This is a genomic window from Chryseobacterium aquifrigidense, assembly GCF_006716485.1.
GTDB lineage: Bacteria > Bacteroidota > Bacteroidia > Flavobacteriales > Weeksellaceae > Chryseobacterium > Chryseobacterium vietnamense.
Genome location: NZ_VFPD01000002.1, coordinates 173,015 through 288,357 on the forward strand (window position 1 = coordinate 173,015; position 115,343 = coordinate 288,357).

General features: G+C 37.2%; 115 protein-coding genes and 2 tRNA genes (2 of these 117 running past the window's edge). 56 read left to right on the forward strand and 61 right to left on the reverse strand.

What is annotated here, in order from left to right:
* From FB551_RS15875 to FB551_RS15900, 6 genes are all read left to right on the forward strand, one after another.
* Window positions 1–746, forward strand: the 3' portion of a protein-coding gene (locus FB551_RS15875; RefSeq protein ID WP_047426508.1) for a 2TM domain-containing protein. Its footprint begins 568 nt before the window's first position; only the last 746 of its 1,314 coding nucleotides appear in the window; the start codon falls outside the window, past its left edge; it ends in the stop codon at window positions 744–746.
* Between the two features lie 3 nt (window positions 747–749).
* Window positions 750–1,055 carry a 2TM domain-containing protein gene (locus FB551_RS15880; protein WP_142018214.1) on the forward strand — a complete coding sequence of 102 codons (306 nt, stop codon included), beginning with the start codon at window positions 750–752 and terminating at the stop codon, window positions 1,053–1,055.
* 47 nt (window positions 1,056–1,102) lie between these two features.
* Complete coding sequence (locus FB551_RS15885; RefSeq protein WP_047426512.1) at window positions 1,103–1,672, forward strand: methyltransferase family protein; 570 nt, start codon at window positions 1,103–1,105, stop codon at window positions 1,670–1,672.
* Between the two features lie 124 nt (window positions 1,673–1,796).
* Window positions 1,797–2,093 (forward strand): 2TM domain-containing protein, encoded by a 297-nt coding sequence (locus FB551_RS15890; RefSeq protein ID WP_047426515.1) that lies wholly within the window; start codon window positions 1,797–1,799, stop codon window positions 2,091–2,093.
* 29 nt (window positions 2,094–2,122) lie between these two features.
* Window positions 2,123–2,398 carry a 2TM domain-containing protein gene (locus tag FB551_RS15895; RefSeq protein ID WP_047426518.1) on the forward strand — a complete coding sequence of 92 codons (276 nt, stop codon included), beginning with the start codon at window positions 2,123–2,125 and terminating at the stop codon, window positions 2,396–2,398.
* A gap of 60 nt (window positions 2,399–2,458) precedes the next feature.
* The gene (locus tag FB551_RS15900; RefSeq protein WP_142018215.1) at window positions 2,459–3,202 is read left to right on the forward strand and encodes a LytR/AlgR family response regulator transcription factor; all 744 of its coding nucleotides are present in this window, start codon (window positions 2,459–2,461) and stop codon (window positions 3,200–3,202) included.
* 92 nt (window positions 3,203–3,294) lie between these two features.
* Here the strand turns inward: FB551_RS15900 and FB551_RS15905 are convergent, their stop codons facing one another.
* Window positions 3,295–4,521, reverse strand: a complete 1,227-nt coding sequence (locus FB551_RS15905) for a DUF6051 family protein (RefSeq protein ID WP_142018216.1) — start codon at window positions 4,519–4,521, stop codon at window positions 3,295–3,297.
* A 209-nt stretch (window positions 4,522–4,730) separates the two neighbouring features.
* Complete coding sequence (locus tag FB551_RS15910; protein ID WP_142018217.1) at window positions 4,731–5,627, reverse strand: hypothetical protein; 897 nt, start codon at window positions 5,625–5,627, stop codon at window positions 4,731–4,733.
* 113 nt (window positions 5,628–5,740) lie between these two features.
* On the opposite strand from FB551_RS15910, the gene FB551_RS15915 reads away from it, so the two are divergent.
* Complete coding sequence (locus FB551_RS15915; RefSeq protein ID WP_142018218.1) at window positions 5,741–6,472, forward strand: glycine-rich domain-containing protein; 732 nt, start codon at window positions 5,741–5,743, stop codon at window positions 6,470–6,472.
* A 15-nt stretch (window positions 6,473–6,487) separates the two neighbouring features.
* Window positions 6,488–6,838, forward strand: a complete 351-nt coding sequence (locus tag FB551_RS15920; protein ID WP_142018219.1) for a DUF2207 domain-containing protein — start codon at window positions 6,488–6,490, stop codon at window positions 6,836–6,838.
* A 57-nt stretch (window positions 6,839–6,895) separates the two neighbouring features.
* On the opposite strand, the gene FB551_RS15925 is transcribed toward FB551_RS15920, so the two are convergent.
* Window positions 6,896–7,105, reverse strand: coding sequence for a hypothetical protein (locus tag FB551_RS15925; protein ID WP_047426528.1), 210 nt, complete (start codon window positions 7,103–7,105; stop codon window positions 6,896–6,898).
* Window positions 7,106–7,288: 183 nt separating this feature from the next.
* Window positions 7,289–8,476 carry a tRNA 2-thiouridine(34) synthase MnmA gene (mnmA, locus tag FB551_RS15930; RefSeq protein ID WP_047426531.1) on the reverse strand — a complete coding sequence of 396 codons (1,188 nt, stop codon included), beginning with the start codon at window positions 8,474–8,476 and terminating at the stop codon, window positions 7,289–7,291.
* A 192-nt stretch (window positions 8,477–8,668) separates the two neighbouring features.
* On the opposite strand from mnmA, the gene FB551_RS15935 reads away from it, so the two are divergent.
* Complete coding sequence (locus FB551_RS15935; RefSeq protein ID WP_142018220.1) at window positions 8,669–9,196, forward strand: hypothetical protein; 528 nt, start codon at window positions 8,669–8,671, stop codon at window positions 9,194–9,196.
* 141 nt (window positions 9,197–9,337) lie between these two features.
* Here the strand turns inward: FB551_RS15935 and FB551_RS15940 are convergent, their stop codons facing one another.
* Window positions 9,338–11,875, reverse strand: coding sequence for an ATP-dependent Clp protease ATP-binding subunit (locus FB551_RS15940; protein WP_047427792.1), 2,538 nt, complete (start codon window positions 11,873–11,875; stop codon window positions 9,338–9,340).
* Between the two features lie 151 nt (window positions 11,876–12,026).
* Between FB551_RS15940 and FB551_RS23535 the strand changes: the two genes are divergently transcribed.
* The 4 genes from FB551_RS23535 to FB551_RS15960 are packed head-to-tail and all read left to right on the forward strand — an operon-like array spanning window position 12,027 to window position 14,786.
* Window positions 12,027–12,251: a hypothetical protein gene (locus FB551_RS23535; protein ID WP_047426537.1), complete on the forward strand. Its 225-nt coding sequence runs from the start codon at window positions 12,027–12,029 to the stop codon at window positions 12,249–12,251.
* Complete coding sequence (locus tag FB551_RS15950; RefSeq protein ID WP_047426540.1) at window positions 12,251–13,348, forward strand: glycosyltransferase; 1,098 nt, start codon at window positions 12,251–12,253, stop codon at window positions 13,346–13,348. The genes FB551_RS23535 and FB551_RS15950 overlap by 1 nt, the downstream gene beginning before the upstream one ends.
* Before the next feature lie 44 nt (window positions 13,349–13,392).
* Window positions 13,393–13,812, forward strand: coding sequence for a SufE family protein (locus FB551_RS15955; RefSeq protein WP_047426544.1), 420 nt, complete (start codon window positions 13,393–13,395; stop codon window positions 13,810–13,812).
* Between the two features lie 50 nt (window positions 13,813–13,862).
* Window positions 13,863–14,786: a glycosyltransferase family 9 protein gene (locus FB551_RS15960; RefSeq protein WP_142018521.1), complete on the forward strand. Its 924-nt coding sequence runs from the start codon at window positions 13,863–13,865 to the stop codon at window positions 14,784–14,786.
* Here FB551_RS15960 and FB551_RS15965 read toward each other — a convergent pair.
* The 4 genes from FB551_RS15965 to FB551_RS15980 form a co-directional block, all read right to left on the reverse strand.
* Window positions 14,776–15,897: a hypothetical protein gene (locus tag FB551_RS15965; RefSeq protein WP_142018221.1), complete on the reverse strand. Its 1,122-nt coding sequence runs from the start codon at window positions 15,895–15,897 to the stop codon at window positions 14,776–14,778. The genes FB551_RS15960 and FB551_RS15965 overlap by 11 nt on opposite strands.
* Window positions 15,898–16,010: 113 nt before the next feature.
* A tRNA-Val gene (locus FB551_RS15970) sits at window positions 16,011–16,085 on the reverse strand.
* Between the two features lie 33 nt (window positions 16,086–16,118).
* Window positions 16,119–16,193 (reverse strand) — tRNA-Val (locus FB551_RS15975).
* A gap of 42 nt (window positions 16,194–16,235) precedes the next feature.
* The gene (locus tag FB551_RS15980; RefSeq protein WP_142018222.1) at window positions 16,236–17,480 is read right to left on the reverse strand and encodes a bifunctional folylpolyglutamate synthase/dihydrofolate synthase; all 1,245 of its coding nucleotides are present in this window, start codon (window positions 17,478–17,480) and stop codon (window positions 16,236–16,238) included.
* Window positions 17,481–17,663: 183 nt separating this feature from the next.
* Here FB551_RS15980 and FB551_RS15985 point away from each other — a divergent pair, with 183 nt between their 5' ends.
* Genes FB551_RS15985 through FB551_RS16005 form a run of 5 tightly spaced genes read left to right on the forward strand, consistent with a single transcriptional unit; the run spans window position 17,664 to window position 21,860 of the window.
* Window positions 17,664–18,986 (forward strand): TolC family protein, encoded by a 1,323-nt coding sequence (locus FB551_RS15985; RefSeq protein WP_047426555.1) that lies wholly within the window; start codon window positions 17,664–17,666, stop codon window positions 18,984–18,986.
* Between the two features lies 1 nt (window position 18,987).
* The gene (locus FB551_RS15990) at window positions 18,988–19,578 is read left to right on the forward strand and encodes a SprT-like domain-containing protein (RefSeq protein WP_047426558.1); all 591 of its coding nucleotides are present in this window, start codon (window positions 18,988–18,990) and stop codon (window positions 19,576–19,578) included.
* A gap of 2 nt (window positions 19,579–19,580) precedes the next feature.
* Complete coding sequence (locus FB551_RS15995; protein ID WP_047426560.1) at window positions 19,581–20,663, forward strand: mannose-1-phosphate guanylyltransferase; 1,083 nt, start codon at window positions 19,581–19,583, stop codon at window positions 20,661–20,663.
* Window positions 20,664–20,695: 32 nt separating this feature from the next.
* Entirely contained in the window at window positions 20,696–21,358 is a 663-nt protein-coding gene (locus tag FB551_RS16000) for a hypothetical protein (protein WP_047426562.1), read from the forward strand.
* Window positions 21,327–21,860, forward strand: coding sequence for a GNAT family N-acetyltransferase (locus tag FB551_RS16005; protein ID WP_047426565.1), 534 nt, complete (start codon window positions 21,327–21,329; stop codon window positions 21,858–21,860). Before FB551_RS16000 ends, FB551_RS16005 begins: the two co-directional genes overlap by 32 nt.
* 91 nt (window positions 21,861–21,951) lie before the next feature.
* Here the strand turns inward: FB551_RS16005 and bcp are convergent, their stop codons facing one another.
* Window positions 21,952–22,401, reverse strand: coding sequence for a thioredoxin-dependent thiol peroxidase (gene bcp / locus FB551_RS16010; RefSeq protein WP_142018223.1), 450 nt, complete (start codon window positions 22,399–22,401; stop codon window positions 21,952–21,954).
* Between the two features lie 33 nt (window positions 22,402–22,434).
* On the opposite strand from bcp, the gene FB551_RS16015 reads away from it, so the two are divergent.
* On the forward strand, window positions 22,435–23,055 hold the full coding sequence (locus FB551_RS16015; RefSeq protein ID WP_076595135.1) for an endonuclease III domain-containing protein: 621 nt from the start codon (window positions 22,435–22,437) through the stop codon (window positions 23,053–23,055).
* A 328-nt stretch (window positions 23,056–23,383) separates the two neighbouring features.
* On the opposite strand, the gene FB551_RS16020 is transcribed toward FB551_RS16015, so the two are convergent.
* From FB551_RS16020 to FB551_RS16030, 3 genes are all read right to left on the reverse strand, one after another.
* Complete coding sequence (locus tag FB551_RS16020) at window positions 23,384–23,830, reverse strand: DinB family protein (protein ID WP_142018224.1); 447 nt, start codon at window positions 23,828–23,830, stop codon at window positions 23,384–23,386.
* 268 nt (window positions 23,831–24,098) lie between these two features.
* The gene (locus FB551_RS16025) at window positions 24,099–24,395 is read right to left on the reverse strand and encodes a hypothetical protein (protein ID WP_142018225.1); all 297 of its coding nucleotides are present in this window, start codon (window positions 24,393–24,395) and stop codon (window positions 24,099–24,101) included.
* Between the two features lie 6 nt (window positions 24,396–24,401).
* Window positions 24,402–26,198 carry a DUF885 domain-containing protein gene (locus FB551_RS16030; protein ID WP_142018226.1) on the reverse strand — a complete coding sequence of 599 codons (1,797 nt, stop codon included), beginning with the start codon at window positions 26,196–26,198 and terminating at the stop codon, window positions 24,402–24,404.
* 169 nt (window positions 26,199–26,367) lie between these two features.
* Between FB551_RS16030 and FB551_RS16035 the strand changes: the two genes are divergently transcribed.
* The 4 genes from FB551_RS16035 (at window position 26,368) to FB551_RS16050 (ending at window position 29,033) form a co-directional block, all read left to right on the forward strand.
* Window positions 26,368–26,829 carry a hypothetical protein gene (locus tag FB551_RS16035; protein ID WP_142018227.1) on the forward strand — a complete coding sequence of 154 codons (462 nt, stop codon included), beginning with the start codon at window positions 26,368–26,370 and terminating at the stop codon, window positions 26,827–26,829.
* 168 nt (window positions 26,830–26,997) lie between these two features.
* On the forward strand, window positions 26,998–27,702 hold the full coding sequence (locus FB551_RS16040; protein ID WP_047426580.1) for a MotA/TolQ/ExbB proton channel family protein: 705 nt from the start codon (window positions 26,998–27,000) through the stop codon (window positions 27,700–27,702).
* Between the two features lie 12 nt (window positions 27,703–27,714).
* Entirely contained in the window at window positions 27,715–28,113 is a 399-nt protein-coding gene (locus FB551_RS16045) for an ExbD/TolR family protein (protein WP_142018228.1), read from the forward strand.
* 35 nt (window positions 28,114–28,148) lie between these two features.
* Window positions 28,149–29,033: a ferric siderophore ABC transporter substrate-binding protein gene (locus FB551_RS16050; RefSeq protein ID WP_142018229.1), complete on the forward strand. Its 885-nt coding sequence runs from the start codon at window positions 28,149–28,151 to the stop codon at window positions 29,031–29,033.
* Window positions 29,034–29,048: 15 nt separating this feature from the next.
* Here FB551_RS16050 and FB551_RS16055 read toward each other — a convergent pair whose 3' ends face one another.
* From FB551_RS16055 to FB551_RS16095, 9 genes are all read right to left on the reverse strand, one after another.
* Entirely contained in the window at window positions 29,049–29,441 is a 393-nt protein-coding gene (locus FB551_RS16055; RefSeq protein WP_047426589.1) for a hypothetical protein, read from the reverse strand.
* Between the two features lie 68 nt (window positions 29,442–29,509).
* Window positions 29,510–30,913, reverse strand: coding sequence for a nucleoside recognition domain-containing protein (locus FB551_RS16060; protein WP_142018230.1), 1,404 nt, complete (start codon window positions 30,911–30,913; stop codon window positions 29,510–29,512).
* Between the two features lie 298 nt (window positions 30,914–31,211).
* Window positions 31,212–31,721, reverse strand: a complete 510-nt coding sequence (locus tag FB551_RS16065; protein ID WP_142018231.1) for a DUF6973 domain-containing protein — start codon at window positions 31,719–31,721, stop codon at window positions 31,212–31,214.
* Between the two features lie 54 nt (window positions 31,722–31,775).
* Window positions 31,776–32,630, reverse strand: a complete 855-nt coding sequence (gene accD / locus FB551_RS16070; protein WP_047426596.1) for an acetyl-CoA carboxylase, carboxyltransferase subunit beta — start codon at window positions 32,628–32,630, stop codon at window positions 31,776–31,778.
* A gap of 89 nt (window positions 32,631–32,719) precedes the next feature.
* Complete coding sequence (gene fbaA / locus FB551_RS16075; protein ID WP_047422087.1) at window positions 32,720–33,790, reverse strand: class II fructose-bisphosphate aldolase; 1,071 nt, start codon at window positions 33,788–33,790, stop codon at window positions 32,720–32,722.
* A gap of 70 nt (window positions 33,791–33,860) precedes the next feature.
* Window positions 33,861–34,727 carry an NAD kinase gene (locus FB551_RS16080; RefSeq protein WP_047426600.1) on the reverse strand — a complete coding sequence of 289 codons (867 nt, stop codon included), beginning with the start codon at window positions 34,725–34,727 and terminating at the stop codon, window positions 33,861–33,863.
* 1 nt (window position 34,728) lies between these two features.
* A complete protein-coding gene (locus FB551_RS16085; RefSeq protein ID WP_047426603.1) occupies window positions 34,729–35,382 on the reverse strand; it encodes a CBS domain-containing protein in 654 nt (217 codons plus the stop codon).
* Between the two features lie 187 nt (window positions 35,383–35,569).
* Window positions 35,570–36,100 carry an RNA methyltransferase gene (locus tag FB551_RS16090; protein ID WP_047426605.1) on the reverse strand — a complete coding sequence of 177 codons (531 nt, stop codon included), beginning with the start codon at window positions 36,098–36,100 and terminating at the stop codon, window positions 35,570–35,572.
* Window positions 36,101–36,105: 5 nt separating this feature from the next.
* Window positions 36,106–36,726 carry a toxin-antitoxin system YwqK family antitoxin gene (locus FB551_RS16095; protein WP_142018232.1) on the reverse strand — a complete coding sequence of 207 codons (621 nt, stop codon included), beginning with the start codon at window positions 36,724–36,726 and terminating at the stop codon, window positions 36,106–36,108.
* 55 nt (window positions 36,727–36,781) lie between these two features.
* Between FB551_RS16095 and FB551_RS16100 the strand changes: the two genes are divergently transcribed.
* Complete coding sequence (locus FB551_RS16100; protein WP_047426611.1) at window positions 36,782–37,381, forward strand: hypothetical protein; 600 nt, start codon at window positions 36,782–36,784, stop codon at window positions 37,379–37,381.
* Between the two features lie 12 nt (window positions 37,382–37,393).
* Here FB551_RS16100 and FB551_RS16105 read toward each other — a convergent pair whose 3' ends face one another.
* On the reverse strand, window positions 37,394–38,272 hold the full coding sequence (locus FB551_RS16105; RefSeq protein ID WP_047426614.1) for a bestrophin family protein: 879 nt from the start codon (window positions 38,270–38,272) through the stop codon (window positions 37,394–37,396).
* Window positions 38,273–38,495: 223 nt separating this feature from the next.
* On the opposite strand from FB551_RS16105, the gene FB551_RS16110 reads away from it, so the two are divergent.
* Complete coding sequence (locus FB551_RS16110; protein WP_047426617.1) at window positions 38,496–39,371, forward strand: cupin-like domain-containing protein; 876 nt, start codon at window positions 38,496–38,498, stop codon at window positions 39,369–39,371.
* 187 nt (window positions 39,372–39,558) lie between these two features.
* Here FB551_RS16110 and FB551_RS16115 read toward each other — a convergent pair whose 3' ends face one another.
* Window positions 39,559–40,089: a GNAT family N-acetyltransferase gene (locus tag FB551_RS16115; protein ID WP_142018234.1), complete on the reverse strand. Its 531-nt coding sequence runs from the start codon at window positions 40,087–40,089 to the stop codon at window positions 39,559–39,561.
* A 125-nt stretch (window positions 40,090–40,214) separates the two neighbouring features.
* Here FB551_RS16115 and mutS point away from each other — a divergent pair, with 125 nt between their 5' ends.
* Entirely contained in the window at window positions 40,215–42,806 is a 2,592-nt protein-coding gene (gene mutS / locus FB551_RS16120; RefSeq protein ID WP_142018235.1) for a DNA mismatch repair protein MutS, read from the forward strand.
* A gap of 34 nt (window positions 42,807–42,840) precedes the next feature.
* On the opposite strand, the gene FB551_RS23325 is transcribed toward mutS, so the two are convergent.
* From FB551_RS23325 to FB551_RS16130, 5 genes are all read right to left on the reverse strand, one after another.
* On the reverse strand, window positions 42,841–42,999 hold the full coding sequence (locus FB551_RS23325) for a hypothetical protein (protein ID WP_167497881.1): 159 nt from the start codon (window positions 42,997–42,999) through the stop codon (window positions 42,841–42,843).
* 28 nt (window positions 43,000–43,027) lie between these two features.
* Window positions 43,028–43,195: a hypothetical protein gene (locus FB551_RS23330; protein WP_156121298.1), complete on the reverse strand. Its 168-nt coding sequence runs from the start codon at window positions 43,193–43,195 to the stop codon at window positions 43,028–43,030.
* A gap of 158 nt (window positions 43,196–43,353) precedes the next feature.
* Window positions 43,354–43,509, reverse strand: a complete 156-nt coding sequence (locus FB551_RS23335; RefSeq protein ID WP_156106405.1) for a hypothetical protein — start codon at window positions 43,507–43,509, stop codon at window positions 43,354–43,356.
* 38 nt (window positions 43,510–43,547) lie between these two features.
* Entirely contained in the window at window positions 43,548–43,709 is a 162-nt protein-coding gene (locus tag FB551_RS16125; protein WP_142018236.1) for a bacteriocin-like protein, read from the reverse strand.
* A 110-nt stretch (window positions 43,710–43,819) separates the two neighbouring features.
* Window positions 43,820–44,671: a hypothetical protein gene (locus FB551_RS16130; protein WP_142018237.1), complete on the reverse strand. Its 852-nt coding sequence runs from the start codon at window positions 44,669–44,671 to the stop codon at window positions 43,820–43,822.
* A 135-nt stretch (window positions 44,672–44,806) separates the two neighbouring features.
* Here FB551_RS16130 and FB551_RS16135 point away from each other — a divergent pair, with 135 nt between their 5' ends.
* The 3 genes from FB551_RS16135 (at window position 44,807) to FB551_RS16145 (ending at window position 46,436) form a co-directional block, all read left to right on the forward strand.
* The gene (locus FB551_RS16135; RefSeq protein ID WP_142018238.1) at window positions 44,807–45,295 is read left to right on the forward strand and encodes a TlpA family protein disulfide reductase; all 489 of its coding nucleotides are present in this window, start codon (window positions 44,807–44,809) and stop codon (window positions 45,293–45,295) included.
* A 10-nt stretch (window positions 45,296–45,305) separates the two neighbouring features.
* Entirely contained in the window at window positions 45,306–45,962 is a 657-nt protein-coding gene (locus tag FB551_RS16140) for a thioredoxin family protein (RefSeq protein ID WP_142018239.1), read from the forward strand.
* Between the two features lie 72 nt (window positions 45,963–46,034).
* Window positions 46,035–46,436, forward strand: coding sequence for a ribosomal maturation YjgA family protein (locus tag FB551_RS16145; RefSeq protein WP_047426643.1), 402 nt, complete (start codon window positions 46,035–46,037; stop codon window positions 46,434–46,436).
* A gap of 20 nt (window positions 46,437–46,456) precedes the next feature.
* Here the strand turns inward: FB551_RS16145 and FB551_RS16150 are convergent, their stop codons facing one another.
* The 5 genes from FB551_RS16150 to FB551_RS16170 form a co-directional block, all read right to left on the reverse strand.
* Window positions 46,457–47,377, reverse strand: a complete 921-nt coding sequence (locus FB551_RS16150; RefSeq protein ID WP_142018240.1) for a YARHG domain-containing protein — start codon at window positions 47,375–47,377, stop codon at window positions 46,457–46,459.
* On the reverse strand, window positions 47,374–47,934 hold the full coding sequence (locus FB551_RS16155) for a DUF2306 domain-containing protein (RefSeq protein ID WP_226798716.1): 561 nt from the start codon (window positions 47,932–47,934) through the stop codon (window positions 47,374–47,376). Before FB551_RS16155 ends, FB551_RS16150 begins: the two co-directional genes overlap by 4 nt.
* 86 nt (window positions 47,935–48,020) lie before the next feature.
* Complete coding sequence (locus FB551_RS16160; protein WP_142018242.1) at window positions 48,021–48,431, reverse strand: hypothetical protein; 411 nt, start codon at window positions 48,429–48,431, stop codon at window positions 48,021–48,023.
* A gap of 18 nt (window positions 48,432–48,449) precedes the next feature.
* Complete coding sequence (locus FB551_RS16165; protein WP_142018243.1) at window positions 48,450–49,751, reverse strand: alpha/beta fold hydrolase; 1,302 nt, start codon at window positions 49,749–49,751, stop codon at window positions 48,450–48,452.
* 31 nt (window positions 49,752–49,782) lie between these two features.
* Window positions 49,783–50,985 (reverse strand): BaiN/RdsA family NAD(P)/FAD-dependent oxidoreductase, encoded by a 1,203-nt coding sequence (locus FB551_RS16170; protein WP_142018244.1) that lies wholly within the window; start codon window positions 50,983–50,985, stop codon window positions 49,783–49,785.
* Between the two features lie 114 nt (window positions 50,986–51,099).
* On the opposite strand from FB551_RS16170, the gene FB551_RS16175 reads away from it, so the two are divergent.
* The 5 genes from FB551_RS16175 to FB551_RS16195 all read left to right on the forward strand — a co-directional run bounded on the left by FB551_RS16175 (window position 51,100) and on the right by FB551_RS16195 (window position 56,038).
* Window positions 51,100–51,594, forward strand: coding sequence for an acyl-CoA thioesterase (locus FB551_RS16175; RefSeq protein ID WP_047427802.1), 495 nt, complete (start codon window positions 51,100–51,102; stop codon window positions 51,592–51,594).
* Window positions 51,595–51,682: 88 nt separating this feature from the next.
* A complete protein-coding gene (gene thiL / locus FB551_RS16180; RefSeq protein WP_142018245.1) occupies window positions 51,683–52,735 on the forward strand; it encodes a thiamine-phosphate kinase in 1,053 nt (350 codons plus the stop codon).
* Between the two features lie 92 nt (window positions 52,736–52,827).
* A complete protein-coding gene (locus FB551_RS16185) occupies window positions 52,828–53,652 on the forward strand; it encodes a helix-turn-helix domain-containing protein (protein ID WP_142018246.1) in 825 nt (274 codons plus the stop codon).
* 158 nt (window positions 53,653–53,810) lie between these two features.
* Entirely contained in the window at window positions 53,811–55,031 is a 1,221-nt protein-coding gene (locus FB551_RS16190) for a multidrug effflux MFS transporter (protein WP_142018247.1), read from the forward strand.
* 98 nt (window positions 55,032–55,129) lie between these two features.
* Window positions 55,130–56,038, forward strand: coding sequence for a DUF6268 family outer membrane beta-barrel protein (locus FB551_RS16195; protein WP_047426667.1), 909 nt, complete (start codon window positions 55,130–55,132; stop codon window positions 56,036–56,038).
* Window positions 56,039–56,095: 57 nt separating this feature from the next.
* Here the strand turns inward: FB551_RS16195 and FB551_RS16200 are convergent, their stop codons facing one another.
* From FB551_RS16200 to pepT, 8 genes are all read right to left on the reverse strand, one after another.
* A complete protein-coding gene (locus FB551_RS16200) occupies window positions 56,096–56,830 on the reverse strand; it encodes a LytR/AlgR family response regulator transcription factor (protein ID WP_142018248.1) in 735 nt (244 codons plus the stop codon).
* Window positions 56,820–57,881, reverse strand: coding sequence for a sensor histidine kinase (locus FB551_RS16205; protein WP_142018249.1), 1,062 nt, complete (start codon window positions 57,879–57,881; stop codon window positions 56,820–56,822). Before FB551_RS16205 ends, FB551_RS16200 begins: the two co-directional genes overlap by 11 nt.
* A gap of 78 nt (window positions 57,882–57,959) precedes the next feature.
* Complete coding sequence (locus tag FB551_RS16210; protein ID WP_047426676.1) at window positions 57,960–58,553, reverse strand: porin family protein; 594 nt, start codon at window positions 58,551–58,553, stop codon at window positions 57,960–57,962.
* Window positions 58,554–58,881: 328 nt separating this feature from the next.
* Complete coding sequence (locus FB551_RS16215; RefSeq protein ID WP_142018250.1) at window positions 58,882–60,474, reverse strand: DUF3472 domain-containing protein; 1,593 nt, start codon at window positions 60,472–60,474, stop codon at window positions 58,882–58,884.
* Window positions 60,475–60,774: 300 nt separating this feature from the next.
* The gene (locus tag FB551_RS16220; RefSeq protein ID WP_047426682.1) at window positions 60,775–61,017 is read right to left on the reverse strand and encodes a hypothetical protein; all 243 of its coding nucleotides are present in this window, start codon (window positions 61,015–61,017) and stop codon (window positions 60,775–60,777) included.
* A gap of 156 nt (window positions 61,018–61,173) precedes the next feature.
* A complete protein-coding gene (locus FB551_RS16225; protein ID WP_142018251.1) occupies window positions 61,174–62,481 on the reverse strand; it encodes a hypothetical protein in 1,308 nt (435 codons plus the stop codon).
* A gap of 155 nt (window positions 62,482–62,636) precedes the next feature.
* Entirely contained in the window at window positions 62,637–63,203 is a 567-nt protein-coding gene (locus FB551_RS16230; protein ID WP_142018252.1) for a hypothetical protein, read from the reverse strand.
* Between the two features lie 6 nt (window positions 63,204–63,209).
* Window positions 63,210–64,457 (reverse strand): peptidase T, encoded by a 1,248-nt coding sequence (gene pepT, locus FB551_RS16235; RefSeq protein WP_047426688.1) that lies wholly within the window; start codon window positions 64,455–64,457, stop codon window positions 63,210–63,212.
* A 187-nt stretch (window positions 64,458–64,644) separates the two neighbouring features.
* Here pepT and FB551_RS16240 point away from each other — a divergent pair, with 187 nt between their 5' ends.
* Both FB551_RS16240 and FB551_RS16245 read left to right on the forward strand, forming a co-directional pair.
* Window positions 64,645–65,493, forward strand: a complete 849-nt coding sequence (locus FB551_RS16240; protein WP_110009044.1) for a hydroxymethylglutaryl-CoA lyase — start codon at window positions 64,645–64,647, stop codon at window positions 65,491–65,493.
* Between the two features lie 108 nt (window positions 65,494–65,601).
* On the forward strand, window positions 65,602–66,438 hold the full coding sequence (locus FB551_RS16245; protein WP_142018253.1) for a sulfurtransferase: 837 nt from the start codon (window positions 65,602–65,604) through the stop codon (window positions 66,436–66,438).
* A gap of 52 nt (window positions 66,439–66,490) precedes the next feature.
* On the opposite strand, the gene FB551_RS16250 is transcribed toward FB551_RS16245, so the two are convergent.
* Genes FB551_RS16250 through FB551_RS16265 form a run of 4 tightly spaced genes read right to left on the reverse strand, consistent with a single transcriptional unit; the run spans window position 66,491 to window position 68,395 of the window.
* Window positions 66,491–66,817 carry an SUF system Fe-S cluster assembly protein gene (locus FB551_RS16250; RefSeq protein ID WP_034691980.1) on the reverse strand — a complete coding sequence of 109 codons (327 nt, stop codon included), beginning with the start codon at window positions 66,815–66,817 and terminating at the stop codon, window positions 66,491–66,493.
* 3 nt (window positions 66,818–66,820) lie between these two features.
* Window positions 66,821–67,522 carry a 3'-5' exonuclease gene (locus FB551_RS16255; protein WP_142018254.1) on the reverse strand — a complete coding sequence of 234 codons (702 nt, stop codon included), beginning with the start codon at window positions 67,520–67,522 and terminating at the stop codon, window positions 66,821–66,823.
* Window positions 67,523–67,541: 19 nt separating this feature from the next.
* The gene (locus FB551_RS16260) at window positions 67,542–67,889 is read right to left on the reverse strand and encodes a tRNA-binding protein (protein ID WP_047376054.1); all 348 of its coding nucleotides are present in this window, start codon (window positions 67,887–67,889) and stop codon (window positions 67,542–67,544) included.
* Window positions 67,886–68,395 (reverse strand): hypothetical protein, encoded by a 510-nt coding sequence (locus FB551_RS16265; protein WP_142018255.1) that lies wholly within the window; start codon window positions 68,393–68,395, stop codon window positions 67,886–67,888. The genes FB551_RS16260 and FB551_RS16265 overlap by 4 nt, the downstream gene beginning before the upstream one ends.
* 286 nt (window positions 68,396–68,681) lie before the next feature.
* Here FB551_RS16265 and FB551_RS16270 point away from each other — a divergent pair, with 286 nt between their 5' ends.
* From FB551_RS16270 to FB551_RS16300, 7 genes are all read left to right on the forward strand, one after another.
* Window positions 68,682–72,614, forward strand: coding sequence for a hypothetical protein (locus tag FB551_RS16270; protein WP_142018256.1), 3,933 nt, complete (start codon window positions 68,682–68,684; stop codon window positions 72,612–72,614).
* A gap of 30 nt (window positions 72,615–72,644) precedes the next feature.
* Window positions 72,645–74,222 (forward strand): hypothetical protein, encoded by a 1,578-nt coding sequence (locus FB551_RS16275; protein WP_142018257.1) that lies wholly within the window; start codon window positions 72,645–72,647, stop codon window positions 74,220–74,222.
* 116 nt (window positions 74,223–74,338) lie between these two features.
* A complete protein-coding gene (locus tag FB551_RS16280; RefSeq protein ID WP_142018258.1) occupies window positions 74,339–74,845 on the forward strand; it encodes a hypothetical protein in 507 nt (168 codons plus the stop codon).
* Window positions 74,846–74,929: 84 nt separating this feature from the next.
* A complete protein-coding gene (locus FB551_RS16285) occupies window positions 74,930–75,220 on the forward strand; it encodes a hypothetical protein (protein ID WP_142018259.1) in 291 nt (96 codons plus the stop codon).
* On the forward strand, window positions 75,208–77,562 hold the full coding sequence (locus FB551_RS23540) for a CdiA C-terminal domain-containing protein (protein ID WP_226798717.1): 2,355 nt from the start codon (window positions 75,208–75,210) through the stop codon (window positions 77,560–77,562). Before FB551_RS16285 ends, FB551_RS23540 begins: the two co-directional genes overlap by 13 nt.
* A gap of 5 nt (window positions 77,563–77,567) precedes the next feature.
* Window positions 77,568–77,957 carry a hypothetical protein gene (locus FB551_RS16295; protein ID WP_142018260.1) on the forward strand — a complete coding sequence of 130 codons (390 nt, stop codon included), beginning with the start codon at window positions 77,568–77,570 and terminating at the stop codon, window positions 77,955–77,957.
* Window positions 77,958–78,139: 182 nt separating this feature from the next.
* Window positions 78,140–78,490, forward strand: coding sequence for a hypothetical protein (locus tag FB551_RS16300; protein WP_142018261.1), 351 nt, complete (start codon window positions 78,140–78,142; stop codon window positions 78,488–78,490).
* Window positions 78,491–78,656: 166 nt separating this feature from the next.
* Here FB551_RS16300 and FB551_RS16305 read toward each other — a convergent pair whose 3' ends face one another.
* From FB551_RS16305 to FB551_RS16335, 7 genes are all read right to left on the reverse strand, one after another.
* On the reverse strand, window positions 78,657–79,667 hold the full coding sequence (locus tag FB551_RS16305; RefSeq protein WP_142018262.1) for a trypsin-like serine peptidase: 1,011 nt from the start codon (window positions 79,665–79,667) through the stop codon (window positions 78,657–78,659).
* 73 nt (window positions 79,668–79,740) lie between these two features.
* Window positions 79,741–80,586 (reverse strand): caspase family protein, encoded by an 846-nt coding sequence (locus tag FB551_RS16310; protein WP_142018263.1) that lies wholly within the window; start codon window positions 80,584–80,586, stop codon window positions 79,741–79,743.
* A 270-nt stretch (window positions 80,587–80,856) separates the two neighbouring features.
* Window positions 80,857–81,501, reverse strand: coding sequence for a response regulator transcription factor (locus FB551_RS16315; protein ID WP_047426725.1), 645 nt, complete (start codon window positions 81,499–81,501; stop codon window positions 80,857–80,859).
* On the reverse strand, window positions 81,498–82,268 hold the full coding sequence (locus FB551_RS16320) for a sensor histidine kinase (RefSeq protein ID WP_047426727.1): 771 nt from the start codon (window positions 82,266–82,268) through the stop codon (window positions 81,498–81,500). The genes FB551_RS16315 and FB551_RS16320 overlap by 4 nt, the downstream gene beginning before the upstream one ends.
* A gap of 13 nt (window positions 82,269–82,281) precedes the next feature.
* Window positions 82,282–82,926 (reverse strand): hypothetical protein, encoded by a 645-nt coding sequence (locus FB551_RS16325; protein WP_142018264.1) that lies wholly within the window; start codon window positions 82,924–82,926, stop codon window positions 82,282–82,284.
* Window positions 82,927–82,938: 12 nt separating this feature from the next.
* Window positions 82,939–83,484 carry a hypothetical protein gene (locus FB551_RS16330; protein WP_142018265.1) on the reverse strand — a complete coding sequence of 182 codons (546 nt, stop codon included), beginning with the start codon at window positions 83,482–83,484 and terminating at the stop codon, window positions 82,939–82,941.
* Window positions 83,485–83,702: 218 nt separating this feature from the next.
* Window positions 83,703–84,050 (reverse strand): winged helix-turn-helix transcriptional regulator, encoded by a 348-nt coding sequence (locus tag FB551_RS16335; protein ID WP_142018266.1) that lies wholly within the window; start codon window positions 84,048–84,050, stop codon window positions 83,703–83,705.
* A gap of 119 nt (window positions 84,051–84,169) precedes the next feature.
* Here FB551_RS16335 and FB551_RS16340 point away from each other — a divergent pair, with 119 nt between their 5' ends.
* The gene (locus FB551_RS16340) at window positions 84,170–85,117 is read left to right on the forward strand and encodes an NADP-dependent oxidoreductase (protein WP_142018267.1); all 948 of its coding nucleotides are present in this window, start codon (window positions 84,170–84,172) and stop codon (window positions 85,115–85,117) included.
* A 37-nt stretch (window positions 85,118–85,154) separates the two neighbouring features.
* Here the strand turns inward: FB551_RS16340 and FB551_RS16345 are convergent, their stop codons facing one another.
* The 6 genes from FB551_RS16345 to FB551_RS16370 form a co-directional block, all read right to left on the reverse strand.
* On the reverse strand, window positions 85,155–85,865 hold the full coding sequence (locus FB551_RS16345) for a hypothetical protein (protein ID WP_142018268.1): 711 nt from the start codon (window positions 85,863–85,865) through the stop codon (window positions 85,155–85,157).
* Between the two features lie 3 nt (window positions 85,866–85,868).
* Window positions 85,869–91,286: an RHS repeat-associated core domain-containing protein gene (locus tag FB551_RS16350; protein WP_142018269.1), complete on the reverse strand. Its 5,418-nt coding sequence runs from the start codon at window positions 91,284–91,286 to the stop codon at window positions 85,869–85,871.
* A gap of 132 nt (window positions 91,287–91,418) precedes the next feature.
* Window positions 91,419–92,744 carry a SpvB/TcaC N-terminal domain-containing protein gene (locus tag FB551_RS16355; protein ID WP_142018270.1) on the reverse strand — a complete coding sequence of 442 codons (1,326 nt, stop codon included), beginning with the start codon at window positions 92,742–92,744 and terminating at the stop codon, window positions 91,419–91,421.
* A gap of 76 nt (window positions 92,745–92,820) precedes the next feature.
* Window positions 92,821–93,996, reverse strand: coding sequence for a lamin tail domain-containing protein (locus FB551_RS16360; protein WP_142018271.1), 1,176 nt, complete (start codon window positions 93,994–93,996; stop codon window positions 92,821–92,823).
* A 15-nt stretch (window positions 93,997–94,011) separates the two neighbouring features.
* Window positions 94,012–95,343 (reverse strand): tetratricopeptide repeat protein, encoded by a 1,332-nt coding sequence (locus tag FB551_RS16365; protein WP_142018272.1) that lies wholly within the window; start codon window positions 95,341–95,343, stop codon window positions 94,012–94,014.
* A 925-nt stretch (window positions 95,344–96,268) separates the two neighbouring features.
* On the reverse strand, window positions 96,269–97,093 hold the full coding sequence (locus tag FB551_RS16370) for a universal stress protein (RefSeq protein WP_047426749.1): 825 nt from the start codon (window positions 97,091–97,093) through the stop codon (window positions 96,269–96,271).
* A gap of 229 nt (window positions 97,094–97,322) precedes the next feature.
* Between FB551_RS16370 and FB551_RS16375 the strand changes: the two genes are divergently transcribed.
* The 10 genes from FB551_RS16375 to FB551_RS16420 all read left to right on the forward strand — a co-directional run bounded on the left by FB551_RS16375 (window position 97,323) and on the right by FB551_RS16420 (window position 111,067).
* Entirely contained in the window at window positions 97,323–98,441 is a 1,119-nt protein-coding gene (locus FB551_RS16375; RefSeq protein ID WP_142018273.1) for a sensor histidine kinase, read from the forward strand.
* Window positions 98,438–99,202: a LytR/AlgR family response regulator transcription factor gene (locus FB551_RS16380; RefSeq protein WP_110009065.1), complete on the forward strand. Its 765-nt coding sequence runs from the start codon at window positions 98,438–98,440 to the stop codon at window positions 99,200–99,202. Before FB551_RS16375 ends, FB551_RS16380 begins: the two co-directional genes overlap by 4 nt.
* 291 nt (window positions 99,203–99,493) lie before the next feature.
* Complete coding sequence (locus FB551_RS16385; RefSeq protein WP_052186729.1) at window positions 99,494–100,615, forward strand: efflux RND transporter periplasmic adaptor subunit; 1,122 nt, start codon at window positions 99,494–99,496, stop codon at window positions 100,613–100,615.
* Between the two features lie 29 nt (window positions 100,616–100,644).
* Window positions 100,645–103,803 (forward strand): efflux RND transporter permease subunit, encoded by a 3,159-nt coding sequence (locus FB551_RS16390; RefSeq protein ID WP_142018274.1) that lies wholly within the window; start codon window positions 100,645–100,647, stop codon window positions 103,801–103,803.
* Window positions 103,790–105,205, forward strand: a complete 1,416-nt coding sequence (locus FB551_RS16395) for an efflux transporter outer membrane subunit (protein ID WP_142018275.1) — start codon at window positions 103,790–103,792, stop codon at window positions 105,203–105,205. Before FB551_RS16390 ends, FB551_RS16395 begins: the two co-directional genes overlap by 14 nt.
* Window positions 105,206–105,460: 255 nt before the next feature.
* Window positions 105,461–106,039: a DUF4840 domain-containing protein gene (locus FB551_RS16400; RefSeq protein ID WP_142018276.1), complete on the forward strand. Its 579-nt coding sequence runs from the start codon at window positions 105,461–105,463 to the stop codon at window positions 106,037–106,039.
* Window positions 106,040–106,145: 106 nt separating this feature from the next.
* Window positions 106,146–106,712 (forward strand): RNA polymerase sigma factor, encoded by a 567-nt coding sequence (locus FB551_RS16405; RefSeq protein WP_047426767.1) that lies wholly within the window; start codon window positions 106,146–106,148, stop codon window positions 106,710–106,712.
* Complete coding sequence (locus FB551_RS16410) at window positions 106,705–108,081, forward strand: outer membrane beta-barrel protein (RefSeq protein ID WP_142018277.1); 1,377 nt, start codon at window positions 106,705–106,707, stop codon at window positions 108,079–108,081. Before FB551_RS16405 ends, FB551_RS16410 begins: the two co-directional genes overlap by 8 nt.
* 39 nt (window positions 108,082–108,120) lie before the next feature.
* Window positions 108,121–109,083 (forward strand): T9SS type A sorting domain-containing protein, encoded by a 963-nt coding sequence (locus tag FB551_RS16415; protein ID WP_142018278.1) that lies wholly within the window; start codon window positions 108,121–108,123, stop codon window positions 109,081–109,083.
* Between the two features lie 448 nt (window positions 109,084–109,531).
* Window positions 109,532–111,067, forward strand: coding sequence for a YifB family Mg chelatase-like AAA ATPase (locus FB551_RS16420; protein ID WP_142018279.1), 1,536 nt, complete (start codon window positions 109,532–109,534; stop codon window positions 111,065–111,067).
* Between the two features lie 166 nt (window positions 111,068–111,233).
* On the opposite strand, the gene FB551_RS23340 is transcribed toward FB551_RS16420, so the two are convergent.
* Window positions 111,234–111,395, reverse strand: a complete 162-nt coding sequence (locus tag FB551_RS23340; RefSeq protein ID WP_167497883.1) for a hypothetical protein — start codon at window positions 111,393–111,395, stop codon at window positions 111,234–111,236.
* 100 nt (window positions 111,396–111,495) lie between these two features.
* Here FB551_RS23340 and FB551_RS16425 point away from each other — a divergent pair, with 100 nt between their 5' ends.
* Both FB551_RS16425 and FB551_RS16430 read left to right on the forward strand, forming a co-directional pair.
* Complete coding sequence (locus FB551_RS16425) at window positions 111,496–114,603, forward strand: non-ribosomal peptide synthetase family protein (protein WP_142018280.1); 3,108 nt, start codon at window positions 111,496–111,498, stop codon at window positions 114,601–114,603.
* A 158-nt stretch (window positions 114,604–114,761) separates the two neighbouring features.
* A complete protein-coding gene (locus FB551_RS16430; RefSeq protein WP_142018281.1) occupies window positions 114,762–115,052 on the forward strand; it encodes a hypothetical protein in 291 nt (96 codons plus the stop codon).
* A gap of 72 nt (window positions 115,053–115,124) precedes the next feature.
* Here FB551_RS16430 and FB551_RS16435 read toward each other — a convergent pair whose 3' ends face one another.
* Window positions 115,125–115,343, reverse strand: partial view of a spondin domain-containing protein gene (locus tag FB551_RS16435; protein ID WP_142018282.1) — the final stretch only. Its footprint extends 1,005 nt past the window's final position; the window shows 219 of its 1,224 coding nt (coding positions 1,006–1,224); the start codon falls outside the window, past its right edge — the gene reads right to left on this strand; its stop codon occupies window positions 115,125–115,127.

The following is a 115,343-nucleotide window of genomic DNA, read 5'->3' on the forward strand; positions in this document are numbered from 1 at the left end:
AGGCACAGAAGTTTACGGCTTCAATGTCAAAGATTTACCGATATGTACTTGAACAAAAAGATAAAGAACTGGTAACGGTAGAAGATGAAATAGAATTTGCAAAAACCTATTGTGAACTTTTGAAGACAAGATTTGAAGACAGTGTAGATTTTACCTTTGATGTTGCCAAAGAAGACTATCAAAAATATGTAGTTCCACTGGCTTTGCAGCTATTATTGGAGAACTGCATCAAGCATAACTTTGCCACTTCATCAAAACCTCTGATCATCAGAATTTTTTCAGATGGAAATACGCTCTGCATTGAAAATAATCTTCAGGTAAGAGAGCAGATCAAAGAAAGTTCTGGAATTGGTCTGGCAAATATTGTACAGCGTTATTCCCTTCTTACAGAGCGAAATGTATTCATAGAAAAATCCGAAGACCATTTTAAAGTAAAACTTCCCATGCTGATGGCTAAACCACAAGTTTCCAATTCGAAACCTGAAGATGACTCTGCAGCTTACCAGCGAGCGCAAAAGAGAGTAAAAGAAATTAAGAGCTTTTATATGAACCTGATTTCTTACTGTACGGTAAGTGCCTTTTTAATCTTTATTAATCTTTTTACAAGTAACAGAAATCACTGGTTCTGGTTTCCTGTACTGGGCTGGGGAATAGGTGTTGCTTCGCATGCGTTTCAGGTGTTCGGAGTAGGAGAATCATGGCAGGAAAAAAAGATTCGTGAAATTATGAACAAACAAAAGAAATAACCCATGGGAACATTTGACGAAAACAATATTGAATATCAACGGGCAAGAAGGCAGGTAGAAAGGCTACGCGGATTTTACGGACATGTATTCGCTTATATCGCAGTGAATGCGCTGATTGTTGTTTATAACTGTCTGCACCTGAAGCCCGGCGAGAGCTATTTTCAGTTTAAAAACTTTTTTACAGCAACTTTCTGGGGAATAGGGCTTGCAGCACATGCCATTACTGTTTTTCTACCCCGTGTTAATTTTATCAGAAAATGGGAAGATAAGAAGATTAAGGAACTGATGGATAAACAGAAAGAACATTAAAGAAATTACCTTTTTTAAAAACACTTTTCATCTTAAATTGTATTGAAATGAATGCATTATCAACTCTATTTTATATTTCCATGGCTGCCTGGTTTTTCACTGAGTTTCTTTATAAAAACATGCTGAAATCCGGCAAAGAAGATCAAAAGAACAAAGATAAATCCACTTTGAATATCTTATGGCTGGCCATTCCATTTTCTATTGCAAGTTCAATATTCATGTCCTATAATACTCATTTTCCGATGGCTGACGGTGATTGGATTCTCTATCTTGGTGAACTTTTTATTCTTATCGGGATTATTGTCAGGTATGTCATCATCAGATCTCTGGGAAAATATTTTACAGTAGATGTTACCATCAGACAGGATCATAAAATAAAAAAGGAAGGATTTTATAAATATCTGAGACATCCGTCTTACGCTTTTTCTCTTTTGACTTCTTTTGGTCTCGGCTTGTATTTAAATAACTGGCTGTCATTGATTTTTGCTTTTGTTCCTCCGTTTTTAGCCTTTGCTTACAGGATAAAAATTGAAGAACAGGCTTTGATAGAACAGTTCGGAGATGAATATATTGAATACAGAAAAAGGACAAAGAAATTGATCCCTTTTATCTATTAATTACAGGATTTTACGATTCGGATAGCATAATCTACCATTCGGTAATATAAAATTGATTGATGAACCTTTCCTGAACTACCTTTGACTCAAGAAAAAACAAATCAACCTTTAAAAACAAAACATTATGGAAATTTTACCTGACAAAGAAACAATTGCTTACAGAAAAGCTTCAAGAAGAGTGAAAGACCTTAAAGAATTTTATGGAAACCTTACTTCTTATGGTATCATAATTCCTTTCTTAGCAATACTGAATCTTATGACTGCTCCCGGATATTTATGGTTTCTATGGCCTGCGCTGGGATGGGGAATTGGAATTGCATTTCACGCCATAAGCGTATTTGGAATTGGCAAAAACTGGGAAGAAAGAAAAATCCGGGAACTGATGGCGAAGGATGAAAAACAGAGAATAAAAACACTTTAAACTATAAAACCTTAAAAACTTATACTATCATGGATTACGAAACTGCCCACACAAGAACCAACAACATCAGAAAATTCTATAAAAGCATTTTTATATTTGTCATATTCGCTGTCCTTATCCTTCCCGATGATATTTTTGGTGAAAAGATGATCAGCTTTCATTGGTTTGACAGATATACCATTCTTGGAATCTGGGGATTTATTATTCTCGTAAAAGCTGTAAAACTATTTCTTTTTGATTCCGAGTGGGAAAAAGATATGATTGAAAAAGAACTTAGAAAAGAGAAAAAAACGATTAATTATTAAAATCTGTCCACTTTTATCTACCTTTATTTCCTGAAACCTGAAAACCAAAATTAAAGCTCAATGATCAAAACTGTTATTATAGAAGACGAAAAACCTGCTTCAAGGAAATTGGAAAGAATGCTGAGTAATTTTCCTGAAATAGAGATCGTTGCTAAAATAGAATCAGTAGAGGAAGGAGTGGCCTGGTTTTCTGAAAATGAACACCCGCAGCTGATTTTTTCCGATATTGTTTTAGGAGACGGACTGTCTTTTGACATCTTTGAAAAAGCACCTACCAAAGGTTTTATTATCTATACGACAGCCTTTGATCAATATACCCTGAAAGCTTTTAAGCTGAACAGTATTGATTATCTTTTAAAACCCATCCTTGATGAAGATCTGGAAGGAGCAGTGGAGAAATTTAAATCCTTCATTCCTGCCAATGATACCCATGGTTCCCAGGATATCAAAAAGATGATCAGAAAAGAGAAATCTACGCTTTCCAGAGTCCTGGTTAAAATAGGATATAACCTTAAGATTATACAGACACACGAAATAAGCTGTTTTTTCAGCGAAAATAAAATCGTTTATCTTCAGACAGAAGATCGCACCTATCCATCAGATTTTACACTTGATGAACTGGAAGATGTACTCAATGAGAAAAAGTTTTTCCGCGTCAACAGACAGTTCATAATCAGTTCGGATTATATCAAAAATATCCATACTTCGCCTTATTATAAAGTGGATCTTGAATTTCAGCCGGAAGAGGAAATTACGGTCAGCAGAGACAGGGTGAAAGATTTTAAAGACTGGCTGGTGAGCTGATAACGATTACCCTAAAAAACAAACACCATGGATCTGATATTATTATTCTTTAAACTATTCCTGGCCCTCTTTTATCCATGAAAATTCCATCGTCAGGAATTGTAGAAATCACTGGCAGATTGTACAAACTGGTGAAAAGCTTCTGTAACTCCTTTTGCATGCTTATGGGTAAGCGGAAACGGAACCATGTGGGAATATTCAAACGGGAAATCCTTGATTTCAACATGTACATTGATATTCCTGTAGCCGCCCTGCAATGTATTTAGCGCTTCTATCGGAGGAGCAACACTGTCTTTTTCCAATACATACGCTTTGATCTGAGATTGGATTTCCTGAATTCTTTCCTCTCTTTCCTTCTGAAAATAATTGTAGCGCAGCATTTTTTTGAACCAGCTTTCCTGTGGATGCAACGCTTCATTCTGATAATGTTTCAGACGTGGATCTGATTTAAAATCAGCGCTCAGTAATTCCGTAAAAACAGACTGCATTTTAACGGTTGCCTGGGTATCCATGATGTATTTGGATATAGGAAACATTCTGTCAATCGTCATTCCTCCACAAAAACAGAACACTTTTGATTGGGTAAAATAATGATGAGGATCTGCCATTTTGATAATTAGAGAAAGAAATGATCCTATAGAATACCCAAATAAATCCAGATGGGCTTCTGGGGAAATACTCTTGATGTTACCCTTTTTAATATCTTTTACCACTTCTGTGATGTCAGAATACGTTTGGAGGCCGGACCAGAAAATTCTTTGAGGATGTGCTTCAAGTCTGGAGCTTATAGCTGCATTCACATAAGAGTAATTCATGTTTTCCGGATATTTTTTCTTCCTGAAATGAACAACTTCCATCATGTGATGGCGGTCGCTCCAGATAGGTTCTGCACGGTCCATATGAAATGCTATCGGGAACAAAATGATGGCTTTTTTTGTTCTTTGGGCCAGTTCATATGCCCATGGAAGGTATTTGTCCCATTTTTTCTCATTCAGCCCATGGAAAAAAAACAGAGCCCCTTCGGCTGTTTCTACATCAGCTCGCTTCAGGATATGGTATTCGAACCTTTTATTGCATTCAATATCAAAATCTTTGATGTCTACAGCAGGCTGGTTATAAAAAAGATAGCCATTTTTGTTGATTTCGAGTGTTTGCTGGTGCTTATGGCAATGTTGTTTTTCTGACCCATAAAGCAGGTCGCAGACCTTGGATTCAAAAGGAATTGATTCGATGCTTACATTGAGTTCTTCAAGTTCAGCACTGCTTTTTCCGGAATCAAAATGCTTTTTCAAAACTTCATACAATTCATAATATTCCATAGCACTGCGATTGAAAGGTTCATATTTAGAACTATCAAGTTAAATAAATATTGTGGTATTGAATTGATTTTTAGGGATTAAATATATTCTAGGCATAGAAGAAATACAATAAGCCCCGAAACAGTCTTATTCCGGGGCCATGATATATAGATTGATGATGATGTTTATGGTTGGGTTGTTTTTGATGTCAGATAATATTTGATTGTTAACTATCTGTAATCAATTCTGTTAGATTCTGTGTCTTCAAGTTGTTTAATGATAGATTCAGGAATCTCATCACTGTCAATGGGGAAACTGATGGAATCAGAAATAAAGTTTTTTCTGTCCGCTTTTCTGAAGATTTCAAACAAAGCAATCGGCTCCTGGTTGAAACTGATGCAGGTGCTTATGAAATGGATTTCGTGGAGTTTATAGTCCGGGTTCTTAAGTTTTTCTTTAATATCTTTTATCCTTGAAATAAAATGTCGCTGCCGGATAAAAGTATTGCTGTTCATGATGATAAAAACATAATCTGAATATGCGGTTAGTTTTCCAAAATATTTGTGATGATCACCACCGCTTCTTTCAATAAAATATTCTCCGGTTGTTTCCGATTTATATATTTCCATGGCAGAGCGCCATATACGGTCTTCTTTTGCCATTAATGGATTGTCAGGAAGATTTCTGTTATAAGAGTACCAGCAGCCTACCAGACGGTCTAAAAGAGCAGTATTCAGATTGACATTGTTCATATCAATTCTGAGATCATTAAAGTTAAATGCTTCCGTATTAGAATTGATGAAATCAATGTAATTGGAATATCCCAAAACCTTCACAATTAAACTCAGTTTGGCAAGATTGGGTCTGCTTAAAACAGCATTTTCATTTTGTTTGAATTTCTTCAGCTTGTTGATAATCAGATGTTCATACAGATAATTTGTTCCCAGAAGGTCAGGTTCTCTTTTGATCTCTTTTTCTGAGTGATCATTGATAATCAGCTCATTAAGTTCAGCAGTAATATACATCCATTCGGTTTTGGTAATATCTTCCCAATGGCTTTTCTTTAAGAATTGCCGGCTTAAGAAATTCATGAGCTTCTCAAGATGCAGAATATCTTCCTTTTTCATGGACTGTTTTATAAGACTAATTTAAGATTTTTATCAAACTAAAAAAGACTTTTGAGAGATTTTTATATTTTAAAATCCATTGATATTTGAATAGAAAAACAAAATTCAAAACAATGGAAACAAAAATGATAGTAAAAGATGAGTCCCTTTGGAGCAGGATACAGGATTTTTCTATGGATGCTCCCGGTGTTGATTTCCCTTTCTCAAAAAAGCTTGCAAAAGAAGAAAGCTGGAGCCTTGATTTCGCAAGAAAAGCGATTGAAGAGTATAAAAAGTTCGTTTATCTCTGTTGTATTCTTCCTCACGGAGCTTCTCCCAGTAAAATAGTGGATAAGGTATGGCATATGCATCTGATCTACACCCAGAATTATTGGGAGGAATTTTGTCCTCATATTTTAAAAAGAGCACTTCATCATCATCCTTCCAAAGGCGGCTATGCAGAAAAAGAAAGACATCAGAATTGGTTTGAAGATACTTTAGCAGGTTATCGGCAGGTTTTCCAGCAGGAAGCGCCTGAAGAAATCTGGAAAGAGATTAAGAAAAAATCTAAAGTACAATCCTGGCTGAGAAAGATGACCTTTTTTGCTCCGGTATTTGTTTTACTGCTTTTATTCTCATGTACAGACAGAGATAGCTTTGCTGGCTTAATGGTCACTGGAGTCATATTTGGGATTATTTTCATCCTGGGAGTTATAGCTTCAGTAGTAGGAGATCATGAAGCCGCCGATCCGAACAGAAAGGATAAGCAAAACAATGACGGAGGAGGAAGTTGTGGCGGCTCAAGCTGCAGCGGTGGCGGAGGTTGTGGCGGAGGCTGCGGCGGTTGTGGAGGCTGCGGCGGATAATAAAAACTAAGCATTATGAAAAAAACCATCATTCATTCAGTTCCGGTTGTGATAAGCTTTATTTGGCTTATGGCAGTACCGCAGACATTTAATCCGATCATTCTTAAAGGACATGACTTTTTGAAGTTCTATCTCATCCTGGTTCTCGGATTTTATGCTTCGCTTTTCATTCAAAATTTTTTGAAAGAAACATCTTCAGGAGCTACACTTTATTTCGCAGGATTTATTTTCTTGTTGGGAATTATCAAGCTGATCAGAGGAGTTATGCTGGGAAAACCTGTTGGATTTCTTGTGATGATCTTAATAGCAGAATGTATTGTTACATTGGTTTTTATCTCAAATCATGTTAATGAAAAGATAAAGTAAAATGTGCTGTTAAAAACAAACCCGAAACAAAAATGTTCCGGGCTTTATAATGATTAATTAAATCTCTTTTTTCTTTTCTTTTACTGGCTTATTGCCATATTTCCGAACCATAACGGAAGTCAGGACTACCAAAATAAGACTGATCGCGATATTGGATTTTTCCGGATGTACAATGGCCTGATAAAAATTATAACCGAAAATAGCAGATACAACTGTAATCAGAATATTGTTTACATAAGCGTACTGGTTTTTTGCAGATGTTTTCATAGTAGTATTTTTATTGTTATTTACTCAGTAAGTATGACAACATAAAAAACGTTACAGAAAAATTTTAAAAAAAATTATTTTCTTTAAAAAACAATCTCAATATACTTATAAACTCTTCATTCAAAAACTCACGTCCCGAAATCCCGAAATCCCGAATCCCGTAACACGAATCTCAAAAAACTCTTACGAAATCACGCCGCTGCCGATCAGTTCTTCATCAATATACCATGAAGCAAACTGTCCTTCGGCAATAGCAGACTGAAGCTCGTCAAATTCAATATAAAAGGCATCTTCAAACTGATAAAGAGTAGCCTTCTGCAAAGGCTGTCTGTACCTGAATCTGGCCATTACTTCCATAGATCCGCCATTTTGAAGCCGCATGTCTTCACGAACCCAGTGCAGTTCTGAATTATCAATTTTCAGTGCTTTTTTATGAAGCCCAGGGAAATGGCTTCCTTCTCCTACGAAAAGGATGTTGTTTTCCATGTCTCTGGAGATAATAAAACAGCTTTCTTTGTGGCCGCCTATACCAAGACCCTTACTTTGTCCGATCGTGAAAAATTGGGCTCCCTGGTGTTTCCCGATTACTTTTCCGTCAGATTTTTTATAATTGATTTTTCTTGATAGAAATTCAAGTTCCTTTTCTTTGGATGAGAATTCAGGTTTTTCTTCCGAAAATAAAGGAGAATCTTTGAAAATTTCCACGATTTCCCCTTCGTTAGGTTTTAATTGCTGCTGTAAAAACTGTGGAAGGCTTACCTTTCCGATAAAACATAATCCCTGAGAATCTTTTTTATCTGCTGTTACCAGTCCGATTTCTTTCGCAATTTCTCTTACCTGAGGTTTTGTAAGTTCTCCGATAGGGAAGAGCGCTTTTGAAAGCTGATCCTGATTTAGCTGGCAAAGGAAATATGACTGATCTTTATTGTTGTCTTTTCCTGCCAGAAGGTGGAAAATTTCTTTACCGTTTTCATCAAAAGTAGAATTTACCCTTGCATAATGTCCTGTTGCTACCTTATCTGCACCTAAAGACATGGCGGTCTTCATAAAAACATCGAATTTTACTTCTCTGTTACACAATACATCAGGGTTGGGAGTTCTGCCTTTTTCGTATTCGGCAAACATATAGTCAACGATACGTTCCTTGTAAAGTTCACTCATGTCTATCACCTGGAAAGGAATTCCAAGCTTTTGTGCTACCATCAGAGCATCATTACTGTCCTCAATCCAGGGACACTCGTCTTCTAATGTTACGGAAGCATCGTTCCAGTTTCTCATAAATAAAGCCACTACTTCATGGCCTTGCTGCTGCAGCAAATACGCTGTAACACTAGAATCTACACCTCCGGAGAGGCCTACTACTACTTTCATTGTATTTCAATTTTACGAAACTCTTAACGGGAGTTCTTAGTTTGATGCCGCAAAAATACAACTAAATAAATTCGTAAAAAAACCATAATTTTAAACATTGATAAAAACGATAGCGTATTAAGCTCTTTTTTATCAACCTCTCTACAGCCGGAAACAGATGAGAACATAACTTTAAAAACAAAAATATTACATATGAAAAAGTTTATTATTTCTATGATGCTGATAAGCTCAGGATCAGTATTTTCCCAAATTTCCGTAGGTACACCCGTGCAGGAAACCAGTAAGTGGACTTTTGGAGGAGGTATAGGACTAGGGTTTGGAAGCAACAGTGCGTTTAATTTGTCTGCATCACCAAGAGTAGGTTACAGGTTTACCAATGATTTCGAAGGAGGAGTAGTGGGAACCGTGTCCTGGCAGACCTCTGATTATTATAAATCCACCATGTTTGGAGTGGGTCCTTTTGTAAATTACTACTTCGCCAGATCATTTTATGTAGGAGCCAACTATCAGCATTATTTTGTTGATTATAAAGATAAATATTATGATTACAAGTACAATACGGAAGAAAACGCATTGTATCTGGGCGGAGGATATATGCAGCGAATTGGAAACAATTCTTTTATGCAGCTGGGGTTGATGTATAACGTGCTTTGGAAGCAGAATTCCAGTGTGTTTTCCAGCGGTCTGATCCCGAATATTGGTTTTGTGGTAGGACTTTAATGCCTGACTCATCAAGGAACGGACTTTAGCCCGTTTAATCAGAAAAAAAATTCATTCGGCTTTAGCCCAAACTTATAAAAACAAAAATCCCCGGAAAATTTCCCGGGGATTTTCTATTTGAAAATTAAATTATTTATTCAATTATGATTGAGAAGATTTCTCAGCAGCCGATTTTTTCGTTTTCTGCGTTTTCCCGATCAATCCGTCTTTTGCTTCATTAAGATCAAGAATTACAGTTTCTCCTTCGCTCAATTGCTTGTTTACCAGCATTTCTGCCAATAAGTCCTCAATATACTTCTGGATGGCCCGTTTCAATGGTCTTGCTCCGAAATCTTTATCCCATCCTTTTTCAGAAATAAAGTCTTTGGCTTCTTCAGTAAGATCTACTTTATATCCTAGTTTTTCAAGTCTGCCATAAAGTTTATTCAGTTCAATATCAATAATTTTCTTGATATCATCCTGTACAAGAGAGTTGAAGATCACGATATCATCAATTCTGTTCAAGAATTCCGGTGCAAATGCTTTTTTAAGGGCATTTTCAATGGTACTTCTTGCTCTTGAGTCCGAAGTCGTTTTCTTCGCAGAAGTTCCGAATCCTACACCGTCTCCGAAGTCTTTAAGATCTCTTGTTCCGATGTTTGAAGTCAGAATAATAATGGTATTTCTGAAATCAATTTTTCTTCCTAAACTGTCTGTAACGTGTCCTTCATCCAAAATCTGCAACAGAATATTGAATACATCAGGGTGAGCTTTTTCAATCTCATCCAAAAGAACCACTGCGTAAGGCTTTCTTCTTACAGCTTCTGTCAGCTGACCACCTTCTTCGTATCCTACATATCCCGGAGGCGCACCTACTAATCTTGACACCGCAAATTTCTCCATGTATTCACTCATGTCAATTCTGATCAGAGATTCATCGGATTCAAAAAGTTCTCTTGCCATTACCTTCGCCAATTCGGTTTTACCAACCCCGGTTGTTCCAAGGAAAATAAAAGTACCGATAGGACGGTTAGGATCTTTAAGACCTGCTCTGTTTCTTTGAATTGCTTTCACAACCTTTTTCACGGCATCTTCCTGGCCAATCACTTTTCCGTTCAGCTTCTCGTCCATTTGGGCAAGTTTGTCAAGCTCGTTCTTACCAACTTTCGTTACAGGAACTCCACTCATCATAGAAACTACTTCCGCTACATTTTCCTCCGTTACGGTTTCTTTTTTCTCTTTTACATCCTTATCCCATTTTTCCTGAGCCGAATTCAGTTCCATCTGAAGACGTTCTTCCTCATCTTTCAGCTTTCTTGCTTCAAGGTAGTCCTGAGCTTTTACGGCCTTCTGTTTCAGTTCTTTGATGTCTTCAATTTTCTTTTCAAAATCAATGATTTCAGTAGGAACTTTCATGTTTTTAATATAAACACGGGATCCTGCTTCGTCCATTGCATCAATTGCTTTGTCCGGAAGAAAACGGTCTGTAATATATCTCGATGTCAGATTGACACAAGCCAGGATAGCTTCTGGAGTATAGATTACATTGTGATGTTCCTCATATTTATCTTTGATCTGGTTCAAGATCTGAACAGTTTCATCAATAGATGTAGGTTCCACCATTACTTTCTGGAATCTTCTTTCTAAAGCTCCGTCTTTTTCAATATACTGACGGTATTCATCCAGGGTAGTGGCCCCGATGCATTGAATTTCTCCTCTTGCCAAAGCAGGTTTGAACATATTGGAAGCATCTAAACTTCCCGTAGAACTTCCTGCTCCCACAATGGTATGAAGCTCATCAATAAATAAGATGACATCTCTGTTTTTTTCCAGTTCCGTCATAATGGCCTTCATTCTTTCCTCAAACTGACCACGGTACTTTGTTCCTGCAACCAAACTTGCAAGATCTAAAGTGATCACACGTTTTCCATAAAGAACTCTGGACACTTTTTTCTGTTGAATTCTTAATGCTAAACCTTCAGCGATAGCAGATTTACCAACTCCCGGCTCCCCGATAAGAAGCGGGTTGTTCTTCTTTCTACGTGATAAGATCTGAGAAACTCTCTCAATTTCTTTTTCACGGCCAATCACTGGGTCCAGTTTTCCATCTCTGGCCAAAGAAGTAAGGTCTCTACCAAAGTTATCCAACGTAGGCGTTTTACTTTTTGCAGAACCTAGATTTCCTGTAGGCTTTCTCATTTGCTCAAATTCTTCTCTCTCATCATCATCATCATAAGCACTCATCTGAGGAGACTGCCCTGAATTTTTAAGCATAGTCTGGTATTCTCTTGAAACTCCTTCGTAGTCGATGTCATAAGCTCCCAGAATATTTGAAGTAGGGTCCTCATATTTATAAAGAATACCTAAAAGCAGGTGAACGGTATTAATTTCATTGCTTTTATACTGTCGGCATTCTAACTCTGCACGTTTGATCGCATGATCTGCCATCTTAGTGAAAGAAATATTGGTAACCTCCTCAGAAATAGGATTAAGACTTGCTGTATTTAGAGTTTCAATTTTTCTTCTGATTTGTGTTAAATCCGCATTAAGGTTTTGAAGGATTTCTTTTGCAGAGTTTTCCGTTTTTATAATACCTAAAAGTAGATGTTCTGTATTAAGAAATTCACTTTTCAGCCTTTTAGCTTCGCTTTTGCTTTGTTTGAACACCTGGCTCAAACCTTGTGAAAACTTATAATCCATAATATATCTCATTAGAACAAAGGCAACATTACCTTTTATTCATTATCTAAATTACAAATATTTTACCAAAAATCAATTAATGACTTTATGGCAGAAAAAATTTTATTATCTTATTGAAAATGATTAAGTTTGTTATCCTTAAATTTTCCCCATGAATACTGAAATTACTAATTACATCGGTTATTCTGCTTCTCTTTTTATCGTATTGAGTTTCATATTGAAAGATGTAAGAAAAATCAGAGTGGTTAACATGATTGGCTGTTTTTGTTTTGTCATTTATGGTATATTTAATGGAATGCTTTGGCCGGTTATCATACCAAACGGGCTTATTTGTTTCATTCAAATCTATTATTTAATATTAGACAAAAAAGATTGATGAGGAAAAAAATTATTACTTCTGCTTTTAGTAATCTGTATACTGACCAACGGATAGAGAAGGTGTGCAAAACCCTTTTTGACAACGGATATTCCATAGATCTGATTGGTAACGACTGGGAGGGAAACGAAAAAATGGAGCGTCCTTACTCTTTTTCCAGGATTAGCTTAAAGTCTGAAAGTCTGAAGACTGCTTATTTTGAGTTCAACTGGAAATTATATAAAGAACTGAAGAAAAAAGCGGACAAAGATACGATCCTTCATGCCAATGACATCGATGCACTTCTGCCAAATTATCTGATTGCTAAAAAACTGAACATTCCCTTGGTGTTTGACAGCCATGAAATTTTCACAGAAATGCCATCCGTCCAAAACAGATTTTCACAGAAATTCTGGAGATTGCTCGAAAGAAAGCTGGTTCCCCATATGGAACTGATGATGACAGAAAGCGAAAGCTATGCAGAATGGTTTCATGAGCAATATAATGTGAATCCAGTAGTGGTAAGGAATATTCCGAGAAAAATTCTTACTGCACCTGAAATTCCTGAAAATCATCCGAAAATTATTTTATATCAGGGAGCAATTAATCAATCCAGAGGAATAGAAAAAATGATTGCTGCCATGCATCATATTAAAGATGCTGTCTTGAAAATTGCAGGTGATGGACCAAAGAAAAGAGACTATGAGGAACTTGTTATTCAGGAAAAACTGCAGGATAAAGTATTTTTCCTGGGTAAACTGAAACCGGAAAATCTCAGAGAAATCACCAAAACTGCTGATGTGGGATTCAGTCTTGAGGAAAACAATGGGGTAAGCTATTATTATTCGCTTCCTAATAAGGTTTGTGATTATATCCAGTCGAGAGTACCGCTTGTGATGATTAATTTTCCAGAAATGCAAAGGATAAAAAATCAGTTTAATGTAGGTGAAATTATTCCGGATCATCAGCCTGAAACCATTGAGAAAGCAATTAATCTTGTTCTTCAGAGAGGAAGACAGCATTATCAAAGCGAATTGAATAAGGCAGCAGATGTCTTTTGCTGGGAGAATGAAGAAAGAAAAATTCTGCAGCTTTTTGAAAAAGCCTCGCGTAAATAAATTTTACAAAATTGGTTATCTTTGCAAAAGAAATTTGATTTAAAATGACCATTAAAGAAAAACAGCAGGAAATAATAGATGAATTCGCTTTTCTTGACGATTGGGAGCAGAAGTATGAATACATCATTGATCTTGGAAAAGAACTGAAAGGTTTAGCTGAAGATAAGAAAACAGAAGAAAATCTGATTAAAGGCTGCCAGAGCAAAGTTTGGATTGATGCTGAATTTAAAGAAGGAAAACTTTTCTTTAATGCAGATTCTGATGGTATTTTACCCAAAGGTATCGTTTCTCTTTTAGTAAGTATTTATAGTGGACATTCCACACAGGAAATTCTGGATTCTGATTTTGATTTTATCGGAGAAATAGGGCTACAGGAATTTCTTTCACCTTCCAGAGCTAACGGGCTTATGGCGATGACCAAGCAGATCAAGTTTTATGCAGTTGCTTACCAACTGAAATCATAACCGTGACCAGAATTTTAGCATATCGTTTTTCCGCATTCGGAGATGTTGCGATGACAGTGCCTGTTTTCAGAGAATTTCTGGAGCAGAACCCCGGCGTGGAAATTATTATGGTTTCCAGGAAAAATTTTGAGGCTTTGTTTGCAGGAATTTCCAATGTAACGTTTAAGGGGATTGATCTGGATGATTACAAAGGTCTTTTTGGATTGAGGAAATTGAGCAGTGAACTGATTCGTGAGTTTAATCCGGATTGTATTGCCAATCTCCATGATGTAATCCGAACCAAAGTTTTAGACAGAATATATAGAAGAAAAGGACTTAAGGTTTTTAAAATTAATAAAGGTAAAGAAGAAAAAGAACATCTTACGGATGTCTGGAATCTGGAAAAGGTTCAGCTGAAAAAAACAGTAGAACGTTATGCTGATGTTTTCCGGGAAATGGGATTCAGGATTGAACTTTCTCATCAATTAAGACCGGTTTCGGAGCAGAAATCAGGAATTGGGTTTGCTCCTTTTGCTCAGCATAAGGGAAAAATGCTTCCTTTGGAGAAGTCGTATGAACTGGTAAGGATTCTGGCTCAGAAGCATACCGTATATTTCTTTGGAGGAGGTAAAAAAGAAACAGAAACCCTTGAAAAATGGGAAGAAGAGATTCCCAATACAAAAAATCTTGCCGGAAAATTAAATCTTACGGAAGAACTCAATTATATTGCGGGACTTGAACTGATGATATCCATGGATTCTGCCAATATGCACCTTGCAAGTCTTGTAGGAACGCGCTGTGTTTCTATTTGGGGAGCAACTCATCCATATGCCGGATTTTTAGGATTTGGGCAGAGTGAAGAAGATGTTGTTCAGGTGAAAGACCTGAGCTGCAGGCCATGTTCGGTTTTTGGAGATAAAGAATGTTACAGGGGCGACTGGGCCTGTCTTGAGGAATTTAATATCCAGAAAGTGGTGGATAGGGTTAATTTTTAAAAATAATCTTTACCATCTCATTAGCTTTAGCTTCATCAGAATGGCTTTTTTCTAAGATTTCCTTTCTCTTTTCAGTATCGTGATACTCTTTTTCCGCTGAGGTGACAATTTGTTGACGGATTTCATTCATATCAGATCCAAACAGGCACAAACTCTTCAAAACAGGATCATCTGTGATATTTTCATTGATAATAACAAAACGGCTGTTGTAAAGTGTATTAAACAGCTTCACTTTTGTGCCGGAATTCTGGTAAGAAATCAGAATATTGGCATGAGCATCTTCCAGAAGATTACAGAGATTTTCTGTAGTTTGAATAGGAGTGAGGCTGATGTTTTCAACTGTTGAAATCTTTCTTTTTATGTCATCACCGGCACGATCTGAGGCTACAACCAGTTGATATTGTGGAAGAGTTTTGAATAAGTCAATAGTCTCATTCAATGCTCTTTTATTGTCAGCGGTAGTGAGGTCTCCATGAAAAAGAAAATACTTCCCTTTTGTATCCAATTCCTTTACCGATTCATTACCATGAAAGATATGAATCAGGTGTGCATTTCCTGAATAGGTTTCTACTTCATTATATTCCTTTTCAGACAGGCAGAATACAGCTTCGAATTTCTTTAAAAGCTTTTTGTGATATCCGGTATATTTTAAAGATTCAATTTTGTAAATGATCTTTTTCAATTTGTTTTTCTCTGACGCAGAAAGCCCTTTATAATATTCTGTTTCGTTATTGTGATAACGGAGGTAGAGTTTGTGGTCGTTTACTGTCAGAAACCGCATTATACAGGTTGTCTGTAGGCCTTCGAACAGGATAGGTGCTTTATTCCTTTCCAGATTTTTAATGAGTTCTTCAGAATTTCTGATAGCAGCAGCGAAAGGAGTTGACGAGAAATAAAGCAGAGGATTCTTTTTCTTTTGATAAAAAAACACATTTTCCGTTATCTCTTTGACTTCCGGATCAATCTTATCAGGGATCTGGTCTACAAAACAATGCAGATGAATTTTTATTCCAAGATCAGATAAAGCCTTGATTTTATAATATACATCAATGATTCCGCCATAAGAAGGAGGGTAGGGATAATTGAATGATATGATGTGGAGTTGTTTCAAGTTTGGCTATTCGATGTAGGCAAAGGTAGATAAATATCAGGAAAACAGCAGGTCACATTTAAATGCTTAGGGATAAAATAAAAAAATCTCCCAGAAATCTGAGAGATTTTTTGTGGGTCCTGAGGGATTCGAACCCCCGACCCTCTGGGTGTAAACCAGATGCTCTGAACCAACTGAGCTAAGAACCCGAATTTTTTTGAAAGGTTTCGTTTCCTTTTCTGTGGGTCCTGAGGGATTCGAACCCCCGACCCTCTGGGTGTAAACCAGATGCTCTGAACCAACTGAGCTAAGAACCCTCTAGACTTGTTCTCTTGTTTAGAGTGGTGCAAATATACGACTTATTCTTTAATCTCCAAATTTTTTTCTAAAAAATCTCCCACTACAAAGTTGCTTCCGCCGATAAAAATCATTTCTTCATTTGTACATTGTTCTTTTGCAGAGAGATACGCTTCCTGTACAGAATCAAAAATTTTATAAAAAATTTTCGCCTCCTGGAGGAGATTTTCGTAATCTTCGGGATGTCTTCCCCTGTTGATGGATGGTTTTGCAAAATAGAACTCAGAATTTTCAGGAAGTAATTTCATCACATCATCTATTTTTTTATCATTCACAAACCCCAAAATAACATGCTTGTGTCTGTTAATTGAATTTAATTGTGAAAAAACATACTCCAAACCTGCCTGATTATGTCCCGTATCGCAAATTGTAAGCGGATGTTGTGAAAACTCGAACCAACGGCCAATAAATCCTGTATTCTGATGAACATGGAGCAGTCCGTTTTCAAGAGCATTGTCAGAAATAGGGACATTCTGTTTTCTTAACTCTTCTACGGCAGCCAATACAACTCTGATATTCTTTTTCTGGTAATTCCCTTTCAAATCAGATTCAAGGTTTGTATGAATGAGCGTAGCATCTATAAATGGAGCATTTTCTTTCATTGCTTTCTCCTGAATGATATTTCTAACGGCTTCATTCTCATCACCGGAAATAATCGGGATATCGTGCTTAATAATTCCGGCTTTCTCCATTGCAATTTCTTCGATAGTATCTCCGAGAATATTCTGATGGTCCAGCTGCACATTGGTAATAGCCGAAATCAATGGTTTGATAATATTGGTAGAATCCAGTCTTCCTCCCAATCCCACTTCAATAATGGCAAAATCTACCTGCTGCTGATAAAAATATTCAAAAGCCATGATGGTTGTGAATTCGAAGAAAGAGGGGCGGATATCTTCCGGAATTGTTTTCAGTTTTTGAATAAAATCAAAGACAAATTCTTTATTACAGTTTTTGCCGTTCACCTTAATACGCTCCGTAAAATCGATAAGGTGGGGAGAATTGTATAATCCTGTTTTATAACCGGCCTCCTGAAGAACCGATGCCAGCATATTGCTTGAAGAACCTTTTCCATTGGTGCCGCCAATGTGGATACACTTTATTTTATCCTGAGGATTTCCAAAGAAAGCACAAAGCTTTGCAATGTTGTCAAGCCCAGGTTTATAAGCCTTCTGTCCATCTATCTGATAGTTGGGCATCTGTACGAAAAGCCAGTCGATAGCTTCCTGATATTGTTCATTTGTCATGGTACAAAATTCCCAAAAGTTTTTTTAAAATAAAATATAATTTTTCAATCTGTAACTTTTTTATATTTAATTCGTCTAATATTGAAAAATCTTAATATGCAATCGCTGTGATTTACACGGTATCATACTGATGAAGATAACACGATTCCATATGGCCATTAAAAACAAATAAACATATACAATATGAAAAAAGTTTGGATCATCGTTTTTGGATTAGGTTATCTGGGTTTAAGCGCTCAGAAGAAATGGTCCTTAAAAGAATGTGTAAGCTATGCAGTGGAGCATAATCTTCAGGTTATCCAAAATCAGTATAACAAACAAAACCAGGAATACAACCTTAAAGCCGCCCAAAAAGAATATTTACCTTCCCTATCTGGGAGTGTTACGACTGGAGTGAGTTTCGGACAAGGATCATTAGGAGCCGGAAGCTTTAGAAACGATAGGTTCAATAACAGTGTGGGTCTGGGAGCCGATATTTTGGTTTATAATAATGGGAGACTAGAGAAGAATGTAAGAAAGGCTCAGTTTGATGTAGAAGCAAGCCAATATGACATTGAAACCATTAAAAATGATATTTCCCTTCAGATCGCTCAGCAATATCTGACCACTTTGTTGAATAAAGAGATCGTTAAAATTTCTCAGAGTGCCGTAGATAATGCACAGAAACAATTTGACAGAGCTAAAATCACCACTCAGGTTGGAACAACAGCCCAAACGGTTCTGGCAGAGGCTGAAGCAGCATTGGCAAGAGAAAAACAAAATCTTAAAACAGCAGAAGTAAACGTGGGCCGTGCTTTGTTTGCCATCGTTCAGCTTTTACAGCTTTCGGATTATAAGGGTTTTGATGTGGAAGATGTGAATATTCCGGAAAAGCTAGAATTGCAGCTTACTACTGCAGATGAAGTGCTTACAACGGCGTATGAGATACAACCGCAGATCAAAGCAGCGGAAAGCCGCATAAGATCTGCCGAAGCACAAACCGAGGTAACCAAAACAGCATTCTGGCCTACATTAACAGCCAGTGCCGGTCTTAACACTTTCTATAACAGACAGTTTGATCCTATGCCAGGTACTATTCAGGGAAATTTTTTCGAACAATATAAAGATCAGTTTGGACAAAATGTAGGATTATCACTTAATATTCCTATCTTCAATAAAGGAAAAACAAAACTTCAGGTAGAGCAGTCTAAAGTAAACGAAAGCATAGCCAAAAATACGTTAGAGCAACAGAAACAGCAGGTAAGACAAAATGTTCAGAAAGCTCAGTTTGATGCCGATGCCAACTACGAAACCTATCTGGCCGCAGTAGAAGCAGAGAAAAGCTCGAAACTGGCGCTCGATTTTGCAGATAAAAGTTATACTGCCGGAAGAACAACCATTTATGACGTCAATGTGGCGAGAAATAATTATGCAAATGCACAGGGATCAGTAGCGCAGGCAAAATATAATTATCTTTTTAGTCTTAAACTATTGAATTTCTATGCAGGAATTCCATTAAGTTTGTAAAATGCCAATCAAATCATTAGAAAAATACTTACCCCAAAATACGCTTAAATATTTAAGGATCTGGTTTGCAGATTACTATATACATATAAAAGTTACAAGAAACAGAAATTCTAAACTGGGAGATTATAGAAAGCTTCCGGACAACTCGCATGAAATTACGGTAAATTCTACCCTGACGCCACAGCTTTTTTTCTTTGTATTGACTCATGAGCTGGCCCATCTGATTGCTTTCGAAAAATATGGACGAAAAATTTCTCCACATGGCAACGAATGGAAAGAAACGTTCAGAAATATGCTCCTGCAAAGTCTTGAAATTTATGATGAAGAACTCAAGCCGATCATTATAAAATTTTCAAAATCGCCTAAAGCCAATTTCATGGCAAGCCCTGATCTGGTAAGATATTTCCACACTGAGAAACAGGATGATACTCTGCAGTTTATCGAAGAACTTAAAAAGGGAGAATTCTTTATCTATCGCAACGAAAAGTATTTATTAGAAGGTCTAGTTAAAAAAAACTATCTTTGTAAGAACCTGGCTACTGGAAGGAAGTATTCTTTCAAGCCTTTAGCGAGGGTAGAAAAATGTAGCTAAGAATGTCAAAATCAGATAGATATTGCGTTATCATGGCAGGGGGAATCGGAAGCCGGTTCTGGCCTATGAGCACGCAGAAATTTCCAAAACAGTTTCAGGATATTTTAGGAACCGGGCGTACTATGATTCAGCAGACCTATGACCGAATCAGCAAGGTAATTCCTAAAGAACAGATATTCGTGATTACGAATAAAGAATATGTTCCTGTTTCCCATCAGCAGCTTCCGGAGATTCCTGAAGAGAACATTGTGGGTGAGCCGCTTATGAAGAATACAGCAGCTTGTAATCTGTATATGGCTAACAAAATTGCTGAGATTAATCCGGATGCAACAATGATTGTATTGCCGGCAGATCATCTGATCCTTAAAGAGGATGTATTTCTGGAAAAAGTAGAGCTGGCGTTTGAGGTAGCTTCAAAAAATGATTATCTGGTAACATTAGGAATCACTCCAACAAGACCTGATACAGGGTATGGCTATATTCAGTTTGTAGAAAAAAAGGGATCTGAATACTTTAAAGTGAAAACATTCACAGAAAAACCTATCCTTGAAATTGCCCAAAGCTTTTTGGAAAGTGGTGATTTCCTTTGGAATGCAGGGATTTTTGTATGGAATGTGAAGAGCATTCACCACGCTTTTGATCTTTATCTTCCTGAGATGATGCAACATTTTATGGCGTGTGAGTACAACTCTGAAAAAGAAAACAGCTGTATTGAAACCATTTATCCGAAGGTTCAGAAAATTTCCATTGATAACGGAATTTTAGAAAAAGCAAAGAATGTTTACGTGATTCCTTCAGATTTAGGATGGAGCGATCTTGGAACATGGACCTCTGTATATGAAAATACAGAAAAAGATAAAGACGGAAACGCAGTAAAACTGAAACATTTACTTTCTTATAATTCAAAAGGAAATATCATCCGTTTAAAGAATAATAACAAGGCAGTAATTATTGACGGCCTTGAAAACTACATTGTTGTAGATACAGATAAAGCACTTCTGATCTGCCCGCGGGATAATGATCAGCTTATTAAAGATTATGTTCTTGACCTAAAGAGCTTTAAAAAAGGCGAGAAGTTTATGTAATATTTGGTATATTTTCTGCTGATTTTTAAATTATGATTAAAACTGCAACCCGATTTACAATTCTTACATTTTTACTTTTGGGAATCTTTGGATGGGCTCAAGAGAAGAAAAAGTTTGCAAACATTCCAGCTATTTTGCAACAGATCAACCCAGGTAACAGGGTAGATTCATGGGTGTTGGTATACAACAGCTATGGGAAAGGCGAGGAAATTAAGATTTCGGGTAAGGTAAATTATACACCTCAATTCTCAGGATTCAATCTTTTCCCCAGTGAAGACAGCTTTTATTATATTGCTTATTCGGAAGGAGGTAAAGTAAATTATGTGACTGATGTCGAAGGACTGAAGAAGTTTGTTGACAGAATTGATAATGCTCAGGAAGCAGCGGTTGTATTAGCGGCCGATGGATACATGGTAGATGAGGAATTCAAGGATCTTGCGGGTAATTACCATGAAGATCAGTCGAATTACTATCTGGACCTTGGAAAACTGACCTCAAAGGAATGTCCATACCAGAAAACACATTATACAGTTACCGTAAATAAATCTACAGGCGCTGTAAGCAATGTAAAGGACAATGGAACCTATATTGAGCTTTATAATAAAAAATGTGCTAATAACCCGAGACTTTTAAAAATCGAAAAAAAAGAAGAACCAAAGAAAGATGAGCCCAGAAAAACACCCAAGCGCAAATAATACCTATGAGACTGAGCGATTAATCCTTCGCCCCATGTCTCGTGAAGACAAAGATTTTGTCTTTGAACTTTATAACAGACCCAAATTCATTCAACATATCGGCAATCGCAATGTTAATTCCATTGAAGATGCGGAAAATTATATCCTCAACAGATTTGCTCCCCAGATTGAAAGACTGGGCTTTGGAAACTATCTTTTAGTAACCAAAGACGGAAATGAAAAAGTGGGAGCAGTAGGAATCTTTGAAAGGGAAGGGCTGGATATCGTGGATATCGGATATTCGCTGCTGGAAGAGTTCGAAGGCAAAGGGTATGCTTTTGAGGCTGCTCAGAAAGTGAAGTCTATTGGGATGGATGACTTTGGATTAACAAAGATATCTGCCATTATTTCAAAAGATAATATTTCTTCCCAAAAACTGATTGAAAAGCTGGGGTTAAGGTTTAAAAAGCACGTTACACTTCCCGGTGAAACAGAAGAGCTAAATTATTACGAAACCGAATAATAAATTTATAAAAAAATATTTTCACAAATAGCACAATATTGTATCTGTGTTATTTGTGAAAATATTTGTGATAGCTTTGTTTAAAAAAGAATTATCCTTCCAGAATCTGCTCAGCTGCAGTCTTTGACGTTACTTTTTTAATCACTCTTGTACAGATTCCATTTTCATCAAAAATAAAAGTGGTTCTTACAATTCCCATATACGTTTTTCCAAACGTTTTCTTCTCCTGCCATACCCCAAATTTTTCAATAATATCCCGGTTTTCATCCGCGATAAGATCATAAGGAAATGCGAATTTGCTATGGAAATTTTTCTGTTTCTTTACCGTGTCACCGCTTATTCCCAGTAATTGAAATCCTGCCTTTTCAAGCTTGGAATAATTATCGCTCAGGTTGCAGGCTTCCACTGTACAGGTGGGTGTATTCGCTTGCGGATAGAAGAAAACTACCAGTTTTTTTCCAATTAATTTTGATGAGGTTACTGTTTCTCCGTCTTGATTGAATCCTTTAAATTCAGGTAATTTATCTCCAACTTTCAGCATAATGATTTAATTTTGTTCAAATTTAAGGTATACATGACAAAAAAACAAAGAGCTGAGCTCGTTCAGATAGAACTGGATAAATTATATCCCACCACACCTATTCCGTTAGACCATACCGATCCCTATACATTAATGGTTGCTGTAGCACTTTCTGCGCAGACAACAGATAAAAAAGTTAACCAGGTCACACCTGATCTTTTTGCGGTCGCAGGAACGCCGCAAAGAATGGCTAAGCTTGAAGAATTTGAAATCAAAGAACTGATTAAGGAAATCGGACTTTCCAATACAAAAGCCAAAAACCTGAAAAGAATGGCAGAACTTCTGCTGGAGCGTCATAATGGTATTGTTCCGCAGACTTATGAGGAACTGGAGGCACTTCCGGGAGTAGGACACAAAACAGCTTCAGTAGTAATGAGCCAGGGATTCGGATTTCCCGCTTTTCCGGTAGATACCCATATTCACCGTCTGATGACACAGTGGAAACTTACCTCCGGAAAAAATGTGGTGGAAACAGAGCGCGACGCCAAGAAATTATTCCCGGAGGAAGTATGGAATAAGCTTCACCTTCAGATTATTTTCTATGGAAGAGAATATTCTCCGGCAAGAGGAAAAGGAGAGAAGGATTTTATTACGAAAATGATGTTTGAGAAATAATTCAATTATTTCAGCGCTATGCTCGCTAAGATTTTATAGAAATTACGTTGAAATAGCTTGCGAATGCACTTCGTTTAGAAGACATATTTCCCTAGCTGAGTGAAACGTCTTTGCGAACTAATAGAAAATGAAACAATTACTTTGTGGTTGCGTTTATAAATAAACCATGTCAAGGTTCTGAACCTTGACATGGCTTAAAAAACATGCTGAAATAGCTCGCGAAGACACTTCGTTTAGCAAAGGCAATATCTCCCTCGCTGAGTGAAACGCCCTTGCGAACTAAAATAAAACGCAACAATTACTTAGTGATCGTTGCGTTATTTTAATTTTAAATGTCCAATAACCTTCTGTGGTAATTAATCTGCCCCAAATGGTAATCCAGGTGAGCAAGCAAATGGATCAGGAAGTAATCGGTTGTCATGGCACTTTCAAAAACAACCAATGGATACTCTTTTTTCAGGTCCTCATCGGACAATCGGGAAAGTACTGAATCTATCATTGTAGTGGTATTCTTCACTTTTTCAATAAGTTCCGCTTTAGGAATATCCTTTGATGAAAATTCCAGGTCACGCTGTCTTACATATCCGGTATTTCCAAGGTGTGTCCCTATAAAATGATTAAGATTTCCCACCAGATGAAGGGCAAGATTACCTGCAGAGTTAGCAATGTTTTTATCTGCTTTCCAAAGACTTTCTTCGTTTTGATAGGCTTCCAGCTCTGTTTTTAATTTATTTAAATCTCTGTTGTAAAGAGATTTGAGGCTTTCTGTGATCATATCAATTTTTATTGTATTATGGTTTTAAAATATCCTTTAAAGTGTTTATCAACCAAACTGTCAATACTGCATTTATAATCTATAAAACCATAAATGCTGTCATTTTTGGTGAATTGTTTACTGTTTAGAATCAATTTCTGACTAAAAACTTTAGATTTTATGAATTTTTCTTCGCCTTTTAAGGTTTTTGGGTCAATATCTTTGATGTAAAAGTGATTTTTAAACACCTTAATCAAAATTCCGTTTCCAAAATATCCGTTATTGTTATTCAGTTTGATGGTAAGGGTATCATTCTGATACTGAGCTTTGCATTATAATCATCGAATAAAAATGTTCCTTTACGAAAGCCATCTGAGTAACTTGCAGCCTGAACAATATGTGCTGTTCTTGTTTTACTTTCAACAATTTCACTGTTGTAAAGTTTCAGTTCCGGATGTTTGGAAAGAAGGAGAATAGTATCATTGTCAGGTAAGCTCTTGTCAACCGTAAAATTTTCGAAATTCTGCTCTTTATGACAGCTCAAAGTCATCAAAAAAATAACAGAAAAAAACAAAAATAGTTTCATACGAAACTATTTTTGTTTTTGAGCCCAAAGCTCCATTTTCCTGTTCAGAACATCCAGTGGAAGACATCCCTGGCTTAATACTTCATCATGGAAGCTTGCCAGCTTGAATTTGTTTCCAAGTTCCTTCTGATACTTTTCTCTCAGTTCACGGATTCTTAAAGAACCTATTTTGTAGCCTAAAGCCTGTCCCGGCATCGCCATGTATCTTTCTACTTCTGCCACGGCAGCTCCTTCATCGTAAGAAATATTGCTTAAGAAATATTTGATAGCTTCTTCTCTTGACATTTTTCCGGTATGAAGTCCTGTATCCACTACAAGTCGTACCGCTCTCAGCATCTGATCGCTCAGATATCCCATTTTCTGGTAAGGATCAGTATATAAACCGAACTCAGGACCTAAAGTCTCACAATAATGAGCCCATCCTTCGCCATAAGCTCCGAACCATCCGAATCTCATAAATTTAGGAAGCTTTGTGTTCTCCTGTTGCAAAGAAACCTGGTAATGATGCCCCGGAATTGCTTCATGAAGGAATAGAGACTCCATTCCTGAAGTAACATTGAACTTGGTAGGATCCGGAAGCGGAACATAAAAGATACCCGCTCTTTTACCATCCGGAGTTCCCGGCATATATTCTGCACTGGCACTTGCTTCTCTGAATTTCTCTGTCTGTCTGATCTCAAACTTTGTTTTAGGCGTTACATTAAACATTGTTTTCAGCTTGGGAGTAATTTTCGTTAATATACTGTTGAAACCGTTTAAAACTTCTTTAGACGTTTTATAAGTCATTGCCTTTGGATCCGTTTTTACGAAAGTGATAAACTCTTCAAGCGTTCCCGTAAAACCTACCTGTTGTTTTACTTTTTCCATTTCTGCACGAAGCATTGCCACCTGTTGAAGTCCGATTTTATTGATTTCTTCAGGTGATTTTTTAGTGGTGGTCCAGCTTTTTACATAATAGTTGTAGATTTCATTCCCGTTAGGAAGACTGTTGTATCCATCTGTATCTCTTGCTTTCGGAAGGTATTCTTTTTCTAGAAATATCCCCATTTTAGTATAAGCAGGAATGATCTTTTTCGTAATGGCATCTTTATAAAGTGCTGAAAATTTCTCTTTCTGAGCCTCCGTGAAATTTTTAGGGAAATTTTTAATAGGTCCGTAGAAAATATTCTTTTCCATATCAGACGTTGTAATTTCTTCAGCCTTCATTTGAGGAATCATTTTGACCACCAGTTTTTTGGGAAGTACAATCTTATTGGTGATTCCCTCACGGAAGTTGTCTGCAGCAGCATTCATCCACTCCGGGAATTTTTCCATTCTTTTCAGCCAGTCACTATAATCTTTTTCTGTTTTAAAAGGCTGATTGCCCTGTCCGCTTCCATACAATGGAAAAGTAAGCGGCAGCCCTCCAAATTGAGTGAAGGGAATATATTCCGGATGATAGGCGTAGGCTTCAATTTTATCTTTCAACGTATAATCCAATACGTCATACACCACTTTATCTTCATCAGAAAGGGTTTTGTAATCCACATGCTCCAACTGTTTCTGTACAGAATTGTAGAATGCTACTTCTCCTGAGATAAAATCTTTATCAATATTGATAGGAAGCTGATCATTATATCTGGCATCTCCCTGTGCTGTAGCATCTAAAGGGTATAGCTTAAGATACTGCTCATAATAGTTCGAAGCGATTGAATCCAGGTTGCTGGGCGTCACTTTTGTAAGAGGAGAGTCCGTTTTTTTGCAGGAAGCAAGCCCGATCACCAATCCCAATCCAAGAATACTTTTTGATAAAATGTTTTTCATTTTCAGAATCTTTATGGAAACAAAAGTAAGTATTATTAGGAGATTCAGAATGATTGTATGCATTGATTTTAAAAAATTATTTTTAAAATCCTTTCAACTTTGAATCAATTTTTTATCTTTGTCTAAAACGTTTAACAATCATATTATTACAGCTCTTTTTTAAGAAAAAATGAAAGGGATTTTAAAAATTTACCATCCGGACGAAACGCTAAAATACAATATCAGAAATACTTATTGTAAGGCAGTTTACAGCAACCAGCAACATTTTTTAGAGGTTGAAGTGATTACGGATGACAGTTTGGATCACGTGGACGATGATTCATTACAGTACAACTTTCCGCAGCTTTCACTTGAAGTTTTTGATTTTCCTATCGAATCAGCGGAAATAGAAGGAAAAACCATCACCATCAATGACTCTGATGAAGAAACCTATACAGAAGTAGATCTTTTCGATGACGAAGATGCGTACATCTATGATAATGAGCTTCTTTTTGAAAAAAATGAAGAAGGGGAGCTTCAGGTTATCTGGAAAGGAACTATTGATGATTTTTATACCGGATCAGATACACCGATTCCTTTTAGATTAAAATGCGAATTTAAGCAAGATGATATTGAGGTAGGAGAAGACTAACACCTTCTGCCTTTTTAACTGTAAATTTCTTTTCAAAATATTTTTGGAAAGAAATTTGCTATTTGTAAAATTGTAACAAATTTTAAGTTGTTTTTAAGCAATTTTTAAGAGTTCAATTCATAATATTCTCCTACATTTGTCGTTGAAATTTAATAAAATTTACATTTAATGCTGTTAACGGAACTTTCTCAGATTTTATTTGCACAAATCGCTACTCCTGCAGTTGCTGCAGACAACTTAGAGTTCTCATTCTGGAAAATTATGTTCCATGGAGGAGCTTTCGCTAAAATAGTGATGGTCACTGTATTACTATTGGGAGTGTTTTCTCTATATCTGTTTTTTGAAAGATTTTTCTTTATCAAAAGGCTTACATCAAAAACAGATTCCAACTTCATGAACAATATTGAAGACTTCATCAAGGCCGGAAAAATAGAGGCAGCAGCCGATTATTGCAAAACTCAGAATTCTCCCGAAGGAAGAATTTTAGAAAAAGGGATTTCAAGATTAGGACGTCCTGTTTCTGATATTGTAAGTGCTATGGAATCGCAGGCACAGGTAGAGGTTGCCAATATGGAAAAAAACCTGAATCTTTTAGCTGTAGTACCAAGTATAGCACCCATGTTGGGACTTTTAGGTACGGTAATTGGGATGATTATTGCATTCTTTAATCTTTCCCATGCCACAGGGTCTTTCTCTCCGAAAACCCTTTCAGAAGGTATCTATACTGCTTTAGGACAGACGGCGGTAGGTTTGGCGGTAGCAATTCCTGCTAACTTCTGCTATAATATTCTGTTGACAAGGATTGATAAATTTGTCCTGAAAGCTCAGAATATGTCTGGAGAATTTTTAGACCTTATCAACAAACCTTTATAAATCTTTCTTACGATGAAAATTCAAAGAAGAAATAAAGCAAATCCGGAATTCAGTTTAGCAGCGATGACAGACGTTATCCTGTTGATGCTGATTTTCTTTATGATCACCTCTTCAGCTGCCAATCAAAGCGCTATTGATGTGAATCTGCCGAAAGCCGGAGCCGTTGACGATAATATTCCCAATCCTGTGACGGTAAGCATCAAGCCGGATGGTTCATTCTTTGTGGATGATAATCCTGCCAACAGAGGAGAACTGGAGAAAATTATTGTAAATAAATTAGCCAGCCAGCCCAATAAATCATTTACGATCCGGGCTGATGAAAACACATTGCATAAAGATGTTGTTTTTGTGATGGAAATAGCTGAGAAATATAAATTTAACATTGCCATTGCAACCGTTAAAGATAAATAAAAGACCCGGATTTCCGGAAAGAATTACGTTTTAAGATGAAAAGCTATACAGCAAACAGAAACGAAGAAAATAAAGATAGAGTAAAGAGCGCACTGCTTTCTATTCTCATCTGGGCTGCTATTTTGCTTTTTGTTTTTTTGTATAAATTAAAACCTGAACTGGATAAAGATCCTGAAGTGGTTACTACTATGCTGGTTAATTTTGGTGATAACAGAAATGGAAAGGGGATTGAAGAACCTGCTGAACAGCCTGGAAGTCTTGCCGCTGCAACAGAAGAAGTAACACCAGAACCTGCAGAAACACCGGTTCCGGAAACAAAAACTATTGTAAAACCAGAACCAGCACCCGAACCGAAGAAAGTAGAGACAAAGGAGAAAGTCATCACAGGAAATAATTCAAAAGCAACAGTTCCTAAAAAAGAGGAATCAAAAAAAGCTGAAAAAAAGGAAGCAACAAGCACCAGCGCTTCTAAGAATACTAAAAAGTCCGGAGCTGCCACTGCCAATTCAAAAACAGGAAATGGAGACGGAAAAGGAAATGCTGCCATCGGAAACCTGATCAAAGGACGAGGAACCAAAGCCGGAAGCCAGGGAACAGGTGAAGGAATTGGAAATGCAGGAGATCCTTTAGGAGGTGACGGAAACGGAGACAGTAAAGTGGGAATCGACAGGAAACTGGTAGGATATATTCCCGGAACAATGGGAAGAGGAGGCGCACAGCCCTCTCACAGCTGTACAGCAAGCGGATCAATTACCATTGCCTACACGGTAGATAAAGCGGGAAATGTAGTGTCTGCAAGAAGGGCAGGAGGTGTTTCAGATCCTTGTGTAGCCTCTACATCTGTAGCCTGGGTTAAGAAATATGTGAAGGCTGAGAAAGCCGGAACTTCTTCTACCGGAACTTATAAAATTACATTCTAAAAATACAAAAGCACTTTATTCAAGTGCTTTTTTTAATTCATTTATTCTGTTGATGACCGGAAGGGCAAAAATACCGCTGGTCTGAAGATACAGCTCATAGAATGTCTTTGCCTTATCCTGGAAATCTTTATTCTGATCATGTCTGCTGTTGAAGTAGAAAAGATTTCCAAGCATTTCATAATAATCTTTGTGATCCCTTTCCTGTCTTTCGTTGACCATGGCGATCATTTCTTCCTTGGTTTTTGAAGCAACCTCTGTGAAGCTCATCTTGAAGATGTCTCTCATCAAAGTATCAAAATCCAGTTCTTTCTGCATTAAACTTTCTTCAGGTTTGTCCAGAATCAGTTTTTCCAATGCCTGGGTTAATTGACGGATGAGTCTTAGGGTGAATTCTTTATCGGTAATCATAATGGATTTTAAATTTTGAGTTTAATGTTTAAAGTTAATAGCATCTGGTTGAGTCAGCAACTGTTTTATTAAGCAAAGAACAGATAGGCCAACGCAATGGCAGTAATAACACCCACCAAATCGGCCAGAAGCATAGCAATTACCGTGTATCTCGTATTCTTAACGGCTACGGCACCAAAGTATACTGCAATTACGTAGAACGTCGTATCTGAGCTTCCCTGAAGTACGGCTGCCAATTTCCCCTGGAAACTATCCGCTCCGAAAGTACTCATCGTGTCCACCATCATTCCTCTGGCTCCGGAACCTGATAAAGGCTTGATTAAAGCTGTTGGAAGTCCGTCCACGAATCTTGGATCCATATTGGCAACGTTAGCAACCCATTTCATCCCATCAATGATCACATCAAAAACACCGGAAGTTCTTAATAAAGAAATAGCAATCAACATCCCAACCAGGTAAGGGATAATCTTAACACAGGTGGTGAAACCTTCTTTTGCTCCTTCAATAAAGGCATCAAAAACGTTGATTTTCTTGTAAACAGCCCCAAGTACGATGGCAAGGAAGATAAAAAGAATTAAACCATTGCTTAGTACTTTACTGAAATCATCCAGCTCATCTTTACTTAATTGTACAAGATACAGTACCAAAAGAGCTATAATAGCTGAAATTCCCCCTACATAAGCAATGACTACAGGGCGAAGAAGATTGATTTTCTGATACAAGGAAACAATAATCATCGCAGCCAGTGTAGCTGCAAAAGTGGCAATCATACAGGGTAGAAAAATATCTGTAGGTGTTTTGGAACCCATTGATGCTCTGATGGCAATAATGGATACGGGAATCAAAGTCATACCACCGGCATGAAGACACAGAAACATAATCTGCGAATTGCTGGCGGTATCTTTATTGGGATTTAAAGTCTGGAGACTTTCCATCGCTTTTAACCCAAAAGGAGTGGCAGCATTATCCAGTCCCAGAAGGTTGGCACTGAAATTCATCAGCATATGCCCGAATGCGGGATGGTTTTTAGGAATGTCAGGAAATAATTTGGAGAAAAAAGGTTGAATCAGACGGCTTAGAAGGTTGATTCCTCCTGCTTTTTCAGCAATACTCATGAATCCCATAAACAGGGTCATGATTCCGATAAGACCAAGACAGATCTTCACCGCCGTTTCAGAGGTTCCGATGACACCATCAGCTTCCTGAACACGATAAACGTTTACATTTTGTTTTAAAGAATCAGTTTTATAATGAATTCTGCTGTCTGCAAAATCATTCTTTTTCATCAGGCTGTCTCTTACAATAGGAGAGAGGCTGCTCATAGGCTGTGATGCAATCTTCACTGTATCACCTCCTTTTCCCACCACCATATCATTGAAAATGGTTTTGTAGTTACCTGACGAAACGTATTTTATACTGGCAATGGCAATGGCAATAATAATGAAAGCCGACCAAATTCTGCTGAGAACCATCTGATTGATTTAATTGTTTAAACTTATCAAAAATACTTTAAACCACAAAAATAACTAAAGTCTTTTGTTATTCCGGTCAAGGAAAAGTAAGGATGACTTCTGTTCTTAAAGTTTATTTTAACGCAGTGTTCGCAAATATTTTATATAATGAAATTATATTTTGGTTCGCGAAGGCGTTAGCACTAAGCAAAGAGAACTTCAATTATGGAAAATAGCTGAATGAAATGCCCTTGCGGACGAAAATATACAGTAAGCTTATGTATTTTCCTTGCGATCATTAGCGTTTAAAATAAAAGAATTACTCTTCCAGATAAACAAGATGTCCTTCAAAATCATCATCCATATTTTTCAAAACTTTAGCATCATCCATTTTTTTGACTAATGCATCCACAAAGAAACTCTTTTCAAAAAACTGGCGATGAATTCCCGGAAGAATTTCCATGAAATAATCCATTCCGATTTTGTTATTATGGAGATCCATTTTGGTTTCCAACGGCTCATTCGGGAAAAGTTCTTCATGCATGTCTGTGATTCTTTTGCAAAAATCAAGTGCTTTTTTAGGAGAAGAAATTTTACAGCAGTACATCATAATAAAGCAGCACCACAGGGCATGTCTGAAAGCATTTCCGATTCCATTAGTGGAAGCTGTCTTAGGAAATTTTTTCTGTGCAATGGTAAATGCTTTTACGGTAGCATGGAAACTCATCAGGGCAAAAAGAGGATGGGGAAGGACAAGTGATAAAAGACGGATAATCTTTTTAAAACTCATACTCCTGATGGTATTGAAAAATATCTTAAAAGTCCTCATAAATAAAAATCTCTCCCTAATTAGAGAGAGATTGTATTGTTTTTGTTACAGATACTATGCTTTTACAGCTAATAAATTTACTGTTTTAGCTACAGTATCCTGAATTTCAGTTCTTTTTACGATGAAATCTACAAATCCTTTTTCCTGTAAGAATTCTGATGTCTGGAATCCTTCCGGCAAGTCTCTACCGATTGTTTCACGGATTACTCTTGGCCCAGCGAAACCGATCAGTGCTCCCGGCTCTGCCATGATGATATCAGCAGTCATTGCGAAAGAAGCAGTAATTCCTCCGAATGTAGGGTCACAAAGGTAAGCGATGTATAAAAGACCTGCTTCAGAAAGCTGAGCTAATTTAGCCTGAACTTTTGCCAGCTGCATCAAAGAGTAAGTAGCCTCCTGCATTCTTGCTCCTCCGGACTGACAGATAATCATATACGGAAGTTTGTGTGCTATACAGTAATCTATTGCTCGTCTGATCTTTTCACCCATTACAGAACCCAAAGATCCACCGATGAAAGCAAAATCCATACAAGAAACTACCATTTCAGTTCCCTTTACAGTTCCTACCGCGTTTCTGATAGAGTCTGTAAGCTTTGTTTTAGCTTTTACTTCTTTCAAACGGTCTTTGTAAGGCTTTGTATCTTTGAAGTTTAAGATATCAATACTTTCAACATTAGCATCCAGTTCGGTAAATTTACCACCGTCAAAAAGGATGTCAAAAAATTCTGCACTTCCTATTCTTACATGGAATCCATCTTCAGGAGAAACATAGTTATTTCTCTTTAGTTCATCATGTTCCACTACTTTTCCGGATGGAGTCTGATGCCAAAGACCTTTGGGAACGTCTTTTTTCTCATCAGTAGAAGTGGTAATGTTTTTTGCTTTTCTTTTAAACCAGTCGAATGCCATTTTTGTTTGTATTAATGTATAAATGTAAAATGTACCAATGTAAATATATTTTTATGAATACTTTTTACATTGATACAAATGTACAGTTCTTATTTTAAAGTATTTACGTTATTTAAATCTTCAAATGCTTTCACCAATCTTGTAGAGAATGTTTCCTCACCTTTTCTTACCCATACTCTAGGGTCGTAGAATTTCTTGTTAGGTTTTTCTTCTCCTTCAGGGTTTCCGATTTGAGCTCTTAAATAATCAATATTGTTTACCATATAATCTCTAACGCCTTCTGTGTAAGCAAACTGAAGGTCAGTATCAATATTCATTTTGATTACCCCATAGTCGATAGCTTCTCTGATCTCCTCTAAAGTAGATCCTGAACCTCCATGGAATACAAAGTTGATAGGTTTAGCAGCCGTTCCGAATTTCTCCTGAACATATTTCTGAGAATTGTCAAGAATTTTCGGTGTAAGAACTACGTTTCCTGGCTTGTAAACTCCGTGTACGTTACCGAAAGCAGCAGCAATGGTAAAGTTGTCAGAAATAGCTTTTAGTTTTTCATAAGTATAAGCTATATCTTCTGGTTGAGTATATAATTTGGAGTTATCAACGTCTGAGTTATCTACACCATCTTCTTCACCTCCTGTTACCCCGATTTCTACTTCAAGAGTCATCTGAAGCTTAGCCATTCTTTCGAAATACTGAGCTGAAATCTCAAGGTTTTCCTCCAAAGATTCTTCAGAAAGGTCTAACATGTGAGAAGAGTAAAGAGATTTTCCTGTCTGCTTAAAGAAATCTTCATTAGCATCCATCAATCCGTCAATCCAAGGAAGTAATTTCTTTGCACAGTGGTCTGTGTGTAGAATTACAGTTGCTCCGTAAGCTTCTGCAAGCGTGTGGATATGTTTGGCACCAGCAATAGATCCTAAGATGGCAGCCTTTTGTCCGTCATTGTTTAATCCCTTTCCTGCGTTGAATGCAGCTCCACCATTTGAAAACTGAATAATTACAGGAGAGTTCAATTTCGCTGCAGTTTCCATCACAGCGTTTACGTTGCTTGATCCAATTACGTTTACTGCAGGTAATGCAAACTTGTTTTCTTTAGCATACTGAAAGATATCAGTAACTAACTGACCTGTGGCAACTCCTGCCGGAAAAATTCTGCTCATGTTTTACTTTTTATTATAAATTTATTAGGTGTTTTAATTTCGTGTAAAGGTAATCATTTTTAAGAAATTACTAGTTTCTTTTATCTCTGCCCCAAAGGAGCTTCTGGCGGATGGTTTCATAGAAACTCAAACCGTTGGGCTGTACCAGAAGAAGCTGGAATTTTGCCTTTTTAATGATGATTTCCTTATCGGTTTCTATATGGATCAGTCGGGAGTCTAGGGAAAGAGAGTATTGTGGTACACGGCTTTCCACCCTGAGTTTTATTTCTACTTTATCGTTTACTACTAAAGGTCTCACATTCAGATTGTGGGGAGCGATAGGCGTAATGACAAAATTTTCATTGTTGGGAGAAATGATTGGCCCACCACAGCTCAGAGAGTAAGCAGTAGAACCTGTTGGTGTTGAAATGATCACACCGTCACCCCAGAATACATTCAGAAACTCATCATTGATAAAAGAATCTACTGTAATCATCGATGTTGTTTCTTTTCGGGAAACAGTAACGTCGTTTAATGCATAAGGAAAAGCTCCTTCCAGTTTGGGTGAAACAACCTCAATTACTGAACGGCGGCTTGTTTTTACATCTCCTTTTAAGATAGAATCCAATTCTTTAAAGGCTTCTTCTTTTGTGAAAAAGGCTAAAAATCCAAGCCTTCCTGTATTGACTCCTACCACCGGAATTTCAAGATCCTCTATAAAGGTTAAAGAGTTTACAATCGTTCCGTCTCCACCGAAAGTGAAGAAAAGATCCACTTCTTTGTCCAGAAGGTCCTGTTTAGAGTTGAAAGTTTCGAATATTTTTGAAAACTGAAGTGCTTCAGCCATTTCATCATACAGAACAGATTTTACACCTCTTGCTTCAAGTTCAGAGATAAACTTGCTTAAATATAAAAAAGTATCAAGATCTTTTTTCTGAGAATATATGGCTGCCTTCATGTTATATTTCTATGAATTTTTGTAAAAAACCATAACGGTCTTTAAACAGGTCGGATTTCTCATCAGAATAGTATTTTTCAACAATTCTGTAATCGTACCGGTCAAATGTAGCGTCTATCGAGGCCAGGTTTTCATTACTGATTTTTATGGTGACCTGAACTACCTCCTCAGACATAAAGCTTATAAACCCTCCGTAAAACTTAGAATTGTTGCTTTCTACAATATTGGTAATTTCCGTCATTGAATATTTTCTGGCCGGAGTTTCTACGGTAAGAATAGCTCCTGTTTCTGAAAATAAAGGATAACGGGAAAGGTCCTGAAAAACATCTTCACAGGTAATGTACCCCAGATATTTTTCATTTTTATTAATCACAGGAATCACATTGGAGCTGAAAGTATAAAACAGACGGATGCTGTCCATAACGTTGTTATCCTCCAGAATCGCAAACCGCTCAATCTGGTGTTCCAGATCCTTCAGTGTTCCTCCATCTTCTTCATACAGAAAGTCCATTGCAATAGCTCCGTAGAAGTGGTGGGATTTTTTGATGAAAACATGAGAATATCCGAAATCCTCCAATATGTTTCTGGCCGACTCTATGGAGTCAGACAGGCTAAAACATGGAAAGTCTTTTGAGATATAGTCCTTGATAAACATTGTGCTAATTTATAAAAAATTAAACGAAACTTTTTCTGAAAACCCGACTTTTTTTAAGATGAAACAAAAAAAATGCCGTCAAAATTTGTTTGTAAAAAAAAATAAAGTACCTTTGTCGCCTTTCATTTTTACTTTTTATTAGATTTATTTCAAACTGCACTGTCTACTAAGGACATATGCAGTTTTTTTATTTTAATGCTTTTGCAAATTCCCACATCACAATTCCGGCGCACACACTTACATTAAGAGAATGCTTGGTTCCAAGCTGTGGAATTTCTAAAAATACATCAATATTGGGAAGTACTTCATCACTGATTCCTTCTACCTCGTTTCCTAAAATCAAGGCGTACTTTTTTGATCTGTCAATCGTAAAATCTGTGATAAGCTGGCTTCCTGTAGTCTGCTCAATTCCGATGATTTCGTATCCTTTGCTTTTCAAATCTGCAATAGCAGCGTTGGTTTCTGTTTCATGAGACCAGTCTACACTTTCTGTTGCTCCCAATGCCGCTTTATGAATCTCACGGTGAGGTGGCTGTGGTGTAATTCCACAAAGGATTATTTTTTCAATTAAAAAGGCATCTGCCGTTCTGAAGGCTGCACCTACATTGTGCATACTTCTGATATTATCTAAAATGATGACCAACGGAATTTTTTCAACCTTCTTAAATGTTTCTACATCTATTCTGTTTAGTTCTTCCAGTTTTAGTTTCTGTACCAATTGTATTATTTTGTTGAGATTAATTTTCCGTCTTTATAGACCTCTGTTTTTTCTATGCTTCCGTCTTCACGGTAATGCACTCTGTTGCCGTTTCTTTTATCGTTGGCAAGCTCAGTTTCACGCTGTAATTTTCCTGATGGATAAAATACTTTCCATTTCCCGGTAGCAAGCCCGTTATCATACTGACCAATATCTTTCAATGATTTTCCATCTTCATGGAAGGTTTTGCTTTCTCCCTGTAATTTATTGAATTTATAATTGGAAATTTCAGTTATTTTACCTGCCGGAGAATAGAATGTTGCGGTAAGACTATTGTCATAAATATTCTTTTCTCCATTTCTGAAAGCTTCTTTGGAAGTGAGAACTCCATTCTTATCAAAATAGGACCATTCTTTTACTTTGTATCCTTTTTTATATTCTCCTTTCGACTGCACTTTTCCGTTATCATAATAAAAAACAGCATCACCATCCAGTTTCCCTTTTTTCCATTCTACTATATTTTTCACCTGGCCATTGTCATAAAATTCTCTGCAGGAGCCTTCCTGCAGCCCGTCCTTATATCCACAAGGTTTCTGTGCTGCAATCATAACAGAAGTGGAAAAAAACAATAGAAACATGTACTTCATAGCTATTTTTATTTCAAAAATAGTAAAATACTTATATTTGACTCAAAAATATACTATGAAAAAATTATTCACCTTATTTATATTAATATGGGGATTTATATCTCTGGAAGCACAAAACACCTATTATCCCCAAGCTTTTTTTGATAAAAAACTGGCAAGGGATATGCTTGGATTCGGAAACTCTACCATTGAAGGGCAGGCTTCTACCAAACAAAAAAACAACTGGGGCATCAAACCATTGCTTGGAGAAAAACATTATGCACCCAAAGGAACTGTTGTCATGCTTTTTCCTGTAACACCTTATTTTGAGGAGTTTTATAATATGAGAAAGAAATATGAAAATAAAAAAACAACAGTATATATGTCTGAAGAAGCTTTTAAATACAGAGTGGAAGCTTTAACTGATGATCACGGGAGGTTTAAATTTGAAAAACTGAAACCGGGTAAATATTATCTTGAAACTATTGTCAATTTTACTGCAACGGCAAGTTATCAGAAGCAGACAGGAACTTCGGATGCTTATAACGGCTATGGAGCTTATCTCTATTCTACTCCTATATACAGTACGTTTTTCTACGGATATTCTGCTGCCAACAGGGAAAGCAAATTTGTAGAGATAAAACAAGACGGCGAACTTAAAGAAATCAAGCTTTAGAAGCTTGATTTTTTATTTTCTGATCATAATCTGCTGTACATTTTTCTCAATGTTCTGCGCTAAGGTTTCCATAGGAATATCGTTTTCATCATTATTGAACGGATCTTCAATTTCTTCTGCAATAAGTTCAAGACTCATCAAAACATAATAAACGAAAACGGTAAGCGGAATCATAAAAAGGCCGATCGTAATAACGTATGCTATCGGAAGTGCAAAGACATACAGAATAATAAACTTCTTGATGAAAGAAGAGTAGGAGTAAGGGATCGGTGTATTTTTAATTCTTTCACAACCTCCACATACATCCAGAAATCCTGAAAGCTGGGTGTCTAAGTACAGCATTTCAACTTCAGAAATTTTTCCTTCTTTTTTTAATTGATTCAGTTTATGGCTAAGCAGAATAACTATTTCACTTGGGCCATGGTTTTTTAAAGAGCTTTCTATTTCAGAATAATCTTCATCCAGAGCCAGCCTGGTAGATTCCTTAGAAAGATGTTTAGCTAAAAAGTGTGGAAAGTATTTTAAATACCTTGCTATTTGCTCAGCATCCTGACGGTTGTCTCCAAGAATCGTATTGATTTTTATTGCAAAGTTTCTCGTGTCATTGACCAGTTTTCCCCAAAGTTTTCGTCCTTCCCACCAACGGTCATACGCAGTATTCGTTCTGAAAACCAGCAAAAGTGAAAGCACAAAACCCAGCAGAGAATGAATCATACCCACATTGCTCACTCCTGATTTTGTGGTAAGGTGCAGATACTCAACTTCCAGGTATTGAATTCCCCATGAGTATAATCCTACAAGAATCATACTTGGAAAAAGAATTTTTAAGGTGTCACTTTTGTGTAAACTGAACAGGATTTTAAGGAAATGTTTGGTGTTGTAGACTCTCATAAACGCTCTTATTACCACAAATATAAATTTTTCATCTGAGCTTTGCTAATGAGGTAAGGAAGTCTGAAGCCGGAAGAGGGAGGTTATGGGAGCCAAAGAAGTAGTAGGTTTGCAGACAAATATTAACTTCCTGCATCTATCTTCCAGCTTCCAGCCTTTTTAATCTTAATTTTCTCAGATTTCAAAAAAACACTATTTTTATTTCGCATTAAATACAAAGTACATGATCCTCGAAAACGTAGATATTGTAGATGATATCAGTAAAGAAGATTTTCAGAAAAACTATTTTAAAAAGCAGAAACCTCTTTTGATTAAGAATTTTGCCAGTCGATGGGACGCTTTTGACAAATGGAATCTTGCCTATATCAAAGAGAAGGCGGGAGATCAGGAGGTTCCGTTGTATGATAACAAACCTGCAGATGCGGCAAAAAGTTCTGACGCGCCGGTTACCCATATGAAAATGAAGGACTATATTGACACCATCAAAAGCAGACCTTCAGATTTGCGAATCTTTTTTTATATCATCACAGACAGGCTTCCCGAGCTTCTTAAAAACTTCACCTATCCTGATCTGGGAATAAAGTTCTTCAAAAGACTGCCGACTTTATTCTTTGGAGGAAGTGAAGCCCATGTTTTAATGCATTATGATGTGGATCTGGGTGATTTTATGCATGTTCATTTTGAAGGAAAGAAAAGAATTCTGCTGTTTGACCAGAAGCAGTCTCCGTTTTTGTATAAAGTTCCTTTGTCCGTTCATACCGTTTACGAGGTCGATTATGAAAATCCGGATTACGAAAAGTTCCCGGCATTGAAATATGCCAAAGGATACGAAATTTTTATGGAGCATGGTGATGCTCTCTTTATTCCGGGAGCTTTCTGGCACTTCAACAGATATCTGGAGCCCGGTTTTTCACTTTCATTAAGAGCGCTTCCGAATAAGCCGAATGTATTTGCCAATATGCTGTATCATGTTTTCATCATGAGGTATACGGATAAACTGATGCGAAAACTTTTCAAAGCAAAATGGGTGAATTACAAGCAGAAATGGGCCTATAAGAAAAGTTCAGAGGCTTTGGAAAAGCACCTTTCAAAAAAATAAACATTATACATTTGATAATTTTAACGCATTGAGCGCAATGTTTAGGGATAGCTGCTAATAAAGGTTCGCAAGGGCGTTTCACTCAGCGAGGGAAGCACTTCAATTGCTAAATAAAATGCCCTTGCGAACGAAAATCAGAAGCATAATATCAATTTTCTTTGCTTCTTAGCGTTAGATTTAGATCAATTTATTTATTAATAAGCCCAAATATCGTTGCGTCTACGAATTTTCCCTTTTCAAAAAAATAATCTTTCAACGTTCCTTCTTTGCTGAAATTTAAAGAAGTCAACAGCCTTTCGGATGAAATATTGGAAGGGTCAATGAATGCATCTACGCGGTGAAGTCTCATGGTTTCAAATCCATAGGTTAAAATAGGAAGAATAGCTTCTTTCATATAAGACTGCTGCCAGAATTTTGGATTGAGCTCATAGCCGACCTCTGCCCTGAAATGTTCCCTGTACCAGTTGTGATAACCACAGGTTCCGATGACTTTTCCGTCGGATTTCAGTTCCAGAGCCCATCTGAAGCCTTTCCCTTTTTCGAATTCACTGTTAAAATGCTGGATGATGCGACGGGAGTCATCTTCCGTCTTGAAGGGAGCAAGGTCATAATATTCCATAACTTCATCCAGAGAAAAGTATTCAAATAAGTCTTGGGTATCATTAAAAGTAAGCTGGCGCAAAATAAGTCTTTCAGTCTCTAAAACAGGAAATTCCATGAATAATGTGATTTGATGGGTGAAAATACGATTAATTACTGATAAAGAAAAACATAGAAGATTAACCCGCAAACAATTCTCTTACCCTGAATTTATTTTTCTAAATTTGGGGCTCATTTTTTACTATGGCAAAAACGAAGAAGGAAACTCCACTAATGACTCAGTACAATACCATCAAGGGTAAATACCCGGATGCGCTTTTACTTTTCAGAGTAGGGGATTTTTATGAAACTTTTGGGCAGGATGCCGTGAGAACATCCCAGATTCTGGGTATTGTCCTTACCAAAAGAAACAATGGAGAAGGCAGTGTAGAGCTTGCAGGATTCCCACATCACTCAATAGATTCTTATCTTCCCAAACTGGTAAGAGCAGGAATGAGGGTGGCTATCTGTGATCAGCTGGAAGATCCGAAAATGGTGAAGGGAATTGTGAAACGTGGTGTTACTGAGTTGGTTACTCCAGGAGTTACCTTTAATGATCAGGTTTTAAATTCCAAAAAAAATAACTTCCTTCTTTCATTGCATAAAGAAAAAGAGAAGTACGGAATTGCCTTAGTAGACATCTCCACAGGAGAGTTTCTGGTAAGTGAAGGAAACCTGGAAAAGCTTTTGCACATTATCAATACCTTTGATCCGAGTGAGATTATTTTCCAGAGAAGTACTCAGATTCCGGAACAGATCAAAAATAAAAATGCCTTTAAGCTTGAAGACTGGGCTTTCCAATATAATTTTGCCTACGAAAAATTAACCAATCACTTTAAAACCAATTCTTTAAAAGGTTTTGGAGTGGAAAGCCTTCCGCTGGCCATTACAGCTGCAGGTGCTATTTTTGCCTATCTGGTAGAAGATACTCATCATAATCTGCTTGCCCATATTACAAAACTGCAGATTATTCCACAGGAAGATTATCTGATGATGGATAATTTTACCCTGAGAAACCTGGAAATTGTTTATCCAAGTAATCCTCAGGGAAAATCTCTGCTGGATATCATTGATAAAACGTCTACTCCAATGGGTGGAAGATTACTGAGAAGAAGAATCATTCTTCCTTTAAAATCTGTGGATGAGATTATGAGAAGACTCTCTCTGATTGACTTCTTAAACGAAAATGATGCGCTGAAATACGAAATCTGCCAGCTTTTGAAATCGATTTCTGATCTTGACAGATTGATGGGAAAACTGGCTGCAGAGAAAATTTCACCTAAAGAACTGGGGTATTTGCGTCAAAGTTTAATTAATATTCATAAAATCAAAGCTTTATTACATCCTCATGCCGATGTGCTGTCGTGGTTAGAGCCTTTATTTGATCTGGATGAACTGATTACATATTTGCAAAATCACCTTAATGAAGAACTGCCGGTAAGTATTGCGAAAGGGAATATCATTAAAGAAGGCGTTTCCGAAGAACTGGACAGATTAAGAAATCTTCAGAGCAAAGGACGTGGTTTCCTGGATGAAATGTGCCAGAGAGAGATTGAAAGAACTGGAATTACCAGCCTTAAAATTGATTTTAACAACGTTTTCGGATATTATATAGAGGTTCGAAATACCCATAAAGATAAAGTTCCGGATGACTGGGTAAGAAAACAGACCCTGGTAAATGCTGAAAGATACATTACCGAAGAGCTGAAAGAATACGAAAACCAGATCCTGGGTGCCGAAGAAAAAATAGGCGTTCTGGAAACTTCATTATATAGAAATGTATGTGGGGAAACAATGGTTTATATTGATCAGATTCAAGGAAATTCCAATATCATTGCCCAGCTTGATGTGGCTGCAGGACTATCCGAACTGGCTGTATCTGAGAGTTATACAAAACCTGTTTTGAATGACGGCTATGCCATTGATTTAAAAGAAGCCAGACACCCGATTATTGAAAATGCTCTTCCACTGGGAGAAAAATATATCCCGAATGATATCTTTCTGGATAAAGATTCCCAGCAGATTATCATGGTAACTGGACCCAATATGGCCGGTAAATCGGCAATTCTGCGTCAAACGGCCATTGTATGTCTTTTGGCCCAGATTGGAAGTTTTGTGCCTGCAAAACATGCAGAAATCGGAATGCTTGATAAAATATTTACAAGGGTAGGAGCTACCGACAATATTTCTGCCGGAGAATCTACTTTCATGGTAGAAATGAACGAGGCGGCCAATATTCTGAATAATATTTCCGAGCGAAGCCTGATTTTACTGGATGAAATCGGCCGTGGAACCTCCACTTATGATGGTGTTTCTATTGCATGGGCTATTGCTGAATATCTTCATCAGCATCCTACACAGGCTAAAACGCTATTTGCAACGCACTATCATGAGCTGAATGAAATGACCGTTAATTTCGAAAGAGTGAAAAATTTCCATGTTTCTATTCAGGAAAACAAAGGAAATATCATTTTCCTGAGAAAACTGATTCCGGGGGGAAGTGAACACAGTTTTGGTATTCATGTGGCAAAACTGGCCGGAATGCCTGCCAAAGTAGTGAACAGAGCCAATGAAATACTTAAAACTCTTGAAGCTAGCAGAACACAAGAAACAGGAAGTACCTCTGAGAGTATTAAAAGGGTGACAGAAGAAAATATGCAGCTTTCTTTCTTCCAGCTTGATGATCCTGTTCTGGAGAATATCCGGGAAGAACTGACAAAAATAGATATCAATACTTTAACACCTATTGAAGCTTTAATGAAGCTGAATGCGATAAAAAAAATGATTGGAGGGTAATCCAATCATTTTTTTAATAATGTTAAAAGTCTGTTTAGCAGCAGTAGCCGTCATTACCTCTAGGACCGATAATAAGGAAGTGACTGACTCCTCTTAGTTTGCATAGTCCTTCAGCGCAGGCAGCTGCCCCTCCGTTAATTTCCTTGAGTTCAGCTTTGTTGAGTTTTCTTGTTTTCAGGTTTGAATTTTTCATATTCCTTGTTTAAGTGTTACAAACTTGATTAACAACAAAATCCATCCTGCATACCCGGAACTCCATATCGGTCTTCACCCGTATGAGGATCTGTACAGCTTATTACTCTTGGGCATACTGGTCTGTTTGCACCACCGCTGATCTCTTTCAGCTCCATTTTACTCAATTTTCTTTTCTGATTTTTTGAATTTTTCATAATAATTTTAATTTGGTAAAAGCTAATTTACAAGATATTTTATTATGTTCAAAATATTGTGAGTCAAATTGTTAACTTTTTTAGGAGGAGAATCTATTTTATAAAAAAAGATTGAGGGTAGCCTCAATCCTTATTTATCTAACAAAGTTTATGGGATACTAACAGCAATAGCCATTTTTATCACCAGCACCAAGCTGCCATTCTTCAAATTCGCCTCTACGGCAGAATCCGTCCCAGCATACTCTGCCGCTTCCTGTGATTTCCTTTAACTCACTTTTCGTCAGTTTTCTTTTTTGAATGTTTGATTTTTTCATGATGATTTGGTTTTGGTTATTGTTTTAAGTGTATTTGATTAGCAGCAAAATCCGGTGCTGTCTAAAGGTCCTATGGTATATTCATCATCTGTTCCTCTTACCCTGCAAAGGCCTTCCCAGCATATTCCAGGTCCATTTCCTCCCGTGATATTTTTTAATGCCTTTTTACTCAGTTTTTTCTGATTTTTTAATTTTTTCATGATATTTTAGTTTGATTTAACCCAAATATATAAAAATCATCTATATAATTCTATTACTTGTGAAAAAATTAACATATATGCAAAAAAAAGAGCCTTAGCGGCTCTCTTTATTATAAATGATTGTACTCATAAGTAATCAATTCACTATTCGTTATCCCCGTTCCTGTCTTATTATAATACGTTTTGACACTTTTGGTAGGGTATCCACTGTTATTGTATTCGTAGGTGGATTTAAAGATTCCCCATTCGCCGCTTCCAGCTCCATCGTTATAATTAAGGACATGGTTGTAGCTTTCGATATTGTGTATAGATCCGTTTTCGTCTTCGCTATCAATAATTTTTAAAAACCCTGTTATATTTTTAAAAGGAATATTCTTGGTATCATACACGATAGGCTGTAAAGTACCTGTAGCACTATGAAAACCACCTGCATTATTGGGTACTGATGCGGTTTCTGTCCAGCTGTTAAGTGAGCCGTCAGCATTTAATGTTGCTGTTTTGCTGCCTGTTCTTATGGCTGAGGATCCGGTAAAGCTTGCAGTATAAGTGATTTTCACACTATTACTGGAAAGATAGTTATAATTGGTTTCCACTGTAGAAGTCGTTCCGGAAGACAGGGAAGTCTCACTATATATTTTTTTGCTTAATCTGCTGCTTCCATCGTAACTATATGTCGTTTTATAACTTTTGCTTAAACCGGTAGTTATCTGTTGAGTAATGAGATCTCCGGAATAACTGAAGAGGGTAATTTCACCATTGGTGATATTTTTAATCTGGGAAATTTTAGAGCCACTGTAAGTATAGGTTGAGGTCTCTCCGTCAGAAACCATTTTTGTTACTAGAACCGGGCTGTTATTATTAGTATTCGTATTTCCACTGTTGTTAGACGAAGTATCATCATCGCTACTGCTTGTGCATGATGCCAAAAAGAAAATTGGCAGAAGTAAATAAGATTTTTTCATGGTTTTGATTTAAGTTGCAAAAATATCAAAAAAATAAATCAATGGACAAATAAATAGTTTGTTTGTAAGAGATTTAGTGATTAGATGAATTTTATTTTTGTATATTGTTGTATTGTAGTTGTTTATATTTTAATAATGAAAAACATAATAAAAATATCAACCCTGTTTTTATTCTGTACGGTTTTTAAAGCCCAGCAGACGGAAGTTTCTGTAGTAAAATATGAAGATCTGGAGAAGAGAATTCAGCAGGAAAAAGATAAATTGCTTGTGGTCAACTTCTGGTCCACAACCTGTGCCCCATGCGTAAAAGAACTTCCTCATTTTATGGAAGTAAATAATAAATATGCAGATAATGAGAAGTATAAGATGATTCTGGTCTCGTTGGACAGACTGGCGGATCAAGAAAGGGTATTGAAATTCATTAAAAATAAAAATCTGACTGCAGAGGTCCTTCTGTTGCATGATATTAAAAGAATGAATACCTGGATTCCAAGATTTGAAAAAGATTGGGATGGAAATATTCCGGTAACATTGTTCTACAAAAACGGGTCAAAAATTCATTTCAATGACGGTGAAATGAGCAAAGAAGATCTGGAAAAAGAAATTAAAGAAAACCTGCAATAAATAATTGAGTATGAAAAACTTTAAAATTATAATGACCGCCTTGATCGTTGGGCTGGGATTATTAAGCTTTACAGCAAAAGACCAGGATAAAAATACCAATCAGAAGGAGAATGTTCCCGTTGTAAAAGGCTATGAAGTAGGAGATGAAGCTGTGGATTTTAAACTTAAAAATATCGATGGGAAAATGGTTTCCCTGAGTGATTTTAAAAGCGCGAAAGGATTCATTGTTATATTTACCTGCAACCATTGTCCTTACGCAAAGAAATACGAAGACAGGATTATTGAGTTGGATAAAAAATACAAAGCTCAGGGGTATCCGGTAATTGCCATTAACCCTAACGATCCTAATGTACAGCCGGAAGACGGCTATCAGCAGATGATTGAAAGAGCAAAACAGAAAGGATTCACTTTTCCTTATCTGGTAGATGACGGACAGAAAATTTATCCGCAGTATGGCGCCACAAAAACGCCTCATGTTTTTGTGCTGAAAAAAGAAAATGGAAAGAATATCGTAAAATATATTGGTGCGATCGACAATAATTATGATAACCCGAATGATGTGTCGGAATATTATGCACAGGATGCGGTAAATGCTCTGATCAAAGGAGAACCGGTAAAAATGACTAAAACGGTAGCCATTGGATGTACAATCAAAGTAAAGAAATAATATATTTGCCTGTATAAAATAAAATCGGTGTTCTTTGATACCGATTTTTTATGCCTTAAACCCAATTTTGAAATGAAATTCCAATTCAGCCTGAAATATTTTTTTCTGACCATCCTTATTTTTCTTGCAGAAGTGCTGATCGCCACCAAACTCAGTGATATTTTCTTTGTGAGAGCTTACCTTGGTGACGTTATTGTGGTCATGCTTCTTTATACTTTTGTAAAGAGTTTTATAAAAGTAAATGATCAGAAACTGATTTTTGGAATTCTGATTTTTTCATTGATGGTGGAATTTGCACAATATTTCAATATTGCAGAAAAATTAGGCTTCCGTCCAGGAAGCCTGATGTATATTGTCATTGGAAATTCTTTCTCATGGATTGATAACCTTTGCTATGCCGTAGGCTGTTTGATTCTCTATATTATCGTAAAAACAACGAAGAATGAAAACCTAACCTCAGCATCTAATTCTTAGTCTCTGCAAATCAATACTTTTTATCTTCCAAAACTATCATATTTATCCTCTGCATATTTGGTAAATCGGTTCAGTAAAGCTACATTTTCCTTTTCCATAGGAGAAAGGTCATTATCTACATTGCTGGAAACAGGAATATACCAATCTGTTTGCTCAAAGAAGTTTCGGTAGGTTTCTTTTTTAAAAGAATAACCATGTCTTGCAAATACTGAGTTTTTGATGATCTCAAGGTCCAGTTTTCTTAAGTTTTTAAGATCTTTTTCCGTCAGCTTCTGCTTGGATGCATTTAGTTTGAAGATCGCTTCAGAAGCGATACGGTTTTTAGAGGTTTTATAGCTTTCTGTTTTTCCCGTTTCTTCATCGGTATATTTTTCAGTAAATTCTTTAGGGTTTGACCAGTCTACGAGGTCAGAATCCTTATCCAGCATGAAATTGGGATTGTAAACGAACTCTTTTTTAGTCAGTTTAAGTGTTTTTGATGGGGCTTTAACGCTTGCTTTATCGAAAGCATTCCACTTTCCGGTTAAGCTGTCTCCTTTTAAGTTTACTTCAAACCTTCCATCTGTTTTATCATTGCCGGGTTCATCCAATACGAAAGATGCCGTAGATTCATTAAAAACACCTCGGAACGGACGCTGATTTCCATTAACGATACTTTGTCCGTAAACGCTGTCTTTGGTGATTCTGTTGATCTTTAAAGAAATTCTTTTATAGTTGCTGACATCATATTCTGAGCCGTCTGTCTGATCAACTACCTTTTCCATTCCGGCAAATTCGCCGGTATAAATTCCGTAATATTCCTGGTGAACTTCAGGGACTACCGCAGAATCCTTCTTTGCGGTCAGAGAATCTTTTCCTGATTCGGTAGTCTTTCCTTCTTTTTTGCAGCTTAACAGAGCAACTGTAAGCAGGGAAATCAGTGTGTAATTTACAATTTTCATAGATGTTTTTTTGTGATTAAATATTCAATAATAAGGATGTTGGGAATCCAACCCAGCCATGCAATGATCTGATAGACGTCCATTGGGTTGGGATGAAATAAATATACAATAATTACCTTCCACATTCTCAAGGTAATAGCAGATAATGTAAAAGCAAAACTCCGCCACATCCACTGCTTGTGTTCTTTAAACTTTTTCTGTCTCGCCAGCTGATAGGCTTTCAACGTTGAAAACCACCATAAAAAGCCTAAAATAACAAAGGAAATCTTCGATAAAATACCTCCATTGGCAAATATCCCCATATAAATCCCTGAAGGCGCGGCAAAAATTAGAATGAGAAAAATATACATTTTTCCCATATTCCTGTGGAAATTTTTGAATCCAAAATCCTTTCTGAGCAAGGCAAGAAAACCCGAAAGAAGTACAAAAATAGCTGTATAGACATGAGTATAGAAAACGGGAAGGTATTCAGGTCTTGCTGATACTTCTGTCTGTTTGATCATCAGAAAGCTCACCTCAGGATTAAAAGGAATATATTCTAATGTAATCTTCAGCATTAGCCAAAAGAAATATGCAAATCCAAGAACTAAAAGGATTTTAAAGAGAACTGCAGTATTTATTTTGACTGATAGCATTTTAATTATTAGAAATTAATAATGAAAGGAAGATTAAACCAAATCATTACGGTATTCCCCTTATATTCTCCGGGTTTCCATTGGGTTTTCATAGATTTCATCACTCTTTCTACTTCATGATTAAGGGATTCATTGTCTCCGGTTACGATAATCGTTTCAATATAACCTTTAGCATTGACAGAAAACCTTGCTTGTGAACTTGTTCTTCCTTTGGCTCCTTTTATTCGGTTCGTATTTATTTTTTGAGATACCTCCCGCATAAATGCTGAAAGCCCCCCTGGATATTCTGCCTGCTTACTTTGTTCAGGAATAAACTTATCTCTGGAATGATCTCCTGTGGGTGGTGTTTTGGTTTCCTGCGTTTGTGAGAAAGCGAGCCCAAATCCAAGGCACAACGCGAAGGTTACTATTTTTTTCATGGTTTATTTGTATTCAGATTATTTATTTTCAAAGAAATCAATGACTAATTCATTGAATAATTCAGGTTTTTCTTCTGGAACATAATGACTTGCATTTGGGATGATAGCTAATTGTCCTTTTGGGATATATTCTGCGATTTTTACCGTATGTTCTGTTTTTATAAGATCATTATCACCAGCAATGATCAATGAAGGGCACTGAATTTTATTCAGGTCTTCATACTTCCATTGGGGATACTTCAAATCCAGATTCAGAAGATCAATAAAGATATCATTTTTATGGTCCTTATTCTCTTTAATAAGGTTCACGAGCATTTCTTTCATGGATTTTAAATCATTATCTTTGACTCCTTCCGGAAAAATATTGGCTCCTGAGCATGCTATTTTGTCTACCATCTCCGGATATTTCATTGCCATAGACAGTGCGAGAATTCCTCCGTCACTCCAGCCAAGAATTTTTGTCTTTTTGATGTTCAGCTTCTCTAAAAACTGCTTAAGATCCTCTGTCTGAATATCAAAAGTAAGTTCTTTCGTTTTGTCATACGTAGATCTTCCCCGTTCACGGCAATCGACAATGATCACTTTATGTTTTTTGGCAAATGTATCTTTTTGGTTCATAAAGGCACTGATGGATTGGCCATTGCCATGAAGCATAAGAACCGGCTCACCTTCTCCATAGACTTCATAGTATAATTTGATGCCATTAACATCCATAAATTTTCCCTCCGGCATTGCTCCGATAATACCACGACCTTTGATCAACAAAGATTTTCTGCCACCGAATGGTTTATAATCTGAAGTTTCAATTGTAAAATGTTTTACGTGCTTTATTTTCTGAGAACGGATTCCTTCAAACCAACCGTTCGAAGGTGCTATCTCTTTTTCAAAACCTGAGTTTTCCAAAGGAATTTCAGTCCATTTTTTTGACTTTCCATCATTGACTTCCAACTTAAAATCGTCAAAATAAAAATCCCCGTTGCTTTGTGCAAAAGCTCCAATATTCATGGTCTTTGCAGATGGATTGATGCTTCCTTTTATTTCGTAGGTTTTCCATTCATGGGTTACCTGGATTCCATAATATTGATTTTCAAAGAAACTAGTAGACTCATCTTTATTATTTATTCTGCACCATAACCCACAATTGGAACCATTATCCTCATTGTCTTTTCTGATTTTTGCCGTTATACGGAAGTTCCAGTTAGGTTTATTCTCTATATTGACAGCTTGCGTGAATGAAGTCCAGTCAGAGACAATTGTTTTTTCCTGGCCATATCCTAAACAGAACAAGAGTAGAAGTAAGAAACCGAATTTTTTTTTCATGTATTTAGTTTTTATTAAAAGTAATATTTTTTTACAAGCTGTTGAGATCCTGTGCAATCAGCCACCCCTCACTCCAGCATGCCTGGAAATTGAATCCTCCTGTCACGGCGTCAATATTCAAAACTTCTCCGGCGATATAGAAATTGGGAAGGAGTTTTGAAGACATGTTTTTAAAGTTAATTTCCTTTAAATCAATCCCTCCGGCTGTCACGAACTCATCTTTAAAAGTAGATTTTCCGGTTACCTGAAACTTTTTTCTGCAAAGATTTTCCAGTATTTTCTGCATCTCTTTTCCGGAAATATTGGCTACCTGTTTATTAAGATCAACCTTTGAACTCTCCAGAATCTTTTGCCAGAATCTGTTGGTAATATCGAAGATCTTTGACTGGCCAATGGTCTTTTTAGGGTTGTTTTGTTTGAAATTATGGAAGAGTTCTTCCGCTTCATCTATTTCTATAGAAATAAAATTAACTTCAATTTCAAAGTTATATTTAAGCTTTGCCAGACTAATGGCTTCCCATGCAGAAATTTTCAGAACAGCAGGTCCGGAAAGTCCCCAGTGCGTAATAAGTAATGGACCGCTTTCTTCTGTCTTAAGCTTTGGAATTGAAATTCCAGCGTTTTCAAAACTCGTTCCCGGAAGATCTTTCAGCAATTCATCTTTAATATTGAATGTGAAAAGGGAAGGAACAAGGTCTACAATCTTATGACCAAGGTTTTCGACAATTTTCAACGATTTTGGAGAACTTCCGGTCGTATAAACGATATAATTGGCTTCAAAATCACCTGAATTGGTTCTTACAATATATTTTTCGTCCTGTTTTTCAATCTCTTTTACCGTACATTTTGTTTTTACTGAAATATTTTTCTTTTGAGTTTCATTCAGAAAAGTATTGATGATGGTCTGAGAAGAATTACTTTCAGGAAAAGTTCTGTTATCGTTTTCAATTTTCAAAGGAACGTTTCGTTGATCGAACCACTCCATCGTATCACCAGGTTGAAATTTAGTAAAGACACTTAATAATTCCTTGTTTCCACGGGGATAAAACTGAACCAATTCTCTTGGATCAAAGCATGCATGAGTGACATTGCAGCGTCCGCCCCCAGAGATTTTAACTTTCTGAAGGACATCTGAGTTCTGTTCTAAAATGGTAACCGTATATTTCTTTTCGTCAAGATTAGATGCACAGAAAAAGCCTGCAGCACCGCCTCCGATAATAATGATCTGTTTCATGTATATGTAATCCTATGCGGAAGATTATTTTTTCAAAAGTACAATTTTTATAAACCATCTTATTTGAGTATTTTTGAAGATTATAATTTTAATTATATCAAAAACGATTTTCATATGATTTTCTACCATAAATTTGAAGTAAGATGGAGCGATCTTGATGCCAACAAGCATCTGGCCAATTCATCATATGTACAGTATTGTGCACAGGCCAGAATGGCTTTTATGACTAAAGAGAAAATGGGAGTTACCCAGCTGAGCAGATGGGGAATAGGCCCGGTAATCCTGCATGAAAGATACTCTTTCTTCAAAGAAATCTATGCAGATCAGATCGTCATTGTAAGTGTAGAAATAGACGGATGTGCAGAAGATTCTTCCATCTACCGTTTTGTACACAAATTCTATACTCCGGACGGGATGCACTGTGCTACTGCAGAAGCTACAGGAGTATGGATTGATATGATGCTTAGAAAAATGACCACTCCACCGGATGATGTAGTAGAAGCAATGAATAAGTATAAAACCCCGGACACTGTTGTATTATCGAAAGAAGACTTCAAAAAGTTTCCTTTCCACCCACACAATATTGACCCGGCAGAAATTAATATATAAATGATGAATGATGGTTGATACAGAATGAGAATCTGTATTCAGGAATATCAATTATCATTTATCAATCATCACTTATAAAAAGAAATTTATGTTTGAAGATAAATCACAGGAGCTTACGCCCATTTCAAAATTAGGAGAATTTGGCCTTATTAAACATTTGACAGAACATTTTCCTTTATCCAATGAATCTTCAGAACTTGGAGTAGGAGATGACGCGGCAGTAATTAATCCGGACAACAAAAAAGTAGTTCTTACAACAGATGTCCTGGCGGAAGGAGTACACTTCAATCTTGGGTATGTGCCATTGAAGCACTTAGGGTATAAAGCTGTAGTCGTAAACCTTAGTGATATTGCTGCAATGAATGCGACCCCTACACAGATATTGGTTTCCCTTGCGGTATCTAACCGTTTTCCTGTGGAAGCTTTAGAAGAAATCTATTCCGGAATCCAGGCAGCATGTGGAAGATACAAAGTTGATTTGGTTGGAGGCGATACTACAAGTTCAAATTCTGGTCTCGTCATGAGTATTACAGCTGTAGGCATTGAAAATGAAGAAAATATCGTAAAAAGAAACGGAGCAAAACCTAATGATCTTCTTGTCGTAACAGGAGATTTAGGTGGAGCCTATATGGGTTTACAGATTCTGGAAAGAGAACATGCAGTGTATCTTGCTGATCCGAATATGCAGCCGGAAATGGAAGGTTATGATTATATCCTTGAAAGACAATTGAAGCCTGAAGCAAGAACAGATGTTAAAACAATTCTGGAAGAGTTGGATATCATGCCAACTTCTATGATTGATATTTCAGACGGTCTGGCTTCCGAAATCCTTCACCTTTCAGATCAGTCAAATGTAGGATTCAGATTGTATGAAGAAAAAGTTCCGTTGGATAATCTTACCATCTCTACGGCAGATGAAATGAATTTGAACCCGGTAATGACAGCTTTAAGCGGTGGGGAAGATTATGAACTTCTGTTCACGATTTCACCAAATGATTTTGATAAAATTAAAAACCACCCGGATTTTACTATTATTGGACACGCAGTGGAAAAAGAAGAAGGAAATTTCATGGTTGCAAGAGGGTCCAACCAGCTGGTAGCTCTTACCGCTCAGGGTTGGGATGCTTTTTTAAACCAATAAACTGAAAATTATATTTAATTTTAAATATTGTAAGAAAACCGCAGCACTTTTTTGCTGTGGTTTTTGTTTCCGGTTAATTATTTTACACTTTAATGATGACTACGCCTGAAAAAGAAATTCCCGTTCACCATTTGACTTCTGAAGAGTTCCAGATGAGTACGCTGAGTGCAGCGGGCCCGGAGAATTTTCATGATGTTCACCGGCATAATTTTTTTGAAATTATCTGGTTCAGGGAAGTGTATGAAAACAGCCGTTTAGAACTGGACTTTGAAAGCTATCAGCTTGAAAACAACCATATCTGTATCATTGCACCCGGACAGGCCTTCAATATGAAACTGGAAGGAGAGGAGGGATATGCAATGGCAATAAGCAGAGAAATTTTCAATGAATCCTGTGATATAGAATCAGTACTCACAGGAGGCGAGATTCCTTTTCTTTTAAATCCTAAAAATGAAAAAACCTGCAGTACCATCATATCACTGATGGAGCAGGAGTATACAACAACATCAAGGACAGAACTCTTAAAGGCTTATCTCAAAGCGTTTTGTATCATCATCGGAGAGCAGATTATCTCTCAGGAACCTTTATTGAATGACCGCCAGCGTATTCAGGAACTGGTGGGACTTATTGACAGACATTATATCGTGTATAAAGAGACCGGTTTTTATGCTGATCAGTTGAAAATCAGTACTCACCATCTAAATGATATAGTGCGCCATCTGAGGGGAACAACTGTAAAAAAGATGATCTCCCAGCGCCTTATCCTTGAGGCTAAAAGAGAGCTTAGCTTTGGAGCCCTCACGGTGAAGGAAATCGCTTTTAAACTCGGTTTTAACGATGCTTCATACTTTTCAAGGTTTTTTAAGAAACATACGGGGCAAAATCCTGACAACTTTAAGAATAATGAAAAAAGGTAATCCTCAATATTTACTGTAATGATAGGCTTATATTAATATTTTTTATTTTTAAATCTTCACTTTGTCCTATACTTCCTTCAGTTCTTTTATTGAAAAATGATACTTTTTAAAGCAATTTTGCAGCTGAAAAAAATGCCTGCGAAGGCTTATTGTTATTTATGAAGAAGAATTTGAATATTGTAGTGTTTATTCTCGCACTGCTCAACACGTTGGAGTCGCTAAGTATAGATCTTTATCTCCCTGCTTTCCCAAGTATGTCCAAAATTTTTAACACTGATATCGGGCATATTCAGGTATCTATTTCTGTGTTTTTTGCAGGTTTTGCTTTCGGGCAGCTATTATGGGGGCCTTTATCTGATAAAAAAGGAAGAAAACCCATGTTGTACTGTGGGCTTTTACTTTTCATTATAGGAGCTACAGCCATCTATTTTACCTCGGATATTTATGTATTATGGGCGATGCGTTTTCTGCAGGCGTTCGGAGGAAGTGCCGGAATTGTGATCGGAAGGGCTATTATTATTGATCTCTATGACAAGCACAAAGCAGTCACCATCTTTTCACAACAATCGCAGATCAGTGGGATTGCACCCATTGTTGCTCCGTTACTGGGAAGTGTATTCCTTAAATTCTGGGGCTGGAACAGTTCTTTTGCCTTTTTATGCATCATGGGATTGATCACATTTTTTATGGTTTACAAATATGTGCCGGAAACCAATACCAGAATCCATCTTTCCGATGATGAAAAGCTGGATGAAAAAGGATTAAAAGAACAGCTGAAAATGATCATCTCCAACAGAGATTTTATCAACAGTACAATGGTTGGAAGTATTGCTTTTGCTTCTTTGATTATTTACATCTCCAATGCCCCGTTTTTATTCATGGAGATTCATGGCTTTTCCAGCAGTACATTCAGTTTTATTTTTGCTTTCAACTCATTGGCATTGATAACCGCTGCTTATATTACACCCAAACTGATCAAGAGAATAAGCAATTCCACTCTTTTATTTGCTGCTACTATTGTTTTGTTGGTCGTATGTACCCTTCATATTCTGATTGCCGCTGAAAACCTTTCTGTAGCACTGGAAATTGCAATGCTGTACCTGTCATTGCTGGCCATTGGTATTTTGTTTCCCATTACGTCTGCCCATGCCTTATCACCATTTAAAGAAGGAAGAGGAACAGCCGCTGCATTACTTGGTTTTATGCAGTTGATGGTTACATTTTTGATGTCAGCATTACTGGGATTTTTGGAAGCAGATTCTATTATTCCAATGGTGGTAACGCGTTCTGCAATGGCATTGATTGCAGTAGGGTTCGGGTATCATATTTTTAAGAAGACAAAAGTAAGCGCTACAATAGTTCCTCAATCCGGAAATTAATCCTCCTATTTGATCCTGTTGTCATACAATCCCGGCACTTAATCAAGTAATTTTTGTAAAAAACAGCCAAAGGGTTCTCTTTGCATAAAATTTAAAATATGAAAAGAACCCTTTCGACAGCTTTATGCTGTATATTGCCATTAGGATATTGGGTAAGTGGACAGTCCGGGCTCTCCGCAGAGCTTAAAACAGAGTATATTCCTGCTTCCAATTATATCCGTCCGGAAGACAGTACAAAGACTAATTCTAAAAGTGATTTTAAAAGAGTAGATCTGAACCTCAGCATTCCGTTATCTGTAAAAAAAGATTCCAATGGGAAAGTAAGAGCATGGTCTATGCTGCTGAGTGGATCTTATGCAAAGATGACCCACAAAAATTACGAAACTGCATTATTTCCGGATCAGATGCTGAACGCACAGGTCGGAATACAGCATATGAGACCTTTAGGTAAAAAATGGAGTATGATGATGACGGCATCGGTAGGAGTGTATACAGACCTTGAAAAAATAGATTTCGATGATGTACTGGGACAGGGAGGAATTTTATTTATCAGACATTTTAATCCTAATCTTTCGTTAGGAGCCGGACCAGTGCTTACCACTGCTTTTGGTGTTCCTATGATTTTGCCCTGGATTTATTTCGACTGGAAGACAAACGGAAAGATTAAATTCAAAATTAATTTCCCGGAAGGAATGGAAGCCGGATATCTTTTCTCGGATAAATTTGCTTTAAAAGCTGTTGTAGAACTGAACGGAATGACAGCAGAGAGGAGTATAAACGGAAAATCAATGTTGTTAGGTTACCAGCAGATCACCGCAGGACTCAGACCGGAATTAAAAATCAATGACAAGCTCACCGTACGTCTCACGGGAGGTACAGCGATATTGAGAAGCTTTAGTGAAAACGACCGAAAAATCAGCGGCATTTTCAGAGACAAAAAAATAGCTGATCCAAGATTTTCGAGCACGTTTTACGCTGCAGTATCACTACGCTGGAATCTGCCATAAAAAACTGCCGGAAACGGGAAGTGCAATAACTTCCGGTTTCCGGCTTCTTTCTTCCGGCTATTTGCTGATCAATTTCTTATACACCACCTGATTAAGCAATTCTTCTTTTCGGGTACGAGATATAGGGAGTTCAATTTTATTAATAAAAAGACGTCCTCCTGAAATCATATCAATATGGGTAATATTGATGAGGTAAGATTTATGAATCCTGAAAAAATGATCTGAAGGAAGTGACTCCTCAATGGCCTTCATAGTCTGATGAATAATCAGTGATTTATCTTTAAAATGAAGCTTGGTGTAATTCTGCATACTTTCAATATAGAGTATATCTACCCATGAAATTTTAATGAAGGTGTCAGACTGTCTTACATAGAGAAAAGGATCATCCAGCGTTGTATTATTTTTCAGTTTCTCACTGATGATAAACTGTTGCTGAGCCTTATTAACCGCCTGATAAAACCTGTTGAAGGCAATGGGTTTTAAGAGATAATCCACCACCTGCAGGCGAAATCCTTCCAGAGCATATTCAGAATAAGCGGTAGTGAGAATACACAGAGGAGGATTTTCAAGCTGTTCCAAAAATTCCAGGCCCGTAAGATAAGGCATATTGATATCCAGGAAAAGAAGATCTATTTCGCTTTCCTTTACCTTCGCATCAGCTTCCAATGCTGTTGCGCATGTTCCTTCAACCGATAAAAAATCAATCTGACCGGCCAGTTCTTTAAGATGAAATCTTGCCAGAGGTTCATCATCAATAATAAGGCATTTCATTTTGGGTATATTAGAGCTCATAACTGTCAGATAATGTTAGTATTAATGTTATTCTAAAGATATGATTATCCGATTCGATATTCAGATCATGGGAGTTAGGATATTGTAATTTCAACCGTTTTTTTACATTTTGAAGACCAATTCCGCCCGTTCCGTCTTTCTTTTTATAGGTCGCCATATCCGAATAGGAGTTTTCGACATAAAAATACAAACTGTTATTCTTTTCTTTACAGGAAATTTTCACATACCCTTTATGCCCCGGAAGCCTGCAAACGTATTTAAATGCATTTTCAATAAAAGGAACCAAAAGTAATGGGGCAATAAAAGCTTTTCTGTTATTGATCTGCCATTGGGCATTTACATCCAGTTCGTTTCCCCACCTCAGTTTTTCTACCTCAACAAGGTTTTGGAGATACTCAATCTCTTTATCCAAAGGAACCAGTGGTTGATTGCAATGATACAGCTGATACCGGAGAATGTCCGAAAATTTCATCAATAAAAAATCCGCCAGTTGTGTATCTGTTTTCATCAGAATATGAATATGATTCAGGATATTAAATACCACATGAGGATTGATCTGGTCCTGTAAAAGTTTGAGCTGGTTTTCCAGATGAGCCTGCTGAAGCAGAATATGATCGCGTTCTATTCTTCCGTGTTCGTTGTAAAATTTTACACCACACGCTGCTCCGTTGATCAGAAATGAGGCAGGCAGAGACATATAAAACCCCTTCCACAAAAAAGGTAACTGATCTCTGAAGTTTTCAGGAAGCTGATCTTTGGGCTCCACTTCAAGATACGTGAATATAACGGAGAAAACCAGACTAAGCATGAAGATAACCATTACCAGCTGTACCAGGAACAGTTTCATTTTCTTTTCCCTAAGAGCCTTCGGAAGAAGCTTATTGGTTAAAAAATGAGTAAATGTAAACGAGAATGCCGCAATAATTGCAGCCTGGGTCATCGCAAGATAAGTTTCTGTTGTGCTCTGGAAATTAAACCACAATACAATGGCTAATACAAGCCAGAAAATAAAAGTAAATATGTATTCTTTTACAATAAAAGATTTTGTCATGGAATTGGAAATAGGTTATAAAAAAATTAGAAACTGCAGGGAAAAACAGTTTCTAATGGTAAAGATAATTTAAGTTTCTTAGAATAGGAAATAACCTATTCCGAGGGAAAAACTGTGGGGTTTGGACTTAAATTCTTTATTGATGCTTGTAAGACCGGTCTCGTATCTCAAATCTACAGTGAAGTTCTTATAATCTAATCCTACACCTCCCGTAATGCCAATATTGGATTTGTCAAACTTTTTAAATCCCTCCTGAAGAGCCTGCGAAGTAGAAACTTTATTGTTGAAGGCGTAGCTGTAAACACCTCCAGCGAATACTCTCACATTAAAATCGTCTGCTTTAATAATTTTATATCCTACTACCACAGGAATATCAATAGCGTTCCATGAAAGTTTTGAAGAGCTTCCGTCTTGGGATTGGTATGATGTTTTTCTTTTGTTGAATAGAGCTTCTCCCTGTACATACAGTTTTCCGATATCTAATCTTGTCATTACACCTGCCTGATAACCGAATCCATATTTCCCTTCCAGAGAAGATTCCGTGGAGGTTTTTGTAAAGTTTGCCCCTCCCTTTACCCCAATGTGAAAAGCCGGAGTCTGTTGTGCTTTTGTTTCTATACTGCAAAAAATGCATAATAACAATGCACTTAAAGCGAAAAATTGCTGCTTCATAATTTTATTATTGTTAAAAATCTGGTGCAAAACAACAACTATGATGGAAAGGATGAAATTTTATTTGATGAATGGCAGAGATGCTATGACAAGGATCTGTTTTAGGGTGAAAAATAAAACCGGAAATAATATTACTTCCGGTTTTTTATTGTGCATAAGATTATCCTTTATCTATTTCACAGACCTTTACAATTTGTCTTGCAGCACATATAATCTTCTTCTATTGTCATTGACACATAGATTCTTCATTTCGCTGCGTTACATTCAGAATGACAGAATCATAATAAAATAAGATAGCAGGATTAATGTAAAATTGTAAATAATTACCTTAACTTTTAATAAACTTTAAACTTTTTCTGATGGTAGTGCCATCATATATATTGAGCATATATATGCCATCCGGCAATGTTGAGACTGATATTTCCTCTCCGTTTGTATGTCCGGTTTTAAGTATCTTACCCTGTACATTCAGGATGCTGTATGAAGTCTGTTTACCATCCAGTCCCTTTACCTGGATAAAGCTATGAGTGGGATTCGGCAACAGTTTGATATTATCTGTATTTCCAGGAGCTGCTACAGAACGCTGCTGTACGGCTCCAGTATTATTGCAGTACGGTAAAGCCGACAGGTCAATGTTTGGAGCCTGAGCAGGCGCAGTAACGCTCAGTAATGAATTTGCCGGAGTATACTCATTGGTAAATCCACCGTTTCTTAAGAAAAATTTATTATTAGCAGTCCCTCCGGAAGCATCCACTCTCTGATTGGTAGAGGAAGTATTATCAGCGGTAAAATTTGCTTTTGAAATAGGTATCCATTTTCCTTGTTCCGTTCTTACCCATTGGTTTCCGAATTCAGCCTTTCTGCCGAGATAACCATTTTCAGCCTCAAAATTTTCAACAAAACTGTAAAATCCTTTTAAATAAGTACTGATATAAGGCCTCTTCCAGCTTGCAATCAACATCCAGCATCCAGCTTCCGGGTTAAAAAACCAGGCTGTGTAATCTGTATTACCAACTCCATCCGGATTTGCCTTAAGCAGAAATTTATAGGTAAGACCCGCTTTCCATGGGAAAACAAGGTAGCTCTGTCCTCCTGACCCTTCATTACCGAATTCGCCAATGGTAACATTTTCCCCCTTACAGTTTAATTTTATCTTTTTATCATCAGGAATTGAAGTAGGATCGTCTGTTTCGAAGGGACTCCATACTGAAAATAAAACACGTCTTTCCTGTGCTGTATTTACCTGCATTCCAAAATAACCTTCTCCGAAACCGTTTACCATAAAATAAGAGCCAATGTTATCCTGGCCAACAGGCACTGTTACTTCATTGTAGTAGTAGGAAACATTCTCAGAAGTAGGAACAACGTAGCCTAAGTGACAGGAAGGACCTCTTCTCGCCCAATAATAATAATCCGGATTGTTACAGAAAATAGTATTTCCAGATGTTGCAGGTCCATCAATCTGCAGATCAGATACGCGTCCGAAATAGAGTCCGTTTTTACTCACCCCCTGAAGGTCTACTTTTACATATCCTGCGGGTACATAAAAGCTTCCTGCAGAATAGGTATTAAAAGTGGTTCCCTTCATAAAGATCTTGTGTGAAACTCCATTGACAGTAACCTTAATTGTACTGCTTTTGTCAAAGAATACCTTTGCAATGACATTAATGTTTAGCATTCCACTGGTGCTTACTTTAAAATAGGTGCTTACTACCGCTTGCGAACTTGTCCAGTTTATCAGTCCGTAATCACTAATCTCCTCTGTTCCATTGCTTACCGGGCGGGTTATAAAGGCATTTCCGCTAAGAGGAATTTTATAAGTGTTTCCGTTATAGGGAATAATACCCGATCCCGAAGCCAAAACAAGATGGGCCGTGCAAAAGAATGCAATTAATAAAAAAATAGATTTTAATACTCTCATTTGTGTAATTTTTTGTTAAAAGTAATAATGTAAAAGGTTAGAATCGAGAGAAAATGAACGAAAATTCAAATTTGATATAAATTCACTTTTATTTGAATTTTTTTGTTTAAAATATTTTGATTTTAAGACTGCTAGATTTAAAAACAAAAGAATGATTAGTGTATTTTTTTACTATAAAGAGTATATTTTGTGATTTTTATAGAAATAGATGACAAATTTCATGGGAGAGATACCTTTTGGATACAAATAGTAAGAATAATAAAACCGGAAGCAGTAATACTTCCGGTTTTTTATTTAATTTTAATAAGGCTGTTCCTCGCAAATAGAAGGAGGAGTACATCCGCCGCCTCCAGGGTTTCCACCGCCACCTACGGCAATGCATTGTCCGGGATTTCCGTCTTCATACATTTCACAGGCATATCCCCATGCGCATTGACAGTCGTCCTGACAATTGTAAGAGTTGCCTCCCATATGACAGCCATCTATGCCGCTGCCCAGAATCGCAGATAAGTCTTTTCTCAAAAGTTTTTTCATTGTTTTCATGATAATTGGTATTAAATGTTATTGTTTACAATTGTACATCCTTGTAAATATAATAAAATTGTCTTAATGTGTTGTAAATGAATTTTATGTGGAGCTTTTATATAAAGAAAAGCCACTGCAAAAGTGGCTTTCTTATGATGAATAGAAAAAGATGTCTTAGAAGCTGAATTCTTTCTGATACAGCATACGTTCTTTTGTAAAAAGAGGAATAGTTCCTTCATATCGTAAAGGAGCGATTCCAAAACCGTAGAACATATCAGCCTGGATTTTACCTTTTACAGTAATCACTCCTTTTCTTGTCGGAACGAAGGTTAACCCTAAAGATGAAAGGGCAGAAGCTCTTCCTTTTAAACCCGAATTGGCAATAGGAATGGTAAGAAACATCAACCCTACAGCTCCTTTGGCTTCTAAACCGGCTTCGGCAGATAAATTACCTTCTGCAACAGTGATAGCAGGTTCTGATTTCTTATGAAGGTCAATATTAATCGCTGGATTTTTGCTTATCAGGAAGTTAGCATTCCCTTCAAGATCCAAAAGCTGGGCCTGTACTTTTCCTGCAGCCTGTACTCCCAGAAATGGACCGGCAGAAAGGGTAGGGCTTAAGATCAGTCCTGTAGGTCCCAAAACGATAGGAACGATAGGAATATTCAGGTAATCTGTTGTACTTGCGGTGTAGCCAAGGCTTCCTACAATAGTTGCGGAGCTTTTAAGTTTGATATCATCCATGATGAGGTTAACATAGAAGTTGGACAAATGCCCCCATGAGAATGTGATATTATAATCAATTTTTGGAGTAAACCCTCCTTTTACATTGACACTGGATGTCCCTGCTGAAGATAAAGGAAATGAAAAGGTTCTGTTAAAATCAAAACGGTTGAAAGTGATTAATTTCTGATTTTGAATGTTTTTGGCTTCAATAGAAAGTATTTTTTTGTTGATCTGCTCAGAAACCATACCTTCTACCGGGACATAATTGACCATTTTTCCATCAATATTGATGGGAGCTTTCCCTGATGGATCATACACACCGCTCAGTGTTCCGCTATAGATAAATTCTTCAAGCTTGGCACTGGAAGTTTGTACTTTAAACTGGTTATTCAATTTTGAAACAGAGCTTACTTTTGAAAGAATAGTGTTCACCTGATCACCTTCTATCTTAGTCCCTACAATAACAGTTCCTACTGAAATACTGTCAGTTTGCGGAGTCATACGGCTAAATGTAATTTCTCCGTCGTTATGAGTGGAAATTGCATTGACAGATTCATCATTCAGAATAATAACATTCTTTTGTAAAGTCAGATTTCCTAAAGTCTTCATAGGAGCAGACTCCGCAGGTTTTTCAACAGGCAGATCGGCAGGATCATCCTGAGAACAAGATGTTAAAAGAAACAAACAGAAAATAGATAACAGAAAAGTAAAGTAAAAATTTCTGTTGATTTTAAAGTGGTTGGATTTCATTTTCATATAAAGTGATTTTAAGTTTTAATCAAAATTAGGTGAATTATTTAAAACTTACAAACGAATTATGTTAAATTAATAACAACAACATAATGATCTTCAATTATGGCTTCTGTTATATGAAAAATAAAACCCGCTATCACAATAGCGGGTTCCAGATATTATTTTTTAAAGGACATTGTTAAGGGAACAGAAACATTTGAAGAAACCGGTTTCGCTTTATCTTCTGCGGGTTTCCATTTGCCTTTATCTTTAATCCGGTAAAAAGCGGCTTCAATGAAAGCGTTTACATCTTCATTGTTTCCTTTTACATTGGGATTAAGCGCATTCCCCTTAGAATCTACTACAAAACTTATAGTAGCTTTGTAAGAATCTGAAGAAAAGTTGAGAAAATCAAGATCTACAGCTTCATATAAAAGTTTTTGAAAAGCAGCCTTACCCTTATCGTATTCTGCTTCTTTACTTACTTTTGTTTTTACAGGAGGATCTGCAGCGATCATTTTCTGATCTTCAAGAGAGGCTTTGTCCAAAGCGGTCTTGTAGGCTGTTATTTTATCCTCTGTCAAAAGCCATTCTTTCTTGGTTCTTAAATCATTAGGCTTAGGATATTTATTATACAGGGCCGTTTTCTTTCTTTCATAGCGTGAGTCTGCCCTTTGAAATTCAGAAATCTGGGCACTGCTGAAAATAAAAGTGAAAATGAATGCTGATGCTAAGACCTTTTTCATGATTTATTACGCTTTTACAATATTAATAATGACTTCAGTTGCTTTTTCCATACTTTCCAAAGCTACATATTCGTATGGTCCGTGGAAATTGATTCCTCCTGCGAAAATATTCGGGCATGGAAGTCCCATATAAGAAAGCTGAGCGCCATCTGTACCTCCTCTGATTGCCTTGATCTTGGGCTCAATACCAGCTTCAGTCATTGCTTTTGCAGCAAGATCTACGATGTGCATTTTACCCTCAAACTGCTGCTTCATGTTTCTGTATTGCTCCTTGATCTCCACTTCAGCAGTTCCTTCACCGTGTTTTTGATTGAATTCAGCTACTTTTTCTTCCATGAATTTCTTTCTGGCTTCAAATTTATCTGCATCATGATCTCGGATGATATATTGAAGTTTGGCCTCTGAAATATCAGCCGTAATATCCATTAGGTGGTAGAATCCGTCAAAACCTTTTGTTGTAGAAGGAGTTTCGTTAGCAGGAAGCATTTGAGCAAATTCAGCAGCTAAAAGTGCAGCATTGATCATTTTTCCGTACGCATATCCAGGGTGAACACTTAATCCGTGGATTTTCACAACCGCTCCGGCAGCGTTAAAGTTCTCATATTCAAGTTCTCCAACTTCTCCGCCATCCATTGTGTAAGCCCATTCTGCACCAAATTTAGCAACATCAAATTTATGAGCACCTCTTCCGATTTCTTCATCTGGTGTAAATCCTATGGCAATTCTTCCATGTTTGATTTCCGGATGCGCGATAAGATATTCAGCAGCTGTTACAATCTCTGCACAACCTGCTTTATCATCAGCACCAAGAAGTGTATTTCCGTCAGTCGTAATTAATGTCTGACCAACATATTTTTTTAAGCTTTCAAATCTTGAAGGAGATAAGGTGAATCCTGTTGTCTGGTTCAAAAGAAGATCATTTCCATCATAGTTTTCCCAGACCTGAGGCTTTACATTTTCTCCGCTGAAATCAGGTGAAGTATCATAATGTGAAATAAATCCGATGGTAGGTCTGTCATCATTTTCAAGGTTAGAAGGAACATAGCCCATAATATAACCATTGCTGTCTATAGAAACATCTTCCAGACCGATGGTTTTAAGTTCTTCAGTAATATAGTTGGCAATATCCCACTGACGTTCAGTAGAAGGTGTAGTTTCACTTTCTGCATCACTGGTAGAATATATTTTTACATAGCTAAGAAAACGGTTCAGTAATTTTTCTTTCCACAAAGGGTTGAATTCTATTGTACTCATCAGATATCATAAATTTTAACAAAGTTAGCAAATTTGATGCTGAGAATACGTTATTTGCGATTTAATATCAGTTATTGAAATTTTAAATCAGATATAAATCTTTGAAAATCAAAATAGTGTTAGCTTTGTATGTACAGTATACCAAGTAGTTTAGTTTTATTATATTTGAGAAAATCAAAAAGTAAAAATGTTTCTTACCGAATGTCCTAGAGATGCTATGCAGGGATGGGGAGAATTTATCCCTACCGATAAAAAAATAGATTATATCAACTCCTTGATGGATGTTGGCTTTGATGTATTGGACTGCCTGAGTTTTGTTTCCCCTAAAGCGATTCCGCAGATGGCTGACTCTGATGAGGTGGCAAAAAATATTGACAAATCACGGTCCAAAACCAAAGTTTCTGCCATTATAGGTAATTACAGAGGTGCCGAAAAAGCATTGAAACATGAGTCTGTAGATATTCTGGGCTTCCCTTTTTCTATTTCCGAAACGTTTCAACACAGAAATACCAATAAAAGCCAGGAAGAAGCTTTTGATGAAATCATTAAAATGCTTGAATTGGTAAAAAGTGAAGGGAAACAGCTTAATATCTATTTCTCAATGGCTTTTGGAAATCCATATGGTGAAATGTGGAAATGGGAAGATGTAGACCAGTGGGCGCAAAAGTTCTCAGATATCGGAGTGAAAGATATCTTATTATCAGATACTACCGGAGTGGCCACTCCTGAAACCATTGCCCTTTTGTTTGAAAAAATACCTTCAAAATATCCGGATATTAATTTTGGAGGACACTTCCATAACCGCTATGAAGATTCCTACTCAAAATTAAAAGCCGCTTACGATCAAGGCTGCCGAAGATTTGACAGTGCGATCAAAGGAATAGGAGGATGTCCTATGGCTAAAGATGATCTTGTGGGAAATATGCCTACAGAGCAGGTGATCAACTTTATGAGCGTTGAAAAAGCAGAACATAAGCTGAACCTTCTGAATTTTGAAAGCTCTTATAACAAAGCGAAGGATATTTTTCATTTTTAATATCATGAAGAATAAAATATCAATAGGAGCGGGCTTTAGCCCGCTTTATTATATTAAAATACAACAGGCTTTAGCCAAAACATATTAATTTTAATCAAAATCAACAAAATGTCTCCAATCATCTCACCAAACGAACTCAAAAATATTCCAACACAAAATCTTGTTATTCTTGATGCAAGAACAGGAAAAGAAGTAAAACAAACTTACCTTGATAAGCACATTAAAGGAGCAAGGTTCATTGATCTGGATAAAGATCTGGCTGAAATAGGAGAAAACGCAGCTTTTGGAGGCAGACATCCGCTTCCTTCCGTAGATAAATTTACTGTAACTCTTTCAAATCTTGGAATCTCAGAAGATGCTCATATTGTTGTGTATGATGATAAGAATGCTTCAAATGCTGCAGCACGTGCCTGGTGGATGTTAAGATCTTTCGGATTTAAAAATGTTCAGGTTCTTGACGGAGGGATGCAGGCCGCAGAAAAGGCTGGGATAGAATTTTCTTCAGGAGAAGAGGCCTTTGAGAAAACTTCGTTGATTAAAAAAGAGCATTGGAGCCTGCCTGTTTCGAGCCTGGAAGTGATTGAAAATGAATTGAAAAACAATACTTCTACGGTTGTTGATGTGAGAGATGCCTATCGCTATAAAGGAGAATCCGAACCGATTGATCTTGTTGCCGGGCATATTCCGGGAGCGATTAATATTCCTTTTTCTGAAAACCTTGATGAAAACGGGAACTTTCTGAGCCCGGAAATCTTAAAAGAAAAATACAGCCGATTATTAAAAGATAAACCTGAACATCTGATCATTCATTGTGGATCGGGAGTTACTGCCTGCCATACAATTTTAGCTCTGGACTATGCAGGATTTCCCATTCCGGATCTGTATGTAGGTTCATGGAGCGAATGGAGCAGGAGGGAAGGAAAGGAAATCGCAAAAGATATTTAAAAATAAAAACCCCGAAAAATAATTCTTCGGGGTTTTATATTGTTAAGAGTGATTAAAGCATTCCCAGCTCAAACTTCGCCTCTTCGCTCATCATATCCTTATTCCAGCTCGGTTCGAAAGTAAGCTCTAAATCTACACTTTTTACATTCTCTACTTCAGCCACTTTATCTTTTACTTCCTGAGGAAGAGTTTCTGCAACAGGACAGTTGGGAGTAGTAAGGGTCATAATAATTTTTACGTCAGCATCATCGGAGATCTGGACATCGTAAATAAGCCCTAGTTCGTAGATATCTACCGGAATTTCAGGGTCATATACGGTTTTTAACACACCAATGATTTCCTCACCAATGTCAGCAATTTGATCGTCTGTAAATTTCATTTTTTAATCTAGATTGATATTCCTTTTCAACAAATCTTCCTGACGCATGCGCCGGAAAATATTTGCCAAAGTTAAGACATCTTTTTCACAATAGTCCACAATTCTCTGCAAGTCTTTCTCTATGTAGTAAATTGATGAAACCATTGAGCCGTCAATATCATCCTTCGGAGTAGGAATACCAAAGACATGAGCCAGTAATTCCAGGGATACAAAACTCTTATAATCCCCGAATTTCCAAAGCTCCATTGTATCGATGTGGGGAATCTCCCATGGTTTTTTTCCAAACATCTGAAACGGTGCCGGTGGCTGCATTCCATTGATGAGGTATCGTCTGGCAATCCAGGGAAAATCAAATTCTTTTCCGTTGTGAGCACAGAGAATGACGTTGTAAAGTCTTGGGCTGTTGAAGATTTCCCCAAATTCCTGAAGCATTTTCTTTTCATCATGCCCGGAAAAACTCTTTATTTTTAATGTTTCATTCTTTTCAACCATTCCAATGGTGATGCAGATAATTTTTCCAAACTCGGCCATAATACCGGCTCTGTCATAAAATTCTTCTGCGGAGATATCGTCTTTTCTCTGAAATTTGGTTTTTTTATCCCAAAGATATTGCTCGGTTTCGGATAATTCGTCCCATGATCCTGCCTGTGGAACGGTCTCAATATCAAGGAATAAAACTCTTTCTAAGGGAATGTTCTGTATCATATGTGTTTTTGTTGGGTGTTTATCCTACCTGCATTCCATTTTTTGTAGGTAATGAAGGTGCTAAGAGAGTAACGTCTTTTTTGTCCTCACCATATAATCCTAATACAAGACACTCGCTGAAGAAATTGGCAATCTGCTTTTTAGGGAAATTGACAACCGCTAAAATCTGTTTTCCAATAAGCTCTTCTTTTTCATAGAGAGAAGTAATTTGTGCCGATGATTTTCTGATTCCTAAGTCTCCAAAATCTATTTCGAGCTGGTACGATGGATTTCTTGCTTTTTCAAAATCATTCACTGAGATTATAGTTCCGCATCTGATGTCTATTTTTTCAAAATCTGCCCAGGTGATGTCTGGTTTTACTGTCATGGTAATTCGTTAATTAGATGTTCTACTTCTGTTTTCTGTTCTGCATATTTTTGTTGTAGTTCTGAACCTTCACCCATTCTTTTGTAATATTCCAACACTTTTCCTCCGAAGAATTTTTTATGGAAATCCGAAACTTCCGGGATCTGTGGAAAGACTTTGTGAAAAAGCATTTCATAATATGCCTGAAATTCTCTTTCATTTTTGTCTTCAATCACCTGTCCTGGAGCTTTCTGTCTTACATGAAGCATTTCGTGGGCAACCATATTCAGGACAAGGTTCAGGTCAAAATCAAATAAATTTCTTGGGATCATTACCGTTTGCGGTCCTCCCAGATCTCCTTCTGCTGTCAGAAGCATCGAAGTAGGGGAAAGTTCTTCCCTGAATCCAAAGCCTGCAAAATTTTCATGCTCCAGGTCAAAAGAATGGATCAGATATTTTGCTGCATCCAGAATCTGGTTGTGTTCTTTGTAAGCCTCAAGGTGTAAGTTGATCTGCTCGAAATTCATCTGAAATATGTTTTATAACAAATGTATTAAAATATTGAGAATACTAATGGTTTTGGGTCAAAGGTTTAGAATAGAAATGTGAAATTCTTTTTTATACGTCAAGTTCTGTCGCTTCTGGGGGTGATATTTGCTTCAAGAAAAAACACAATATGAAACTCGACTTAAAAATTCCAGGTGGATATCTTTTGCCGGAAACCACCTAAAAAAATAACGCTAAAACCTGAAGACAATCTACTAAAAAGAGCTTCAGATCTCAACCTTTATAAAAACCAAAACAAAATTAAAAATGGAAGCAATTAATCAAAATAATAGCTCACAAACTTTATTCAGATTTGCAACAATGCGCAGCGCAGAATTGTCTGATCCGAAGAATAGGGAGAAAAGATTTATTTTCAGAAACTATTTAAGACAAAAAGGAGTAATTGACCCACGAGTAGAAGCTGGGGAATCTTTGAAAAACGTCTGCGAAAAGATCACAGGTTTAACAATAGAAACAGAAACATCTCTTAAATCTAAAAGCATACAATTTTATGAACTGTCAGTTTGGGTTGCAAAAAATAAAGTAAAAGCTACCAAAGAGGAGTTTGATACTAAAATCAAGACTTATAAAGAGACTCCAAAACCTATTGTTGAAATAGATTCTAATTTTTGGGATAATCTTATTTATCAGGTAGTTACTCAAAAGGATTTTTATGCAAAAGAAACTTTAATGCAATTTTTGCATCTTGATCATATTCTTTCCAATTATGATGGAACTACTCAAGCACAGTATGAAGATGTTATAAAAGCCAAAGTGGTTCTTCCTAAGGAACTTTTCAGCACAAAGTCTGCTTCTTCAAATACAGTTGCTTCAAGAGGGGGAAACAGTATTCAAAGTCATCCTTTGAGTGATAGTGCCTTGAAGTTTGCAGAAGCTACAGTAAACTTAAAAGGAAATGAGGAGCTTAAAAGAACTTTAGAACAGCTTGAGAAGAATTATCAAAAAGAATACGGAGCGGCTTATGATATTGCCTACAAACAATATCAAGAAGAGGTAAGGCCTGAGCAGTCCAGATATGACGCTCTTGTAAAAGAACAGGAATATCAGAAAGAAATTTTCCTGGCAGCAGATAATCGTGAAGGCCTATCAAGTTTAAAATATATTCCGGTTCCGGAAGTCGAAACTTTTACATTTAATTTTCGTCCTGAAATTCAGGCAGATTACCTGCAGCGCCAATTAAGCCAAGAAAATAATGATTCCTTACAACGAATTTTTGGTACTTCTGACCTGGCAGGTACATTAAATAAAGTATCAACCTTTACAGAGCTTTTTCAAACTATTGAACAAAACAGCCAGCAATTACAGCAAACGATCTTAAATAATACAAACCTTACTCCACAGGTTTCTACAACGGTAGGAGGTGTTGTAATTCCTGTAACGCAATCTGTCAATACTCAGGAGATTCCTTTTTTTGCAAGAACAATGAGTGGTAATATGGGATTGGGGGATCATACCATGATTCTAACAACTGATATCAATGCTCCTAAACATATTGTAAGTGGAAATTACAATATAAAGTCATATGATGATCAACTTTTAGCAGGTGGAACCCTGGCTTATACATTTGATGCTCCCAACGTAACATCTTTATTCAATACTCCGGAAAAAATTCCCGCTGCTGTTATAGATAAAAATGAAGTTTTGCTATTGGAAGGAGAAGTTATTCTTAATGATGGACTTGCATATACCATGAAAGCAAAGTTATTGTGGACGGCAAACAGAATGTACAGATTTGAAGGACCTGGAACCTTTATAGTAAAAAATAAAGGGACCGGAGGTGATGGAGTAACTGGTGGCTGCCTGCCTGTTTTGTTAAGAACCAGATCTTTTCAGAATTATTCTGACAGATGGTTATTAAGTATGACGCCTAAAGAGACCACATCGTTATTTTCCTCGGCTTCAGGAACAATTAAAATATTGGATAATAATGGGAATGTTATTCAGACCTCAAATCAATTACAAGTTGCAGGTGGAGGAGATTACTTATCCCTGTTTAGCGATGGTATTTTACCTCAATTACAAATTACAGATGCCATAAAGAATGGCTGCCAGCTTGAAGCAGAGCTTACCCTTGACGACGGAAAAGTATATACCTGCAAAATTCCTATGACAATATATACCGCAGGAGGAATAGATTCAGTAACAAAAACCTTTAATCTGACTGGCGAAGGAAGTGTTTGTCTGAAAAGTAAAGATACCCCGACAACACCTGAGGATGATCAGCCATTCATCCCATCAGGCTTTGGAATGAAAAATATTGGTATTGCAGATTACCGAAAGGTAGAACAAAGTACTTATTGTTATGTAGAAGGAGATGTTTCACACATCGAGAATATTATGGCAAGGGAATATAGAGAAAAATCTTCACGACGATTAAAAAGAAGTGAATCCCAAACCACTAAATCTACGGAATCTGAAAAAGAAAAATTGACGGACACTACTTCCACGGAAAGAAATGAGATGCAAAGCGAAATTTCTAAGGTACTTCAGGAATCTAAGGATTTTGCAGCGCAGGCAGGATTTAATGCATCATGGGGAGCGGGAGCAAAGTATATGCTAAATACTGCTGCCAACTATGCTACTCATAGTTCCAAAGAGGAAAGTAACAGACAGGCCGTTACCGAGGCTAAAGATGTTACCGCCAGAGCCCTGGAAAGGATTGTTACCAAAGTGAAAGAAGAGCGTATTGATAAAATCCTTGAGGAATATGAGGAAAACAACAAACATGGTTTTGATAACACCAAAGGCAGCAACCATGTCGTAGGGGTATATCGCTGGGTGGATAAAGTAGTCAAAAACCAGATCTTTAACTATGGAAAGAGAATGATGTTTGAGTTTATGATTCCGGAACCTGCCAAATTACATTCATTAGGAATGAAGGTAAGTACTGTTGTTGAAAATCAATTGGTAAAGCCTATTGATCCGAGAGAATCTGCCGGGATGCAGATCAAAGACTGGAGTGCTCTGGCAGATTCCACAAAACTAAAATATTGGCTGGGTTATTACAATGTTGAAGTTGATGAAAGACTGGAACCAGTTGTGTATGTAGGAAAATCCATTGATTACTCATCCACAGAATCAAAACAAGCGTCTTCAAAATCTGACCTTATTGCGATTCCGGAACATTATATCACTGAATCTTATGTTGTTAAAAGCAGTAATTCTTTCCCTGGTTACAATGGTTGGGGAAGTGGGGCCAGCTTATTAGTAGGAGGAGATAGTTCGTCTAATGCATTTTTGAAATTCGTTAGAGAGGTTCCTATCACTATTGCAACAACAAATGCCCATTATTTCCACGCAACGGTTAATATCAAATGTGTGCTGCAGGAAGAATATAAAAATGGCTGGCTGCAGAAAGCATTCAATAAAATTATTGAAGCCTATAAAGTGGAGTTGAGCAAATATGAAGCTGCCTTGGCAGATGCAAAAGCTGTAGGAGTTCAGATCAAAGGATCTAATCCGGGATTCTATAGAAAAATTGAAAATACCATTTTAAGAAGAAACTGTATCTCCTATATGCTGAACCAGAGTCCTGATGCATTACTCACTTTCGGTAAAAAAAGATATTATACCAATGATAATGCTTCTGTAGAAACTTTTCAGAATACAGACATTAAAGTGGATGAAAAACTGGATCAATATGCTGCATTTATCAAATTTATGGAACAGGCATTTGAATGGGAAATTATGAGCTATTATTTCTATCCTTATTATTGGGGAGAAAGAAAATCCTGGGCAGATTTATATCAGTTTGATGATAATGATCCTACGTTCAGAGCCTTTATGCAGTCGGGAATGGCAAGAGTTATTGTTACAGTAAGACCAGGATTTGAAGAAGCCGTGAGACATTTCCTTGCTACAGGACAGATCTGGAACGGAGGTGAAGTTCCTGTTATTGATGATCCTTTATTCTTATCCATTGTGGATGAATTACGCTCACCAAAAGCGACAAAGGAAGGAGAGCCATGGAGAGAGAAAATTCCTACTTCCCTTACTATTCTTCAGGCAGGATCTATTGGGCTGAAAGTAGAAAAAGCTTTGCCTTGTAACTGTGAATCGGGAGTGAAGTTTGATGATGAATTGGGAGAAATCTGCGGAACTAATTTCGAACCTAATAATAATCTTCTTGGGGTGGAATCACTTGAAGGTCAAAAAGTTATCTCTGGAGACTGGAAGTAAAATAATTATTAATCTAAAAAATTAAAAAAAATGCCAATAATAGGAAAAATTATACGTGTCAGTGAATTACCTCCCATTGGAGAAAGGGAAACGAATGCTATTTATCAGGTAGCAGCTCCAGGTTCCCTATCTTATACGGATTACGCCGTTGATGAAAACGGAGATTTAAAAACCCATGCCGTTGTTGATGGAACCATTCCCCTGGAATTAGCTGATAATCATGTCAGTATTTCAAATGCTGATCTTTTAGCAGAAGGAATCGCAAGCCAGGCTCAGTATAATATCAAGACAAAAGAGAAATTAGCTAAGAAACTGGAAATTCCTCAGACAGATGGAAATGCGCAGGATTATCCTAAAATCATAGGCCTTAATGATAATGGAAATGTTGCCAAACTTCCTGCAGGTGATCTGGGGAAGAATATGATGAATGCAAACCTGTCCAACAGTGCAGCTAGAAGTCATACCCTTAATGCCTCATTTTCAATCAACACCTTAGGAAACCCTTATGTATTATCCGGGCTGCCCAATAAGAATTCTGACACTGCTAATTTTCAAAAAATTGTAGTTCAAAATAACAGTGGCTTGAATGCTATTGTAGACAGTAAAAATTTACTGGTGGAAATGCCCAATCAAATGACAGAAACTGAGAGAGCCACATGGAAAACTAAAATGAATGGAGGCTGGAGTACAGACACGATGAGTGTAGCTGTTATATCACCACCAATTGTAGATAAAACAGATCGTCCGTTTTGGATTAATCTGAAGGGAGCCAACTTAAATCTTCCATCCACCAGCTTTAAAGTTGAGTTATGTACTCAGGACAGTGTTTCTGCTGATACAGCTACTGTTGTCGCTGCAATCCCAGGTTCCCAGGTCCAGTTATATACCAATGGAATTGATCTGACTTTCTATTACAATTTCAAAAATATTCCGGTAGGAGAATATAAAATCAGATTGTGGAATGGGGTAGCATGGTATCTGACAAGTTTTACCATCCGTGTGGTAAGCCAGATCCAGCGTATTCCTCTCAATAATATTGTCTGGGAAAAGAAAATATACAATAATGCTGTATCATCAGCCATTACACAGGCGGGAGCTGCTGTAAGCTACAGTTCCGACAGTAATGTAAAGGCGCTGGCCGATGATTCAACTTTCATCGCTGCCCGAAAGACCAATCAATTGATTGGAGCAGATGAAGATTTTTACATGAGTGTTGAAATTACGGGTAAGACGGCAACAATTAGCGGACCTAACGGCTTTGGAACAATGACCCAGTTTGTGGGACTTGTAAATGCCTCCAGTACAGTAGATTTATTAAATCAAACGGTCGCAAATATCAGGCTGGTTCAGTCCTACTGGTACCCAATGTGTAAAATATTCCCTGATAATTCAGCAGAGACAGTAACCACTGCGGAACCTACTTACGCCCTTAATGCGACATTTATAAGACGTGGAGGAAGCTGGACTGTTATTGTCAATTTCAATAACAAAACGGTTACCTATACCAAAACGGGGTATACCGGACCGGTTGCCTTTGGTATGTACAATATGAATACAATGGGAAATACAGGGGTAAGCGCCAATATTGTTGAACTCTATAAATTATAACCTTTATCAGACTTTGAAATAAAATCAATAAAAGGCAGAGCCTGAAAATTCTGCCTTCAATAAAACCTATCTATGAATGTATAGGTACTGTTATTTAACCAAGCAAAATTTTAACAATGAAAGAAAAATTATTAATACCTGAACAGGTACAGCTGCTTTTAAACGAAATCAATACAACAGATCTCAACCTGGGGGAAATCCAGATCTCTGAACATCCTCTGCTTCCATCTTTTAACAGATTTATTCGAATCAATAAAATGGTAGTAGATACAGAGCTTCCCAGAACCTATCTTTTTTATCAGCAGGTTTTAAGAGATAAAGAAACCAATGAGATTGAACCTTCCAACCTTCCGACTCCGGAATGGATGATTGGAGAAGAAGAATGGTCAAGCCTGAGAGATGAAAACTTTAACAGAATATTGGTTCCTGTAGTTGATGAAGAAACTCAGAATCCTGTGCTGGATGAGGAAGGAAATCCTAAAACGTCTATCATCAAAGTGAATACCCATCATTATATGCTTTGGCTTGTGAAGAACAATAAAATAGGCTTTCTGGATCTTCTGAAAAGCTATTTGCAGGAATTTGTTGAGTTGAAAAGCAATGAGCTTAATAAATTGTCTTAAATACCAACAGTTTGTTTAGATGAATTCAATAACCATTTTACTGGCAGGGCCTTAAAGCTCTGCCTTTTTCAAAAAAGAAAAATTATGGAAACACTTGAACTTAAAGAAATCATCAGTAAAGAATGGCGTAAAGAGAATATCATCCGATTAAAAACATATCTCAATAAGAATACTGAGATTGTTGATCTGGTACAGGCACAGCACAAACTTAAAAATGCAGGGCTTCTGTTGAATGAAAAATATTATTTGGAGCTTTTGTTATTGAACGAAAGCCAAACCAAAAAATTCACCGAGAATATGACCATCAAAGAACTTTTTCCTTTGAATGAATTGGAATGTTTAACAACTAAAAAACAAAGAAAATGGAAAAACTAATATCTCCACAAAAGCTATTAGAAGATTGGAGAACGGATGACTTTATCAACAAACAGTTTCTGTGCTCGGAACTTCGAAGAAGAAATACTCTTTTCAATGATTATATTTTAGAATACGATGTTAATAATTATGATTGGCACGCAGAACAAACGTCAATTAAAGACAATAAAGAAAACATAATAAAATTAAAAACTTATCTCAATAAAAATACAGAACTTGTAGATTTAGTTCAAAGACAAAATGAAATAGAGTTTGATATAGATTTAAATGTAAGAAAACTATATTTCCGGTTAAAATATTTTTTTCACAGAAATGCAGACACTGAAGAACTGCGCAGAAACAAAGCAATTATGCTGGAAACTTTTTCTTATGAAGAATTTAAAAATTTAATACAATACGTTGGTTATGGTGATTTTGAAAAAGACACTTCATATAATTATCTCGGATACTTTTCTAAAATTTACGAATTCTATTTTAACCAGGCGAGTACTCCGGAACAGTTAATATTTCTTTATACCAATACTCCGGATTTTGTTTTTGAAAGAATAGTATTGGATAACGAAAAGGTGATGCAGCATCTTATCACTCTTACAGAATATGATGATACTGGATTTTTTAGTGGTTGGAAAGACGGAAGTTCTGCCTTGGTAAATATCTTCAAAACTTCTTCTCCCGGTTACATCATGAATCGGTTCAAAAAAGAACCTGAGCTTTGCAACAGGATTTATTATAACCTCGATGATATAAGTTATGTAGATGAAAAACCACAATCTAACCGAATCATTTTTGCCGGAATTATGCGGTCATTCGCACAACATCACACGATAAAAGAAGATGCACCAATTTTTAAAATTAAAAAAGGCTATAGAGTAAACACTAAAGTTAACGAGCTTTCGGGAACTATTTTAGGATTATTTGGTCAGTCTGATGAGGAAACATTTTTTCTGCAACAACAGCAAGAACAATACATTGAAGAAGAAAATTACGTAACTGATGATCTTGGGGTAAGTACAATTGCTAAAAGCAGCACGCAAGAAACAATATACAAAGACTTGGACGAAGGAAGGCAATTTTTGCCATTAGAAATGGTATATCTTGAAGAAGAGTTTGATGGGGTTACTACGATTACGAAAGTTCCGGCAATTTATGTAAAAGCTTTAGCAGATGCAGAAAAGTGGGCAATAATAAACGATAGATTGCGTATTGCAGCAGATATTGCCGCTATTATTCTGGGAGTAGGAACTCTTGCTACTACAGGAAACCCGTACCTGTTATTAGCTGCCGCTGCAGATCTTAGTTTGGCATTACCGGATCTTACCATACAGGCATTTCGGGAAGAGATAAGAAAACTTCCCGGTGGAGAGCAGTTTCTGAAAGACTGGGATCTTATCTATGGAGTTGGCGGAGCTATTGTAGCTGCACCACAGCTTATTGTTTCTGTTTACAGGGGAATTTTTGTATTGCTGCCCAAAGCTGCAAAAAATGTAAAGCAGGGTTTGAAAGCTTCCGCTATTTCCTTATTTTTGGATTTAAATGCAGGACGATTTGAACGAAGTTCTCTACGCCTGTTTCAACAGACAGAATGGGTAATCCCAAGCGCAGGTTTCATTTCAAAAACATCGGAATGTGATGCATTGATACAAAACGGGGCATTCTTTATGGAGCTCGATGCCGCTGCTATTATGGAGAGTATTGGTAAAAAAGGAGGTATTAATCCTGATACTATAGGCTCAATAAGTAGTAACAGGAGGTTCGCTTTGGTGTATAAAGGTGAGATTATAGCCGAGGGAAGTCGTTATGATAAAGCATATCAGAACGTTTTGCAGGAGATAAAACAGGCAAGTTATAGTTCAGAAAAGGTTGGAGAAATTTTGGATGATTTAGTTGTTTTAAAAAATCGTACAAAACCAAGTAAACCTAAAAATATTTTTGCAAAACCTAAAGGAATAATCACTAAAATGCCAAAAGTCTCAGATGATGTTACCAAAATATCATTAGAGTTAGAAAATGAAGCAGCTGAAATATTGGCAAAAAATGGTTTTGATATAGAACAAAACCCATTTGTTTCAGGAGTAAAAAATCCTGATTATAAAATTGAAGGTAAAATTTTTGATTGTTATTCCCCTACTAGTAAAGACAAAGCTGTTAGAGGAATCTGGACTGAAGTTAAAGAAAAAATTATTAAACAACAAACTAAAAGAGTTGTAATAAATCTTAAAATTTGGGAAGGAGATATGGTGAAACTTCAAAAGCAGTTTTCAGATTGGGCTATTGAAGGGTTGGAAGAGGTTATGTACATAACGAAAGAAGGTAAAATTAATCATTTAATAATAAAAAAATAAAAATTATGTCACTCACATATAACTTAAAATTTATAAGAAAAGTTGAAGAAAAACCAGAATTAAAAAAAATGATTGAAAATCATGATAATAATCTTTTTTTAGTCTCTGGGTTATTTTCGTATGATAATGGATATATTGGTGGACACTTTGAAGATAATATGGTAGAATTAGAACTTGATGAAATTTCTTTTATTTCATTTGATGTTATAAAAAAACATGCAGGTTCAATATTATTAAGAAAATCTATATTACAAATGGTTCATAAAATCACTAATGAAATTTATCCTAACGAAGACTATTATTTAATTTTTAATGGAGATTATATCTTTGAAAAAAGAGAAAATGGTATTGTAAAAAGGAATAGCAATAGTGATTTTTATGAAGGACTAGATTAAATTTAAAAATAATTATATAACGGCAGCCATGAGTTGCCGTATTTTGTTTAAATACTATACATACAAAATATAGAATAATGGAACAGATTATACAGAAATTACATCATGGAATAAAACAAAGTGGTTGGGATTCTTATAAGCCTTTAAAAAATGAATTATAAGCTTATAATTCAAAAGATTTAATGATTAAGTTGCTTAATTCTGAGGATTTTAGGTATAAAAATGTAAGAAGTCTTTTTGTTATTATTCCCGAATTATGGAAAGATTTTAATCTGGATGATTGGATGTATATTATTCGAAAAGTTGACCGTCCTACAAATTACCGATTATATATTGATGACGGACCCTATTTTGAAGACATTCGTTTTTTATATAACTGGATAGGTATAGATAGTATTAGTTTGTATAAAAATGATCCGGGAGTTTCTTCTAAAAATAAACAAAACTTAGATAAAGTATTTCCAATGTTTCTACATGATACATTAAGAAATGGAGATTATAAAAGAAGAATTTTTAGATGGAACATTTGGTGACATACAATATTTCCGAGATATGAAAACGCGATTAATAAGTCAAGGGGAAAAGCCAAGTCCAATGCCAAGTTTATAATGATTTTGAATAGTTTTAGAAACATTTTAAATTGAAATAAACACCGGCCGCCTTTAAAGGCGACCGGGTGATTTAAACTAAAAAAATAAATTAAGGATGTTCATTTCTAGCTCTGATGACCAGATTTACCAAATCTGAGCCGCCACTTGCAAAATTATCACTTGGATTATGCGCGCTTTGTGTTGCCACAGCATACGGAGAGCCGTCCCAATATCCCCAAAAAGGGCCTCCGCTTTGTCCAGGCCATATATCTGCTTTATGGCTCATGCTTTCGTTGTCATCAGCACTCCAAAAATCTCCATCCAGTGCGATACCTGTTTGATAGGTTGGTCTTTGCGTTCCTGTAAGGTCTCCAGGATATCCTGCGTGAGTCCAGTAAGCGCCTCCGTCCCATGAATCGGAATAGGATTTTGAGCCTAACCAGCCTGTGCTGTTTCCGATAGGTCTGTCTAATACAATTACCACATAATCGTATTGTATTTCTGTTGAATCAATAGAAGGTCCGGCAACTTTATACTTGTAGTACGTTAAGGTACCCCAGGCAGTTCCGTAAGGAGCACTTCCGTTGTAATACATTGGAGTGAATTTCAACCATCCTGTTGTGTTATTAGGCTGCCAGTCTACAATGTGAGAGCAGGTAAGAAGGTGTCTAGGCCCGATCATTACTCCGCTTCCAGAACCCAGAGAACTTTCTACTCTGCCGACACATCTCCATGGATAGGCTGTAGAATTGTATACTTTTCTCTGATCGACTCCAAAAATAGTTCTTGCATTCTCCGGAGTCAGGAAAGAATCTCTTTCAATAAATTTAGGTTTACGGTCTCTTTTCGGTTCAAGTTTCGGATTGTACTCAAAATCAGCATGGGTAGGATAGAAATGATCAGTTTCCAGAGCTCGGTTTTCTGCTGTTTTTTCGTCCATAGGCATTCCTATTGTTTTCATTCCTTTAGGGAAAGTTCTTCCGTTAATGGTTTCCATAGCGGGAGCCAGCTTAAATAATTTTTCAATTACTTCTGGTTTTTCAGTTGATTTTGCCTTGACAGCTCTAAGTCTTGACACTTCTTCAGCGGTCATTGGATTGTTGTTTTCGATTTTTGACATGATTATTATTTTTAATCTGGTAAATTCCTACTCTTTTGATGGCTTTTCGGATTCCGCCGGTAATGGTTATTGGTTAAGTGAATATTTTTTGAGAAAATTCTGCGGTCATGCTTTCTGTTTGGTTAATTTGCGCTGCTCCCATAGCTGCTAAGGCGATGGCAACTTGTTTATCAAGTGTTTTTCGGACGATACTCCCATTGGTAGCACGTAGAATTTTACAGAAATGGTAGGTAAAATACCCTCGAATTTGTCCGCTGATAGTGCCTTCCATGGATACCTGGTTGTCTTTTGCTGCAGCCCATAATGTATGATTCATTCCCGCAACAGGGACAAGCGCTTTAGTAAGAGCGGTTGATTTTTTTGAACTTTTAGAAGCCTCCATTTCACTGGCGTACGTCAGATAAAATTCATCTTCAAGCATTGGAAGAATATAACGTGCGGTTTCGTTAAGAAAATCTGCTTCCAGTCCCAGATCCATTTTTCGGGTTCCTGTTCCGGAATAACAGCAATCGAAGATAACTTCCATATTCACTCCGGCTTTTAATTTGCTGAGAACTGTTTTAAAATCATCGTCACGAATGACTCCGTTATTGGCATAATCGTGCGGACAAATAGCTTCATCCAAACCATCAAGTTCAAGGTCTGAGCCGATATTAGCCACTCTGGTTCCGTGACCTGAATAATAAAAAACCAGAGAATCTCCTTTCACACTTGTGCTGATCATGGATTTCAGATAGTTCAATATATTTGCTCTTGTGGCATTCTGATTGGTCAGGATTTTAATCTTTGCCGGACTAAAACCACAGATCACCAGTGTGTTTGCCATATCTCTCGCGTCATTTACACAGCCGTTAAGATCCGGACCTCCGTATCCAATGGGTGCATAATCATTAATACCTACGATAAGTGCTTTTTTCATTGTATTAGTTTTAAAAATATTCCCTACTCTGTTTCGGCTTTTCGGGGGCTGCCTTTCTGTGTTTTTCTATGACAAAATTCCATCATTCTGGAGGACAAAAACAGAGGAGAAAACCGTATTTTGAAAAAGGAAAAACACCTTTTTGCTTGTATATTAATGTGTTATAAAATAAAAATCCGGCAGCTTGAAAAGCTGCCGGATACGTAAATAGAATGTAAAGATGTTTATTTTATCAGATAATAATTAAGGTTAAAAAATTGAAATATTCAATCAGCACAGATCATGCTTCAAAGCAAAAAGTACAAGACCGGCTCTGTTTTTTATATCCAGTTTTACAAAAACCGAATCTCTGTAACCGTCAATAGTTTTTGGACTGAGGCACATTTTGTCAGCTATTTCTTTATAGGTGAGTTCACTGCAGGCCCATTTAATAAATTCTTTCTCTCTGTCTCTGAGCTCTGAAAGTAAAGAGGCGTTTTTGGCTTCTTCTGTTTTTACTTTCAGTAACTTTTGGGCTACAAAATCAGTATAAAAGCTTCCTTTTTCATATACCGTTTCAATAGCCTGAAAAAGGATAGAAGGCTGCATGTCTTTCAGCAGATAGCCTTTAGCGCCTGCTTTCAGCATTTTAATCAATATTCTTTCGTCATCATCCATGGTAAGGGCAATAACTTTAATATCAGGGTAGTGCTCGGTAAGCCATTCGGTAGTTTCTATACCATTTTTATAAGGCATATTAACATCCATCAGTACTACAGCAGGTAATTCCGAAGCCTGTTCCACACCTGCAATAAATTCTTCTCCGTTGGGATGGTTCATAATGACCCGATATTGAGTGTTTTCTGTGATCATATTCTCCAGTGCTTTGGAGATTAAAGTATGATCATCAACGATCGCTATGGGAATAGTTTTCATAATAAATTTTTATGATAGGTTATCAAAGTTTGTGTTCCTTTATTGAGTTCTGAGTGTATAGACAGCTCAGCATGAATCAGTTTGGCCCTCAGTTCCATGTTTTTTAATCCTGAGCCATCCTGAATAATACTGGTATCAAAGCCCCTTCCGTTGTCGGAAATACTGATGTGTAATTTTTCACAGTCATCCTCCATGTGTATGGAAACATTTTTGGCTTTGGAATGTTTCAGAATATTATTGATACTTTCCTGGATAATTCTGAAAAGGATCAGTCCATGTTTTGGAGAAATATCAATATCCTGTTTTTGGGTGATGAATTCTATTTTTAATAATTTCAGTTTTTTAATCCTTTTCACTTCTCTTTCAATGGATTCTGCCAGTCCGAAATGAATGATCTGCTCAGTGATTAATGTTTTAGACAGGTTTCTGATGTCCTGTATACATTCACCCAATAATTCATTGAGTTCAATCAGGTCCTCTTTCTCTGTGTTTTTGAGTTTGGTAATCAATTGGTTTTGGCGTAAGCGGACCACAGATAGTTTTTGTCCCAGATCATCATGCAGTTCCTGACCGATATAATTGAGTGTTTGTTCTTTCATTTCTACCTGTGAGGTGGCCAGCTCCTTTTCAAACCGTAAATCTTTCTCTTTTTGCTCAATCAGCAGGCTTGTTTTTTTCCTGATAAAAACCGCATAGATGAAGACCATTGTCAAAACAACGATGAATAAAGTAATCGTAAAGATGATGACCAGATTATTCTCTTCCATATCTGCAAAGCATTTATCTTATTCTTTCCTGTTTGTTCCAGAGTAAGCCCAATATGAGGATACCGTTACTGATCAGATTCAGCATAAATAAAATAAAAAAATAAATAGTCTCTGATACAGTAGTTCTGAAAAAGAATATCGGGATGCTTCCAATAAAGAATATCAGAAGAGCAACTGATATCCAGAATGGTAGATAATTTTTAATTTCCAATACTTTATCAGAATTAAAGGTTTGGTACAGGAACAAAATAATTGAAAACAGCAACAGAAGAATATCTGCGTAGAGCATATTAAAAGAAAAATGATGAAGCAGATCATCTTCTGTATAAAACATCACGACAATATTCAGGACAAAAAGAATCAGGATGAGGGTCTGTATCTTTTTGAGCAGCGGAACATATAATAATTGGTAATAATACAATAAGTATAAAAAAAATACAATCATTAAAAAACCAATTACATAGAAAATGTCCGTAGGCAGATTGGTCAGCTTGAAATAGAAATAACAGGAAATATCAATCAGGGAAAACAACAGATATCCTATGATAAAAAATAAATTCTCCTTTCCGGTTTTTCTATATTTTATGACCATTAGAATCATCACGACAATGGATATGGCCATCGATATCTGTTTCCCTGTTTCAATATTCCAGTTCATAGTTTTGTGTTTTTATGGCATAGTTCCTGACAAAGCTTTTGGTGGAGGTGCCAGATTGGTCATGTTCATAGATTCTATAGAAGGCACATCTGTATTTTCCTCTGTGCTGGCAGACCTGGCCATTACCTTGTTGTTTTCTCTTTTTTGGGCCGTAGGTACTAAAAATATGGTCTGATAGCCTGCATATTCCGGTTTTGCCATTCTGTTTTTAGGGTGATTCATCGGGTATTTCCCCATGTAAATCCTGATTCCTGGATTTTTTAATTTTTGTTTTCTGGCATTTTCTTTTACATATTGAATATAGCCTTCCATATCTTCCAGCGAGAACCAATACCATCGGGAGTCTGGCTCTCCATTTCTGTACTTCATGAGAATTTCATGATTGGTTCTTGTGTATTCATCAAAAAGAACCCGGCCTTCACGGTAGCTGATCAGTTTCTTTTTATAACTGTTGCTTACAGGTTCTTTAGGGGGTTCGGTGCAGCTAAACAGACAAAAAGCCAGAATAAGAGCTGCACATACGGGATTTAAAATCTTAGTAAAAAAGGAAGTTTTCATTTTTATGGTTTTTAATTTTATGGAACAAAATTAGCGAACGGCACAACTATAAAAAAGGGTGAAAACACTGTTTTTATCCTTTACTAAATTTACGACTTTTTGATATTCAGTTGAATATGAATTGCAAGGTTTGTTTTTTTAATTGAAAATATTCAATGGTATTCTTTATAAATAAAATTAAAACCATGATGAACATTCATGGTTTTGTAGGAAAGGGTTTACTCTTTTATCCTCTCTTTTTCAATCTGGTTTTCACCCCAAATTCTCAGATAATCAATAAAAGGAATGAGTTCAGCACCGGTTTCCGTTAAAGAATATTCTACCTTAGGAGGAACCTCATGATAAACTTCTCTATGGATAAGGCCGTCATCTTCCAGCTCCCGGACAGTTTGGGTAAGCATTTTAGGGGTGATGTCGGAAAGAGTTTTACGAAGTTCACCGTACCGCATAACCGTCTTCAAATGAAGATACCATAAAATACGGCCTTTGTATTTTCCTCCAATCCGTTTAAAGGCATAATCAACAGGACAGGATGGCTCTTGGGTAATTTTTTTTATTTTTAACATTTTTTCAATGGTTTGATAATCAGCATTAGTATGTTTTTAGTGTGTAGATTACAAAAAAGTACATACTTGCTGCAAAGATATGATGAGACTACATTTGTCCCATAATTAAAATCAAAAAAATGAAAGCTGTTATTTTAAACGAAGCCGGAGGTGTTGGAAATCTTCAATTTGCAGAAATAGACAAGCCTGTCATAGGAAATGATGAGGTGTTGGTAAAAGTAGTATCGGTAAGCATTAATCCTGTAGATGTAAAGTCCAGAGCTTACGAAGGAGTTCTGCACTGGATTTTTGAAGAAAACAGACCCGTTATTTTAGGGTGGGATATCTCGGGAGAAGTCGTGGAAACCGGAAAGGATGTAACAGATTTTAAAACAGGAGATGAAGTCTTCGGGATGGTCAACTTTTTTGGAAAAGGAAATGCCTATGCTGAATATGTTGCGGCTCCGGCAGCGCATCTGGCATTAAAGCCCCGGAATATTACCCATCAGCAGGCTGCTGCGGCCTCAATGGCGGCTTCAACGGCATATCAGGCATTGGTGGATGTTGCTGGAATTAAAAAAGGGAGCAAGGTTCTGGTTCATGCCGCTTCAGGCGGTGTTGGGCATTTTGCTGTTCAGATGGCGAAGTATTTTGGGGCGTATGTTATCGGCGTATCATCCGGTAAAAATAAAGAATTTGTTTTGTCGCTGGGAGCGGATGAACATATTGATTATACAACGGAAAACTTTCATGAAAAAGTACAGGATGTAGATATCGTGATTGATACTCTTCAGGGAAAAACGTTATCTGATTCGGTAGATGTTGTCAAAGAGAACGGAATTATCATAACGCTTCCGACTCCTGAGATTCCTGAGGATATTGCAGAGAAAGCCGGGCAGAAAAAGGTGAATATTCAGTTTATGATGGTACAGTCCAAAAAAGAAACTGCAGAAGCAATTGCGGGCTTACTGGAGCAGGGAGCATTGAAACCATCCATTTATAAAATTTTCCCGTTTGAAGATATCGCACTGGCTCATCTGGAGGTTGAGACCAATCGTGTTGCAGGAAAAGTAATAGTAAACCTGTGAAAAAATAAAAAACCAGGAAATAATCCTGGTTTTTTATTTATTGTGAGATAACCTTTACAATAGCCGGGGGAATGGCTTTTTTTACAATAAAAGTTTCGTAGGTTGGATTTTTGATATTTTTAGCAACCGCTTTTAAATAGTTTAATTCAGGATAAAAGAAGGAATTGAAATCCTGAATCTCTATATGTGATGGTATTGCAACCGAAGAAACAACAACTATTTTATCATCTATCAATGCACAATAATGCTTGTCTATGTAAAAAGAGAAATAATTCCTGAATGCATAGGTATAGTCCAGCGGACCATTTTCTGGCATTTTACTATCTAAAGAAAGATATCCGGTAAGGATCTTATTGTCTCCATTTTCAGTTTTATCATTCTTTTCGTCAGGGAGTTTAAAGCTGTATACGAATTTCCCTTTATAGTAAACATCAAAAAGCTGAATTTCTGGAGTATTTTTAAAATCAATAAGCTGCAGAAGGTTTTTATTACCATCATTATCAATAATCTCTTTTTTAAATCTAAAGACAGGATGAATGATAACCTCAACATGATCCATGCTTGTTATCAAACCTGTTCTATTTTCCCCATATTTTACATTAGCATCTATCATTTTTCTTACATATGACAGGGCTGCTTTATTATATTCCCCTTTATTGTATTTATAGACAATAGTGTCTGTTTTATGTTGTGAAAAGCTAAAAGAGCTTATCAATAAACAAGAAAATAAGACAATTAAGTTTTTCATATTTTATGGTTTTGAAAGTGAGAATATATTATAAACAGTTTCTGATAGATTATAGGTGTTTTGGAAGCTACTCAGCTGGCCATTGCTTCTTCCTGAATACGGATCAAAAAAGTTGATATGTTTCATTCTTGAAAAATCCTCACTATATTTTATTTCAGTAACCAGAACGGCATGCCCTTGTCTGTTCCCGGCGGCTTCTGTTGTGCTAAAGCCCAGATATACAGGGTGACCCGACTGCAAACTTTCAACAATGAATTTTACAGCCTGTTTTGTCAATGCTGAAGGAATTCCTGAATGGAAATAATAGTCATTCTTTGCTTTTGCTTCATATAAGGCATCTACTTTCAGCCCGAATTTCTCGAAATACTCTTTGGTTTGATCAGCACGTACTCCTCCGGATTGATTGGCTTCTTTTTGCTGAAGAGAAACATCAAGATCTACACCTAAATATTTTGCAGCAGCTCTTGCTACTGTAGGAACGCAATCTGTTTCACCGGTCTGAGGTTTGTCAGCAGCAATATCCATAGATGCGGTTTTCCATTCTACAGCTTCTGCTCCTTCATGAGCTAAGTGATTCAACCCGGAAGTTAATAACCCCTGTTTTAACCCATCCCAGAAATTACCTCCTGCAATGGAAGATGAGAGACCTCCGGAAAGGCCGCCGGAAGCAAGCATCAGGGCTTTTAATAACCCAACATTTCTGGAACCAAAAGAGCTGATCGAGATAGAATTCCCTTCAACGGAAAATTTATATCCTGATTCTCCTAATGCCTGTACTCCACTGGATACTACAGAAGAAATAGCTCCGCTCATAAATCCTGAAATAAATTTTCCTCCGCCAATTTCAGACATTGCTCCTCCTGACAAAGCATGCATCCCCGCCTGGAAGGCTGCCTTGCCGACGGTTAACGTCTGTGAAAATATAGAGGTGGCGACACTTCCAATTCCAAAACTGATGATGCCGCTCGCAAGCCCCGTTGTAATGGCCTGTCCCATACCATACCAATACGGAACACCATTAATAGTGTTAATGACAGCATGTGTTACAGCAGACACGACTACAGCAATGATAAGAACTGCACCTAATCCGATATTTCCACTTGGGTCAGTATACAATAAAGGATTATTGGTTACATAGCCGAATTTATTATAACTCTGTGTATTAAAAGGATCCTGGATAATAGTATCAGGGCTAAGGAATCTCCTCATGATAGGATCGTAGATCCTTGCATTCATATGAATAAGACCTGCCCTCCAAAGGTGTTCATGACCCGTATATCCTCTGTCTATAAGGAGAGTTTCCCCATTGAACTGTTGCAGGTCTACAATTTGTCCTCCAACCATCAATCCTTTAAGATTTCCCCACGCATCAAAGAACCGTTTTTCAACAATAGAACCGTCATCTTTTGAAATGGCTAAAATACTTCCCAAATGATCACGATGAAGATAGTAGTTTTGAGACTCCTGAGATCCACTCAGAAAGCTGACAACATCTTTTTTAATATAATTTGCAGAATAAGGATCTCCTGTGATATAGGTAACGATCTCCAGTCTACCGCCTCCTTTACCAGATCTTCTTGTAAATTCTATAGCACCGTCAGCAGAATAATATTTTCTTTTCCCTGAAGCTTCTGAAATCATAGAATATCTTGATTTCATTACGTTGTATGTAAAAGCTAAATCTTCTTTGTTAGGAACCTTAACCGTTAGCGGAGCGTTGAATGCATTGTATGTTACTTCGGCAAAACCTCGGTTGGTATTTACTTGTTGACCATTTGCATTAAGAGCAATATTGTTTAGTTTATAATCGGACTCGCCATTGTAGTTATAGTAACCAAGGTCAAGATTTGCAGCCATTCTTCCTCTTTTATCGTAAGAATACTGATTGGTTACAGTGCCATTGGTTGTTTCCTTTAATAGGCGGTTTAATTTGTCATATTCAAAAGTTTCACTCTTTCCAAAATCATTGCTGTTTCTGGATCTTAAAACTTCTTTATTGACGTCAAAATCATACATCATATCCAGTGCAATCAGGCCTCCTTTGGCATGATTCATTCTTAAAAGAGTTCCGTCCTGCGGACTGTAATAGTTATTGATAACATAACCATTGCCATATTCCATCTGCGTAGCCTGATTCAAGGCATTCACCGAAGATGTGTGCCATATCATCTTATTGGCATTAACGTCGTTCTGCTGTGTCAGGATACCATTACTGTCATATACATTTTTTGTTTTTGAGGTGGTTGTATAGGTATTTTCATTCCAGACGGCAGAAATAGTCGTTTCATCTACTCTTCCGAAGGTGTCGAAAGTCAGGTTACTACTGTAAATAAACTCCGGAGTTTCCTCTTTCTTTCCTTTGATACGATAGTACTGATCGTATTCTGTGGTATAGGCAAAGTTTTTTCCGTTGCTTGTTCCATAGATCTTTTCCAGAAGCTTACTCGTTGGATTGTACTGATAGTACTTTTCTATAGAAGTATTTTCTGCCGGGGTTTTACCGTATGTTTTTTCTGAAATGGTTTGTCCGTAATCATCATACTGTAATACGGTATATCCTTTAGGAGTGTCTTCACGAAGTAATCTTCCCAGAATGTCATATTGATAGGTATATGTACCTGAGGAAGGGTCTACAATTTTCTTCTTGTTTCCCCAGTCATCAATTTCAAAAGTAGTTTTGCTGCCTTCATAATTGGTTTCTTTTAAAGATCCGTTGGCATAGTAGGTGTAGTTAATTGTTCCGCCATGGTCCTGCTGAACAATCGTGTTACCAAAAGCATCCAGTGTTTTTGATATCTTTTTATAGCCATCATCAACGGTTACTTTTAATCCTTCGTAGCAGGTAATAACTGTTTTTCCTGTATAAGTAACATGCTTTACCGCTCTGTTGTAAGCATCATATTCTATTGCATTCCATTTCGTCTGCTCGCCTTCAAAGAAAGGCTCAGATTTTTTTATTAATTTTCCGAAAATGTCATATTCGCTCTTTTTTACAATCCATTTGCCATTGGTACTTTGGGTTTTGGTTTGTATTTCTCTGTCGAATTCATCATATGCTGAGATCGTTTCTACTCCTCCTTCTCTCTTTTTTGAGATCTGGTAAATTCCTCCTGGAATTGCCGAAGCAGAAGATTTGCTGATGGTGGTTTTCTTACCCAGATAATCAGTAAATGAAGTGATATTACCCCAGCCATCATACGCATAATAAGTTTTTAATCCTCCGATAGCGGCTGTTTCTTCTAAAAGCCTTCCTGTTGTATTCACTACCGTGGAAGCTGTTAAGCCATCAGGAGTTGTTGTGGAAGTTCGGTAACGATTCGTTGAGTCGTAATCATATGTAGTAGTCTGAGAGGCAATTCCTGCAGAAGAAATTGTTTCCTGCTTCAGATTCCCGATATTATCATAGACAAAGCTCTTATTTAATGACTGAGAGTTTTGGCTGAACTTCTGAATTTCTTTAATCGCTCCATTTGTAGGATAATAAGTACTGACCTCTTTTGCGGTAAAAGTGTCACCCTGTCTGAAAGAATTATTAACCTGTTCACTTATTTTCCCGTAGAAATAATGAAGACCATTAGTGAATTCCGGCTGATAAGTAAAGTTGGAATGTGTTATTGCATAATCACCATAATTGATCCATGTTTTCTTTAATTTAAGATCGTCGGCTTCATCATAGGTATATCTTTTAATGACATTTATCTTTCTAAGGTTGTCAGTGGTTCTTTCCTCTATGCTGAGAATAAGGCTCTGATTTCCTTTTATGAATTTTTGATTGATGAAATCAGTCTCTGTTAAAAACTTGGAAATTCCTCCGTAGGTACTTTTTAATAGAACGTTATCCAGTAAAGGATCTTTGGTATTTACTGTCCAGAAAAGAGCATTAGCAAGCTTTTTATTTCTGAATTTTCCGTTTTGAAGAACAGATTCATATCCGTCAGATACATAGGTTTTTTGGAATCCTAGAAGGCCTCTTCCGTCTAGACTTTGTACAGCATTCTCATAACGGTATTCTTTTGAAAGAATCTTTCCACTGAAAAGAGTATGAATCTTATTAACCAGATATAATGCCCCGTTGGTCTGATGGGTATATAACGGATATTTTAAATCATTATCCTTGTGCACATAGCAGATTTCTTCCTTTGTATCAAGTTTCATCATCGGACGGTATTCAACTTTTTGCAGAACGGTAGAACCGTTATTCACCTCCTGAATCTGTTTTTCCAGGAAATTATTATTGTTGAATGTAATCTTAAATTCAGACCCGGTAGTGATGTCAAAATTACTGATAGATGTCTTGTAGGTATTTAAGAAATTAACCTCGTCAGAAACGGTGAAAAGAGAGAACGGTGTTATTTTCTCATCTTTTAAATCAATTTCCTGATTCAGCTTGGTAAACGAAGTATTTCCGTTGCTATCTGTAGTATTGACAAAGAATTTGACCTTATTAAATCCAGGCAGGAGGGTCATATAAATTCCCGGAATATCTGTATTGGTAATGGCTGAATGCGTTGGTCCTACATATTGAGGGAAACCGGGAACAAAACATTTATATCCCTGTTGAGCGTTGATGTATACGGCTGGTAAAGCTTGTGCTGTGGCATTATAGCAGGAGTGTGTATAAACCTGCTCGGTATATAAATCACCAACATTTTCGTAGGTAAAATTGCTGATCAAAGGGTTCTGATCGTTATATCGTATTTTTCCGAACTTTGTGATGGATACGAGGTCGGATTTGCCATCATTGTTGATGTCTGTTACCACCACATTTCCTACAGCAAATCCTGTCATTGAGTTGTCAGGTCCCCATAAAAATAAATCCCATCCGGATTGCTTAGGAATTGTTTCATCCTGTGAAGGCTTAATATATGCTAGTTTTTGAGCCGTAAGATCAAGCTGGCTCGGAATAAATTTTTTACCATCCGAAGTGTACATCCACCAGATAAATTGTGGTGTGTTTTCAATAGCAATCCTTAATTTTGAAAAAGGATTCATAGTATTGAATACAATCTGTGGTGTTACAAAATCTGTAAGGCCGTCTCCATTGAAATCTCCTAAAAGAATAGGAGTTATAAGTTTTCCGTCACTATTATAGCTTAGATCATTTAAAATGTTTGTTGAGGACTGCCCTGCAATATCACCAAATGGCTTTATGGTCATATCATTTACATTGATCTTATAAATACCATATTGGTTGCCAGATATGATCATAATTTCCGGGACTCCATCACCATCCATTTCCAGAAGCCTGTAATTGTCTTCTGTAAGGAGAAGAGAGGTTACTGCAAACTCTTTTCGGGTAATAACATCACCTGTTTCTTTACCTATTTCATATAAATAAATTTTCTGGCTGGTCTGTGTATTTCCACTGATATAAATAAGATCGAAAAGGCCGTCATTATTAAAATCTCCCGGAATAAACATTTTATGGGCTATTCTGGGAGGAGATGTGTAGGTGGTCTGCCCCTGAAAACCACTGGTAATCCATGGAATCGAAGGACCTCCGGAGAGGACTTTTGTTTTTCCTGTTTTGAAATCCCGAATTTCTATCTGTCCCTACAGGGATTCGTGTGTTTTGGAAAGTGTATTGACAATGATCAGCTGATCATTAGTCGTAATTTTATTGTCATTAATTAATGTTTTTCCCGTAAAGATTCTGGTATGGGCATTAACATAGGTGCTGGGAGTTATCTGGCCGTAAGGGCTGTTAAGATAAAATATAGGATTTCGTATACTGCCCGGCTCCGGTGGAGGAGGGTTAGATCCAAAACCTCCGGTTGGCCCGCTTCTGAAATCAGTAACGGTAGTTGATACATAGAATATATCGTTTCCACTATTGTTATAAAGGTTACCTGCAGTGACATCTCCTAAACGATAAGTACTGGCAGGAGTAATAGCAAGTTGACGCTTTGTTACCTCAGCTGTCCCTGTAGAATTGGGAGAATTATAATTGAAGTTGAGCGGTCTCAGGCTTTCTCCGGCCTCATTGAATACATTGATGGTTCGTAACCTTTCATTACTGTCTGCATCAACAAAATCATAGCTGAAAGCATACTTTCTGTAATCACCGGAATAAGTAGACCCGGTGACAATTTCAGAAATGACTTTGCTGTTGATATACTGCTGCCCGTTTCTATAGATTTTTGCAATTTTTTTGCGGTCTTTGTATAATACTTTTAAATAAAATTTATCTGTACCGGTGTCTGTGCCTCCATAAGATATTTTATCCAGCCTTGGGGTATTATTTGTAATGATATAAGTGTAATGGATTTCATTGTCAAATGAATCTGCCATTTTTACAATATAGTGCTGCCCTGGTGAAAGCTCATTATACCAGGCAATTTTTCCGTCCGTGTACTGAATAATGAAACTATATGTTCCGGATGATTTCGTAATCTTAATCTTGGAAAAATTTTTAGTAATATATTCAGTATCCGATTTTTTAAGGAGCCTTTGACCATCTAAATAATAAGGGTCGTTGTCGTCAAACTGCGGACCTATGGTGATCCCGTCTACATTCTGGCTTTTTCCTCCTCTGCTGATAACAGAAAGACCCGTAAAACTCCATCCCCATCCGGCATTTCCGTTTCCTGCCTGGCTATTGTACACCAAGGCGGCATTGGGCTGAAAATTATTTAATCCTTTTAAGGTTTCTAGAGGAACGGTATAAGTAAGGGCACCCCCCTCGCTGACAGACATTTCTGATTTTACAGAAGGAATAAGAGAAAAGTCTGGCGAAATCGTCTTGGAAGAGTTCGGTTGGTTTTCTCTATACCCCGAAGTATTATACTCAAGAGATACAGATGTTGCTTGCTGAGCTCCCACAAATTGTGCTAAGGACAGAAGTGCAAGAACTCCAAGAAATTTTATATTTTTTATCATATGAATTGATTATGATCTTATATCGATACTATTAATGCATAGGCCATAAAGAATAGAGCCTGTCAAAGATTTTTTATTAGCGCTTCATTACATTTTTGCCCACAACTTGCCCGCTGATTAGCGTAAACTTAGCTACGTATACACCAGTAATCTGGTTTCCTAAACTAAAACTGAAATTGAAATTTGAAGAATCCTGCAGATTATTTTTGGTAAATAAAAGAGCCCCCGTTCCGCTGAATACCTGAACGGAAGTTACTTTTCCCTGGGCAATACCTGTAATACTTACGTTGGCAATATCTGTGGTAGGGTTAGGAGACAGTTGGATGGCCATTTTAATTTGTTCCAGATTATCCGCTGCATTAACTTCTTTAGCCATAACTGTTTCAGCTAATTCTGTTTTTAAAAGGGCATTGTTGATAGCAGAGCTGTTTCCTCCCTCATCAAAGCTAAATTTTTTGCTTCCCGAAGTAAGTCCTGCATTAAGAGATTGAGTAACATAAGGAATTGTATTATCACACTTATTATCAATAAGATCTCCTGCGTTTGAGTCCCAGGTCAGTATATCATAATTCTGAGCTAAGATATTTCCTACATAGTCGTCAAGAGGCTTAATAGGAGGCACAACGGTAGCAACCAGCGGATTGGGAAACTGAGGAGTATTATAATCATACTGCCAGTCTTTAACATCATAAAATACACTGGGATTAGCAACCGCATTAGCTCCTACAGAAACTCCCATATTATTGCCGTCCTGCTGGAAAGAAACTCCGGAAGCTACTATTTCCTGCTGTAAATTGTGGCCGACAACCTTTTTAGCAATAAGCTCTATCGTCTCATCAGTATTGCTTAACTTGATGACATTCTGATAGATAATCTGGTCTTCCTTGCCTTGTGTGGTAGAGAAAAAACTAGGGAAATAATCACCTCCCGAGTTATTATTAGCCACAACGACCATAAACTGTTTAGACTTTATGATTTTGTCAGGCAGATCAAAACTTCCTTCATTATCCCTTAATTTCCAATCCTTAAGATTAAGGTCCGTATCGCTGGCATTAAAAATTTCAATAAACTCCCCGCGATGTCTTTTTCGTAACTTTTCAAATAGTTCAGGAGTAGGATTTTGGTATGGACCATAGTTTACATCTATGTATTCCGAATAAGGGGTGTCTCTGTAAACCTCAGTGATAACAAGCTGAGCAGAAGATAGAAGGGGAAATAATATAAGTACCCCTCCAAATAATTGTTTTTTCATGGTTGCTGGGAGAATCTATATTTTATTTAAAAACTTTTGAAGTTTCTGTAGGTGAGAAGATTGGGAAAAATTTCTGTTTTGATTAAGCTGTGCTATTTTTTGTTCCCATGGATCTGAACTTGTCGTAAGATCTTTTGCATTGATGACCAGATAAAGAAATTTTTGGGTTAAATTTTCCTGATTGGTTTTTTTCAGATACTTAATAACGAGTACATTCACAGCATCTATTACAGAGGTATTTCTTATTCCGGATTTTTTCTTTAGTAGAGAATTAATATTGTTTTCGGCCTCAGTAGTTTGATTTTGCTGGAGATAAAAATCTATTTTTTTGCACAGAATGATAAATTCCTGATTTTCATCTGTTTTCTTTTGCTCCATTTCGGAAAGAAGCTGCTGAAGTTTTAGAGTATTTGAAGGCTGATTTTTTTTAGCAGCATTATAATAGGAAGCCGCACTCCAGAAATTTTGTTTTAATTGGTGATTTTTCTCTTCAATGGACAAGAGTGTTAGGAAATCTCTCTTTTGTTTAGCAAGTCTCCTTGTCCAGTAAACAGCTGAGCGGTCTTTAGGATAAAGGTTATGATATTCTTTAGCCAATTGCATTGCCTGTGCAGCATCGTGGTTTTTTATATTTCTTTTAATAAGAATAAGATAGAGTTCTCTGATATGATTTTCTCTTTCTTTTTTATAAGGTTTATTCTTAAGGAGAGTAAGTTTGGAGGTAAGCTCGCCGTTGGTTAAATGATCAAAACGGGCCTTAAAAAGTTTTTGATTTTGTTTGTGCTGCTGTTTTACCTGAGAATTTTTCTTATGATGAATCTCGCCTGCATTGAAGGAAATCAGTTTATTTACCTTGGCAAGCTGGTGTTGAAGTGTTTGGTCACCAGGATGTTGTGCAGCAAGCTCAGAGAGCTTATTTTGTGCTACAGAAAGAAGATCCTTATTCTTTAGCCGGCTCACCTTTTTGTTTCCTGTGGCCATTTTTATATACTGGCTGTATAACCTCTGTTTCAGTTCTTTGTTGTTAGGGTACTGTTGAACTGCATTTTCTAAAATCTGAATATAAGCGGATTCCTGCTTGGGCTTTTGAAAAATACACCGCCTTAGTCCGTCATAGGCTCTTGCCTCCTGCGGACGGCTGGAAATTATCTGTTCATATTTTCCTTTTGCCTTAGCCCATTTTTTCTCCTTGCAAAATGCCTTGGCACTCTTAAGAAGAGTATTAACATCATCGTTGGTTAGGAGGTTTTGTGGACTAGAAGTGGTTTTGGAAAAAAAATAAGAAGGAATAAGCAACGCACCAGCACTCAAAGCTGAAAGTTGCAAGAATCGTTTTCTGGAAACCATAAAGTTCGTGGAAATTAGTGTTTTTAAAAAAATAAAGGGAAGGTAGGTTACCATTACTGAATAATAGGCCTGCTCTTTCGGTTTAACTTTAATAAACTCTAATCGTTTTCCTTCCCTTAACGGAGGCAAATATAGTTAAAAATGTTAACTGGTAAATAGTATTTTGAGAAAATTTTTCTCTTTTCTTGGAGTGTTAAGCTGTTTGTAATTGTATTAAATACAGTGTTTTGGGTGTTGGTAAGTTAATGTGAAAATCATAAATGTATTTTATTTTATAATTGTTATTTTACTTGAAAATATCTTAGAAATTGTATATTTCTATTTTTAGATATTAATATCTCCAAAAATCAAAAAAGTGACCTATTTTTATTTAAAATGTAGTATGAACTGAAGTAAAATTGAAAAAGAAGATTAAAAAAATGATCAGCGAAACAATCAGTGGGAGATAAGAAACGACCTGTTACCGATTGGAGGAGTTTACTTTCTCCACTTACTATAGTTCCCTTTCAGAGACTATTTTATAATTTCAAATTTCGTAACTGGAATTATTGGAGTATCATCTGCCGGATCTGTACTGCTAAAAAAAGACAATTCTCCACTGGTTGCTTTCAGAATAAAACCTTTCTTGGGAAATGCTGCATTGGGGATTGTTACTCTTTTTATAGTATGATGTTTTGGGCTTAGAATAGAATATATCCAGTAAATAAAACGAAAATAATTAGATCTCTATAACGAGGAAAAAGATGGGACATAATGGCTTTTGTTTTTAATTAAAATTTATTCCGTAAATATTGTCAATAATATGAAATTAAAATAAAAACAGGAGCGGAAATCAACTTCCGCTCCTGTTAAACAAGATTAAGTGTAAAATTTAGCCTTTAAAGGCAAAAGGATAATTCAAATGTGAACAGATTTTTATTGAGTCTTAATCTATGTTTAAGGGAATTGATAGTAATGGTATTTTATTCTTATAGGCCATGATGGCTGTTTTGCTTCGATGAAAAAGTGATTCTACAAGATTGTATTTATAAGGAACCATGGTTAAAAGGTCTGGGCTGGTGAGCCTTATTTCCTCCTCGATCGCCTTGATCACTTCGATGGACTGAATCATCTTAAAGCTGTATTTAATATCTTCCAGATCATACCCGGAATTCAGGTCCATATCATGAATAACTTCAGTAAAATCTTCTAACCTTTCACTTACATTGAAAACCTCAACTTCAGCATTAAATTCATTAATGAAATAATAAATGTCATTCATGGCAGACCAGGTCATACTTTTGTGCGTATCATAAGCAAAAAGAATTTTCCTGATTCCTGTGTATTCTATATGAGCGGGAACAATGAGAATTGGCTTTTTAATTCTGTGAATAGCTCTTGTTACCTTATTTCCCAAAAGCTTCTGTTCCAAAGTTTTCTCCGCCATTCCCATCACGACAAAATCACACTCATGAAGCTGCATACAGTTTTCAAGCTCTTCAATAAAATTGCCAGAAGCCAGATGATGTTGGGTTTCGACAGTATATAATCTTTTAAGCTCAGCAGCTTTATCCTCCAGTTTTTTCTGATTTTTAAGCGTCTGGGCATAGAAAAAATCAGCTGAAGCCTGTGCATTCAAAGCATGAACAGAAACGGTTTGCAGACTAAAAAGTATAATCCTGTATGTATTTTCTTTAGCCATAGAAGCAGCATAATGAGTAGCATTTTCAGCTTCCTGGGAAAAATCTGTGCAGACAATTATTGTTTTCATTGTACCGGATTTAATACCACAAAACTATGATAGACAGTTATTCCCTGACTGTAAAAATAATGTGATGTTGCATAAAATGATGATGAAATGTATTTTTCAGGTGATGAACCGTAACATTCATTTGAACGCTGCTATTTTACGTTTCAGGTATCGTTTTGGCGGTCTCGTCTAAAATAGAAGATACTCATATAAAATCTATTTCTATATTTACATTCATAAAGTCCCGGATATGAATAGGATTTCTACCATCAGGAAAAAAATAGTACGGAATAAGAAGATTCTTTCCACCATGAAAAGAAGGCTGGTGATCTGGGCACTGGCAGTGGTCACTTTCTGTGTTTTCTCCTACCTTATCGATCCCTTTGATCCCGTTTGGAAGGGGTATCTGGACGCTCCGCTGAAGATGATTCTGGAAGATGCCACATGGATTATCTTTTTTTCAATCATTATCTCGGAGGTAAGTATATTTATAGACCGGACGCTCAATAAGTGGCTTCCCTGGAGAAACAGGACCGTAAAGCGGTTATTCATCCAGTGTTTGCTTCAGATCGTAGGAAGTGTTTTGATTGTGATTATTATTAATGCAATCGTAGACGGCACTTCAGTTACATTACCTGAAATGGATTCCCGCAAAGAATATACACTGCTGGGACAATGGATTGCAACTAATATCGTCATATCATTGATTATCAGTGCTTTTAATACCGTGGATTATTTATTGGAAAACTGGAAAAAAACAGCAGTAGAAGCTGCCCAGCACAAACTGAGAGCCTCAAAACACAAACAGGCTGCAATGGCGGCAGAGCTTCAGGCACTCAAGCTTCAGATAGATCCGCATTTTATTTTCAATAATTTAAGTGTGTTGTCAGAACTCATCCTGGAAGATCAGCAATTGGGATATGACTATTCCGAAAAGTTCGCGAGAGTATACAGATACTTATTGGTCAATTCCAAAAAAGACATTATCGCCGTAGAAGAGGAACTCAAATTTTTAGAATCCTATATCTTTCTGATTGAAAAAAGAATTGGGGAAGGCGTGATATTCAGAATAGATATTCAGGAAGAATACAGATCGAGATTTACCCTTCCGCTGTCTTTGCAATTGCTGGTTGAAAATGCCATCAAGCACAATCAGACTTCTAAAGTAAATCCTTTGGAAATCAATGTTTATACAAACCAGGAAGGAGAACTGGTTGTCTCCAACACATTTCTTCCTTTAATCAACAAACCGGATTCCTCAGGAGTAGGGCTTACCAATATCATTGCACGTTACGAAATCTTAGGGTATCCTAAGCCTGTGATAGAAAGAACTGAAGATAAATTTATTGTAAAACTCCCATTGATATGAAGATTAATAAAGTTTTAATTGTTGAAGACGAAAGACCCAATGCAGACAGGTTAAAAAGGCTGTTGTTGAAGTTAAGACCCCATATTGAAATCCTGTCCGTGGAAGACTCGATTACCTCCACCGTACACTGGCTGGAAAATAATGTCGTTCCCGATGTTATTATGATGGATGTACGCCTTGCAGACGGTCTTAGCTTTGAGATATTCAACAAACATGAAGTTAAAAGTGCAGTCATATTTACCACTGCTTACGATGAATATGCAGTTCAGGCATTTAAATACAACAGTGTAGATTACCTTCTGAAACCTATTGAAGAAGAAGAGCTGGATGCTGCCTTAAAACGCTACGAAACCTTTATGGAAGCCGTTCCGGTAGTAGGAACAGCCATTGAAGGCTTATTAAATTATATCCAGCCAAAAGACTATAGAAAACGGTTTCTCATCGCCCACAGAGACGGATATAAAACCGTTCTGGCAGAAGATATCCTATACTTTTATACCGAATTGGGAATCAGCAAGGCTATGCTGAATACCGGAGTGGTAGAGAATGTTCCACAAACCCTGGAAGAGCTTGAAAAACAGCTGGATCCCAAATTCTTTTTTCGTGCCAACAGACAATTTATCATACACATCAATTCCGTAAAGCAGATTTTAAATCATTTTAATGGAAAATTGAAGCTAGAATTGAGGAAACAGCCTGATATGGAGGTAATTGTAAGTCGTGAAAAAGCCTCTGTTTTCAAATCCTGGATGGATTATTAATCCTCGAAAATACAGACAAGGCTGTCTCAAAAGTCAAATAGAATGGCACTTTTGAAACATCCTCTTTTTCGTTTTAATTGTGAAATACATTAGTTTATCCTTAATGATTTCACTCTTATTTCCACATGAAAATCTCTTTTTTACCATAATTATAAAGGAAAACAACTGTTTTCCTTTCATTTTTCCTATCATACGCTTCACCTGCGATTAACGACACTTCACCCAACTTCTTAATGAATATCACTATAAGATGAAGTTATTTTGCTCCTGTAAAATTTAAAAACCAATGTTATGAATTACAGAAAAGGATATCTGGTACTTTCACTTACAGCTGCAGCGGTACTTTACTCATGTGGCTCCGGGAGCGGCCAGGAAAATGCTCAGCAGATGCAGCAGGCATTGCCTACAGATTTTATCCAGGTAAAGTCCGGAGATGCAGATGTGTCTACAGGGTATCCGGGAAGCATAGAAGGACAGGACAATGTGGATATCAAAGCACAGGTGACAGGATATCTGGAGGCAGTATATATCAAAGAAGGACAGTATGTAAGTAAAGGACAGACCCTTTTCAGAATAAATCCATCCGTATACAACGAGCAGGTAAATACCAATGAAGCCGCCTTGAAATCAGCGCTGGCAGCACAGGAAACAGCAAGACTTGAAGTAGAAAAACTGAAACCCCTTGTAGAAGGAAAGGTAGTATCAGATATGCAGCTGAAAACAGCGCAGGCAAGCTATAAAGCCGCGTCAGCACAGGTGGCACAGGCACAGTCTTCTTTAGGTTCATCAAAGATCAATGCCAATTTTACCTACATTAAAGCTCCTGTTAGTGGTTACATCGGAAGAATTCCAAACAGAGTAGGAAATCTTATCAGTCCTTCTGATGCAGCTCCATTGACAACGCTTTCAAGCATAAACAGTGTGAACGTATACTTCTCAATGAATGAGGCTGATTTTATCGCTCATAGTAAAGCTGCAGTATCTGGAAATAATACAGAGGATGTAGAACTTATCCTTGCAGATGGTTCCACCTATTCTCTTAAAGGAAAACTTGAAAATGCCAGCGGAAACTTTGACAGAAATACAGGAAGTATTCAGATGAAAGCTGTTTTTCAAAATCCTGATAAATTATTAAGAGCCGGAGGGACGGCCAGAGTGATGATTCATAATGCATTGAATGGTGTGATTAAACTTCCGAAAACATCGGTGAAAGATATTCAGGACAGATTCTTTGTCTATAAACTCAATGGCAAGGATAAAGTGAAAATGACTCAGATTACGGTTTCAGGAAGTACATCTCAGGATTACTTCATCAAAGAAGGAGTGAACGCAGGAGATAAAATTGCCATCAACAGAATTGATGCCCTTACAGACGGAGCACAGGTGGTGGCACACACCGTTCCTTTGAAATAGTTGTATAATCTTTCTTAGAAAATTCAAAAATGTTAAAAAAGATAATAGACCGTCCTGTACTGGCGACGGTAATATCCCTTATAATCGTTATTTTAGGGATTATAGGATTAAATCAGCTGGCGGTGACCAGATTCCCGGACATTTCTCCGCCTACGATTACCGTTTCGGGATCATATCCGGGAGGAAACAGTGAAACCGTGATCCGATCTGTGGTAACTCCGCTGGAAGAACAGATCAATGGAGTGGAAGACATGGAATATATGAAATCTACTGCGAGTAATGACGGTACATTTTCCATTTCCATCATATTCAAACAGGGAGTAAATGCCGATCAGGCAGCGGTAAACGTGCAAAACAGAGTACAGCAGGCCACTCCGATACTCCCTCAGGAGGTAGTGAGAATGGGTTTGACCACTTCCAAGCAGCAGAACAGTATGGTATTGATCTTCAATATTTATACGGAAGATAATAAGCAATATGATGAAACCTTCCTTCAGAACTACGCGAATATCAACCTTATTCCGCAGGTAAAAAGGGTAAAAGGAGTAGGACAGGCCATGGTTTTCGGGCTGAAAGATTACTCCATGAGAATATGGCTGAACCCTCAGAAAATGTCATCCTACGGACTTGAACCGGCAGATGTTTCCAGAGCGATTGCAGATCACAGTTTGGAATCTGCTCCCGGAAAACTTGGGGAAGAATCTGATGCAGCCTTGGAATATGTAATCCGCTATAAAGGAAAAAAGAACAAGCCGGAGCAATATGAAAATATTATTGTTAAAAATACAGGAAGCCAGGTCATCAGGCTTAAAGATGTGGCCCGTGTGGAATTCGGAGCCATTTCAAATACGGGAGATAACCTTTCTAATGGGAAAAATGCGGTTACTGTAGCGATCATGCAGACTACAGGATCCAATGCCAATCAGATTGAGATAGGCGTCAACAAAGCGCTGGATCAATTGTCAAAATCATTCCCTCCTGGTATCAAATATACGAAGGTAATGAGTACCAAGGAAAGACTGGATGAGGCTACAGGACAGGTGAAATCAACACTAATAGAAGCATTTATTCTTGTATTTATTGTGGTATTTATCTTCTTACAGGATTTCAGATCTACCATTATCCCGGCAGTGGCAGTTCCGGTAGCGATTATCGGTACTTTCTTCTTCCTTCTGGTCTTAGGATTTACGATCAACGTACTGACGCTTTTTGCCCTTGTACTGGCCATCGGTATTGTGGTAGATGATGCCATTGTAGTGGTAGAAGCTGTTCACAGCAATATGGAAGGAACAGATCTTTCAGGAAGAGAGGCAACTCATAAGGCGATGAGTGAGATTACAGGAGCGGTTATTTCAATCACGTTGGTGATGTCAGCGGTATTTATTCCAATTGGATTTATGTCCGGTTCAGCAGGATTATTCTATAAGCAGTTTGCCTATACATTAGCCATAGCCATTATTATTTCCGCGGTTAATGCATTGACTTTAACGCCAGCTTTATGTGCTGTTTTTCTGAAAAACAACCATGCAGGAGAAGGTAAAAAGCCAAAAGGATTCGGGCAGAGATTTGCGGTGGCATTCAATGCGGGATTTAATAATATGACCAACCGTTATGCAAAAGGAGTAAGATTTTTAATAGGAAGAAAATGGATTGCAGGTGGATTAATCGTAGCCGTTATCGGGGTTGCAGGCTGGCTGATGTCAAGCACCCCTAAAAGTTTTGTACCGATGGAAGACGACGGATTCTTTATGTACACCTTAAGCATGCCTCCGGGAACAGCATTGACCAAAACGACAGAAGTATCCAATAAGATCAACGATATCTTAAAAGGTGTAGAAGCCGTTCAGGAAAATACTTCTATTACAGGCTATAACCTGCTTAGTAACAGCGCAGGACCTGCTTATGCTATGGGATTTGTTAAGCTGAAGCCTAAAAAAGAAAGAGGAGAAGTTCAGGATATCCAGGAAGTGGTTGACATGGCAAATGCAAAATTGGGCGTGATTAAAGAAGGAAGTGTGATGACTTTCAGAATGCCTCCGGTAGAAGGATACGGAATGACCAATGACGCAGAAATTGTACTTCAGGACCGTATGGGGAGAGATCCTCAGGTTCTTAAAGCTAAAGCAGATGAACTTATTGGTCAGCTGATGCAGGTTCCGGAAGTGGCATTTGCCTACACCATGTTCAGAGCAGATTATCCTCAGATGGAGCTTGAAGTGAATGAAGACAAAGCAAAACAGCTGGGAGTAAGTATTTCAAACCTCTTGGGAACTGTTCAGACCTATTTCTCAGGAGATCAGTCTCAGAATTTCTCGAGATTCGGGAAGTTCTACAGAGTGAATATTAAAGCGGATGGAGTTTTCAGAATGGATGAACAAGCCTTCAATGATATTTTTGTAAAGAATGAAAAAGGTGATATGGTACCGGTAAATACATTGATTACTTTGAAAAAAGTCTATGGTCCGGAATCCGTTCAGCGATATAACCTTTATAATTCATTAAACATCAACGTGTCTCCAAAACCAGGAGTAAGTAACGGAGAATTGATGGGTAAACTGGAACAGACTTTAAGCAAATTACCTTCTGACTACAGCTACGAATGGACAGGGTTGAGCTTGGAAGAAAAATCGGCAGGAAATCAGACGATTGCCATCTTCGGTTTATGTTTGCTTTTCGTATACCTTTTGTTGGCCGCTCAATATGAAAGTTATATCCTTCCTCTGGCAGTAATGCTTTCCATCCCCACAGGAATTGTAGGAGCATTCTTAGGAATAAAAGCCATTGGTTTGGATAACAATATTTATGTTCAGGTAGGTCTCATCATGCTTATCGGTCTTCTGGCTAAAAACGCGATCCTTATTGTAGAATTTGCCATACAAAGGCGAAAAGCAGGCCTTTCGATTCTGGATTCAGCACTGGAAGGAGCAAAGGCGAGATTACGTCCCATTATCATGACCTCGCTAGCCTTTATTGTCGGAATGATTCCGCTGATGATTTCTTCGGGAGGAATGGCTTCAGGGAACAAATCCATCAGTACAAGTGCCGCCATGGGTATGTTGAGCGGAGTGGTTTTGGGAGTTTTTGTAATTCCTGTACTATACATGTTCTTTCAGTATCTGGATGAGAAGTTCTCTACCAAAAAGAAGTATAATACGATAGAAAATCAATTGACAAATGAGAATATTTAATATAAAGAACTTCCTTATTTCAGGCACAATGGCATCACTGCTGATGTCTTGTGCCGTAGGAAAAAAATATACAAGAACAGATCTTCAGATTCCTGAAACCTACAAAGAATCTGTGCAGGTAACAGGAGATACGGTAGTGCTTCCGTGGAAAACTTTCTTCAAAGATCCCAAATTGATCGGCTTAATAGACAAAGCCCTTTCAAGAAACAACGAAGTGAATGTCGCTTTGAAAAACATAGAGCAGCTTGATCTGATCTATAAACAGGCTAAGCTGGGTCTGATGCCAACGCTGGACATTACTGCAGGAGCCAACAGAAGCTGGGCTTCCAAAAATACCCTTAACGGCTCTCTGAATGAACAGTTTGTAGGGACAAAATATATGGATGATTTCAGTGCTGCACTGAGACTTTCCTGGGAAGTAGACATTTGGGGAAAAGCTAAAATGCAGAAAGAATCCGCAGCCGCAGAATATTTCGGGCAGAAAGAAAACTTAAATGCCATCAAAAGCAGAATCGTAGTTCAGGTAGCGCAGGCTTATTATAACCTGATCAGTCTGGACGAACAGCTGAAAATAGCTGAACAAAACATTGAATTGAGTGACAATACACTTAAAATGATGAATCTGCAGTTTACAGCAGGACAGATTAATTCATTAGCCGTTCAGCAATCGGAAGCACAAAAGAAAACAGCCGAGCTGCTGATTCCTTTGGCAAAACAGAATATTTCTATCCAGGAAAATGCTTTGAGTATTCTTTGTGGAGAATATCCGGCAAAAATAGAACGACAAGGAGACCTGAAAACAATGATTCCTGAAAATAAACTGTCAGAAGGATTACCGGCACAATTGCTGAGCCGAAGACCGGATCTTAAGATGGCAGAGTTTAATGTTATCAGCTTAAATTCCAAAACCGGACTGGCTAAAGCGGCCATGTATCCGAGTATCAGTTTGAGCCCGCAAATAGGAGTCAATTCCAATAAATTCAGCTCATGGTTTGATATTCCCGGATCTATTACCAAAGCAATTGCCGCCAGTCTGGCAGCCCCGATTTTTCAGAAAAAGCAGTTGAAAACAGCTTATGACACGGCTTTAATTGAACAGGAAAAAGCAGCCATTAATTTTAAACAGTCGGTAATGACTGCCGTAGGGGAAGTTTCGGATGCTATGGCCAAATCCAAAAGTTCTTCAGACAGACTACAGCTTTTAGAACAGAGAACAGCTATTCTGGACAAAGGAATCAATGATGCACTGAAGCTCTATAAAAGCGGTATGGCCACCTATCTGGAAGTTATCACCGCTCAGAACAATAAGCTTCAGAATGATCTGGAAGCCATCAATGTTACCCTTGAAAAATTAAATGCTGAGGTTGATCTTTACAGAGCGCTTGGCGGAGGGGTACAGTAGAATATACCTTGAAAAATAGTAAAGGAAACTATGTTATGTAGTTTCCTTTTTGCTGTTTATAAAAGATAAATATAGCTTCATTTTTGTAACAGGTACAGAATTTGCAATGAGATGGTGAAATTTTATATTCACAAAATCAATTGGTTATGATTTTTTTTATTCTTTTTTCTAAAAAAGGATGCAAGATTTTCAGAAAACAGGATTTATATAGATGAGTACTCGAAAATAATTAATGTTTAACGAAAATGTAATGCAATGAAAAAATTGACAGTACCCCGATTTTTTATGACAGTTTTAATGGTTTTGGCAGGATTAGCCTTATTCTCATGTAATGATAATGACGGACCAGACATCCCGCCTGTAAAAATGGAAGAATTACCAGGAAACTATAAAGGAAAACTGATTATTGTACAGGGAAATATCAAAAGAGAAGGAGTAAAAGACTTCAAAGTAAAGAAAGATACGATCTCATTTGCCGAATTTCCAATAAGTGATATTGTAAAAACTGTGGTGAAAGATCCGGTAAAAGCAGAAAATGCCCTAAAAACAATGGGAAAGGTAAAATATGATATTAAATATGCAGCAGTGATCAATACCGCAAATAATGCGATAGAGCTTACTCTTGCCCCAAAAGCAATGGAGCTTCAGATTCCGGTAGACGGAGTGAATAAAAAGACCGTTGTGGAATTCGTTTCTAAGCAAAAAGGATATTATGTAGGGATGGATAGAACGCTTAGATATGCGCTCACAGCAGACAAAATTACAGTAGACGGGACATTGGTTACTCCTTATGACGTAATCGATTATAATTTTCCGTTCTGTATAAAAAATTAATAAATAAAAAGTATCATCAATGGATTGCGCTTTATTAAAAAGATGCAATCTATTTTTGCTTGACAGTTTTATAACATCCAGGTGGATACGGAGGCAGTAGCATTATATGGAAGAAAGTAAAGAACAGATTTTGGTAAAGCACCTTCTGAGGAAGGAGGAGGCTGCCTGGAAAGAACTCTTTGGAGCTTATTCCGGAAATCTGTCCTATGTATGCTCCCGTTATCTGGCAGAAAAAGAAGATGTGCATGATGTGCTCCAAAACAGTTTTATTAAAATGTTCCGTTCCATAGAATCTTTTGAGTATAGAGGAAATGGTTCTTTAAAAGCCTGGATGACCCGTATTACAGTTAACGAATCTTTGAAACATATTAAACAGAAAGGAGACTTTAAATCTGCTGTAGAAGTGGATGATCTTGCAGATATTCCTAATGAAGAAGAACCTGATTTTGAAGAAATTCCCCGTGATAATATTATGATGATGATCAGAGCTCTTCCAGATGGCTATAGAACGGTTTTTAATCTGTTCGTATTTGAGAAAAAAAGCCATAAAGAGATTGCCGGGCTGTTGGGGATTGCAGAGAATTCTTCTGCATCGCAGTTTCACAGGGCGAAAGGGCTGCTTGCTCAGAAAATAAAAGAATTTAAAATGTCAAAAAAAGCACAATATGAATAACGAATGGCTAAATAATCTGCGAAGCAGAATGGAAGACCATGAAGAGGACGTTCCGGAAGGGTTGTGGGATGACATCAAAGATGAATTATTTTCTGGTGAAGAAAACAGCAGCATTCCTGGTTTTATTCCCGAAGTTCATGAGGGGGGAGCAAAGAAGGAAAAGAGAACAGATGTAGGAAGAAAAACCATATTCTACCGTGTTGGAGGGATTGCAGCAGCCATTGCAATACTATTTTTGCTGACCAAAGTAGTACCTCAGAATGATATAGAAAAAACATTATCTCAGAAGCCGACAGATGTAAAAAAAGAAGATAAAGGTTCTTTAAAACCGATAGAAACTGAGCATATTTCAAGCAGTGAAGTACAGCCAAAAGCAGATTCATTTTTAGCTGAAAATAGAATAAATACAGGAATTTCTGAGAAAGTACAGAGCCAAAAATATTTTGATAACGGAGAAAAAAATGAGCTAAAGGACATTATTAAACTTCCGACGGCTTCAGAACCTTTTCAGCAGGAAAGTAAGATTGCTCAGAAAGTATCACCTACACACGATACTGCGAAAGAACCGGTTGTAGAAAATAAAAATGATGAGGTGCTTTTTAAGGAGGAGAAAATAGAAGAAGTATATGCCGAAAGTACAGCACATCATACCAAAAAAGGCAAAGATAAAAAATCATGGATGCTGGGTATGCTTACAGGCAATATGGCTTCCAGTTCTGCAGAACAGCAGTTTCCGGGGTATGCTTCAATCACAGGAAAAGCCATGAATATTGAACAGGTATGGAGTACTTCCGAATATCATGATGATCCTCTGACAGCCATATTACTGGCCAATCAAAGTCAGCCGGTAGAAGCAAGAATCAGACATAAAGTACCGGTTACATTTGGGCTTTCTGTTTACTATAGTTTGGGGAAAAGATGGGGAATAGGCACAGGACTGAACTATACCAAATTGTCCTCTGAACTGCATTCCGGAAGTGACAATAATTATATTAAAGGAGATCAGACAGTTCATTATATAGGAATTCCTGTTCAGGTTAATTATAACGTCATTCAAAAAGGGAAATTTACAGGATACATTACAGGTGGAGCTCTGGTAGAAAAACCAATAGCAGGAAATATTACAACAAGCTATGTTGTTGATGGTAAAATAAAGGAGACTTCAAAAGAACGCGTGGAGCCTAAACCTCTGCAGTTTTCCGTCAACACAGCGGTAGGCTTTCAGCTGAAGCTTATTGATAAGGTTGGAATTTATGCAGAACCGGGAATAGGATATCATTTTAAAGAAGAAACTGCTCCCAATACCATTTATAAAGAAAAACCGCTTCATTTTAATATGAAATTCGGAATCAGGGTGCTGCTGGATTAATGCAGCCCGTTTTAAAACACCAAACTTAATAATTGATATATGAAAACAAAACTAATTTTTTTAGTGGTTTTATTATTCTCCGTTTTGAATATAAAAGCACAGTGCACACCTACAATTACCAGTGCGAGACTTGGACAAAAGTATCCGGGAACCATTTTATTCTGTAATACAGAAGATGAAATTCTTTCCACAACACAGACTTACGCAAGTTATCAGTGGTACAAACAGGAATGGACATGGCAGACACCCAACAACAACCCGTGGGTAGCCATTCCGGGAGCAACATCCCAGCAGTTAACCATTAGTGGCAACGATCAGTTGAATTATTTTAAGGTAGTTGTTTCTGAAGGTGACTGTACAGCAGAAAGCGCTACAGCATTTGCAGATGGTTTTGTATACGGTCTGCCGGCTATGATGAGCACGTTTACACCTGGAACATATCAGGACAATGGGGGAACAGTGAATGTCTGCAATGGAGCTTCTGTACAGTTTGATAATATATTTCCTGTTGTCTATGGTAAACATACCTGGTTCAAATGTGTGCCGAACAGTAATCAGCCGGTGCCGGGAGATCCTTGTATTATTCAGGGAGTAGTAGGAGATACTTACGTGGCCACCACTTCAGGGAAATACGGATTTTATGCCTGTACGGAATATTGTCCGGATCAGTGTGAGATGTTAGATCCGTTTGCATTTGTAGAATTGAATTTCGGGGATTGGGAGTTTTGCAGCAATTTGGGAACAGGAGAAACAAAAATTAAAGATAATAATCTGAAAGTTTATCCTAATCCTACAGCACAACACCTTTATATCGGGAAAGAATCAGATAAAATCTATAAAGAAATTATGATTATAGATATGTCCGGAAAACTTGTTCTGAAGAAAAATGATCACAGATATAATCAGGCGATTGATGTAAGCGGTCTGGTACCGGGAAATTATATCATTGTTTCTAAGACCACGGATGGAACAGAATATAAAAATAGATTTATAAAAAAATAATAGGATTATAAAATCTGAAGATGTTAAAATATTGATTGTGGGAAGGAAGATTGGATGTCTGAGGAGAGATGTTCCTTGTATTGAAGAAGAACTGAAGTGATTTATTTTAATACTTTACGCTCATAGATACATTTTCATCCTTGTTAATCTAATGACGGTCATAATTACCCCCAAAAAGGAATTTTCTCTTTCCGGCATCCTGCTTCCTGACTTATATTAATTTTTTCAGTAATTCAGATGGCATAATCTTTTTCGTTAGTTTTTAATAATGGTTGAGTCGGTACAAAGTAATTTGTACCGGTTTTTTTTATTATCACCATGCTCCTTCAAACGAAGATCTGGTTTCCTTAAAATCTTTTTTTAAATATCTGCCTGGGTAGAATATTGTTAAGGTAAAGCTCAGATTTTCAGAATGGTATATTCATTATTTTTACTTCAAAAACACATCATGCTGATCAAAATTTATGGAAGTGCCATTCATGGAGTGGCTGCACAGACCATTACTATTGAAGTGAATGTAGATACCGGAGGAGTAGGGTATCACCTCGTAGGGCTTCCCGATAATGCTATTAAAGAAAGCAGCTACAGAATTTCTGCAGCACTGAAAAACGTAGGATTTAAAATTCCCGGAAAGAAAATTACCATTAATATGGCTCCTGCAGACCTTAGAAAAGAAGGTTCTGCTTATGATCTCAGTATTGCAATCGGTATCTTAACCGCTTCAGATCAGATATTGGCAGAGAACATTAAAGATTATATTATTATGGGAGAACTTTCCCTGGATGGAAGTTTACAACCCATTAAAGGAGTTTTACCCATTGCGATTCAGGCCAGAGAAGAAGGTTTTAAAGGAATCATTCTTCCCAGACAAAATGCAAGGGAAGCCGCTATTGTAAATGATCTTGAAGTATACGGAGTAGAAAACATCAGAGAAGTTATTGATTTTTTTAACGAGGGAAAAGTGCTTGAGAAAATAACGTTGGACACCAGAAAAGAATTTCATGAAAAGATCAACAATTTTCCTTTTGATTTCTCTGAGGTTAAAGGTCAGGAAACAGCCAAAAGAGCTATGGAAGTGGCAGCTGCAGGCGGACATAATATTATTCTGATCGGGCCGCCAGGAAGCGGAAAAACAATGCTGGCCAAAAGAGTTCCCAGTATCTTGCCTCCTCTGACATTGAAAGAAGCGCTGGAAACAACAAAAATTCATTCTGTAGCCGGGAAAATAGGAACTGAAACATCATTAATGACTGTGCGTCCCTTCAGATCCCCACATCATACTATTTCTGATGTTGCCCTGGTAGGAGGGGGAAGCTATCCTCAGCCTGGAGAAATTTCCCTTGCCCATAACGGAGTTTTATTTCTGGACGAAATGCCTGAGTTTAAAAGGACTGTGCTGGAAGTAATGCGCCAGCCCCTGGAAGATCGTGAAGTAACAATTTCAAGAGCCCGGTTTACAGTAAACTATCCGGCAAGTTTTATGCTGGTAGCTTCTATGAATCCCAGCCCAAGCGGTTTCTTTCCCGATGATCCTAATAACACCTCATCGGTTTACGAAATGCAGCGGTACATGAATAAACTTTCAGGGCCGCTTTTAGATAGAATAGACATCCATATCGAAGTTCAGAAAGTTGAATTTGAACAGCTTTCCGAGAAAAGGAAAGGAGAAAAAAGTAAGGATATCAGAGATCGCGTACTCAAAGCAAGGGATATTCAGAATAAAAGATATCAAAGCCTCAATATCAGTAGTAATGCCCAAATAGGACCTAAGGAAATTGAAGCATATTGTGAACTGGATGAAACGTCTTTCGGTCTCATCAAATTAGCCATGGAGAAACTTAATCTTTCAGCAAGAGCTTATGACAGAATCCTTAAAGTAGCCAGAACAATAGCAGACCTTGAAGAATCTGAAAATATCCTGTCTCATCATATTTCCGAAGCCATACAATACAGAAGTCTGGACAGGGAATTCTGGAATGGATGATTGGGTGCTATTTAGCTGGTTTTAAAACAAATAAAAGGCTTTTTTTTTTCATAAGTTTAATTCCCTGTGGTAGGATAAATATAGTAATTATGTAACGCATAGTTTAAATAGTTATGTTAAGTTTGATTACCAAATTATTTAACTATCACGTATGAAAAACAAATTTTTAAATACCGAATAAAATATACCCCTCCTGAAAAGTATATTTTACGATTCTTCCTTCTTTTCGAATGTCATGAATAATGATTGAATGCGATTTCCCTTTTGCTCTCAAAGCAGATGGGTTATGTTCTGCATCGGTCATTTTCCTGAAAACTATAATAAACACATTTAGTAGTATAAGCTTGTGGTTATCCCTCGTGGCCTGTTATTAAATTGTTTTCCATAGGGAGAAAGACTTTATCATTTTTAATCCAAATCAAATTATTATGTCAAACAGAATTCCCTCATCAGAAACCTTATCGATAGGTTCAGCGGTATTACTGTCTTCTGAAGACAGAGAAAAATTACTCAACAGGTTTAATACAACCGGCTGGGATTATCATCATGAAGAAACCCTGGAGTCACTTTTCCGGAGACAGGTAATCCTGCATCCTGATAAGACTGCTGCCGTTTACCAGGATCAGAAAATTACGTATGGAGAGCTGGACCAGCGAAGCAATCAGGTGGCCAATTTATTACTGAGCCATGGTGTTAAAGAAGGAAAATATGTTCCCATCTGGCTGGACCGTTCTTTAGAATGGATTATTGCTGTACTTGGAGTTATCAAAACAGGTGCAGCGTACGTTCCGATAGACCCGGCCTATCCTGTCAGAAGGGTAGAATATATTCTTTCCGATACCTCTGCTGATCTAATCATTACCAATCAAATTCTTGAAAAACTATTATCAGAAACCGGAGACACAAAAGTTTTTGATCTGAGCAATAGAGAGCATCTTGATCATTTACCTTCAGAATATCCGGAAATTAATATTCATCAGAAAGCCCTGGCATATACTATTTATACTTCAGGCTCAACCGGAAAACCCAAAGGAGTAATGGTAAGCCATCAGGCTATACAACACCTGGTAACATGGCATAATCACCACTTTCATGTAGATCACTTTTCAAAACTGACTCTTGTTGCGGGATTGGCGTTTGATATTTCTGTGTGGGAAACCTGGTCTGCTCTTACTTCAGGAGCAACAGTTTTTATTGCAGATAATGAGGATAGAACCAATGCTCATGCATTGGTAGATTATTACAGAAAAAATCAAATTACCCATGGCTTTGTTCCTACGGTTCTGGCTCCTTCTGTGGTTGATATTACCCGGAATTATAAAGATCTGAAATTAAAATATCTCTTTACAGCAGGTGAAAAACTAAAACCGGTTCTTACTTCAGAATTAAGCTATGAGCTGGTAGATTATTATGGTCCCACAGAATGTACCGTATACGCTACCTTTAAAAAAGTGAAAGATGCCAACGGAAAGTATGTTTCCTCGATAGGCAGGCCCATTGCCAATGCAAAAGCTTATATTCTTGGGGAAAATAAAGAATTACTGCCTGTCGGAGCGGTAGGAGAATTATGCATCGGCGGAAATCTTTTAGCAGAAGGATATCTTAATAATGAAGAGCTTACCCGTTCCAAATTTATTTCGAATCCGTTCACAGAAACAGAAAAACTTTATTGTACCGGAGATCTCGCCAGATGGAAACCGGATGGTGAAATTGAATTCCTGGGAAGAATTGATAACCAGGTGAAAATCCGGGGATTTAGAATCGAACTTGGAGAAATAGAACGTTCACTGATCCGGCAGGAAAATATTAAAGAAGCTGTGGTTATTGGTAAGGAAGCGGAGGGAAGTACCAAATACCTGATTGCTTTTGTTGTATTAAAACCTGACGTAACAACAGATACTTCATCAATCCGAAATGCTCTGAAAGAAGAACTTCCGGGGTATATGATCCCGGCACAGATTATTTTTACAGATGCAATTCCTTTAACAGCAAATGGTAAAACAGATATCACGGCATTAAAGGCTCTCGCCGAAAAAGATGCTAAAGAAGTAATTTCATCTGAACCGCCAACCAATGAAACAGAAAGAATTATTGTAGAGGTCTGGTCGTCTGCTTTGGAGCGCCCTGTTATTAATATTACAGATAATTTTTTTGATATTGGAGGAAATTCACTGCTGGTAGCCATTGTTGCTGTAGCTTTAGAAAGAAAACTTGATGTGAAAGTGTATCTTCGGGATCTCTATCAGTATCCGGTACTGCAGCAGCTTTCGGAAATTCTTATTAAGAGATCCGGAGAAACCGGAAACGCAATTCCTGCGGAAGACGTGGAACCCTACGTAGAACTTCAGCAGGATGTCTATCTTGCCCCGGGAACTGTTTTTGCAGGTGGATTTACCCCTCAGCAGGTGGAAAATCCGGCTGCTATATTTTTAACTGGAGCCACAGGATTTGTAGGAATACACCTGTTGCAGGAACTTCTGGATACAACAAATGCTGATATTTACTGTCTTGTAAGAGCGCAGGATGAGTTCTATGCAATGGAAAAGATTGACCGATGCTTTAAACAATACCATATTCCACAGAATCCGGAACAGAAATCACGGATCATTCCTGTTATAGGTGACCTGACGCTGCCATCTTTAGGATTGTCACAGGAAACATTTACAAAGCTTGCCAGGCAAACCGATCTGATTTATCATTCGGGAAGTTCCGTCAACTTCATCGAACCTTATTCCTATATGAAAGCTCCCAATGTAGAAGGATTAAGGGAAGTCATAAAACTGGCGGGAGCGGAAAAAACAAAATGTCTTGCCCTATTGTCAACTATTTCCGTATACAGCTGGGGACATGTCTTTACCGGAAAAAAAGTAGTGCTTGAATCCGATGATATTGAACAGAACCTGATGTCTGTAAGTAAAGACATCGGCTATGTAAGAAGTAAATGGGTGATGGAAGCGGTTGCCGATTTAGCCGCAAAAGAAGGCCTGCCATTGATTACGTATCGTCTTGGATATGCCATGTGCCACAGCGAAACAGGAGCGAGTGCTTCTTACCAATGGTGGTCCGGATTGGTGAAAAACTGTATAGAATTCAAATCTTATCCCGCACTCACTGAACTTAGGGAAGGTCTTATTACTGTAGATTATATGACCAAAGCCATGGCTCATATCACAAAAAATAAAGACGCGATCGGCAAAAAATTCAACCTGATTGCCCGTCCGGAAACCGATCTTACTTTAGAGGAATTCTTTGAACTTCTGAAAAAAAATTATCCTTTCACACTCGAAAATCTTCCTTATAAAGAATGGCGTAAGCAGTGGGAAGATGACAGTAAAAACCGTTTGTATCCATTGACAAGTCTTTTCAGAGATAATATCCATGAAGGCTTATCCACTGTGGAACTTTATCAGAATACTTATATATGGGACTGCTCCAATGTTATTCAGTATCTTGAGGGTTCAGGTATTCAGGAACCTGTATTTGATAAGAAAATGCTGGATTCCTATTTACAATATCTTGGAATTCAGGTTGAATAATAGTGAATCATTGAAAAGCCCGGACAAAATTTGTTTGGGCTTTTAATTTATCCGGCAAATACGTCAGGTTTTGTCGTCGTGGGAATGGATATTTGTAACAGGTAATGATAAAGTCTTATCCTGTTTCTTTAATTAACTGAAAACCAAATAAAAATTAAATGAATAATGTTATTGTATTGTCAAAAGATTTTGCTGCTAATGAAAGTGCAGTGATAGATCTTAAATCCCGGGGATTTGCAAATCCGTTGAGAGTCCTCACATTTCAAAATAAAACGGGACAGTCTGCAAAATTTCTCTGGCAGGGAGATACAATCTATAACAGGGAAAAAACCGGATATTTTAAAGAAATAAACAATGACCTGGGAGTGAAGGTAAGCCATTATGAAGGTTTTATAACCATTACCAATGGAGGAGGAGAACAGTACCTGGAAGGAGCTCTGAAACAATAATAAAAAGGATACTTTCCGTATAGCATAATAAAAAGGTCAGACAGTATCGTCTGACCTTTCTTTATATGAAGATTAGTTAATGGTTACTTTAATCACATTCTGTACAGCAGGAACAGGATATTTTGTTCCTACTTTGGAAATAATTACATTTTCACTTTGTGGAGTTCCGCCAAACAGAGCCTGATGATTTCCTGCACCCGGATATTGATCAATACCCGTCCCGGAATCAAATAGTGAAGTTTTCGAACTAAGGTCTCCCTTGGTATTGGCGTCAATATTTTGTTCATTGGC

What these genes read in the sequence shown, in the direction of transcription:
- FB551_RS15880 (WP_142018214.1), top strand. Translation starts at nt 750, where the DNA reads ATGGGAACATTTGACGAAAACAATATTGAATATCAACGGGCAAGAAGG.
- FB551_RS15885 (WP_047426512.1), top strand. Translation starts at nt 1,103, where the DNA reads ATGAATGCATTATCAACTCTATTTTATATTTCCATGGCTGCCTGGTTT.
- FB551_RS15890 (WP_047426515.1), top strand. Translation starts at nt 1,797, where the DNA reads ATGGAAATTTTACCTGACAAAGAAACAATTGCTTACAGAAAAGCTTCA.
- FB551_RS15895 (WP_047426518.1), top strand. Translation starts at nt 2,123, where the DNA reads ATGGATTACGAAACTGCCCACACAAGAACCAACAACATCAGAAAATTC.
- FB551_RS15900 (WP_142018215.1), top strand. Translation starts at nt 2,459, where the DNA reads ATGATCAAAACTGTTATTATAGAAGACGAAAAACCTGCTTCAAGGAAA.
- FB551_RS15905 (WP_142018216.1), bottom strand. Translation starts at nt 4,521, where the DNA reads ATGGAATATTATGAATTGTATGAAGTTTTGAAAAAGCATTTTGATTCC.
- FB551_RS15910 (WP_142018217.1), bottom strand. Translation starts at nt 5,627, where the DNA reads ATGAAAAAGGAAGATATTCTGCATCTTGAGAAGCTCATGAATTTCTTA.
- FB551_RS15915 (WP_142018218.1), top strand. Translation starts at nt 5,741, where the DNA reads ATGGAAACAAAAATGATAGTAAAAGATGAGTCCCTTTGGAGCAGGATA.
- FB551_RS15920 (WP_142018219.1), top strand. Translation starts at nt 6,488, where the DNA reads ATGAAAAAAACCATCATTCATTCAGTTCCGGTTGTGATAAGCTTTATT.
- FB551_RS15925 (WP_047426528.1), bottom strand. Translation starts at nt 7,105, where the DNA reads ATGAAAACATCTGCAAAAAACCAGTACGCTTATGTAAACAATATTCTG.
- mnmA (WP_047426531.1), bottom strand. Translation starts at nt 8,476, where the DNA reads ATGAAAGTAGTAGTAGGCCTCTCCGGAGGTGTAGATTCTAGTGTTACA.
- FB551_RS15935 (WP_142018220.1), top strand. Translation starts at nt 8,669, where the DNA reads ATGAAAAAGTTTATTATTTCTATGATGCTGATAAGCTCAGGATCAGTA.
- FB551_RS15940 (WP_047427792.1), bottom strand. Translation starts at nt 11,875, where the DNA reads ATGGATTATAAGTTTTCACAAGGTTTGAGCCAGGTGTTCAAACAAAGC.
- FB551_RS23535 (WP_047426537.1), top strand. Translation starts at nt 12,027, where the DNA reads ATGAATACTGAAATTACTAATTACATCGGTTATTCTGCTTCTCTTTTT.
- FB551_RS15950 (WP_047426540.1), top strand. Translation starts at nt 12,251, where the DNA reads ATGAGGAAAAAAATTATTACTTCTGCTTTTAGTAATCTGTATACTGAC.
- FB551_RS15955 (WP_047426544.1), top strand. Translation starts at nt 13,393, where the DNA reads ATGACCATTAAAGAAAAACAGCAGGAAATAATAGATGAATTCGCTTTT.
- FB551_RS15960 (WP_142018521.1), top strand. Translation starts at nt 13,863, where the DNA reads ATGACAGTGCCTGTTTTCAGAGAATTTCTGGAGCAGAACCCCGGCGTG.
- FB551_RS15980 (WP_142018222.1), bottom strand. Translation starts at nt 17,480, where the DNA reads ATGACAAATGAACAATATCAGGAAGCTATCGACTGGCTTTTCGTACAG.
- FB551_RS15985 (WP_047426555.1), top strand. Translation starts at nt 17,664, where the DNA reads ATGAAAAAAGTTTGGATCATCGTTTTTGGATTAGGTTATCTGGGTTTA.
- FB551_RS15990 (WP_047426558.1), top strand. Translation starts at nt 18,988, where the DNA reads ATGCCAATCAAATCATTAGAAAAATACTTACCCCAAAATACGCTTAAA.
- FB551_RS15995 (WP_047426560.1), top strand. Translation starts at nt 19,581, where the DNA reads ATGTCAAAATCAGATAGATATTGCGTTATCATGGCAGGGGGAATCGGA.
- FB551_RS16000 (WP_047426562.1), top strand. Translation starts at nt 20,696, where the DNA reads ATGATTAAAACTGCAACCCGATTTACAATTCTTACATTTTTACTTTTG.
- FB551_RS16005 (WP_047426565.1), top strand. Translation starts at nt 21,327, where the DNA reads ATGAGCCCAGAAAAACACCCAAGCGCAAATAATACCTATGAGACTGAG.
- bcp (WP_142018223.1), bottom strand. Translation starts at nt 22,401, where the DNA reads ATGCTGAAAGTTGGAGATAAATTACCTGAATTTAAAGGATTCAATCAA.
- FB551_RS16015 (WP_076595135.1), top strand. Translation starts at nt 22,435, where the DNA reads ATGACAAAAAAACAAAGAGCTGAGCTCGTTCAGATAGAACTGGATAAA.
- FB551_RS16020 (WP_142018224.1), bottom strand. Translation starts at nt 23,830, where the DNA reads ATGATCACAGAAAGCCTCAAATCTCTTTACAACAGAGATTTAAATAAA.
- FB551_RS16025 (WP_142018225.1), bottom strand. Translation starts at nt 24,395, where the DNA reads ATGAAACTATTTTTGTTTTTTTCTGTTATTTTTTTGATGACTTTGAGC.
- FB551_RS16030 (WP_142018226.1), bottom strand. Translation starts at nt 26,198, where the DNA reads ATGAAAAACATTTTATCAAAAAGTATTCTTGGATTGGGATTGGTGATC.
- FB551_RS16035 (WP_142018227.1), top strand. Translation starts at nt 26,368, where the DNA reads ATGAAAGGGATTTTAAAAATTTACCATCCGGACGAAACGCTAAAATAC.
- FB551_RS16040 (WP_047426580.1), top strand. Translation starts at nt 26,998, where the DNA reads ATGCTGTTAACGGAACTTTCTCAGATTTTATTTGCACAAATCGCTACT.
- FB551_RS16045 (WP_142018228.1), top strand. Translation starts at nt 27,715, where the DNA reads ATGAAAATTCAAAGAAGAAATAAAGCAAATCCGGAATTCAGTTTAGCA.
- FB551_RS16050 (WP_142018229.1), top strand. Translation starts at nt 28,149, where the DNA reads ATGAAAAGCTATACAGCAAACAGAAACGAAGAAAATAAAGATAGAGTA.
- FB551_RS16055 (WP_047426589.1), bottom strand. Translation starts at nt 29,441, where the DNA reads ATGATTACCGATAAAGAATTCACCCTAAGACTCATCCGTCAATTAACC.
- FB551_RS16060 (WP_142018230.1), bottom strand. Translation starts at nt 30,913, where the DNA reads ATGGTTCTCAGCAGAATTTGGTCGGCTTTCATTATTATTGCCATTGCC.
- FB551_RS16065 (WP_142018231.1), bottom strand. Translation starts at nt 31,721, where the DNA reads ATGAGGACTTTTAAGATATTTTTCAATACCATCAGGAGTATGAGTTTT.
- accD (WP_047426596.1), bottom strand. Translation starts at nt 32,630, where the DNA reads ATGGCATTCGACTGGTTTAAAAGAAAAGCAAAAAACATTACCACTTCT.
- fbaA (WP_047422087.1), bottom strand. Translation starts at nt 33,790, where the DNA reads ATGAGCAGAATTTTTCCGGCAGGAGTTGCCACAGGTCAGTTAGTTACT.
- FB551_RS16080 (WP_047426600.1), bottom strand. Translation starts at nt 34,727, where the DNA reads ATGAAGGCAGCCATATATTCTCAGAAAAAAGATCTTGATACTTTTTTA.
- FB551_RS16085 (WP_047426603.1), bottom strand. Translation starts at nt 35,382, where the DNA reads ATGTTTATCAAGGACTATATCTCAAAAGACTTTCCATGTTTTAGCCTG.
- FB551_RS16095 (WP_142018232.1), bottom strand. Translation starts at nt 36,726, where the DNA reads ATGAAGTACATGTTTCTATTGTTTTTTTCCACTTCTGTTATGATTGCA.
- FB551_RS16100 (WP_047426611.1), top strand. Translation starts at nt 36,782, where the DNA reads ATGAAAAAATTATTCACCTTATTTATATTAATATGGGGATTTATATCT.
- FB551_RS16105 (WP_047426614.1), bottom strand. Translation starts at nt 38,272, where the DNA reads ATGAGAGTCTACAACACCAAACATTTCCTTAAAATCCTGTTCAGTTTA.
- FB551_RS16110 (WP_047426617.1), top strand. Translation starts at nt 38,496, where the DNA reads ATGATCCTCGAAAACGTAGATATTGTAGATGATATCAGTAAAGAAGAT.
- FB551_RS16115 (WP_142018234.1), bottom strand. Translation starts at nt 40,089, where the DNA reads ATGGAATTTCCTGTTTTAGAGACTGAAAGACTTATTTTGCGCCAGCTT.
- mutS (WP_142018235.1), top strand. Translation starts at nt 40,215, where the DNA reads ATGGCAAAAACGAAGAAGGAAACTCCACTAATGACTCAGTACAATACC.
- FB551_RS23325 (WP_167497881.1), bottom strand. Translation starts at nt 42,999, where the DNA reads ATGAAAAATTCAAACCTGAAAACAAGAAAACTCAACAAAGCTGAACTC.
- FB551_RS23330 (WP_156121298.1), bottom strand. Translation starts at nt 43,195, where the DNA reads ATGAAAAATTCAAAAAATCAGAAAAGAAAATTGAGTAAAATGGAGCTG.
- FB551_RS23335 (WP_156106405.1), bottom strand. Translation starts at nt 43,509, where the DNA reads ATGAAAAAATCAAACATTCAAAAAAGAAAACTGACGAAAAGTGAGTTA.
- FB551_RS16125 (WP_142018236.1), bottom strand. Translation starts at nt 43,709, where the DNA reads ATGAAAAAATTAAAAAATCAGAAAAAACTGAGTAAAAAGGCATTAAAA.
- FB551_RS16130 (WP_142018237.1), bottom strand. Translation starts at nt 44,671, where the DNA reads ATGAAAAAATCTTATTTACTTCTGCCAATTTTCTTTTTGGCATCATGC.
- FB551_RS16135 (WP_142018238.1), top strand. Translation starts at nt 44,807, where the DNA reads ATGAAAAACATAATAAAAATATCAACCCTGTTTTTATTCTGTACGGTT.
- FB551_RS16140 (WP_142018239.1), top strand. Translation starts at nt 45,306, where the DNA reads ATGAAAAACTTTAAAATTATAATGACCGCCTTGATCGTTGGGCTGGGA.
- FB551_RS16145 (WP_047426643.1), top strand. Translation starts at nt 46,035, where the DNA reads ATGAAATTCCAATTCAGCCTGAAATATTTTTTTCTGACCATCCTTATT.
- FB551_RS16150 (WP_142018240.1), bottom strand. Translation starts at nt 47,377, where the DNA reads ATGAAAATTGTAAATTACACACTGATTTCCCTGCTTACAGTTGCTCTG.
- FB551_RS16155 (WP_226798716.1), bottom strand. Translation starts at nt 47,934, where the DNA reads ATGCTGAAGATTACATTAGAATATATTCCTTTTAATCCTGAGGTGAGC.
- FB551_RS16160 (WP_142018242.1), bottom strand. Translation starts at nt 48,431, where the DNA reads ATGAAAAAAATAGTAACCTTCGCGTTGTGCCTTGGATTTGGGCTCGCT.
- FB551_RS16165 (WP_142018243.1), bottom strand. Translation starts at nt 49,751, where the DNA reads ATGAAAAAAAAATTCGGTTTCTTACTTCTACTCTTGTTCTGTTTAGGA.
- FB551_RS16170 (WP_142018244.1), bottom strand. Translation starts at nt 50,985, where the DNA reads ATGAAACAGATCATTATTATCGGAGGCGGTGCTGCAGGCTTTTTCTGT.
- FB551_RS16175 (WP_047427802.1), top strand. Translation starts at nt 51,100, where the DNA reads ATGATTTTCTACCATAAATTTGAAGTAAGATGGAGCGATCTTGATGCC.
- thiL (WP_142018245.1), top strand. Translation starts at nt 51,683, where the DNA reads ATGTTTGAAGATAAATCACAGGAGCTTACGCCCATTTCAAAATTAGGA.
- FB551_RS16185 (WP_142018246.1), top strand. Translation starts at nt 52,828, where the DNA reads ATGATGACTACGCCTGAAAAAGAAATTCCCGTTCACCATTTGACTTCT.
- FB551_RS16190 (WP_142018247.1), top strand. Translation starts at nt 53,811, where the DNA reads ATGAAGAAGAATTTGAATATTGTAGTGTTTATTCTCGCACTGCTCAAC.
- FB551_RS16195 (WP_047426667.1), top strand. Translation starts at nt 55,130, where the DNA reads ATGAAAAGAACCCTTTCGACAGCTTTATGCTGTATATTGCCATTAGGA.
- FB551_RS16200 (WP_142018248.1), bottom strand. Translation starts at nt 56,830, where the DNA reads ATGAGCTCTAATATACCCAAAATGAAATGCCTTATTATTGATGATGAA.
- FB551_RS16205 (WP_142018249.1), bottom strand. Translation starts at nt 57,881, where the DNA reads ATGACAAAATCTTTTATTGTAAAAGAATACATATTTACTTTTATTTTC.
- FB551_RS16210 (WP_047426676.1), bottom strand. Translation starts at nt 58,553, where the DNA reads ATGAAGCAGCAATTTTTCGCTTTAAGTGCATTGTTATTATGCATTTTT.
- FB551_RS16215 (WP_142018250.1), bottom strand. Translation starts at nt 60,474, where the DNA reads ATGAGAGTATTAAAATCTATTTTTTTATTAATTGCATTCTTTTGCACG.
- FB551_RS16220 (WP_047426682.1), bottom strand. Translation starts at nt 61,017, where the DNA reads ATGAAAACAATGAAAAAACTTTTGAGAAAAGACTTATCTGCGATTCTG.
- FB551_RS16225 (WP_142018251.1), bottom strand. Translation starts at nt 62,481, where the DNA reads ATGAAAATGAAATCCAACCACTTTAAAATCAACAGAAATTTTTACTTT.
- FB551_RS16230 (WP_142018252.1), bottom strand. Translation starts at nt 63,203, where the DNA reads ATGAAAAAGGTCTTAGCATCAGCATTCATTTTCACTTTTATTTTCAGC.
- pepT (WP_047426688.1), bottom strand. Translation starts at nt 64,457, where the DNA reads ATGAGTACAATAGAATTCAACCCTTTGTGGAAAGAAAAATTACTGAAC.
- FB551_RS16240 (WP_110009044.1), top strand. Translation starts at nt 64,645, where the DNA reads ATGTTTCTTACCGAATGTCCTAGAGATGCTATGCAGGGATGGGGAGAA.
- FB551_RS16245 (WP_142018253.1), top strand. Translation starts at nt 65,602, where the DNA reads ATGTCTCCAATCATCTCACCAAACGAACTCAAAAATATTCCAACACAA.
- FB551_RS16250 (WP_034691980.1), bottom strand. Translation starts at nt 66,817, where the DNA reads ATGAAATTTACAGACGATCAAATTGCTGACATTGGTGAGGAAATCATT.
- FB551_RS16255 (WP_142018254.1), bottom strand. Translation starts at nt 67,522, where the DNA reads ATGATACAGAACATTCCCTTAGAAAGAGTTTTATTCCTTGATATTGAG.
- FB551_RS16260 (WP_047376054.1), bottom strand. Translation starts at nt 67,889, where the DNA reads ATGACAGTAAAACCAGACATCACCTGGGCAGATTTTGAAAAAATAGAC.
- FB551_RS16265 (WP_142018255.1), bottom strand. Translation starts at nt 68,395, where the DNA reads ATGAATTTCGAGCAGATCAACTTACACCTTGAGGCTTACAAAGAACAC.
- FB551_RS16270 (WP_142018256.1), top strand. Translation starts at nt 68,682, where the DNA reads ATGGAAGCAATTAATCAAAATAATAGCTCACAAACTTTATTCAGATTT.
- FB551_RS16275 (WP_142018257.1), top strand. Translation starts at nt 72,645, where the DNA reads ATGCCAATAATAGGAAAAATTATACGTGTCAGTGAATTACCTCCCATT.
- FB551_RS16280 (WP_142018258.1), top strand. Translation starts at nt 74,339, where the DNA reads ATGAAAGAAAAATTATTAATACCTGAACAGGTACAGCTGCTTTTAAAC.
- FB551_RS16285 (WP_142018259.1), top strand. Translation starts at nt 74,930, where the DNA reads ATGGAAACACTTGAACTTAAAGAAATCATCAGTAAAGAATGGCGTAAA.
- FB551_RS23540 (WP_226798717.1), top strand. Translation starts at nt 75,208, where the DNA reads ATGGAAAAACTAATATCTCCACAAAAGCTATTAGAAGATTGGAGAACG.
- FB551_RS16295 (WP_142018260.1), top strand. Translation starts at nt 77,568, where the DNA reads ATGTCACTCACATATAACTTAAAATTTATAAGAAAAGTTGAAGAAAAA.
- FB551_RS16300 (WP_142018261.1), top strand. Translation starts at nt 78,140, where the DNA reads ATGATTAAGTTGCTTAATTCTGAGGATTTTAGGTATAAAAATGTAAGA.
- FB551_RS16305 (WP_142018262.1), bottom strand. Translation starts at nt 79,667, where the DNA reads ATGTCAAAAATCGAAAACAACAATCCAATGACCGCTGAAGAAGTGTCA.
- FB551_RS16310 (WP_142018263.1), bottom strand. Translation starts at nt 80,586, where the DNA reads ATGAAAAAAGCACTTATCGTAGGTATTAATGATTATGCACCCATTGGA.
- FB551_RS16315 (WP_047426725.1), bottom strand. Translation starts at nt 81,501, where the DNA reads ATGAAAACTATTCCCATAGCGATCGTTGATGATCATACTTTAATCTCC.
- FB551_RS16320 (WP_047426727.1), bottom strand. Translation starts at nt 82,268, where the DNA reads ATGGAAGAGAATAATCTGGTCATCATCTTTACGATTACTTTATTCATC.
- FB551_RS16325 (WP_142018264.1), bottom strand. Translation starts at nt 82,926, where the DNA reads ATGAACTGGAATATTGAAACAGGGAAACAGATATCGATGGCCATATCC.
- FB551_RS16330 (WP_142018265.1), bottom strand. Translation starts at nt 83,484, where the DNA reads ATGAAAACTTCCTTTTTTACTAAGATTTTAAATCCCGTATGTGCAGCT.
- FB551_RS16335 (WP_142018266.1), bottom strand. Translation starts at nt 84,050, where the DNA reads ATGTTAAAAATAAAAAAAATTACCCAAGAGCCATCCTGTCCTGTTGAT.
- FB551_RS16340 (WP_142018267.1), top strand. Translation starts at nt 84,170, where the DNA reads ATGAAAGCTGTTATTTTAAACGAAGCCGGAGGTGTTGGAAATCTTCAA.
- FB551_RS16345 (WP_142018268.1), bottom strand. Translation starts at nt 85,865, where the DNA reads ATGAAAAACTTAATTGTCTTATTTTCTTGTTTATTGATAAGCTCTTTT.
- FB551_RS16350 (WP_142018269.1), bottom strand. Translation starts at nt 91,286, where the DNA reads ATGTTTATTCCGGGAGATTTTAATAATGACGGCCTTTTCGATCTTATT.
- FB551_RS16355 (WP_142018270.1), bottom strand. Translation starts at nt 92,744, where the DNA reads ATGATAAAAAATATAAAATTTCTTGGAGTTCTTGCACTTCTGTCCTTA.
- FB551_RS16360 (WP_142018271.1), bottom strand. Translation starts at nt 93,996, where the DNA reads ATGAAAAAACAATTATTTGGAGGGGTACTTATATTATTTCCCCTTCTA.
- FB551_RS16365 (WP_142018272.1), bottom strand. Translation starts at nt 95,343, where the DNA reads ATGGTTTCCAGAAAACGATTCTTGCAACTTTCAGCTTTGAGTGCTGGT.
- FB551_RS16370 (WP_047426749.1), bottom strand. Translation starts at nt 97,093, where the DNA reads ATGAAAACAATAATTGTCTGCACAGATTTTTCCCAGGAAGCTGAAAAT.
- FB551_RS16375 (WP_142018273.1), top strand. Translation starts at nt 97,323, where the DNA reads ATGAATAGGATTTCTACCATCAGGAAAAAAATAGTACGGAATAAGAAG.
- FB551_RS16380 (WP_110009065.1), top strand. Translation starts at nt 98,438, where the DNA reads ATGAAGATTAATAAAGTTTTAATTGTTGAAGACGAAAGACCCAATGCA.
- FB551_RS16385 (WP_052186729.1), top strand. Translation starts at nt 99,494, where the DNA reads ATGAATTACAGAAAAGGATATCTGGTACTTTCACTTACAGCTGCAGCG.
- FB551_RS16390 (WP_142018274.1), top strand. Translation starts at nt 100,645, where the DNA reads ATGTTAAAAAAGATAATAGACCGTCCTGTACTGGCGACGGTAATATCC.
- FB551_RS16395 (WP_142018275.1), top strand. Translation starts at nt 103,790, where the DNA reads ATGAGAATATTTAATATAAAGAACTTCCTTATTTCAGGCACAATGGCA.
- FB551_RS16400 (WP_142018276.1), top strand. Translation starts at nt 105,461, where the DNA reads ATGAAAAAATTGACAGTACCCCGATTTTTTATGACAGTTTTAATGGTT.
- FB551_RS16405 (WP_047426767.1), top strand. Translation starts at nt 106,146, where the DNA reads ATGGAAGAAAGTAAAGAACAGATTTTGGTAAAGCACCTTCTGAGGAAG.
- FB551_RS16410 (WP_142018277.1), top strand. Translation starts at nt 106,705, where the DNA reads ATGAATAACGAATGGCTAAATAATCTGCGAAGCAGAATGGAAGACCAT.
- FB551_RS16415 (WP_142018278.1), top strand. Translation starts at nt 108,121, where the DNA reads ATGAAAACAAAACTAATTTTTTTAGTGGTTTTATTATTCTCCGTTTTG.
- FB551_RS16420 (WP_142018279.1), top strand. Translation starts at nt 109,532, where the DNA reads ATGCTGATCAAAATTTATGGAAGTGCCATTCATGGAGTGGCTGCACAG.
- FB551_RS16425 (WP_142018280.1), top strand. Translation starts at nt 111,496, where the DNA reads ATGTCAAACAGAATTCCCTCATCAGAAACCTTATCGATAGGTTCAGCG.
- FB551_RS16430 (WP_142018281.1), top strand. Translation starts at nt 114,762, where the DNA reads ATGAATAATGTTATTGTATTGTCAAAAGATTTTGCTGCTAATGAAAGT.